At 41.7% G+C, this 115,343-nt stretch carries 96 protein-coding genes (2 of these 96 only partly in view); 71 read left to right on the forward strand and 25 right to left on the reverse strand.

The genetic code is table 11. The features are described from left to right. Together MAHAU_RS00555 and MAHAU_RS00560 are read right to left on the reverse strand one after the other, a co-directional pair. Nucleotides 1–1,361: the 5' portion of a sugar ABC transporter ATP-binding protein gene (locus MAHAU_RS00555; RefSeq protein WP_013779774.1), read on the reverse strand. Its footprint begins 136 nt before the window's first position; the window shows 1,361 of its 1,497 coding nt (coding positions 1–1,361); its start codon is at nucleotides 1,359–1,361; its stop codon lies beyond the left edge, outside the window. 19 nt (nucleotides 1,362–1,380) lie between these two features. Beyond that, nucleotides 1,381–2,145 carry a DeoR/GlpR family DNA-binding transcription regulator gene (locus tag MAHAU_RS00560; RefSeq protein WP_013779775.1) on the reverse strand — a complete coding sequence of 255 codons (765 nt, stop codon included), beginning with the start codon at nucleotides 2,143–2,145 and terminating at the stop codon, nucleotides 1,381–1,383. Nucleotides 2,146–2,347: 202 nt separating this feature from the next. Here MAHAU_RS00560 and MAHAU_RS00565 point away from each other — a divergent pair, with 202 nt between their 5' ends. The 12 genes from MAHAU_RS00565 (at nucleotide 2,348) to MAHAU_RS00620 (ending at nucleotide 19,497) form a co-directional block, all read left to right on the forward strand. Continuing rightward, nucleotides 2,348–3,853 carry a sugar ABC transporter ATP-binding protein gene (locus MAHAU_RS00565; protein ID WP_013779776.1) on the forward strand — a complete coding sequence of 502 codons (1,506 nt, stop codon included), beginning with the start codon at nucleotides 2,348–2,350 and terminating at the stop codon, nucleotides 3,851–3,853. A gap of 21 nt (nucleotides 3,854–3,874) precedes the next feature. Continuing rightward, the gene (locus tag MAHAU_RS00570; RefSeq protein WP_013779777.1) at nucleotides 3,875–4,876 is read left to right on the forward strand and encodes an ABC transporter permease; all 1,002 of its coding nucleotides are present in this window, start codon (nucleotides 3,875–3,877) and stop codon (nucleotides 4,874–4,876) included. 24 nt (nucleotides 4,877–4,900) lie between these two features. Further along, the gene (locus tag MAHAU_RS00575; protein ID WP_013779778.1) at nucleotides 4,901–5,971 is read left to right on the forward strand and encodes a substrate-binding domain-containing protein; all 1,071 of its coding nucleotides are present in this window, start codon (nucleotides 4,901–4,903) and stop codon (nucleotides 5,969–5,971) included. 512 nt (nucleotides 5,972–6,483) lie between these two features. After that, nucleotides 6,484–8,241 (forward strand): sensor histidine kinase, encoded by a 1,758-nt coding sequence (locus MAHAU_RS00580; RefSeq protein ID WP_013779779.1) that lies wholly within the window; start codon nucleotides 6,484–6,486, stop codon nucleotides 8,239–8,241. Continuing rightward, entirely contained in the window at nucleotides 8,235–9,728 is a 1,494-nt protein-coding gene (locus tag MAHAU_RS00585; protein ID WP_013779780.1) for a response regulator transcription factor, read from the forward strand. Before MAHAU_RS00580 ends, MAHAU_RS00585 begins: the two co-directional genes overlap by 7 nt. Nucleotides 9,729–9,870: 142 nt before the next feature. Further along, entirely contained in the window at nucleotides 9,871–10,803 is a 933-nt protein-coding gene (locus MAHAU_RS00590) for an ABC transporter permease (protein WP_216086263.1), read from the forward strand. 14 nt (nucleotides 10,804–10,817) lie between these two features. Further along, on the forward strand, nucleotides 10,818–11,711 hold the full coding sequence (locus MAHAU_RS00595) for a carbohydrate ABC transporter permease (protein WP_013779782.1): 894 nt from the start codon (nucleotides 10,818–10,820) through the stop codon (nucleotides 11,709–11,711). Between the two features lie 62 nt (nucleotides 11,712–11,773). After that, nucleotides 11,774–13,489: an ABC transporter substrate-binding protein gene (locus tag MAHAU_RS00600; RefSeq protein WP_013779783.1), complete on the forward strand. Its 1,716-nt coding sequence runs from the start codon at nucleotides 11,774–11,776 to the stop codon at nucleotides 13,487–13,489. Between the two features lie 217 nt (nucleotides 13,490–13,706). Further along, complete coding sequence (locus MAHAU_RS00605) at nucleotides 13,707–14,669, forward strand: ABC transporter permease (protein ID WP_013779784.1); 963 nt, start codon at nucleotides 13,707–13,709, stop codon at nucleotides 14,667–14,669. A gap of 19 nt (nucleotides 14,670–14,688) precedes the next feature. After that, complete coding sequence (locus MAHAU_RS00610) at nucleotides 14,689–15,567, forward strand: carbohydrate ABC transporter permease (protein ID WP_013779785.1); 879 nt, start codon at nucleotides 14,689–14,691, stop codon at nucleotides 15,565–15,567. A gap of 66 nt (nucleotides 15,568–15,633) precedes the next feature. Further along, a complete protein-coding gene (locus MAHAU_RS00615; RefSeq protein WP_013779786.1) occupies nucleotides 15,634–17,229 on the forward strand; it encodes an extracellular solute-binding protein in 1,596 nt (531 codons plus the stop codon). Between the two features lie 81 nt (nucleotides 17,230–17,310). Beyond that, on the forward strand, nucleotides 17,311–19,497 hold the full coding sequence (locus MAHAU_RS00620) for a rhamnogalacturonan lyase (RefSeq protein ID WP_013779787.1): 2,187 nt from the start codon (nucleotides 17,311–17,313) through the stop codon (nucleotides 19,495–19,497). A gap of 33 nt (nucleotides 19,498–19,530) precedes the next feature. Here MAHAU_RS00620 and MAHAU_RS00625 read toward each other — a convergent pair whose 3' ends face one another. From MAHAU_RS00625 to MAHAU_RS00650, 6 genes are all read right to left on the reverse strand, one after another. Continuing rightward, nucleotides 19,531–20,346: a response regulator transcription factor gene (locus MAHAU_RS00625; RefSeq protein WP_013779788.1), complete on the reverse strand. Its 816-nt coding sequence runs from the start codon at nucleotides 20,344–20,346 to the stop codon at nucleotides 19,531–19,533. Further along, a complete protein-coding gene (locus MAHAU_RS00630) occupies nucleotides 20,321–22,102 on the reverse strand; it encodes a sensor histidine kinase (RefSeq protein ID WP_013779789.1) in 1,782 nt (593 codons plus the stop codon). The genes MAHAU_RS00625 and MAHAU_RS00630 overlap by 26 nt, the downstream gene beginning before the upstream one ends. Before the next feature lie 138 nt (nucleotides 22,103–22,240). Beyond that, entirely contained in the window at nucleotides 22,241–23,092 is an 852-nt protein-coding gene (locus MAHAU_RS00635) for a carbohydrate ABC transporter permease (RefSeq protein ID WP_013779790.1), read from the reverse strand. A 6-nt stretch (nucleotides 23,093–23,098) separates the two neighbouring features. Then, the gene (locus MAHAU_RS00640) at nucleotides 23,099–24,031 is read right to left on the reverse strand and encodes a carbohydrate ABC transporter permease (RefSeq protein WP_013779791.1); all 933 of its coding nucleotides are present in this window, start codon (nucleotides 24,029–24,031) and stop codon (nucleotides 23,099–23,101) included. Nucleotides 24,032–24,102: 71 nt separating this feature from the next. Then, on the reverse strand, nucleotides 24,103–25,464 hold the full coding sequence (locus MAHAU_RS00645) for an ABC transporter substrate-binding protein (RefSeq protein WP_013779792.1): 1,362 nt from the start codon (nucleotides 25,462–25,464) through the stop codon (nucleotides 24,103–24,105). 457 nt (nucleotides 25,465–25,921) lie between these two features. Further along, nucleotides 25,922–27,259, reverse strand: coding sequence for an ISNCY family transposase (locus tag MAHAU_RS00650; protein ID WP_013779793.1), 1,338 nt, complete (start codon nucleotides 27,257–27,259; stop codon nucleotides 25,922–25,924). A 185-nt stretch (nucleotides 27,260–27,444) separates the two neighbouring features. On the opposite strand from MAHAU_RS00650, the gene MAHAU_RS00655 reads away from it, so the two are divergent. The 12 genes from MAHAU_RS00655 (at nucleotide 27,445) to MAHAU_RS00710 (ending at nucleotide 45,105) form a co-directional block, all read left to right on the forward strand. Continuing rightward, a complete protein-coding gene (locus MAHAU_RS00655; RefSeq protein ID WP_013779794.1) occupies nucleotides 27,445–29,775 on the forward strand; it encodes an AraC family transcriptional regulator in 2,331 nt (776 codons plus the stop codon). Nucleotides 29,776–29,937: 162 nt separating this feature from the next. Continuing rightward, complete coding sequence (locus MAHAU_RS00660) at nucleotides 29,938–31,605, forward strand: extracellular solute-binding protein (protein WP_013779795.1); 1,668 nt, start codon at nucleotides 29,938–29,940, stop codon at nucleotides 31,603–31,605. Nucleotides 31,606–31,698: 93 nt separating this feature from the next. Then, the gene (locus tag MAHAU_RS00665) at nucleotides 31,699–32,658 is read left to right on the forward strand and encodes an ABC transporter permease (protein ID WP_013779796.1); all 960 of its coding nucleotides are present in this window, start codon (nucleotides 31,699–31,701) and stop codon (nucleotides 32,656–32,658) included. A gap of 73 nt (nucleotides 32,659–32,731) precedes the next feature. After that, the gene (locus tag MAHAU_RS00670) at nucleotides 32,732–33,556 is read left to right on the forward strand and encodes a carbohydrate ABC transporter permease (protein WP_049783381.1); all 825 of its coding nucleotides are present in this window, start codon (nucleotides 32,732–32,734) and stop codon (nucleotides 33,554–33,556) included. 302 nt (nucleotides 33,557–33,858) lie between these two features. After that, the gene (locus MAHAU_RS00675) at nucleotides 33,859–34,743 is read left to right on the forward strand and encodes a carbohydrate ABC transporter permease (RefSeq protein WP_013779798.1); all 885 of its coding nucleotides are present in this window, start codon (nucleotides 33,859–33,861) and stop codon (nucleotides 34,741–34,743) included. An 18-nt stretch (nucleotides 34,744–34,761) separates the two neighbouring features. Next, nucleotides 34,762–35,592, forward strand: coding sequence for a carbohydrate ABC transporter permease (locus tag MAHAU_RS00680; protein ID WP_013779799.1), 831 nt, complete (start codon nucleotides 34,762–34,764; stop codon nucleotides 35,590–35,592). A gap of 595 nt (nucleotides 35,593–36,187) precedes the next feature. Continuing rightward, on the forward strand, nucleotides 36,188–37,540 hold the full coding sequence (locus tag MAHAU_RS00685) for an ABC transporter substrate-binding protein (RefSeq protein WP_013779800.1): 1,353 nt from the start codon (nucleotides 36,188–36,190) through the stop codon (nucleotides 37,538–37,540). A 221-nt stretch (nucleotides 37,541–37,761) separates the two neighbouring features. Then, on the forward strand, nucleotides 37,762–39,696 hold the full coding sequence (locus MAHAU_RS00690) for a glycoside hydrolase family 127 protein (protein ID WP_041644213.1): 1,935 nt from the start codon (nucleotides 37,762–37,764) through the stop codon (nucleotides 39,694–39,696). Nucleotides 39,697–39,812: 116 nt separating this feature from the next. Then, the gene (locus MAHAU_RS00695) at nucleotides 39,813–40,694 is read left to right on the forward strand and encodes a helix-turn-helix domain-containing protein (protein ID WP_013779802.1); all 882 of its coding nucleotides are present in this window, start codon (nucleotides 39,813–39,815) and stop codon (nucleotides 40,692–40,694) included. Between the two features lie 226 nt (nucleotides 40,695–40,920). Next, nucleotides 40,921–43,359 carry a glycoside hydrolase family 94 protein gene (locus tag MAHAU_RS00700; protein ID WP_013779804.1) on the forward strand — a complete coding sequence of 813 codons (2,439 nt, stop codon included), beginning with the start codon at nucleotides 40,921–40,923 and terminating at the stop codon, nucleotides 43,357–43,359. Nucleotides 43,360–43,505: 146 nt separating this feature from the next. Next, nucleotides 43,506–44,570, forward strand: coding sequence for a 3-isopropylmalate dehydrogenase (gene leuB, locus MAHAU_RS00705; RefSeq protein ID WP_013779805.1), 1,065 nt, complete (start codon nucleotides 43,506–43,508; stop codon nucleotides 44,568–44,570). 13 nt (nucleotides 44,571–44,583) lie between these two features. Beyond that, on the forward strand, nucleotides 44,584–45,105 hold the full coding sequence (locus MAHAU_RS00710) for a transcription repressor NadR (protein WP_013779806.1): 522 nt from the start codon (nucleotides 44,584–44,586) through the stop codon (nucleotides 45,103–45,105). Nucleotides 45,106–45,638: 533 nt separating this feature from the next. Here MAHAU_RS00710 and MAHAU_RS00715 read toward each other — a convergent pair. After that, nucleotides 45,639–46,634 carry a Gfo/Idh/MocA family protein gene (locus MAHAU_RS00715; RefSeq protein ID WP_013779807.1) on the reverse strand — a complete coding sequence of 332 codons (996 nt, stop codon included), beginning with the start codon at nucleotides 46,632–46,634 and terminating at the stop codon, nucleotides 45,639–45,641. Between the two features lie 138 nt (nucleotides 46,635–46,772). On the opposite strand from MAHAU_RS00715, the gene MAHAU_RS00720 reads away from it, so the two are divergent. Genes MAHAU_RS00720 through MAHAU_RS00730 form a run of 3 tightly spaced genes read left to right on the forward strand, consistent with a single transcriptional unit; the run spans nucleotide 46,773 to nucleotide 49,559 of the window. Further along, nucleotides 46,773–47,723, forward strand: a complete 951-nt coding sequence (locus tag MAHAU_RS00720) for a sugar kinase (RefSeq protein ID WP_013779808.1) — start codon at nucleotides 46,773–46,775, stop codon at nucleotides 47,721–47,723. Between the two features lie 15 nt (nucleotides 47,724–47,738). Continuing rightward, the gene (locus MAHAU_RS00725; RefSeq protein ID WP_013779809.1) at nucleotides 47,739–48,467 is read left to right on the forward strand and encodes a DUF6062 family protein; all 729 of its coding nucleotides are present in this window, start codon (nucleotides 47,739–47,741) and stop codon (nucleotides 48,465–48,467) included. 12 nt (nucleotides 48,468–48,479) lie between these two features. After that, a complete protein-coding gene (locus MAHAU_RS00730; RefSeq protein ID WP_013779810.1) occupies nucleotides 48,480–49,559 on the forward strand; it encodes a M24 family metallopeptidase in 1,080 nt (359 codons plus the stop codon). A 2-nt stretch (nucleotides 49,560–49,561) separates the two neighbouring features. Here MAHAU_RS00730 and MAHAU_RS00735 read toward each other — a convergent pair whose 3' ends face one another. Further along, nucleotides 49,562–50,959 carry an MATE family efflux transporter gene (locus MAHAU_RS00735; RefSeq protein ID WP_041643734.1) on the reverse strand — a complete coding sequence of 466 codons (1,398 nt, stop codon included), beginning with the start codon at nucleotides 50,957–50,959 and terminating at the stop codon, nucleotides 49,562–49,564. Between the two features lie 195 nt (nucleotides 50,960–51,154). Between MAHAU_RS00735 and MAHAU_RS00740 the strand changes: the two genes are divergently transcribed. Continuing rightward, nucleotides 51,155–51,937, forward strand: a complete 783-nt coding sequence (locus MAHAU_RS00740; protein WP_013779812.1) for an HAD-IIA family hydrolase — start codon at nucleotides 51,155–51,157, stop codon at nucleotides 51,935–51,937. A gap of 7 nt (nucleotides 51,938–51,944) precedes the next feature. On the opposite strand, the gene MAHAU_RS00745 is transcribed toward MAHAU_RS00740, so the two are convergent. The 4 genes from MAHAU_RS00745 to MAHAU_RS00760 all read right to left on the reverse strand — a co-directional run bounded on the left by MAHAU_RS00745 (nucleotide 51,945) and on the right by MAHAU_RS00760 (nucleotide 56,895). Continuing rightward, nucleotides 51,945–53,120, reverse strand: a complete 1,176-nt coding sequence (locus MAHAU_RS00745; RefSeq protein WP_013779813.1) for a radical SAM protein — start codon at nucleotides 53,118–53,120, stop codon at nucleotides 51,945–51,947. A gap of 16 nt (nucleotides 53,121–53,136) precedes the next feature. Further along, the gene (locus MAHAU_RS00750; RefSeq protein ID WP_013779814.1) at nucleotides 53,137–53,916 is read right to left on the reverse strand and encodes a TdeIII family type II restriction endonuclease; all 780 of its coding nucleotides are present in this window, start codon (nucleotides 53,914–53,916) and stop codon (nucleotides 53,137–53,139) included. Between the two features lies 1 nt (nucleotide 53,917). Further along, complete coding sequence (locus MAHAU_RS00755; protein ID WP_013779815.1) at nucleotides 53,918–55,522, reverse strand: DNA methyltransferase; 1,605 nt, start codon at nucleotides 55,520–55,522, stop codon at nucleotides 53,918–53,920. Between the two features lie 179 nt (nucleotides 55,523–55,701). Then, on the reverse strand, nucleotides 55,702–56,895 hold the full coding sequence (locus MAHAU_RS00760; protein ID WP_013779816.1) for an MFS transporter: 1,194 nt from the start codon (nucleotides 56,893–56,895) through the stop codon (nucleotides 55,702–55,704). A gap of 112 nt (nucleotides 56,896–57,007) precedes the next feature. On the opposite strand from MAHAU_RS00760, the gene dnaX reads away from it, so the two are divergent. From dnaX to MAHAU_RS00810, 10 genes are all read left to right on the forward strand, one after another. Continuing rightward, nucleotides 57,008–58,657 carry a DNA polymerase III subunit gamma/tau gene (gene dnaX / locus MAHAU_RS00765; RefSeq protein WP_013779817.1) on the forward strand — a complete coding sequence of 550 codons (1,650 nt, stop codon included), beginning with the start codon at nucleotides 57,008–57,010 and terminating at the stop codon, nucleotides 58,655–58,657. Next, nucleotides 58,644–59,894 (forward strand): family 4 glycosyl hydrolase, encoded by a 1,251-nt coding sequence (locus MAHAU_RS00770; RefSeq protein ID WP_013779818.1) that lies wholly within the window; start codon nucleotides 58,644–58,646, stop codon nucleotides 59,892–59,894. The genes dnaX and MAHAU_RS00770 overlap by 14 nt, the downstream gene beginning before the upstream one ends. Nucleotides 59,895–59,909: 15 nt before the next feature. Further along, the gene (locus tag MAHAU_RS00775; RefSeq protein WP_013779819.1) at nucleotides 59,910–60,248 is read left to right on the forward strand and encodes a YbaB/EbfC family nucleoid-associated protein; all 339 of its coding nucleotides are present in this window, start codon (nucleotides 59,910–59,912) and stop codon (nucleotides 60,246–60,248) included. Between the two features lie 12 nt (nucleotides 60,249–60,260). Beyond that, nucleotides 60,261–60,860: a recombination mediator RecR gene (gene recR / locus MAHAU_RS00780; protein WP_013779820.1), complete on the forward strand. Its 600-nt coding sequence runs from the start codon at nucleotides 60,261–60,263 to the stop codon at nucleotides 60,858–60,860. Nucleotides 60,861–60,933: 73 nt separating this feature from the next. Beyond that, nucleotides 60,934–61,203 carry a YaaL family protein gene (locus MAHAU_RS00785; protein WP_013779821.1) on the forward strand — a complete coding sequence of 90 codons (270 nt, stop codon included), beginning with the start codon at nucleotides 60,934–60,936 and terminating at the stop codon, nucleotides 61,201–61,203. A gap of 102 nt (nucleotides 61,204–61,305) precedes the next feature. Next, entirely contained in the window at nucleotides 61,306–61,599 is a 294-nt protein-coding gene (locus MAHAU_RS00790) for a pro-sigmaK processing inhibitor BofA family protein (RefSeq protein WP_013779822.1), read from the forward strand. Nucleotides 61,600–61,704: 105 nt separating this feature from the next. Beyond that, entirely contained in the window at nucleotides 61,705–62,439 is a 735-nt protein-coding gene (locus tag MAHAU_RS00795) for a GntR family transcriptional regulator (protein ID WP_013779823.1), read from the forward strand. Between the two features lie 66 nt (nucleotides 62,440–62,505). After that, nucleotides 62,506–63,561 (forward strand): SIS domain-containing protein, encoded by a 1,056-nt coding sequence (locus MAHAU_RS00800; protein WP_013779824.1) that lies wholly within the window; start codon nucleotides 62,506–62,508, stop codon nucleotides 63,559–63,561. Nucleotides 63,562–63,669: 108 nt separating this feature from the next. Next, nucleotides 63,670–64,914, forward strand: coding sequence for a Gfo/Idh/MocA family protein (locus MAHAU_RS00805; protein WP_013779825.1), 1,245 nt, complete (start codon nucleotides 63,670–63,672; stop codon nucleotides 64,912–64,914). Nucleotides 64,915–65,097: 183 nt separating this feature from the next. Continuing rightward, nucleotides 65,098–68,115, forward strand: coding sequence for a glycosyl hydrolase (locus tag MAHAU_RS00810; RefSeq protein ID WP_013779826.1), 3,018 nt, complete (start codon nucleotides 65,098–65,100; stop codon nucleotides 68,113–68,115). Between the two features lie 25 nt (nucleotides 68,116–68,140). Here MAHAU_RS00810 and MAHAU_RS00815 read toward each other — a convergent pair whose 3' ends face one another. The 4 genes from MAHAU_RS00815 to MAHAU_RS00830 are packed head-to-tail and all read right to left on the reverse strand — an operon-like array spanning nucleotide 68,141 to nucleotide 73,696. Further along, on the reverse strand, nucleotides 68,141–69,562 hold the full coding sequence (locus MAHAU_RS00815; RefSeq protein WP_013779827.1) for a sn-glycerol-1-phosphate dehydrogenase: 1,422 nt from the start codon (nucleotides 69,560–69,562) through the stop codon (nucleotides 68,141–68,143). A 15-nt stretch (nucleotides 69,563–69,577) separates the two neighbouring features. Next, nucleotides 69,578–70,903, reverse strand: a complete 1,326-nt coding sequence (locus MAHAU_RS00820) for a pyrimidine-nucleoside phosphorylase (RefSeq protein ID WP_013779828.1) — start codon at nucleotides 70,901–70,903, stop codon at nucleotides 69,578–69,580. Between the two features lie 56 nt (nucleotides 70,904–70,959). Further along, nucleotides 70,960–72,936, reverse strand: a complete 1,977-nt coding sequence (locus MAHAU_RS00825) for an FtsX-like permease family protein (protein ID WP_013779829.1) — start codon at nucleotides 72,934–72,936, stop codon at nucleotides 70,960–70,962. Beyond that, nucleotides 72,929–73,696 (reverse strand): ABC transporter ATP-binding protein, encoded by a 768-nt coding sequence (locus MAHAU_RS00830; protein WP_013779830.1) that lies wholly within the window; start codon nucleotides 73,694–73,696, stop codon nucleotides 72,929–72,931. Before MAHAU_RS00830 ends, MAHAU_RS00825 begins: the two co-directional genes overlap by 8 nt. Nucleotides 73,697–74,005: 309 nt before the next feature. Here MAHAU_RS00830 and MAHAU_RS00835 point away from each other — a divergent pair, with 309 nt between their 5' ends. Together MAHAU_RS00835 and MAHAU_RS00840 are read left to right on the forward strand one after the other, a co-directional pair. Next, on the forward strand, nucleotides 74,006–74,278 hold the full coding sequence (locus MAHAU_RS00835; protein ID WP_013779831.1) for a type II toxin-antitoxin system Phd/YefM family antitoxin: 273 nt from the start codon (nucleotides 74,006–74,008) through the stop codon (nucleotides 74,276–74,278). After that, nucleotides 74,271–74,531: a Txe/YoeB family addiction module toxin gene (locus MAHAU_RS00840; RefSeq protein WP_013779832.1), complete on the forward strand. Its 261-nt coding sequence runs from the start codon at nucleotides 74,271–74,273 to the stop codon at nucleotides 74,529–74,531. The genes MAHAU_RS00835 and MAHAU_RS00840 overlap by 8 nt, the downstream gene beginning before the upstream one ends. A gap of 16 nt (nucleotides 74,532–74,547) precedes the next feature. Here MAHAU_RS00840 and MAHAU_RS00845 read toward each other — a convergent pair whose 3' ends face one another. Together MAHAU_RS00845 and MAHAU_RS00850 are read right to left on the reverse strand one after the other, a co-directional pair. Next, nucleotides 74,548–75,555 carry a sensor histidine kinase gene (locus MAHAU_RS00845; RefSeq protein ID WP_013779833.1) on the reverse strand — a complete coding sequence of 336 codons (1,008 nt, stop codon included), beginning with the start codon at nucleotides 75,553–75,555 and terminating at the stop codon, nucleotides 74,548–74,550. 5 nt (nucleotides 75,556–75,560) lie between these two features. Beyond that, nucleotides 75,561–76,232: a response regulator transcription factor gene (locus MAHAU_RS00850; protein ID WP_041644217.1), complete on the reverse strand. Its 672-nt coding sequence runs from the start codon at nucleotides 76,230–76,232 to the stop codon at nucleotides 75,561–75,563. A gap of 343 nt (nucleotides 76,233–76,575) precedes the next feature. Here MAHAU_RS00850 and MAHAU_RS00855 point away from each other — a divergent pair, with 343 nt between their 5' ends. From MAHAU_RS00855 to MAHAU_RS15270, 15 genes are all read left to right on the forward strand, one after another. Beyond that, on the forward strand, nucleotides 76,576–78,261 hold the full coding sequence (locus MAHAU_RS00855) for an extracellular solute-binding protein (protein ID WP_013779835.1): 1,686 nt from the start codon (nucleotides 76,576–76,578) through the stop codon (nucleotides 78,259–78,261). Between the two features lie 150 nt (nucleotides 78,262–78,411). Then, nucleotides 78,412–79,368, forward strand: a complete 957-nt coding sequence (locus MAHAU_RS00860; protein ID WP_013779836.1) for an ABC transporter permease — start codon at nucleotides 78,412–78,414, stop codon at nucleotides 79,366–79,368. Nucleotides 79,369–79,380: 12 nt separating this feature from the next. Continuing rightward, nucleotides 79,381–80,277 (forward strand): carbohydrate ABC transporter permease, encoded by an 897-nt coding sequence (locus MAHAU_RS00865; protein WP_013779837.1) that lies wholly within the window; start codon nucleotides 79,381–79,383, stop codon nucleotides 80,275–80,277. 19 nt (nucleotides 80,278–80,296) lie between these two features. Then, complete coding sequence (locus MAHAU_RS15265) at nucleotides 80,297–81,859, forward strand: glycoside hydrolase family 43 protein (RefSeq protein WP_013779838.1); 1,563 nt, start codon at nucleotides 80,297–80,299, stop codon at nucleotides 81,857–81,859. 18 nt (nucleotides 81,860–81,877) lie between these two features. After that, on the forward strand, nucleotides 81,878–82,888 hold the full coding sequence (locus MAHAU_RS00875; RefSeq protein WP_013779839.1) for a uroporphyrinogen decarboxylase/cobalamine-independent methonine synthase family protein: 1,011 nt from the start codon (nucleotides 81,878–81,880) through the stop codon (nucleotides 82,886–82,888). Nucleotides 82,889–82,942: 54 nt separating this feature from the next. Then, a complete protein-coding gene (locus MAHAU_RS00880; protein WP_013779840.1) occupies nucleotides 82,943–83,941 on the forward strand; it encodes a LacI family DNA-binding transcriptional regulator in 999 nt (332 codons plus the stop codon). 39 nt (nucleotides 83,942–83,980) lie between these two features. After that, the gene (locus MAHAU_RS00885; protein ID WP_013779841.1) at nucleotides 83,981–85,696 is read left to right on the forward strand and encodes a glycoside hydrolase family 2 protein; all 1,716 of its coding nucleotides are present in this window, start codon (nucleotides 83,981–83,983) and stop codon (nucleotides 85,694–85,696) included. Between the two features lie 48 nt (nucleotides 85,697–85,744). Then, nucleotides 85,745–87,256 (forward strand): arabinosylfuranosidase ArfA, encoded by a 1,512-nt coding sequence (arfA, locus tag MAHAU_RS00890; protein WP_013779842.1) that lies wholly within the window; start codon nucleotides 85,745–85,747, stop codon nucleotides 87,254–87,256. A gap of 232 nt (nucleotides 87,257–87,488) precedes the next feature. Further along, the gene (locus MAHAU_RS00895; protein ID WP_013779843.1) at nucleotides 87,489–88,907 is read left to right on the forward strand and encodes an ABC transporter substrate-binding protein; all 1,419 of its coding nucleotides are present in this window, start codon (nucleotides 87,489–87,491) and stop codon (nucleotides 88,905–88,907) included. A 104-nt stretch (nucleotides 88,908–89,011) separates the two neighbouring features. Further along, complete coding sequence (locus tag MAHAU_RS00900) at nucleotides 89,012–89,941, forward strand: carbohydrate ABC transporter permease (RefSeq protein WP_013779844.1); 930 nt, start codon at nucleotides 89,012–89,014, stop codon at nucleotides 89,939–89,941. A gap of 44 nt (nucleotides 89,942–89,985) precedes the next feature. Beyond that, nucleotides 89,986–90,846, forward strand: a complete 861-nt coding sequence (locus MAHAU_RS00905; protein ID WP_013779845.1) for a carbohydrate ABC transporter permease — start codon at nucleotides 89,986–89,988, stop codon at nucleotides 90,844–90,846. A gap of 46 nt (nucleotides 90,847–90,892) precedes the next feature. Next, on the forward strand, nucleotides 90,893–91,243 hold the full coding sequence (locus tag MAHAU_RS00910) for a hypothetical protein (protein ID WP_148258355.1): 351 nt from the start codon (nucleotides 90,893–90,895) through the stop codon (nucleotides 91,241–91,243). Then, nucleotides 91,234–91,512, forward strand: coding sequence for a hypothetical protein (locus MAHAU_RS00915; protein WP_041643741.1), 279 nt, complete (start codon nucleotides 91,234–91,236; stop codon nucleotides 91,510–91,512). Before MAHAU_RS00910 ends, MAHAU_RS00915 begins: the two co-directional genes overlap by 10 nt. Continuing rightward, nucleotides 91,497–92,000, forward strand: coding sequence for a hypothetical protein (locus MAHAU_RS00920; RefSeq protein ID WP_041643745.1), 504 nt, complete (start codon nucleotides 91,497–91,499; stop codon nucleotides 91,998–92,000). The genes MAHAU_RS00915 and MAHAU_RS00920 overlap by 16 nt, the downstream gene beginning before the upstream one ends. A gap of 90 nt (nucleotides 92,001–92,090) precedes the next feature. Then, entirely contained in the window at nucleotides 92,091–92,696 is a 606-nt protein-coding gene (locus MAHAU_RS15270; RefSeq protein WP_083809798.1) for a sulfatase-like hydrolase/transferase, read from the forward strand. Here MAHAU_RS15270 and MAHAU_RS00925 read toward each other — a convergent pair. The 3 genes from MAHAU_RS00925 to MAHAU_RS00935 form a co-directional block, all read right to left on the reverse strand. Next, nucleotides 92,612–93,511 carry a DDE-type integrase/transposase/recombinase gene (locus MAHAU_RS00925; RefSeq protein ID WP_013779846.1) on the reverse strand — a complete coding sequence of 300 codons (900 nt, stop codon included), beginning with the start codon at nucleotides 93,509–93,511 and terminating at the stop codon, nucleotides 92,612–92,614. The genes MAHAU_RS15270 and MAHAU_RS00925 overlap by 85 nt on opposite strands. Nucleotides 93,512–93,766: 255 nt before the next feature. Further along, a complete protein-coding gene (locus MAHAU_RS00930; protein ID WP_013779847.1) occupies nucleotides 93,767–94,057 on the reverse strand; it encodes a hypothetical protein in 291 nt (96 codons plus the stop codon). 25 nt (nucleotides 94,058–94,082) lie between these two features. Then, nucleotides 94,083–94,394, reverse strand: coding sequence for a hypothetical protein (locus tag MAHAU_RS00935; protein ID WP_041643747.1), 312 nt, complete (start codon nucleotides 94,392–94,394; stop codon nucleotides 94,083–94,085). 231 nt (nucleotides 94,395–94,625) lie between these two features. Here MAHAU_RS00935 and MAHAU_RS00940 point away from each other — a divergent pair, with 231 nt between their 5' ends. The 10 genes from MAHAU_RS00940 to MAHAU_RS00985 all read left to right on the forward strand — a co-directional run bounded on the left by MAHAU_RS00940 (nucleotide 94,626) and on the right by MAHAU_RS00985 (nucleotide 106,535). Continuing rightward, complete coding sequence (locus MAHAU_RS00940; RefSeq protein WP_281004398.1) at nucleotides 94,626–95,231, forward strand: substrate-binding domain-containing protein; 606 nt, start codon at nucleotides 94,626–94,628, stop codon at nucleotides 95,229–95,231. A 295-nt stretch (nucleotides 95,232–95,526) separates the two neighbouring features. Continuing rightward, nucleotides 95,527–97,170: a sensor histidine kinase gene (locus MAHAU_RS00945; protein ID WP_171804950.1), complete on the forward strand. Its 1,644-nt coding sequence runs from the start codon at nucleotides 95,527–95,529 to the stop codon at nucleotides 97,168–97,170. After that, nucleotides 97,170–98,696 carry a response regulator transcription factor gene (locus tag MAHAU_RS00950; RefSeq protein WP_013779849.1) on the forward strand — a complete coding sequence of 509 codons (1,527 nt, stop codon included), beginning with the start codon at nucleotides 97,170–97,172 and terminating at the stop codon, nucleotides 98,694–98,696. Before MAHAU_RS00945 ends, MAHAU_RS00950 begins: the two co-directional genes overlap by 1 nt. Nucleotides 98,697–98,829: 133 nt before the next feature. Next, nucleotides 98,830–100,575, forward strand: a complete 1,746-nt coding sequence (locus MAHAU_RS00955) for an extracellular solute-binding protein (protein ID WP_013779850.1) — start codon at nucleotides 98,830–98,832, stop codon at nucleotides 100,573–100,575. 137 nt (nucleotides 100,576–100,712) lie between these two features. Further along, the gene (locus MAHAU_RS00960) at nucleotides 100,713–101,675 is read left to right on the forward strand and encodes an ABC transporter permease (protein WP_013779851.1); all 963 of its coding nucleotides are present in this window, start codon (nucleotides 100,713–100,715) and stop codon (nucleotides 101,673–101,675) included. Between the two features lie 15 nt (nucleotides 101,676–101,690). Further along, nucleotides 101,691–102,614 carry a carbohydrate ABC transporter permease gene (locus MAHAU_RS00965; protein ID WP_013779852.1) on the forward strand — a complete coding sequence of 308 codons (924 nt, stop codon included), beginning with the start codon at nucleotides 101,691–101,693 and terminating at the stop codon, nucleotides 102,612–102,614. Nucleotides 102,615–102,680: 66 nt separating this feature from the next. Next, nucleotides 102,681–103,811 carry a family 8 glycosyl hydrolase gene (locus tag MAHAU_RS00970; RefSeq protein ID WP_013779853.1) on the forward strand — a complete coding sequence of 377 codons (1,131 nt, stop codon included), beginning with the start codon at nucleotides 102,681–102,683 and terminating at the stop codon, nucleotides 103,809–103,811. 258 nt (nucleotides 103,812–104,069) lie between these two features. Then, nucleotides 104,070–105,785 (forward strand): glycoside hydrolase family 2 protein, encoded by a 1,716-nt coding sequence (locus MAHAU_RS00975; RefSeq protein WP_013779854.1) that lies wholly within the window; start codon nucleotides 104,070–104,072, stop codon nucleotides 105,783–105,785. 106 nt (nucleotides 105,786–105,891) lie between these two features. Next, entirely contained in the window at nucleotides 105,892–106,233 is a 342-nt protein-coding gene (locus MAHAU_RS00980; RefSeq protein WP_013779855.1) for a nucleotidyltransferase domain-containing protein, read from the forward strand. Between the two features lie 26 nt (nucleotides 106,234–106,259). Continuing rightward, a complete protein-coding gene (locus MAHAU_RS00985; RefSeq protein WP_013779856.1) occupies nucleotides 106,260–106,535 on the forward strand; it encodes an HIT family protein in 276 nt (91 codons plus the stop codon). 65 nt (nucleotides 106,536–106,600) lie between these two features. Here the strand turns inward: MAHAU_RS00985 and MAHAU_RS00990 are convergent, their stop codons facing one another. Both MAHAU_RS00990 and MAHAU_RS00995 read right to left on the reverse strand, forming a co-directional pair. Beyond that, nucleotides 106,601–106,978 carry a hypothetical protein gene (locus MAHAU_RS00990; RefSeq protein ID WP_013779857.1) on the reverse strand — a complete coding sequence of 126 codons (378 nt, stop codon included), beginning with the start codon at nucleotides 106,976–106,978 and terminating at the stop codon, nucleotides 106,601–106,603. Beyond that, nucleotides 106,957–107,517: a DUF6036 family nucleotidyltransferase gene (locus MAHAU_RS00995; RefSeq protein ID WP_013779858.1), complete on the reverse strand. Its 561-nt coding sequence runs from the start codon at nucleotides 107,515–107,517 to the stop codon at nucleotides 106,957–106,959. The genes MAHAU_RS00990 and MAHAU_RS00995 overlap by 22 nt, the downstream gene beginning before the upstream one ends. 95 nt (nucleotides 107,518–107,612) lie before the next feature. On the opposite strand from MAHAU_RS00995, the gene MAHAU_RS15275 reads away from it, so the two are divergent. From MAHAU_RS15275 to MAHAU_RS01015, 6 genes are all read left to right on the forward strand, one after another. Then, nucleotides 107,613–107,849, forward strand: a complete 237-nt coding sequence (locus MAHAU_RS15275) for a CorA family divalent cation transporter (RefSeq protein ID WP_148258356.1) — start codon at nucleotides 107,613–107,615, stop codon at nucleotides 107,847–107,849. A gap of 212 nt (nucleotides 107,850–108,061) precedes the next feature. Then, the gene (locus MAHAU_RS01000) at nucleotides 108,062–108,439 is read left to right on the forward strand and encodes an HIT family protein (protein ID WP_013779859.1); all 378 of its coding nucleotides are present in this window, start codon (nucleotides 108,062–108,064) and stop codon (nucleotides 108,437–108,439) included. 24 nt (nucleotides 108,440–108,463) lie between these two features. Next, nucleotides 108,464–111,058 carry a DEAD/DEAH box helicase family protein gene (locus MAHAU_RS01005; RefSeq protein ID WP_013779860.1) on the forward strand — a complete coding sequence of 865 codons (2,595 nt, stop codon included), beginning with the start codon at nucleotides 108,464–108,466 and terminating at the stop codon, nucleotides 111,056–111,058. A gap of 127 nt (nucleotides 111,059–111,185) precedes the next feature. After that, complete coding sequence (locus MAHAU_RS14785; protein WP_013779861.1) at nucleotides 111,186–112,553, forward strand: hypothetical protein; 1,368 nt, start codon at nucleotides 111,186–111,188, stop codon at nucleotides 112,551–112,553. Between the two features lie 35 nt (nucleotides 112,554–112,588). Further along, nucleotides 112,589–114,040, forward strand: coding sequence for a DUF1998 domain-containing protein (locus MAHAU_RS01010; protein WP_148258357.1), 1,452 nt, complete (start codon nucleotides 112,589–112,591; stop codon nucleotides 114,038–114,040). Between the two features lie 104 nt (nucleotides 114,041–114,144). Continuing rightward, a protein-coding gene (locus MAHAU_RS01015; protein WP_013779862.1) for a uroporphyrinogen decarboxylase family protein crosses the window boundary here: on the forward strand, nucleotides 114,145–115,343 show its 5' portion. The gene runs 181 nt beyond the window's last position; the window shows 1,199 of its 1,380 coding nt (coding positions 1–1,199); it begins with the start codon at nucleotides 114,145–114,147; the stop codon falls past the right edge of the window.

The raw sequence follows: 115,343 nt of genomic DNA on the forward strand, positions 1-115,343 counted from the left end.
ATTATTATACCACTGCCGTTGCGGGCCAGTTCATTCATGAGGTTGTACACCTCAACCTTTGAGCCTATGTCCAGCCCGCGCGTAGGCTCATCCAAAATAAACACGCGAGCTTTTGCCAGCATCCATTTAGCTATCAATACCTTTTGTTGGTTACCGCTGCTCAGCTTTGAAACTGCCTCTCGACTTTTTGGCGTTTTAATGCCTAGCTTTTTTATATACATATTAGCCAGCTTGTCCTCTTTATGCTTGTTTATCATCAGATCTTTAGTGAATTGATGTAGGTTGGCTGCCACCATGTTAGCTGATATGCTCATATAAGGGAATAAGCCTTGTTCCAGACGGTCTTCGGAAAGAAGGGCTATCCCATTTTCTATGGCCTCTTTAGGTGAGCTTATTCGCACTTTTTGCTGGTCTATGAATATCTCGCCCGTGCTTATAGATTCGGCGCCGAACAAAGCCTTGGCCAATGTGCTGCGCCCAGAACCTAAAAAGCCTGCTATACCCAATATCTCGCCTTCATGGAGAACAAAAGATATATCGCTTAATTGATCTTTAACGCTTAGGTCTTTTACGCGAAAAACCTCCGCGCCTTTTTTTATGGGAAGTTTCGGATATTTATCCTTTACGTCTTTTCCTATCATTTGAAATATGAGCGAATCTGGATCGGCGACATCTACCGCTTCTGTGCTTATAAGCGTGCCGTCGCGCATTACGCTTACGCTATCGGCTATCATCCATATTTCTTCTAAACGGTGAGTTACGTATATAATAGATGCACCGCGCTGAGAAACTATGTTTTTCAGCACAGAGAATAATTGCATGATTTCCTGCTCGGCTAGAGCTGATGTAGGTTCGTCCATTATCAATATGCGGGGTTGTTGTGCTAAAGCCCTGGCTATTTCCACCATTTGGCGCTTTGGCATACTTAGATCCTCTACTATAGCGCGTGGATCTATGGGGAAACCTAATTGTTCTAATAAAGCCTTGGCTTTGCAAAATAAGGCACGCCAGTTTATCAAATCAACAGAGCCTTTTATCATAGGCTTATTGCCTATAAATATATTTTCGGCTACGGTAAGATGAGGAAATAGCGCAAAATCTTGATATACCATGCTTATGCCGAGTTTTTGGGCATCAGCGGGGGAGGAAATGGTAACTCTTTTTCCATCAATGTATATTTCGCCGCTGTCCATGGGCACAGCCCCGGTTAAGACCTTCATAAGCGTGGTTTTTCCGGCGCCGTTTTCTCCAAGGAGGGCATGTATCTCGCCCCTTTTTAATACAAGAGATACGTTACTTAATGCTGCGGCATTTGCAAATTGCTTGCACACATTTTTGAGCTCCAATATTATTTGATCCATAGCTAGCACCTCCGGCCTCTCATAATTGATAGGTAGTGAAGATGGGTATTTCTTCATCAAAAAAGTATTTTTTAAATTCAATGGGTACTTTATCATTGGTTATGATTTTACCGGCATTATGTATCAGTCCTATTTGATTGAAGGCTATTTTGCCGAATTTGGTATAATCTGCTACTATGATGACCTCTTTTGTTATTCTCATCATAGCCTTTGTGACGGAGGCCTGCTGCGCATTGTTAATGGTATAACCCCTATCTTCGGATATACCATCCACTTCGATAAACGCCTTATTTACAAACATATCGCTTAAGAATTTCTCAGTCAGATCGCCATATAAGGATAGATTGGATCCAATCAAATACCCCCCGGGTATTATTACATTTATATTGGTACAATCGGCCAATTCTATAGCGATATTAAGATCTATGGTTACTATTGTGAGGTTATTTTTATCTTTTAAATTCCTGGCTATTTCCAGGCACAATGAACCGGGACCCAACAGTATGGCTTCATTGTCGTCTACCATATGAGAGGCTATTATACCTATCTGCTCGCGCTCCTCTTTTAATGGATCTTCTTCTTGCTGAGGAGGATTGGCGTCTGGTTCCTTCAATATGGCCCCACCGTGGGTTTTGGTTAGAAAGCCTTGCCCTTCGAGTTTTTCCAGGTCGCGCCGTACTGTTACCTCGGATACATCCAATATGGAACTCAAGGTTACTACATCTATTTGTTTTTTCTCCAGGAGAATCTCTTTAATTTTTTCCAATCTTTGTGCTGCAAACATATATTATCCTCACCCATCTCATTTTATGATAATTTTGTTGTATTATCAATAGATTTTATTATTCTTTAGATGACTTACAATAGAGAAACATATTAATAAAAATTGATAAAAAATAATAAAAAAAAATAACTCAGAAAAGAAGGAATTTTAATTTTTATGTCGAATATATAAATATGATAATAAAAAGGAAGGAGGAAGAAAATTGCCTGTCAATGAAGTCCTATTGGATGTAAGGGATATAGTAAAGAGATTTCCCGGTACAGTGGCATTATCCGGTGTATCGCTGGAAATATTTAAAGGTGAAATACATGCGCTGGTGGGTGAAAATGGTGCCGGTAAATCAACGCTTATGAATATTATAGGTGGTGTATTGCAGCCCGATGAAGGCGAGATCTTCTGGAACGGACAGAAAGTGCACTTTGCTGACACTCGTCATGCCCAGGAAGCCGGTATAGGTTTTGTGCATCAGGAACTAAGCTTGTGCCCCGATGTCAGCGTGGCCGAGAATATATTCATGGGCAGGATGCCTGTTAAAGCTGGCGGAATGATAGACTATGATGAGCTTTATAAGAGATCATCGGAGATACTCAAGATGCTCAACAGCAATATTTCACCCAAAAAGCAACTTAGGAAATTAAATGTCGGCGAGCAGCAAATAGTGGAAATAGCCAAGGCATTATCGCTTAACTGCAAGCTGCTCATATTGGATGAGCCCACGTCATCGCTTACCGAAAATGAGGTTGAAATTCTTTTCCGATTACTGCGTTCTCTAAAAAGTCAGGATATAAGCGTGTTGTATATAAGCCATAGATTGCAGGAAATATTCGATTTGTGCGATAGGGTGACAGTACTACGGGACGGGCATTATATAATGACGCGTCTGGTGAGCGAAGTTACCGAAAATGACCTTATAGTATCTATGGTAGGCAGGAATATAGATGCTATGTATCCTGATAAATCTGAAGAGAGAGGACAGCTTATACTTAAAATAAGCGATCTATCTCATGCCGACGATTTTAAAAACGTAGAGTTTGAGTTATATAAAGGTGAAATATTAGGTTTTGCTGGCCTTATAGGTGCAGGCAGGAGTGAGATGGCGCGCGCTATATGCGGCATAGACCCAAAAGACAGCGGTGAAGTATATGTTTACGATCAAAAGCTGAACATATCCGAATATGGCGACGCCATCCGGAATGGCATAGGATATATGACTGAAGACCGTAAAGAACAGGGCCTTTTTCTTAATCTGGAGGTGAAAAAGAACATATCGGCTGCCAAGCTGTCCAATATCGCAAACGGCATCTTCATAGACAATGACCGAGAAAAACGTCTGGCCGAGCGATTTGTAACCTCGTTGAATATAAAAGTGTCATCCATAGAGCAACCGGTAGAAAGCTTAAGCGGTGGCAATCAGCAAAAGGTTATGCTGGGTAAATGGCTGGCTATAGAGCCGAGGATACTTATTATGGATGAGCCTACAAGAGGCATAGATGTTGGGGCAAAGGCAGAGATACACGCTTTGATGCGGCAACTCGCTGAGCAGGGTGTGGGTATAATACTCATATCGTCTGATATGCCGGAGATAATCGGTATGAGCGATAGGGTCATAGTTATGCATGAAGGGTGTATATCGGGAGAATTGAGCGGTTCGAATATAACTGAAGAAAACATAATGACATTGGCGTCAGGCGTCTGTCAGACAAAGTAAATTATAGATTGGAGGAAGAATATGGCACAAATAAATAGTCAAACGAGCCTAACAAGTACCGCTAAGTCATCATTTTGGCAGCGTATGATGGCTATACGCGAAATGGGCCTGCTGCTCATAATAATATTGCTGATGATCGTACTTTCACTGGCTAGTCCGCACTTTTTAACGGCCAGCAATATAACTACTACCCTCATAGGTCTGGCTACAGATGGTATTATAGCCGTCGGAATGACTATAGCACTGGTATCGGGAGGCTTTGATCTATCGGTAGGGTCGGTCCTGGCTTTAAGCGGCGTGGCTACAGGAGCACTTTATATAGGCGGTATGAACATATGGCTTGCTACTATATTGGGTCTTGTGATTTCTGTGGGTTGCGGCATGGTAAACGGCTATTTTATAGGCAAGATAGGCATAAATCCTATGATAACGACATTGAGCATGATGAATATAGCTCGAGGTGCAGCCTATGTTTTGACAGAGGGATCGCCCTTATCCCTGGCCCAAACGCCGAAAGCTTTTACAAATTTAGGTGGAGGTACAGCGCTGGGTATACCAGTCATAGTATTGATATTTATAGTAATAGCGGTCATAGGCGATTATATGATGAGGCACTCAGCATTTATACGGCAGGTATTTTATGTGGGCAGCAATTCCAAAGCCGCTTCTCTGTCAGGCATAAATGTGAGTAAAGTTAAATTCCTGGTATTTATAATTGTAGCTGTACTCTCGGGTATAGCCGGTATATTGACGTTGTCGCGCTTTAACGTAGCTACTCCGTCGGCAGGGCTCGGCACTGAAATGAGGGTTATGTCGGCGGCCATAATAGGTGGTGCCAGCTTGAGTGGCGGCGAGGGTACGGTCTTTGGCGCCGTATTGGGCGTTATACTTCTGGCACTGGTCAATGACGGTCTTGTGCTGCTGGCTGTATCGGTATATTGGCAAGATTTGATAAGCGGCATAATATTACTTGCGGCAGTTACTCTCGATTATATAAATCATACCAGACGTAGGACTGCATAAAAATAAGAATGGAGGTTGTTTAACATGTTTAGAAACAAAGGCAAAAGGATATTGGCATTGGTCATGGCGGTAGCGCTTATGACGGGATTGATGCTGACAGGGTGCAGCAATGCAGATAATGCTTCGCCAACGAATTCGTCAAATAGCAGCGGTACAGCATCATCTTCTTCAGATTCGTCGTCTCAGTCACCGTTTGTAGGGAGCAAAGACGAGGAATACTATATGGTCACATTTTCCTCAGGTATAGAATATTGGAAAGGCTGCTTCAAGGGATTTGAGGATGCCGGCAAACAGCTGGGAGTAAAGACTACATATACCGGTGCAAATCAATACGATGTGAACCAGGAAGTGACGGTATTAGAACAGGTCATAGCTAAAAATCCGGCCGGTATAGCGGTTACATGTATAAACCCGGATGCTCTGGCGGCACCTATAAAAAAGGCGAAGGATGCAGGCATACCCATCGTTACATTCGATGCCGACTCCCCGTCGTCAGGGAGGTATTCATTCCTGGCTACAGGTAACAAAGCAGCCGGTGCTATGGCGGCCGACTATCTTGGCAAAGAGCTGAATGGTAAAGGTAAAGTAGCTATATGCACGCTTCCAGGCCAATTGAACCATGAAGAACGTGTCGCAGGCTTTAAAGAAACTATGGCCAGCAAATATCCGGATATAGAGATAGTATCCACGGTGAACGGCAAAGCCGATCAAACCATAGCGGCTACTATGATGTCTGGTGTGTTGCAGGCAAACCCCGATGTAAACGGCATATTTGCGTCAGACGCCACCAGCGGCGTGGGTGTTGCTACAGCGGTAAAAGAGGCCGGCAAAGTAGGACAAGTAAAAATAGTAAGCTTTGATACCGATAAAGGCACGTTGGATCTTATAAAAGATGGCACTATAACGGCTTCGGTGGCACAGGGTACATGGAATATGGGTTATTGGTCCATGATGTTCCTCTATACCTTGCATCATGACCTGGTCAATCCTGTAGACGGTTGGAAAAATAAGAATATAAATCCTCTGCCGCCATCGGTGGACACCGGTACCAATATGGTTACCAAGGATAATGTTGATGCTTTCTATACAAAATAGAGGTCTATTTATAGAGCATTAAGAAACCTCCTTGATTTTGCGCAGTGGGGCTACAAGTCCTCATTGCGCAAAATTATTTATATTTCTCATCCAATATTTTCTCTTAAAGGAATTTCTATACTATAAGGCGAATATCATATAACTTCGATTCGTAATATATAACTGAAACGGGTGATACAAAGCGATGCAAATGATATAAAGCCGGAGAACGCCTTGAAATATTGCGTAGGCGTACTCAATGAGTGCAGCGCAGAGCAAGCGTAGGTCGGGCATGGACGCCCGACCAGCCGGCATTGAGCATGGACGCGAATTGCCGGCGTTAGCTTGCTCAAGCGAAACGAATTGTAAGTACGCCAGCAATATTTCATGAGCGGGCGTAGGATTTATATCCTTGCATCGCTGAATTTGTTATATTACGAATCGCAGATCATATAATAATCCTTTCTCATTTTTAAATAAAATGGTGTATAATATTATTGTATTATACACAAAACGCTTGGTGGGAGAGAATATTGAAGATAAAGAATAAACTTCTCATATCCTATATGCTGGTAGTACTTCTACCGGTGTTGCTGGTAGGCATAATATTGACTAACGCTATTAAAGAAATGGCTCTGGATGCGGCTGTCAAAGAAGCTTCAGATAATGTTAACAGAATATACAATAAGTTAAATGAGACATTTAATACAACTATAGATATATCTCTGCAGGTGCAAGGGGATGATAACCTAGAAGCCCTTTTGAGCGCAAGCTATACATCGGTGTCAGATATATTGGATGCCTATAACCACTATAAGACATTTGACAGCTATTTGCTTTTATACAGCCAGTTGCAGGATATCAAACTGTACGTTTACAACCTATCTATACTAAATAGCGGCTATTTTATAAGAATAACGGACGATGTATACGAAACCTCATGGTATAAAAATATTTATCAGAAAAAAGGCCAAATATCATGGCAGTATGTATATGACGAGCAAAAGGATGAATATTCCCTATGTGTGACAGGCCTTTTAAAAAACCGGTATGCCAGTAGTCCTTTAGGAGTGATGCTCATAAGCCTGAAAAACGATTACTTGAATTCTATTTTTGAGAATGAACCTTTCGATGTTATGCTTATAGATGATACAGGCCATGTAGTTGCCGCGAAGGATAGGGATTTGACAGGAAAAACTGTAAAAGAGACTGGTCTTTATGATATTGCCGCTGCATCGGACGGCATATACAAGATGATGTATGGCAATGACCTTTTTCAGGTTATAGTGAGGGATATAATGCCCAGCGTTAACAACGAAAATTTCAAAATTGTATCTTTATTTCCTATTAAGGAAATAGAGGCTAAAACTGCGCCGGCAAGCCGCCTGGGCTTTTCCATAATAGGCTTGAGCCTGGCTGTGGCTCTTGCACTCATATTTATTTTCTCCAACACCATGAGTGCAAGGATCATGGCAATAAGCAAAGATATGCATAGGATTGCGGGAGGCGATTTTGATTTTTCTCCTACGTTAAAAGGAAAAGACGAAATCGGACAACTTTCACGGGATCTGGGTGTGTTGACTAAGAGCATAAAAACACTTATACATGAAGTATATGAATCAAATATGCAGAAGAGCCAGCTTATGGCAAAACAAAAAGAAATAAAACTTCAAATGCTGGCCAGTCAGATAAATCCTCATTTTCTATTCAATACGCTTGAAACTATACGCATGCAGGCCCATTGCTCAGGAGAAAAGGAGATAGCTCGGGTAGTGAAGTTGCTCGGGAAAATAATAAGGAGAAATCTTGAGGTAGGAAATGAACTAGTAAAACTTAGTTCCGAGATAGAGGTAGTCAACGATTATCTTGACATAGAAAGATTCAGATATGGCGATAAAATTGACTATAATATAAGCTGCCAGGAAGGTATTGCAGATTATATGATATTGCCGTTGCTGATACAACCAGTAGTGGAAAATGCTATAGTACATGGCCTTGAACGAAAGCAGGGCAAGGGCAATATAGATGTTGATATTTTAAAAGAAGGCGGTTTATTGAAGATAATAATCCAAGACGATGGAATGGGCATGGACGATGAGGAGTTGAATAAGGTAATAACTGCACTTGATAAAATAGATGATATGCCAGGATACAGGATAGGCTTGAGAAATGTGCATCAACGTATAAGGTTGTTTTACGGTGACGGTTACGGTATTAAGATATACAGTAAATCTGGAAACGGTACGCGCGTAGAGATAATTCTGCCGGGGAATGAAGTGATACCATGCTGAAAGTCCTACTAATAGATGATGAGCCTATTATCAGAAATGGGCTTAAAACAATTATAGATTGGAATAAATATGGTTTTGAAATAGTGGGTGATGCTGCGGACGGTATGGACGGCCTCAATAAATGCGAAGAACTTAGTCCCGACCTGGTGATAGCCGATGTAAGGATGCCGGGTATGGATGGTTTGGAAATGATAGAGGCATTGCAAAATAAAGGTATAAATTGTAAATTTATAATACTTTCCGCTTACTCTGATTTTGAATATGCACAAAAGGCCATAGAGTTGGGAGCTAAATTTTATATATTAAAGCCTATAGAAGAATCAGAACTTATAGATAAACTAGAAAAAGTTTACGAAACAATAAAAAATGAGAGGAAAATAAAACAAAGCATCTTTCTGTCGCGCGACAAAGCTTTAGAAAATATAATCTTAGGCCGCTATGAAGAGTCTTATAATGAAATATATAATTTGGGATTTCCTTGGAAAGTATATCAGGTTGTGCTCCTGCACTTATGTGAAGAAAGTACTCAGGCAAAAGAAATTGTAAGAGATAAGATGTCAGAGCTGGTATTATATCGTTTCAGAGGTTACGCGGTTGATGTTGAAGGCGATACATGCCTGCTTATGGAAAATGATAGATATGATCAAGCGCTTATATGCTTTTTTGCGGATGCATTATCCCGACTGGAAAGAACATTGAATATAAGGTTATTTGTAGCCCTTGGTCAGCCTGTTTGCAATGCCGGAGATATTAATGCATCCTATGTACATGCCCGGCGGCTGATGAATCAGAGGTTTCTTCTGTCTCAAGATGGTGTCATAGCAGATGTACAGGACAGCCAACTCGATATGGCTGTGTGTGATATGGACGTTTTGTTGGATAGGTTATATGGGGCTGTTGATTCGGGCAATACGCTTCGTGTAACTGAGCTCATAGAGGACTTTAAAAACTCGTTTATTCTAAAGAATGCATCAGAGGAACTTATTAAAATAAGTTATGTTAATCTTTATACCATGATAGTTGACAGGATCAGAGCAAGTGAGAAGAGCTTATCAGAAGGTGTGTTTATCAATGAGAGCATAATAGATAAGGCCTACTCTGCTCTTCATCTCAAAGAATTGCACGAGGGTATAAAAGGGAAATTGATTTCTTTATCTGAAGAATTAGCCCGAAAGCGCCCATACAGTCTTATGGAAAAAATACTGGATTATATTGATAGAAACTGTAATCAAGATATTAAATTAAATAAATTGGCAGATATTTTTGGATATAACAGCGCATATCTCGGCAAACTGTTCAAGGACTTTACAGGTGATAACTTCAACGATTACTTAAATAAGACGAGGATAGAAAAGGCTAAAGAATTTCTGCAGGCAGGGATGAAAGTATCTCAAGCGGCAGAGAAGGCCGGTTATAAAGATGTAGATTACTTTTACCGCATGTTTAAAAGATATACTGGAGATATACCTTCTGCATATAAAAAATAACACATCTAATTTTTACATGAAAACATCTAAAGTTTATAGGATGTTTATACAAGGCAGATCATGATATATTTTAAATCGTAAATACTATATATCGTTTGGGAGGAGGAAATTCTTGATGAAATCGACCGGCGTAGATACCTCTATGCCCATAAACAGGAATTTAAAACGCAAAAACATATGGAGTATTATATCTCAGCAGAAATATTTGATAATGATGTGTTTACCATTTGTCATATGGGTGATAATATTTGCATATGTGCCATTATGGGGATGGACCATGGCCTTTCAGGATTATAAGCCCGGTCTATCGTTTTCACAGCAGCAATGGGTTGGCTTTAAGTATTTTGTAGAGCTTTTTCAGGATAATTATTTTTATCTCGTTTTAAGAAATACGTTGGCTATGAGCCTTCTGGGTTTAGCATTTGGATTTACCTTGCCAATTGTTCTGGCCTTGCTATTGAATGAGATAAAAAATGATTTATTTAAGAGAACTATTCAGACAGTATCATATTTACCACATTTCGTATCTTGGGTCGTCGTGGCCAGCCTAGTCACCGAAATGCTGTCGGGTAGCGGTACTATAAATAATATATTGCTGGCACTGGGAATTATAGATAAGCCTATACAATTTATGGCCCAGCCTCAGTATTTCTGGTGGATAGTTACAGGAGCAGACATATGGAAAGAATTGGGATGGAATTCTATAATATTTTTAGCGGCTATCTCCAGTATCAATCCTGAGCTATATGAGGCAGCGACAGTGGACGGAGCAGGAAGGTTTGGCAAGATGTGGCACATAACGTTGCCTGGTATCATGCCGACGGTGATGGTTATCTTGGTTATGACTATAGGGAATTTGATCAATATAGGGTTTGAGAAACAAATGTTATTGAGGAACCCTCTGGTAAAAGAATATGCTGATGTTATAGACCTTTATATTTTGGATTTCGGTATTGGCAGTGCTAGATATGCATTGGGTACGGCAGCCGGCATGTTTAAGTCGGTGGTATGTGTTACGTTGCTTTTTATAGCAAATACATTCAGCAAGAAATTTGCTGATATAAGGGTGGTATAAGGGAGGCGTTATTTTTGAAACGTTCAGCAGGAGATCTAATATTTGATGTGATAAATTATAGTTTAATGGTAATACTGGCAGTGGTAACGTTGTATCCTTTCCTTCACGTGCTGGCAGTATCCCTAAATGACTCTATAGACACTATAAGGGGTGGCATTACTATATTTCCCAGGGAATTTACATTAGCTAATTATAAGGAGATTCTAAGTTCCCCTAATATTGCCTGGGCTACCTTTATATCGATTGCACGCACCGCAATAGGTACTATAACTGGCATCATAGCGACTTCCATGGTGGCTTATGTTATAAGCAGGCAAGATTTTTTTGCCAGGAGATTTGTATCAGGGCTTTTCGTCATAACAATGTATATAAGCGGTGGCATGATACCGAGCTATATGCTGATGCGCAGCCTGCATCTGATCAATACCTTTTGGGTTTATATATTCCCAGGTCTTATAAGCGCATTCAATGTAGTGGTATTGAGATCATATATGGATGGGTTACCCGTGGATTTACAGGAATCGGCGAAGTTGGACGGCGCTAATGACTTCATAATATATGCTCGTATAATAATGCCTTTATGCACGCCTGTAATAGCGACGCTGTGTTTGTTTATAGCGGTGGGGCACTGGAATTCGTGGTTTGATACCTACCTTTATAATCCCTTTAATGAAAAATTGACTACTTTACAGTTCGAATTACAGAAGATGCTTACTAACGCTCAAGCGCAAATGACATCTTCTCAAGACATATATGGATTTGCGCATAGTGAGCAGGCCAAAAGGATATCGCCGGATTCGTTGAGAATGGCAATGACCATTGTAGCTACATTGCCTATATTAGTGGTGTACCCATTTGTGCAGAAGTATTTTATGCAGGGCCTTATACTTGGTGCCGTGAAGAGCTAATAAGGCTATAAAATCCTTAAGGATTTTATAATAAATAACATTAATAAGGAGAGGATTTTGTTATGAGAAGAATGGTTGCTTTGTTGATGGTGATGTTTATGGCGCTCATGCTTTTTGCCGGATGCGGTAAATCATCGGACACCGGTCAGACAAATGAGACTTCGCCTAAAGAAACATCCGATAAGACCACAGGAGGTGAAGATGCTGCCAAAGAGCCTATTACATTTACTATGTATAGCGCTGATGCAAACCCAAACGCTGATCAGTTCAAAAGTCCTGTGGCAGAGAAGATAAAAGAAATAACGGGAGTAACGCTCAATATCAATCATGAAGCTGGCAGCGATCCCAAGCAGACGTTGTCTATAATGGCAGCTAGCGGCGATTATCCAGACCTGGTATTTGCTAAAGGCGATCTTTATCTGTTAAAAGATGCTGGCGGCATACTCCAGTTAGATGACCTTATAGAGCAGCATGGGCCAAACATTAAAGCCCTTTTTGGCGATTATCTTCCCAGATTACGTTGGAGTCTGGATGATCCGCATATATATTATGTAGGATCGTATCCGGTATACCAGGAAAGCCTTACGCCAGGCGGGGCATTCTGGCTGCAGCATGCAGTAGTTAAGGATTTGGGATATCCTAAGATAAATACATTGGCCGATTACGAAAACGCCATAAAGGAATATTATCATAAATACCCTGAAATAAATGGTCAGCCCACCATACCGTTTACCTTGCTGGCTGACGGATGGCGATTCCTCATATCGGTGACCAATCCGGCATGGGCGGCTACCGGTGGTTCTGACGATGGGGAATGGTATGTAAATCCTGATACTTATCAAGCTGTCCGCCACGTGACCAGAGAAGAAGAGAAAGAGTATTTCAAATGGCTTAACCATATGTATAACGAAGGCTTACTGGATCCAGAAAGCTTTACACAGAAATACGATCAATATAAGGCTAAGATAGCATCCGGGAGGGTGTTGGCCATGGCTGACGCACAATGGGAGATCAACGATGCTGAGGTGGCTTTGAGACAAGCTGGTATGGAAGATCGCATGCATGGTCTGTATCCTGTCATGTTGTCGAGCGACATGAAGTGCCGCGTGAATCAAAGCCCAGGTTATACAGGAGGCTGGGGCATATCCATTACTACCAAGTGTAAGGACCCTGAGAGGGCGATGGAATTTTTGGATTGGATGTCCACCGAAGAAGCCCAGGTACTCACCCACTGGGGTATAGAGAACGTACATTGGAAGTATGACAGCAATGGCAAGCGTGTATTCTTGCCGGAGATAGAGGAACAAAGGCGTACAGATCCATCTTTCAGTAAAAAAACCGGTATAGGCAATTATACTTATCCATTCCCTGAATGGGGTAATGGTAAAAAGGATTCTACCGGCAACTATGTACAGCCCGACAGCGAAGTGGAAGATATCATTAAGAATTATACTGATACCGAAAAAGAGGTACTGGCCGGCTATGGTGCCACTACATGGATGGATCTCTTCCCCAAACCGAACGAATTCCCGGTTAAACCGTGGGGGGCCGTGTGGATGTATCATATAAGCGATTCCGATATAACGGCTATAGACAGCAAACTGACCAATGATATAGGGCCGCGTTTGGTGCCGAAAGCTATACTGGCACCCAAAGATCAGTTCGATAAAGAATGGGATAACTACTTGAGCGAGATGAATAAGGCAGGCCTTCCAAAGGTGACAGATGAGATCAACAAGCTGCTGCAGGAGAAGCTGGAACTCTGGGGAGTAAAATAATAATACTATTGATATAAATCCTACCGATGTACATCGGTAGGATTTATATTGCAAACCTATCACATACTGCGAAAAGCCAATGAATACCCAAAGCATTATTTTTATAAAATCTTCATAGAAATATATTGGCATTTTAATATTATCCAATTACACATATCCGTAAAAGGTATATAACGCGTTTTGCAATCGATGTCATGATTAAAGGGAGATGAAGCTTATGAAGGAAACGTTGGTTAAACAATCCGGCTCGGGGTCAGCCATTATAACACCACCAAAATCCAGCGCTTGGTCTGCGATAAAAAAAGATCCATGGCTTTATATACTATTGATTCCTGGTTTATTATATTTTATCATCTTCAAATATCTGCCTATGTTTGGAATCATCATAGCATTTCAAGATTATCAGCCTTATTTAGGAATACTCAAAAGCGAATGGGTTGGATTTGAGCATTTTAGAGATTTTTTTACCAATCCAGATTTCTTTAAATTGTTGAGGAATACACTGCTTATATCATTATATAATTTAGTTTTTTCTTTCCCATTACCAATTGTTCTGGCATTATTGCTCAATGAAGTCAAAAATTCCGCATTTAAGCGCACAGTACAAACCATGGTCTATGTACCTCACTTTATATCATGGGTGGTTATAGCCAGTATAACGTATGTTCTTTTAACCACTGAAGGAGGCGTCATAAATGAGATTTTGTTTAGGCTTACAGGCAATAAAATAGCCTTTCTTACCGACCCTAAATGGTTTAGACCGCTCATCGTAACGCAGACTATCTGGAAAGAAACGGGATGGGGTACTATCATATTTTTAGCTGCATTATCGGGTGTAGACCCAACGTTATATGAGGCAGCAACTGTAGATGGCGCCACAAGATGGCAGCAGACATGGTATATAACCTTGCCTGCGATAAGCAGTACCATAGTGATAATGCTGATTTTAAGACTGGGCAGCATATTGGATACAGGCTTTGAACAAATATTTTTGATGATGAATTCCTTAAATCGTGAAGTTGCTGATGTGTTTGACACCTATGTTTACGTAATGGGTATAACGCAGGGGGCCTTTAGTTACAGTACAGCAGTCGGATTATTTAAGTCAGTGGTAGGGCTTATATTAATTGAAGCTGCCAATTATTTTGCCAGAAAAGTGGGAGAAACTTCATTATTCTAGGAGGAAGGGAGCAATAAGAATGAAGAAAAAAACGTCTTTAGGTAGCAATGTATTTGATATATTTAATTATGCTTTTTTGGCTTTTTGCGCTATAATCACAATTTTGCCTTTTATATATGTCATAGCTGCTTCATTTGCTACGGATGTCGAAATTGCGGCGAGACCATTTTTCTTATTTCCTAAAAAGCCTACATTGGAAACTTATCGGTATATATTCGCATCTGAAAGCATAATCCATAGTTTATTCGTATCTATTTATGTTACGGTAGTGGGAACGTTGGTTAATTTATTCTTTACTTTTACCATGGCGTATCCGCTATCGAAGAGCAATATAGTCGGTAAGAATTGGATAATAAATGGCATAATATTCTGTATGCTTTTTAGCGGCGGTATGATACCGACATATATAGTTATAAAAAGCCTTCATCTATTGGATACTTATTGGGCATTATGGCTTCCTGGTGCAATTAGCCCATTTAATTTGTTCATCGTAAGAAATTTTTTTCAACAATTGCCTAATGAGCTAGAAGAAGCTGCTAAAATAGATGGATGCTCTACTATAGGTATATTTTTAAGAATAATACTGCCATTGTCTATGCCTATCATCGCTACTTTTACCTTATTTTACGGAGTAGGACATTGGAATAACTTTTTTGGGCCGTTACTTTATATAAATGATTCTAATAAATGGCCTTTACAAGTTATGCTAAGGAATATAGTCCTGCTTTCTTCCGGTATAATGTCTGATTTATCACAGTTTGACCCAAACTTTGTTCCGCCTGAGGAATCTCTAAAGATGGGTGTAATAGTGGTAGGGACTGTTCCAATATTGCTAGTGTACCCATTTTTACAGAAATATTTTGTAAAAGGCGTACTTGTAGGCTCTTTGAAGGGGTGATGTAGTATGAGATAATTAAGTGATTGCTAGCAAATGGCCTTAAAAAATAAAAGGGAGGAATTAATTATGAAGACTTCAAACAAATCAAGCAGACGTTGGATTAGGATTATATGTGTGGCCGTTCTGGTCCTCTCATTATTGGCTGGTTGCGGAGGTAATGAGAGTACAACCAATAGTGGGCAAGATGATACATCTAGCAGGAATACGGCGCAGGAGGGAAAACCATTTAAGATTACTATAATGACCCAAACGTTCGATGCTGATCCAGCACCGGCTGATAGCCCGGTCATACAGGCAATGGAAGAATATACAGGGGTAGATGTAGATATAAACTGGGTGCCTTCCACATCGTACGACGATAAACTAAATACCACTTTAGCGAGTGGTAGTCTACCTATGGTGGTATTAGCAGGGTCAAAATCTCCAAGCATAATAAGTGCATGTAGGGCGGGCGCCTTCTGGGAATTGGGGCCTTACTTAAAAGATTATCCTAACTTAAGCAAGGCTAACCCTGTTATACTTTATAATTCGTCCATAGATGGCAAAACATACGGTATCTATAGAGGGCGAGATCTGGGCAGAAATGGCATAGTTTATCGTAAAGATTGGCTGGATAATACCGGCTTGGATGTTCCTAAGACTATAGATGATTTTTATAACATGTTGAAAGCATTTACCTATGATGATCCGGACAAAGATGCCAAGCAGGATACTTACGGTATGGTAGTGACAAAGTATAATGGACCGTTTAAGATTATGCTCACGTGGTTTGGAGCGCCTAATGAATGGGGGGATGACGGAAGTGGCCGGTTAGTGCCATCTTTTACTACTGATGAATACATGGACTGCTTAAAGTTCTGGAAAAAGATGTATGATGAGAAACTGATTAATCAAGATTTTGCTGCTGTTGATCCCGGTAAATGGAATGATCCGATTTACGCTGAAAAAGCTGGCGTAAAGGTAGATGTACTAGATGATGCAGGGCGATGGGAGGACCAATTTAAGAAGGCCGGTATAAGTGCGGTCGTAGACGTTATTGGAGCTGTGGAAGGGCCGAAGGGACTCAGGAATCTGCCGACTTCCGGTTATTCGGGCATGTACCTTGTTTCTAAGAGTGTAAAGACCGAGGATGATTTAAAGAAGGTTATTGCATTTTTGGATAAATTAGGCGATAAGGAAATGCAAGATTTACTGGGATGGGGCATAAAAGATCGACATTACAAGCTGGTGAATGGTGAGATAGAACCTATAACTGATCTTCCGGCTGATATAGCCCGTGAGGTTCATGGTACCAATCAATTGCTAACGTATATACCTCCTGAAAATGCGATGCCGCGTGCGCAAAGTGAGCTTAGGAAAAAGGCGAGTCAGACCATGAAAGAGAATGAGAAGATAATAGTTCCCAATCCTGTGGAACCATTTGTCTCGCAAACTGATACCTATGCAAAGAAAGGTCAGCAATTAGACAATATTATAGAAGATGCCAGGGTAAAGTTTATAGCTGGGCAAATAGATGAAAATGGTTTTAAAAATGCTGTTGAACAGTGGCGCAATACTGGGGGAGATAAACTTATCCAAGAAGTCAATGAGTTGTACGAAAAATATAAAGATAGTATGCCGACAATGGATAATACATCTAACTCAACTACTATCAGTCAGTAGCAATGTGAATAGCTATTATACTCAGCTAACCGAGTATAATAGCTATCATTGCATAATTAAAGAAAGGGAGTATAAAGTAAAATGTTTGATAAAATATTTAAAAAATTTATAGTAATAGTAGTGGTAGCTTTAATATTTAATATAGTATATGTACCGCAGCAGAGTAGAGGTCAAGCTGCTTCCTATTCGAAGCGGCAGATGGAAGCTCTTGATAGAGGGCTTGTCGCTGCAGTTTCACAAGGCGGAGTTTTTCTAAGCTGGCGTATGTTTGCTACTGATCCTGCCGATATATCTTTTAATATTTACCGCAATGGCATTAAGATTAATAATTCGCCTATTCACACTAGCACTAACTATTTTGACACTGGCGGTACCGTTAATGATACTTATTATATAAGACCGGTGCTGGATAATATAGAACAAGCGCCGTCTAGTACTGTAACACCATGGAAGAACAATTATCTTGACATCCCCTTGATGAGACCGTCGGGCGGTGTTACACCTGATGGTGTGAATTATACGTATAATGCTAACGATTGTAGTGTTGGCGACTTGGACGGAGATGGTCAATATGAGGTCGTGCTGAAGTGGGATCCTACTAATGCTAAAGACAATTCACATGATGGATATACGGGTAACGTTTATATCGATGCTTATAAGCTGGACGGTACATTTTTATGGCGCATTGATCTCGGCAAAAATATTCGTGCGGGAGCTCATTATACTCAATTTATGGTATATGATCTTGACGGAGATGGCAAAGCGGAAATTGCATGCAAAACTGCCGACGGTACTATAGATGGTAAGGGTAAAGTGATAGGGAATGCGGAGGCAGATTATCGTAATTCTGCTGGCCGAATACTTGAGGGTCCGGAATATCTAAGTATATTCGAAGGGACCACCGGCCGTGAACTGGTTACCGTTCCTTATGAACCGGCAAGAGGGGATGTTTCATCATGGGGCGATAACTACGGTAACCGGGTAGATCGTTTCTTAGCCTGTGTGGCTTATCTGGATGGACAAAGGCCGAGCCTCGTTATGTGTAGAGGTTATTATACTAGAACGGTGCTGGTAGCGTATAATTGGAGGAATGGTTCATTATCTAAGGTATGGACTTTTGATAGCAATACAGACGGCAACCAAGGATATGCAGGCCAAGGTAATCATAACTTGAGTGTAGCTGATGTTGATGGAGACGGAAGGGATGAGATAATCTACGGCGCTTGTGCCATTGATGATGATGGCACGGGGCTATATACAACAGGGCTAGGGCATGGCGATGCTATGCATGTTACTGATATAGACCCCGACAGACCGGGTTTAGAGGTATGGCAGTGCCATGAGAGCGTAAGCACAGGTGCGGGCGCTAGCTTACGTGATGCCGCCACCGGCGAAATATTGTTTAGGGCCACTACATCTAAAGACTGCGGCAGGGCTTTGGCTGCTGATGTAGATCCGGCTTATAAAGGCTGTGAGATGTGGGCTGCAGCCGGAGTAGGCTTATACGATTGTAAAGGCCGTAAGATAAGCGATACTACACCGTCGATAAACTTTGCTATATGGTGGGATGGTGACCTTCAGCGAGAACTGTTGGATAATATTTCTGTAAGCAAATATAGTGATGGACAAATTATTAATTTGTTTACAGCAGATGGATGTGCATCAAACAACGGTACAAAGGCCAATCCATGTTTACAGGCAGATATATTTGGCGATTGGAGAGAAGAGGTTATTTGGAGAACAGCTGATAATAGTGCCTTGCGCATATACACTACAACATCTTTGACCGAGCATCGCATATATACCTTAATGCATGATCCGGTATACAGGCTGGGTATCGTTTGGCAAAATGTTGCTTATAACCAACCGCCGCATACAGGCTTTTATTTAGGTGGTGATATGCAGAGCCTACCAGTGCCGAACATATATACGCTCAATAATGTATTATACGCTGACGTAAATATACATCCGGATGTTTTAAACTTAAAGAGCAAAGGAACGTCTATAACCATAGAGATGGATCTTAACGGCTATGGTAGGTTAACATGTCCCAATATAGATGAATTAATATTTGAAATAAACGGTAAAACTTTAAATGACTGTAACAATATAGAATATAAGAACAATAAATTTAAGATTAAGATTAACAGGATAGATATGATTGAAGCTATAGCTAATAAAGACGGTGCTTTAGCTGTAAGCGTAAAAGCTAGATTGTCAGATGGCAAGTTCATTTGCGGGAGCGATGTGATTAAAACCATTCATTAGGAGGATTTGTTATAGCTGCCTCTTTATTTAAAATTATGATGTTTTCATGGGTTTTTTATACTCCGAAGGCGTCATATTGGTGAATTTTTTAAAGACCTGGCTGAAATATTGAGGATTATTGCCAAAGCCTGCTCTGCGTGCAATGTCATTTATAGAAGCATTGGGTTCACTGAGCATAATTTTTTTGGCTTGTTCAATGCGTATTCTGGCAAGGAAGTAGGAAAAGTTTTCCCCTACTTCCTTTTTGAATAATTTACCTAAATAATCTGGATTTACATACAAAACCTGCTCAGCGAGATAAGTAAGAGAGAATTGCTCGTTACCGATGTTATAAGCTATAATTTTTAAGGCATCTTTAACCAGCGAGCTGGTATTTTTATAATTTGTTATATATCTATCAATATCTTGAATTGCGATATCTTTTTTTGGGATATTATCTTTATTTACCCGAGATAATATGAATTCTACTTCTCTCTGATTTTCTATATCATTTATAACATTTTTCATGACATCCAATATTTCATCTTCATTGCAGGGTTTCAATATATAGTGTTTTATACCGTATTTCATGGCCTTATTAGCAAAGTCGAATTCCCCGTAGGCGGAAAGTATTACGAAATAGATTGTAGGATAGTGATTTTTTACCTTATCTATAAGCTCCAAACCGTTCATTCCAGGCATTTTAATATCTGTTATGACGATGTCAGGAACATCTCCGGTTATTTTTTCCCATGCTTCTATTCCGCTTGCCGCGGTATCGATACGTATATTAAGAGAAGCCCAGTCTACTATGGCCGAGATACCTTCGCGGATCAAGCGTTCATCATCGACCAGCAATGCTTTGTACAACCTCTTCATCTCCCTTATATGGAACTAACATATGAACTTGCGTTCCGTATCCGATGGTACTTTCTATTTTTAAACCATATTCAGAACCAAAAACTATCTTAAGCCGTTCGTCTATATTTTTGATACCTATGCTGTTTCCACTTGGATTGATCTCGTTATTATTCAGCTTTTCAAGGCGCTGTTCGGATATACCGGGGCCATTATCGCTTACTGTAATGCATAAACGATCTTTTGATTCTGTTGCCGACACGGTTATTTGGCATGCACCCTCCAGTTTCTCCAAACCATGCTGTATGGAATTTTCAATTAAGGGCTGCAGAGAAAGTTTGGGTATCATTGCATTGAGGTATTGATCTGGTATATCTATAGAAACGCTAAGGCGTTCTTCATATCGGTAACTTTGTATAGTTAAATAATCTTTTAAAATAGCTAATTCCTCTTTTAAAGGCACCAATAGGTTATGTGTGTCGATGGAATTTCTCAATAAATTACCCAACGATTTTGCCATAATAGCTATAGGTTCTTGTTTGTTTATTTTTGCCATCCAATTGATAGACTCTAGTGTATTGTAAAGAAAATGGGGATTGATCTGGGCTTGCAAAGCTTTAAGCTCTGCTTCTTGCATGGTTATATGCTTTAAGTAATTTTCCTTTATAAGATCATTTATTCTTTTAACCATTAGGTAAAAATCTTGCTGGAGTTTGCCTATCTCATCTAACCGGTTTTGGCCGGCTGTTATATTCATCTCACCGGTTATCTCAAAATTACCTTGTTCCAATGCTTTCATTTGCTCGGTTAATTGGCTCACAGGGACTGTTATGCCTTTATACAGCATCATCCCTAAAAATATGGCGGCGCCGAACGCACATAAGCATACTGCGAGCATTATATCTCTTGTGGCAATGATTTTGCCATAGATGATATTGTAAGGTATGGCAATAATGAATTTCCATCCGGTATAAGGCGATGTTATATGACTTATTATTAATTTTCCATTTCCTGTATCTTCAATATAGTAACTACTATCGGCATTTAGTTTGGCAAACCTATTTGGGGTATAAGGTTGTTTATTAGATTGATAAATAGTTATATTATCGCTTGATAACACATACATATTCGCAAAATATTTGCTATGCAGCAGTTGGTTTTCTTCAAATAACTTTGCCGGATAGATTCTAAGCACTAAAGTACCGAGACTTTCGAATGTAAGATTTTGCATACAACGTATGTTCCTTACGACTGTTATAAAGTTATTGTCCCCTGCTGGTTCAACCCATGCGGCCTTACCCTTGTTATCGTAAGCGTTGTTTCGCAGAGAAATGATTTCATCAGCATCTCTGATCGCTTTGCTTGTTCTGCCCCATGAATATTGCTTATTTGCGCTATCTATAATGCTTATGGATGCAATGTAGTTTCTGTATTGAGACCATGGTAAGATGATATCCTCCAATTGATCGATTGCTGCATAACGCTTATATGATGGTGAACTTGTGGATTTCACGATTTTAAGGGAGTCCTGTACCGTTTTATCCGTGACTATTTTAAAAGAAATCTCATCAATTTCCTTTACCTTTGCTTCGGCTATATTGGAGGATAAGGTCAATACATCTTTTATCTCTTGCTGTAATATATTATCATAACTGGAAAGTGAAAACTGAAAGGCAGATAAACTGGTACCGCTTATAATTATGGATGTGAGGAATAATATCAAAAACAATCTTTCTTTTATTTTTAGGTTTAAAAATAATCTCCTCATATTTATCTACCTCGCTTTTGTTGACATTATATCTTTTTTACGCCTTCAGAGTCAAGCAAGGAACCACGGTGGAGTAATACATAAACAGGGTGAATGCCTTATTCGGGCTCTCTATTATCCCGAATAAGGCACGGACATTCATCCTTTCAAACCGGTAGTGCTTATGCCTTCTACTATATATTTTTGGCACATGACAAAAATTATGAACACCGGGACCAGCGATAAGGTGGACATGGCAAACATAGCACCCCAATCCGTGACGGCGGCAGGATCGGAGAACAGCTTAAGTGCCAGCGACACGGGATAAAGATTGGGCTTCTTTATATACAACAATGGTCCAAAAAAGTCCTGCCATTTCCAATAAAAAGAGAATATAGCAGATGTAATCATTGCCGGTCTTATTAAAGGCAGTAATATACGGAAGAATATGCCCCATTGATTACATCCGTCGATCCTTGCAGCCTCATCCAGTTCTCTTGGTATGCCCTCCATAAATTGCATCATCAAGAATATAAAAAACGGATAGCCGAAATACGATGGCACGACCAAAGGCTTGAATGAGTTAACCCAGCCTAACTTACTGAACAATATATACTGAGGGATCATCAAGACTTGAGATGGCAGCAGCATTGTTACTATCATGCATCCGAATAAAACCTTTTGCCCAACGAATTTAATCCGAGCGAAGCCGTAAGCAACTAAAGCTGAAGATGCCACCTGACCTATGGTTGATAATATCACTATTACAAAAGAGTTTTTGAAGAATGTGCCGAACGTTATACCTCCGAATCCTTTCCATCCTTGAACGTAATTATCGAATTGTAAGGAACTTGGTATAAGGGAATAGGATTTTTGAAATATTTCGACTTCGTCCTTAAAGGAGCTTGCTACTAACCAAAGTATAGGGTATATCATAAAGAAGCCGAATATCCATATAAATCCATGGTAAAGTATTGTGCCTGAGATCCTTCGTATTTTTATTGATTTCATATGCCTTTATTCTCCTTTCGACTCGGAATATACCCAGTAATTGGACGATTTAAATATAATAGCTGTAAAAGCACCCATAATCAACAATAGCACCCATGCCAGAGCGCATGCGTAGCCCATATTGTAGAACTGGAAGCCTTGTTGGAACAAATAAAGCGCATAGAATAACGTTCTGTCAAACGGCCCACCCTGGGTTATAATGTAACTTTCTGTAAAAGCCATAAAGCCGCTTATAATTTGCATTACCAGATTAAAAAATATTATAGGAGTCAACATGGGCAAGGTGATCTTTGTAAATTGTTGTATGCCATTAGCGCCATCGATGGATGCAGATTCATAGTAGCTCGATGGTATTTGTTTCAATCCTGCGAGGAATATGAGCATAGGTGATCCGAATTGCCATACTGCAAGTAGAACCAGTGTCCATAGAGCGGTATTGGGATTACCTATCCAGCTTATTTGCTTATCCAATAAACCCAGGCTGGATAATACACCATTTAAAGCACCATTGACACCGAACAACTGGCGCCACATGACGGCTACGGCTACGCTGCCTCCTATGATGGAGGGAAGGTAGTATACGGTCCTGTATAACGGGACTAATTTGCGGTTTTTTACGAATAGCATTGCGACGAATAAAGCGAATATAAGCCTTAAAGGTATTGCCGTGAATACATATTTGAATGTGACACCAAGGGCTAGTCTGAATCTGTCGTCTGAAGTAAACATAGTTTTATAATTTTCCAAGCCTATCCATTTGGGCGTGGATAATACATCATATTTTGTAAAAGAAAAATATAAAGCCATTAACATCGGAAATACCGTAAATATAATAAAACCGATAAGCCAGGGTGATATGAAGGCATAACCGGCCAAATTATTATAATCGCTTTTATTTATGCTCTTTCTTTTATTTTTTACGGTTTGAATGTTCACCATAATATTTGCCTCCCTTTATGTGTGTTAAAAAACCGTTGCAAAGCGACGGCGCTTTGCAACGGAAGACCTCATTATTGAGCGTTTTGAGACAGAATCTTGGTTGCCTCTTCTCTGAACTTTGCAGCAGCCGCTGCCGGTGTTATTTGTTCATAACATATCTGTTCTTCTAAGGTTTTTAATAGTTTGTCTATCTCCGCATGGCCTGCTGGTTGTGGCGGGCCTATAGGCGAAGAATTTTCGATTACAAGATCAACATAATCGAACATCTGCTTTTGCGCGTCCGGCAAAGAGGGTTTTAACGCCTCCCTTACTTTGGCAGAAATAGGAACGCCGCGTTCTGCCATCATTACTTTATTGGCTTCTATATCGTTTATAAAGTAATTTACGAATTCCACTGCTTGATCAGGATACTTTGTATATTGGGTAACCGAGAAGAACATAGACGGCTTTATATACTGCCCTTCTCTTACCTGATCCTTTGCTTTAGGCAATAAGGTCATTCTTAAGGGGCGTCCGGCAGCAGTGGCAACTGCTACTATCTGATTGCTGTTTATAGCACCTATCATAGCGGATTTTTTGGAGACTAATAAACTGTCTTCCGGTGTTTTTATCTCGTTTCTTACTTCAGGTAAAGGTATAGCCCCCGCTTTGATTAAATCCAGCTCTATGTTGAAAAATTCTTCAAACCATTTATCGTTGTCATAGCCCAGCTTTGTACCGTCTTCTGAATAGAGCTCATACTCAGGGCCGTGCTGGCGTATATAATGGTTTAATCCATGAAAATAATTGCCTGGGATATTTTCATCGCCATAAAGCCCGGTCTTTTCATAAATGGTTTTAACGGTATTTACATAATCCTCCCATGTTAGGTCCGGAGTTGGTTCAGCTACTCCAGCCTGTTTAAATATTTCGGGGTCATAGATCATGCATAGTGAATTGTTGCCCAGATTAATGCCGTACAATTTGTCGTTTATTATTCCGCCGGCTATACTGTTTTGATCGACATCAGAAAGGTTGAGTTTGCCTTTATCCACATACGGCTGTAGGTCTAACAATAAATTCTTATTTGCGTATTGTGATATATATTGATAATCCTGCTGCCAAATATCGGGTAAGCTGCCTGCCGCAGCTTCGGCCGCGATCTTTTCCCAATAACCGTCCCAGGCTGTAAATTCGGGCTCAAAGGTTATATTCGGATATTTTTGCTGAAACATTTCTAGGACCTTTAATGTTTGGTCATGTCGTGTCTGAGAGCCCCACCAGGTAATACGCATAGTGACCTTTTCATTATTGCCACTTTGAGGTGTGTCAGTTGTTCCTGTACCTGCAGAATCGTTGCCTTTAGATGACATATCATCAGCATTACTGCAAGCAAACAATGCAAACGATATCATCAGGGCTATTGCCATCAACAGAACCGACCATTTCTTCATGATTTCATCCTCCTTTTGATGTTTTGTGATAAATTCATTATAGCAGTTATTATAATACTCTAAAATATAATAAACCGATCCAAATGTTTAAAAAACCGTGCAAAGTGCAAAACGTCTTATGTCAATAGTCAGCGAAAATGTCATAGTAAATGGCTGATATTTATTCAACGAAAATTTCATAGCGATGTATGGATTTACTATAATTGGAACATTAAATATAGATTATATTACAGTAAGCTGGTTATATAACTTTAGCAACTTACATTAATATGATATGAGAACATATATTACCACCAGATGAGCAAAAAAGATAATACTATCTTAAGGCTTACTGCTTTGCTAAATTCTAGCTGCTCCATTCCCGTGCGTAAAGGGTAAAATAAACAAGCTCCGCTTGCCCTTGACGCACGTTCATTTCGCAGCTATTATATAATTAGGCTGTAAGCCTTAATACTGGCTAGTGCCAGGCGCGTGAGGAATTATACAGAGCCTCTAAAATCTCTCTGTCTGATTCCTCATACCAATATGATGGCGCCTTCTGCCAACCTTGTTTCCAAGGATGAGTGGGAGAAGGCTTATAAGGCTTAGCTGTGCTCGATGAACTTGCCTTATTAGCTTTCTGAGCTTTCTTAGGCGGTTCATCGAGCTTTTTCACAGCATATATATTATTGCCATACTGCACCCGTATACCTATCCTAGGGCTGGTAAGAACCGTTATCTTAGCTCTAGGAACGATAGGTGCAACGGTTTTGCCATCATCACATACAACTTGATAATATTGGCTGTGTAGAGAAAATACGCCGCCATTATCAACTTTTCTAGATAACTTAACACAAAGTATATTATCTAAGTCGATATCCGGCGGTAATTCTCTAAAAGCAGGCTCGGGATCTTGAGGCTCTATGGCGAACCTTTTATTATATCTCTCCAGGAACTTAGGCAAAAACTCATTGGCCTTTTCCATAGAATCAATGCCATAAATCCTCAATTCTGCCCTGAGCCTATCCTGCAAAGTATTCCATAGCCTCTCTACGCGGCCCTTAGCCTGAGGGGACCTGGCATTAATGATAGATATACCCAATGTACTCATAGCCATTTGGAACTGGGTTTCATTTACCACTTTACCCTCAAGCTGCTCCTCGATAGAGATTTTACCCTTATTAGGAGAAGCAAATATAGTATGCTTATCGGCATATAGAGATATAGGGATACCATATTGGCCAATGATGGTACGCATGAGCTCAAAATAGCCATTCATGCACTCGTTTTCAGTAAAATAGAGCGCGAGGACCTGACCGGTGGCATCGTCTATGGCACCGTGGAGAGCCATATTACCTACAGAAGGAATCCATTCAAAAGAGGTGCAATCGATTTGCACCAACATGCCAGCCTGAGGCATACGTTCCCTTCTAGCATGAATCTTACGAGGGCGTCTATGCTTTCTAGGGCTTTGAATACCGGCATTATCAAGGATTCTATAAACCGAGGAATTACTAAGAATAATACCCTTATCATCCTCAAGCAAATCTCTAAAATGAGAGAAATTCGTATCAAAATACTTTTCCTTCCTCAAAGTGAGGATATGGTTTACTAGCTCATCGCTTAAAGCATTAGCAGGTTTACGGCCTCTGTTCTTATGAATAACGAAAGACGCACCTTGTTCTTTAACCCCCTTCTTAAGTCTAAATATTTGACGAACACTGAGGTCTAAAACCTGCGCAGCTTCACTTGCGGTTAACGTCCCATCGATGACTTTATTAATAACAACAAGTTTTTGCATTTCGCTCTCTGTCATACAATACTGTTCCTCTCTCCTCATAATGACATTATCGCAGAATAATTTTACTATGACAATATCATAGAATAATAACAAGTGCAAAACGTCTTATTGATTTTGATATGAGGATTTGTTATAATTTCTCATAGCGATATGTTTTATCACGTTTATGCAAACGATATCATTGGGGGGAGGCATTTAGTATGTGTAAAAGGGGAACGAATAAGAGTATTTTTAAGACTATTTTACTTTCGTACATACTTATACTGCTTATACCGTTGATCATGGGAATGATAGGCTATTCCCAAGCAGTCAGAGTGGCGAAGGAGGATGCTGAACAATATAATATGGCTGCATTGGGGCAGGCAATGAATATCATAGATACTCAATTGGATTTGATCGAAAAACTCATGACCGATATATCTCTTAATAGCAGGATACAGAATTTTATTTACAAGAATGCTCCATTAGATGACAAAAAACGCTATGAAATGCTTAATGTTATAGACGAGATTGCTCGTTATAAAAATACCAATCCTTTTATAGATGAGTTGTATATCTATTTTAAAGGCAGCGATATAGTGTTGAAAGATAGTGGCATATATGAGCCGCATTTCTTTTATGAACAAGCTGGTCTTGATTGTACAGATATGAGTTACGATAAATGGATAGAGCACCTTTCTCATTATAATTATAAATCGTATACGTCCCTTGGCTATGGCGATGAAAAGAGCAGCAACGGAAGAATGATATTGGCTTTCCACTCGCTCCCGTTAAATGCCCAATTCGAATCGGAAGTAAAGGCTTCTATAGGTATGATTATAGATGAGCAAAAACTGAAAAAATTATTGGTAAATGTTGATGTCTTGGATAACGGTACTACCTTGATCTTGGACAACAATAACAGCATAATAGCTAAAATGGGAGATGCAAACATTCAATATAAGGATATCGATAAGGTTTCTGCTAAAATGATTTTTGAGAGGGGTTATTTTTATCAAAACATTTTAGGTATAGACAGCATGATCGCTTATACGGTATCAGAGCACAGCGGATGGAAATATATCACCATAATTCCGAAACAAGCCTTCATGGAGCGAGCGCAGTATATAAGGAATCTAACCGTGGCTATATTTGTATTATCGCTTATAACGGGATTTTCTATGGCGTACTTTATGACATGTAGAGAATATAATCCACTAAAACGTATTTTGAATAAGTTGTCAGACAAGATGGGCATATTGCCCAAACAAATAGGAAACGAATACGAATTCATAGGCAAAGCGCTGGATGAAGCCATATATGCCAGTGAACGGATTGAACAAGAGCTTGCCAAACAAAAGCCCGTATTGCGCAGCACTTTTTTGTCCAAGCTGATACGTGGCGGCATAATGAAAGATGACATCGGTATGAAGGAGACTATAGAGTTTTTGAACATAAATTTGCCTTATAAGTTTTATTCAGTAACATTGGCTTATATAGATGATTACTATCCATATAATATGCAAAGGTTATCTGAAGATCAGCGTATAAAATACAATATTGCAATACTCGATTTGATAAATGATTTTGTAGCGAATAATGGCCTGGATGTTATTGTAAATATGGTTGAAGGAGAAGATGACGAGTACATATTTCTGTTCAATATAGCTGAAGATAATATCAATGATAGTATAGTGCAACTTATTCAAGACATCCAGATGATTATGGAACGCGATTACGGCGTAATTATGACTTTCTGTGTAGGCGGAACTTACCAAGATTTTACTGGTATAAAAGAGAGTTTTATTGAAGCAAAGGAAATGGCAGGATATAAAGGCTTGGGTCGGAAGGTTATAACTTATGGCGATTTATCGGAAAATGAGCATAGGGGTTATTATTATCCTACAGATGAAGAACTAAGGTTGATGAATTATATGAAAGCAGGCGATATAAATAAAGTTGAGCGTGCAGTAAATGATATATTCAGCCGGAATTCAGAGTGCGGTAAAATATCTATCGAAATTATGAAGTGCTTGTTTTTCGATATGGTAGCTACAGCCATGAAGGTTGCCAATGAAATGCATATAGACTGTGAAGATATAGTTTGTAAGAACTTTACTCAAGGAACCATTTGCCATGCAAGGGACGAAATATTATCTATATATGGTAATATTTGTTCACTTATAAATCAATATAGGGAAAGCCCCAATCAGAAATTGTGCAAAGATATACTGGCATATATCAACGATAATTATACAAACCGCGATATATGCCTTACAGATATAGCACAAAATTTTAATATGACAGTTGCCTATATATCGCATCTTTTTAAAAAGCAAATGGGCATAGGTATTGCAGACTATATAAATCGATTCCGAATAGAGAAGGCAAAAGAGTTATTAATCGATCCGCGCTTAAAGCTGAATGATATAGCTGAAATATTGGGATATGCTAATGATGCAGCTTTTATACGTGTATTCAAAAAATATGAAGGTGTGACACCAGGACATTACAGAGAGATGTTATCGATAAAAAAGCCCATCGAGTTATAAAATTGTATATCTCTTTTTATAAAATTATATATTTTTCTATAAAAATCGTTATTCAATTCTTAAACTGCCTCTCATATAATTGAAGATACAAAAGGAGCTACGCTGATATAAAAAATCAAGCGAGCTTAAAATCTATTTTATTATGGAGGTAGAGTAGCTATTATGAAGGTTGCAAAAAGATGGTTGGTAATGAGCCTTATATTGGTATTGGCTGTCAGCCTATTAACGGCTTGTGGTCAATCGGAGCAAGTACCTACGGATGTTGCTGGAGAGAGTAGTGCCGGCGATAAGGAAACGGCACAAAGCACATCATCTTCGGAGCAGGAAGCCCTAACACTTCCTATAGTATCTGAACCTATAACGCTAAAATATTTTTGGACACTGGACGCCAAAGCGGCAGCAAGTATGACGAGCTATGATGAGGTAGCCTGTTTCAAAAAGATGGAGGAATTAACCGGTATAAATATAGAATGGATTCATCCCCCGACAGGGCAAGAGAAAGAACAATTTAATCTTATGATAGCATCTCAGGAACTTCCGGACTTGGTACACTGGGATTGGAGCACAGTTGCCGGCGGAGCTTCAAAATTGATCAGTGACGGCTCTATAGTGAAATTGAATGACCTCATAAGCAAATACGCTCCGAACTTCACCAAGCTTATGGAAGAACATCCCGATTGGAGGAAAGAAGCTATATTGGACGACGGTTCATATTATTATTTTCCGTTTATACGTGAAGATGAGTTATTAAGATTAAGTTCAGGGTTTCAAATGCGCGGTGATTGGTTGGAAAAGCTAAAATTAGAAGCTCCTAAAAACATTGACGAATGGCACAGCGTTCTAACCGCTTTTAAGCGAGAAGATCCGAATGGTAACGGACAAGCCGATGAATTGCCATTTGTAGCTATAGGCCAATCGCGTGTCCAGTATTTTGAATATGCTTATGGTATAATGCACAATTTTTATCGGGACCCGAACACCAGAAAGATTAAATATGGGCCCATGGAGCCGTCTTATAAAGACTATTTGACTACTATGCGCCAATGGTATAAAGAGGGCCTCATAGATCCGGACTATGCCGCTACGGATACCAAGAACTTCGATGCCAAGGTTACTGGAAATAAAGGCGGTTCTTACTATGGTATGTTAAGCGGTAATATGGGCAGATTTATGGATCTTATGAAATCTAAGGATTCCTCATTTAAATTGGTGGGTGTACCGTGGCCTGTCGGTCCTGACGGTAAAAGCTATGGTCCTATGGCCATAAACGCCGTTCAACCCGTCGGTACGGCTATAAGTGCACAAAGCAAGTATCAAAAAGAGGCCGTGAAATGGCTGGACTATTGCTACAGTGAAGATGGCAAAATGCTTTTCAATTTTGGTATAGAAAATGAGAGCTATAAAATGGTGGAAGGCGAGCCGGTTTATACCGATGCGGTATTGCATAATCCTGACGGCCTTGCTGTTTCGGATGCGTTGATCAGATACGCCATGGCTGTATCCAATGGTCCGTTTGTTCAAGATAAACGTTACTATCCGCAGATTTTAGTTTATCCTGAACAAAAAACAACACTGGACATTTGGATTAATAGCTGCGATCCGTCTTTACAAATGCCTCCCATCACACTTACAGAGGATGAAAGCCAGCGTTTTGCTTCCATCATGAATGAAATAAACACCTATGTACAGGAAATGTTTGATAAGTTTGTGATGGGGCAGGAGCCGTTGGACAACTTCGATAATTATATAAACACGTTAAAAGGCATGGGAATTGAAGAAGTTATAAATATTGAGCAGACCGCTCTGGATAGATTCAATGCCAGAAAATAATATATTGTTTGCTGGTAGGGGTAAGTGCAGCATTTACCCCTACCTATTATAACAAAATAAGATATCGCTATAAATGAAGGGTTGGATAAGACTATGGCTGGTTTAGCTAAAGAGACAGATATGCGAGTTATTATGCCCATCACTAATAAATGGGATATTATTCGCAAAGATCTGGTGAAAAATAGATATATTTATATAATGCTTTTGCCTGTGGTGACGTATTATATCGTTTTTCATTATGTACCTTTATATGGTGCTCAAATAGCATTCAGAGATTTTAGCCCATCTAGAGGTATATGGGGAAGCCGGTGGGTTGGTTTTAAGTATTTCGAAGAATTTTTCAACAGCTATTATTTTGGGCGTTTGTTAAGGAACACCGTGCTCATAAGCTTATATGATTTGATATTTGGTTTTCCCGCGCCCATAATATTAGCCTTATTATTGAATGAGGTCAAAAATAATATTTTTAAACGAACGGTTCAAACAGTGACGTATTTACCGCATTTTATATCATTGGTGGTTATATGCGGCATGATTATAGATTTCCTTGCCAGGGATGGCCTGGTGAATAATATGCTGAACCGTTTCGGGATAGAATCCATACCTTTTATGATCAAACCGGAGTGGTTTAGAACGGTATATGTAGCATCTAATATATGGCAAGGTATAGGATGGGGTTCAATAATATACCTTGCCGCGTTATCGAATATAGACCCGCAGTTGTATGAAGCCGCCACCATAGACGGAGCCGGGCGCTTTAGGCAAGCGCTGCATGTGACTTTACCTGGCATATTGCCTACTATAGTGATAATGCTTATATTGAGGCTTGGCCAGATGCTTAATGTGGGATCTGAGAAAATACTCCTTCTGTATAATACAAGCACTTACGAGACGGCCGATGTCATATCGACTTTTGTATACCGAAAGGGGATTTTGGAAGCAAGTTATAGTTACAGTACGGCTGTAGGGCTGTTTAATTCAGTTATAAACTTCGCTTTGCTTGTGACGGCTAACTTTATAAGCCGTAAAGCGACCGAAACCAGTTTATGGTGAATGGGGGCCGATAAACGTGCATATCAAAAAGAGCATAGGCGAACGGATATTTGATGTATTTAATACAGCGCTGATGATATTATTGATGGTAGTGACCCTTTATCCATTTTTACATGTATTTTTTGCCTCTATAAGCGATCCGACGGCCGTCGTGCAGCATAGAGGGCTGCTACTTTGGCCTGAGGGTTTTACAGCAGGGGCTTATAAGTTGGTGTTTAAAAATCCTATGATACCGGTAGGGTATAAAAATACATTGATATATGTATTGGCAGGTACCACTATAAATATATTTATGACCACTTTAGGGGCGTACGGCCTGTCAAGGAGGAACGTATATTTTAAGAATCATATAATGTTTTTGATAACATTTACCATGTTCTTTAGCGGGGGGTTAATACCTACTTATCTTCTGGTCAAAGATTTGGGTATGACTGATACGCGTTGGGCTCTTCTTATACCGAATGCCATAAGCGCATACAACCTTATAATAATGAGGACGTCCTTCGCCGGAGTACCGGTTAGCCTGGAGGAATCGGCCAAGCTGGATGGAGCAAATGATTTTACCGTTTTGTTCAGGATTATTTTGCCGCTGTCTATGCCTGTTGTAGCTGTAATGATACTATTTTACGGAGTAAATCATTGGAATTCGTGGTTTAATGCCATGATATATTTGAGGGATAGACAACTATTTCCTCTACAACTGGTATTAAGAGAAATACTTATATCAAATAGCACTGACACTATGATAGCGGGCTCAGCCGGTCTGGATAGGGAACCGATAGGCGAGACGGTAAAGTATGCTACTATTATAGTGGCTACAGTGCCAATATTATTTATATATCCATTTTTACAGAGGTACTTTGTAAAAGGTGTTATGATAGGCGCTATTAAGGAATAATTCAATTGTCCTCTGGCACAATGCAATTAACCAGCTCGGGAAGTACGAGTATAGAAACTACTTCTCGAGCATTTTTTATAACAAGGTTAAATTTATCCACCTATTATATTGTTCATGCTACTTAACAAAGAATTATGAAAAGCTATAATTGTATTAACTACTTTTGAAATATGTTTGTATTTGTGGAGGTGATAATAGATTGATCGGTAATTAGGGAGAGATAGGGGCTGTTGGAAGGCATAATATGACTTAAAGCAATTTTATAAACACATGAAATGAGAGTAAGGGGGCAATAACAATTCATGAAAGTTAAAAAGTCACTTATATATTCAGACGGTTTTTGGGCATGCTTGCTTTTACTGCCTAACTTATTAGGATTTATTATATTCACATTATTTCCGGTAATAGCTGCGTTGTTTTTAAGTTTCACAGAATATGACATGATGTCTCCCGTAAAATGGATAGGCATACAAAACTATACGGAATTATTTAATGATGCCACTTTTAAGCAAGTGCTATTTAATACACTTTATTATAGTATATTTACGGTGCCGTTAGGAGTGATAATTTCGTTATTTTTGGCTATTGCTTTAGATCAAAAGATTGCTTTGGTTAAATTTTATAGAGCAGTATATTTTTTGCCAGTTATATCATCTATGGTCGCTGTTGCTATGGTTTGGCAGTGGATATTTAATCCAGAGTACGGATTGTTGAACTATATATTGAGCTTATTTAGAATAAAAGGCCCTGCTTGGTTAAGTGACCCAACATGGGCTATGCCGGCCATCATTATTACAAATATTTGGAAGGGCTTAGGTTTTAATATGCTTTTATTTCTCGCTGGATTACAGGGTATAAGTAATTCTTATTATGAAGCCGCGGATATTGAAGGAGCTAGCTGGTGGACTAAGTTTATAAAAATTACCATTCCGTTGCTTTCTCCCACTACTTTTTTTGTTTTAATAATGAGTTTTATAAGTTCTTTTCAAGTATTTGATTCAGTATTTTTAATGACAGGTGGAGGGCCGGGACGTTCTACATCAGTGTTAGTTCATTATTTATATCAAAATGCGTTTCAATATTTCAGAATGGGTTATGCAAGTGCATTGGCTTACGTATTATTTTTGCTAGTATTTTTGGTTACTATAGTACAGTTTATTTTCCAAAAAAAATGGGTTGTTTATTAAGAAGGAGGAATATAGGAAATGCAGGGAAAAATGAGGAGAAACGCTATTATTTCTCATATAATATTAATGTCTGGAGCAGTTACTATGATACTCCCCTTTTTATGGATGATAAGCACCTCATTAAAGCCGTTGAACGAGGTTTTTACTTTTCCACCAACGATTTTCGGCAGCAGAATAGTTTGGGAAAACTATTTAAGGATATCAGAGAGGTTTCCTTTTTGGATATTTTTTCTAAATAGTTTAAAAATATCCTCTATTGTAGTATGTGCTCAGCTTATAACAAGTTCCATGGCAGGTTTTGTATTTGCGCGTCTAAAATTTAAATTTAGAGATACATTGTTTGCGTTATATTTGGGTACTATGATGATTCCGAGCCAAGTAACAATGATTCCTAATTTTCTTCTAATGAGATTTTATGGGCTGGTTGATACGCATTATGCTCTTATTTTACCTGCCTTGGTATCGCCATTTGGTACTTTTTTAATGCGCCAGTTTTTCTTAACGGTGCCGTTGGAACTGGAGGAAGCCGCGAAAATAGATGGATGTACACCTTTTGGTATATATTGGCGTGTATTTTTACCTTTATCTGGCCCTTCCCTTGCTACTCTCGGTATTTTCACTTTTATGGGAATATGGAATGATTTTTTAGCACCATTGGTTTATATAAATACTCAAAGCAAAATGACGCTACCGTTAGGGCTAGCTTCTATGCAAGGTATGTATTCAACTGATTGGCCAGCATTAATGGCCGGAACTTGTATAAGTATACTACCTGTACTTATAGTATTTTTAGCAGCACAGGATATGTTTATTAAGGGTGTTACTCTTTCTGGTTTAAGAGAAGGATGAATAGGACATATACTGGTATATAGGAATAAAATGAATACTCTCGAAAGTTAGCCAAAAATCCGCGTAATTTAGTGCAGTTAAAGTGACTTATAATAAAAGGTCTAACAAAAAACAGAAGCCTAATATAACATGCTGTATATTGGCATTGTTGTACATTGATAATCTCATAATTTCCCCACTGGTTTAAAAATAAGCTAAAAAGGCCATAGCAAAGCTAATTATAAAGTATAATGAAACTTATTTAAGTATTGGACAAATTTGAAAAGATCAAGATAGAATGTTAGCATATAAAATTTTTAATCAAGTTTAGAGAATAAATAACGGAGAACGATTGCAAAGATTAAATGCCTGAAAATAAAAATGGGTATATGACGAAACTGTTGGAAGTAAGACATAAACGGTCGAGGTTTTAACTAGATTCTACATGCTTTCGGAGTTTTTGAAAGTACTCCATGAAAGGATAAGGATGTGAGATATTATGTTTTATATTGATTCATCATGATATGTTTTAGCATATAAAATTAAAATATTTGTTAGGAAAGATATTATTAAATAGATCCGTAACTATACTAAATTTTATTCGGAGGTAGTGAAAATGAAAAGATATTGTTTATTGGTAATAAATTTGCTTATAATAGCTATGCTTGCAAGCGCATGCTCTGGGACAACTAACAAAAGCGATAATGGGCAAAGCGGCGATATAAGCCAAAATGGGCAAACTGAAGCCGAGAATCAAAAAATTGCCTTGAAGATGATGGGCTGGGAAGCAAGTCCGTTAGAAACACAAAGTGTAAAGAATGGCTTAGCTAGTTTCATGAAAAGCAATCCTAATATCACGGTTGAATATACTACAGTTCCAGGTACTAATTATTTGTCTAAGTTAATGACGATGTTAGCAGGGAATGCTGCGCCTGATGTTTTTTTCTGTGCCACTGACTATTACCGGACATTGGCCAAAAGAGGACAATTATTGGATATTACAGAACGTTTTATAGATAGCGAATACAAAGAGGAAGATTTTCTTCCTGGAACCATGAAGCTGATGAAAGTAGATGGTAAATTGTACGGTGTAATCAGTTGTATTGTCGGTCCAGAGTTATTCTATAATAAAGAGATATTTGATAAAGCTGGTCTGCCATACCCGCCAAGCGACCCTGCCAAAGCATGGACGTGGGATGAATTTAGAGAAGTTGCCAAAAAGTTAACTGTTAAAGATGGCGACAAAGTAACACAACATGGCGCTTATGGATTTGAGGCTCAATATGTTACAACGGCTCTTATTATGGGCAATGAAGGGAAAATTTTCAATGATACTTATGATAAAATGTTTATAAATAATCCGGAGGCAAAACAGGTGTTTGAAGCTGTGTTAAATTTGCGTAAGGCGGATAATGCAGCACCTGATGCTATAACATTGGAGAAGGTGGGAATGCAACCACATCAGATGCTCCAAACGGGAAAAGTTGCAATGTTGGCAGATGGCTCGTGGTCATTGCAGGAATTGGCTCAAATGAATTTCGAAGTTGGGGTAGGCGTTTTACCTAAATTTAAAGAGTCAGTAACCCATGTTCAAGCACATATGCATTCTGCTTGGGCGAATACCAAATATCCTAATGAAGCATGGAAGCTTGTTGCGTACTTGTCTTCAGATGAATATCAGACACAAAATGTTAAAGAAGGTCTATGGTTACCTGATAGAAAATCATTGTATACTGAAGAAGGTATGGAAAAATGGTATAGTGAAGAGATCTATGGAGAAGAGTTCAAATCAATGGTAGATTGGTTTATAAATGCGGATGTTTATCCATATGCTATGGTTGGGAACAGTAAGGTTAATGATATCTATACAGAGGTGACGGATATGTATTGGCATGCTGACAGGGACATAGACTCCACATTATCCGAGCTGGAAACAAGAGTAAACGAGGAGCTTTCCAAAGGGCAATAATTCTATAATTTACGTCTGTTTATATATAAACTAATATACCAACGTTTTACTCATGGATTTATAAATCAATGAGTAAAACGTTGGTAATTCATTTAGAGGTTAAATTTGTCCACCTATTATATTGTTCATGCTACTTGTAATGCTCAGCAAAAAAGCTATGATTATAGCTAAGAGGAATTAAGTAATATCGATATTTTGAGAGGAGAAAGATTGTGAGCGATATGAAGACCGTTAACCTGAAGAATATAAAGGCCCGTAATAAATCCCTTTTAGGCAAAAGAGTTTATACGGTATTAAACAACACGCTTTCTTATCAGTGGGAGGCATTAAATGATCAGGTACCCGGCGCACCTAAAAGCGGCTCCGTGAATAATTTCCGCATAGCTGCCGGTGAAGTGAGTGGTAAACATTACGGCCCTGTGTTTCAGGATAGTGATCTTGCTAAATGGATGGAGGCTGTTTCATGTTCGCTGGCATTACGAAGCGACGATGACTTAAAACTTCATCTTGAGGAGGCTATAGCTCTCGTTTCAAAAGCACAGGAGGCGGATGGTTATTTAGACACATATTTTACTATAGAAGAACCTTCTGCCCGTTGGACTAATCTGAGGGACAAACATGAGCTTTACTGTGCGGGACATATGATAGAAGCTGCGGTGGCCAATTATGAAGTGACAGGCAATAAAACTTTGCTCAACGTGGCTTGCCGACTGGCCGACCATATATGCGAGATGTTTGGGCCGGAGTCGACTAAAAGACACGGATATCCGGGACACGAAGAAATAGAGTTGGCACTGGTAAAGCTTTATCATGCCACAAATGAGAGAAAGTATCTTGATTTGGCACACTACTTCATACGCGAACGCGGCAAAGCACCTTATTACTTCAAAATAGAAGCGATGGCCAGAGGAGAGGCTAAGCTCGATGAACTATGGGATCCATCAAAGCTGGAATACTTCCAGGCACATATGCCTGTGACCGAACAGGAAGCTATAGGGCATGCGGTTAGAGCTATGTACCTTTACAGCGGCATGACCGATGTGGCTCTGGAGACGGGCGATGAGACTATTGCGCAAGCTTGCCGCAGGCTATGGGATGATGTCGTAAAAAGAAAAATGTATATAACCGGCGGGGTGGGTTCCAGCAGTTTCGGAGAAGCCTTTACATTTGCATATGACCTTCCCAATGATACGGCATATACAGAAACATGCGCTTCTATAGGTCTTATATTCTGGGCCCACCGTATGTTTAAGATGGATCAGGATGCAAAATACATAGACGTTATGGAAAGAGCACTTTATAATACGGTATTTGCGTCTATGTCGTTGGATGGCAAGAGATACTTCTATGTCAATCCCCTTGAAGTCTGGCCTGAGGTCTGCCATAAGAGAGAAGACCATCGCCATGTTAAGACTGAACGACAGAAATGGTATGACTGTGCATGCTGCCCGCCTAATATTGCAAGGCTCCTTACATCGATAGGCAAGTATGTATATGCACTTGACGAAGATAAGAATATGCTATTTGTGAATCTGTACATGGATGGACAAGTCAAGTTTAACCTAAACGACAAAGAAATTATGTTAGAGCAGGATACAGTTTATCCATGGGATGGGAGCATCAGTTTTACAGTGACATCGAATACCCCAGTTACGTTTTCTTTAGCCTTCAGGATTCCTGATTGGTGCAAAAAGTGGAGCATAAAGATAAACGGACAGGAAATTCAAGAGCATGAGAAAAATAAGGGATATGCCGTAATAACGAGAGCATGGGTTGCAGGAGATAAAGTAGAACTCATGCTGGACATGCCAGTGATGATGATGCGGGCCAATCCTGAAGTGCGTGCAGATGCAGGCAAAGTTGCCATACAAAGGGGCCCTGTAGTCTACTGTGCAGAGGAAGCAGACAACGGGCCTAACATAGCGAACATTAAGCTTTTAGCCGAGCCGGACTTTGCAGTTGTGTATGATGAAGAATTACTGGGCGGCGTGTGCTATATAACGGCAAAAGCGAGGCGTGCTAAAGCAGATGGGTATGATGGACTTTATAGACAAATAGATGAGGACTATGAAGAAACTGTTGTAAAGCTTGTGCCATATTATGCGTGGAATAATCGCGGCGAAGGTGAAATGATGGTGTGGTTAAGGCAAGTATAAAATTTATGGGGCAGGACGGCTGGCTTTGTCCTGCCCCATTTTAATTGAATCAATGCCCCGCGTATGGTAGAATAAAATCGATAAAATATTCTGAAAGAGAACGGTGGTGAGCGGTTATGCAGTTCCTGAGGATACCTAAAGAGACGGGGGTACGATATGTATCCAGTGGAGAATTTGTGTCCGAAAGCCAATGGTGCCATACAAAAAGGAATATAGATAGCTTTGTTATATTGATGGGTTTAAGTGGCAAGGTTTACGTACAACAAGGAGACGAGAAGTATGAACTCATACCACAAAGCGCTCTTGTGCTGCTGCCGCGTATGACGCATTTCGGCTATAAGGTTTCGGAACCAGAGATTTCTTATTACTGGTGTCATTTCTATTGTCAGGGTTATTATGAGATAATGGACGAAGGAGCTGCAATAGATGCCTTGATAAGAGCCAAAACCGTTGGCCAAAGCAGCGATATAATTATTCCCATATTTTCAGTTTATCCTAAAATAGAAAGAGCGGATATACTGTTTCGTTGCATGCTTCATACATCGAATTTTAATGTTTATGCCAAAAAGGAATCCGATCATATTTTGAGCGCTGTTTTGTATGAACTGACCGAACAAGCTGCTGAGATAAATACGTTTACATATGCTATGGATGAGCGGGAGGCAAGATTTAATGAATTGTTGGAATGGGTAAGGGCTAATATGGATCGCGATATGACGCTCGATGAGGTAGCCAGACACTTCAACTACAGTTCTCCCTATCTTTGCAAAATGATAAAGAAGAAAATCGGATTGAGTTTTAAAGAGTATCTTACTGCAACCAGATTGAATAAGGCTAAATCTATGCTGGTCAACTCCGATAAAACGATAAAAGAAATAGCCTATGAAGTAGGTTTTACGGATGAAAAATACTTTATGAGGACGTTCAAAAAGTTAGAAAGTATAACTCCCACCCAGTTTAGAAATGCTTATAACCTTACACACATGAATAATCATTAATTCAATAAATGAGCACTATGAGGTAAAACGATCAATGGCAGATACAGTGTTGCTGGTTTTAGCACTGTTCGGTATTGTAGGCGGGATTACTGCTGCGATAATAGCTTTGCTCATGTCCGGCCATCGATGGGGTTTTAATACAACTTAAGATATATTGAAAAAGCCGTATTGACGGTATAGAATTGTATAAGGTAGCAAATCAGGTTATAGAAAGAGGGTATACTAATTGAAATATGGCTATTTTGACGACGATAATAAGGAATATGTCATAACCACACCTCAGACACCGTATCCATGGATAAACTATCTCGGTATGCAGGATTTCTTCTCCCTTATTTCCAATACTGCCGGCGGCTATTGCTTTTATAAAGATGCGCGCTTAAGGCGCATTACTAGGTATAGGTACAATAATGTACCTACAGACAGTGGGGGAAGATATTTTTACATATACGATAACGGCGACTTCTGGTCACCGGGCTGGATGCCGGTTAAAAGAGATCTGGACAGTTATGAATGCAGACACGGGTTGGGCTATACCTCCATAACTGGGCAAAGAGATGGCATAGAAGCTAAGGTTTTGTTTTTTGTGCCGCTTGATTTCAATGGGGAAATACACCGCGTAACACTAAAAAACATTGGCGATCGGGAGAAAAGAATAACGCTATTCTCCTTTGTAGAATTCTGCCTGTGGAATGCTTACGATGATATGACAAATTTTCAACGAAATTTCAATACGGGCGAAGTGGAAATCATTGGCTCGACTATATATCATAAGACTGAATACAGGGAGCGACGCAATCACTATTCATTCTATTCGGTCAATGCCGATATAAGCGGGTTTGATTCGGATAGAGAGAGCTTCATCGGCCTTTATAACGGCTTTGATGCACCGCGGGCAGTGACAGCCGGCAAGTCCAATAATTCAGTAGCCGACGGTTGGTCGCCCATAGCCTCTCATAGCATAAATGTAGTGCTGCAGCCCGGTCAGGAGAGGGATTTTGTATTTGTACTCGGTTATGTCGAGAATCCCGAGGATGAGAAATGGGAATCTCAAGGTATTATAAACAAAAAACCAGCGCTGGCCATGATAGAAAGATTTAAGACGACCGAGCAGGTGGATAAGTCCTTGAATGTCCTAAAGCGTTATTGGGATGAGCTTTTGCTGAAATATCATGTGGACAGCGCTGACCCAAAATTAGACCGCATGGTGAATGTATGGAATCAATATCAATGTATGGTTACGTTCAACCTTTCTAGGAGCGCTTCTTACTTTGAATCCGGCATAGGCCGGGGTATAGGATTCAGAGACTCCAATCAGGATATACTTGGCTTTGTGCATCAGGTGCCGGATACGGCGCGGCAGAGAATATTAGATTTAGCTGCCACACAACTTGAAGATGGCGGTGCCTATCATCAGTATCAGCCGCTTACCAAGAAGGGCAATAACGAGATAGGGGGAAATTTCAACGATGACCCGCTGTGGCTCATACTCTCGACCGCTGCGTATATGAAGGAAACAGGCGATTTTTCCATACTGGATGAAATAGTGCCGTTTGATAACGATTCTTCCAAGGCAGCCGATATGTTCGAGCATTTAAAGAGATCATTTTATCACGTAGTAAATAATTTAGGCCCCCATGGTCTTCCGCTAATAGGCAGGGCCGATTGGAACGACTGTCTGAATTTGAATTGTTTCTCGACTGAGCCTGATCAATCGTTTCAGACTACGACCAATAAAGATAGTAAAGTGGCTGAATCGGTGCTTATAGCCGCTATGTTCGTATTTATAGGCAAAGAGTATGCGGAAATCTGCAGGCGCCGGGGCCTCGATGAGGAAGCGCATATTGCCCGGCATTATATAGATGAGATGAAAGAAACCGTTATGAAATACGGCTATGACGGCGAGTGGTTTCTGAGAGCATATGACGATTGCGGCAATAAAGTAGGTAGCAAGGAAAATGAAGAAGGCAAGATATTCATAGAGACGCAGGGATTTTGCATTATGGCCGGCATGGGGCTGGAAGACGGTTCGGCCGTAAAAGCGTTGGACTCGGTGAAAAAGTATCTGGATACGAAGTACGGCATAGTGCTTCTTAATCCGGCTTTTACCCGATACTATGTCAATCTTGGTGAAATATCCAGTTATCCACCGGGATATAAAGAAAATGCAGGTATTTTCTGCCATAATAACCCGTGGGTGATGATAGCTGAGACGGTTATCGGCAGAGGGGAACGGGCATTTGAATACTATAAAAAGATAGCGCCGGCTTATGTGGAGGAAAGAAGCGATATACACCGGATGGAACCGTATGTGTATTCGCAGATGATAGCTGGCAAGGATGCAAAGAGGTTCGGTGAGGCCAAGAATTCATGGCTGACAGGTACGGCTGCATGGAATTTTGTGGCCATATCGCAGTGGATACTGGGCATAAAGCCGGATTACGATGGCCTGGTCATTGACCCATGCATACCGCCGGACTGGAACGGTTATACAGTTAAAAGGATGTTCAGGGGCGTCAGATATACTATAACGGTAGAAAACCCCGAGCATGTATGTAAGGGCGTGAAGTCGATGACCGTAGACGGATATCCGGTTGAGGGCAATGTACTGCCAGTATTTGCGGATGATGGGGAACATGAGGTGCGCGTGATTTTGGGCTGCTGATCCTCTGCTATAGCGGAGATAATAAAGCTTCTTTCTGCCTTTGTTAACAGAGAGAAGCTTTATTTATAACATTTTTTTGCCCTGTCATGCTATAATGTGATACAATTTATAAAAAGATGGATTAACATAGAGTCGGAGGGATACATATGTTCAAAATAGCACTGGTGCCGGGCGATGGCATAGGCCCGGATATAATAAAGCAAGCTGTAAAAGTGCTGAAGGCAATAGAAAGGCCGGGCGAAATAGAATTCGAATTTACTGAGGTATTAGCTGGCGGAACCGCTATAGATAAAACCGGCCATCCCTTGCCTAAAGAATCGTTGGATATTTGCCTGGCCAGCGATGCAGTATTGCTAGGGGCTGTGGGCGGTCCCAAATGGGATAATCTACCCGGTGACATTAGGCCGGAGCAGGCGCTGCTGGGGTTGAGAAAGGGCCTTGGAGTATTTGCTAATCTACGGCCTGCGGTGTTGTTCCCACAACTGAAAAAGGCATCGCCGCTGAAAGAGGAAATAATAGGCGAAGGCATAGATGTGCTGGTGGTGCGCGAGCTCATAGGCGGTATATACTTCGGCCAACGCGGCAGGGACGGTGACAGGGCATATGATACCGAATGCTATAGTGTGCCTGAAGTTGAACGCATAGCCCGCGTCGCTTTTGATACCGCACGTAAACGCCGCCGCAAAGTGACATCGGTGGATAAGGCAAATATATTGGAGAGCTCGCGCTTATGGCGTGAAACAATAACGCACGTGGCCGAGCAATACCCTGACGTGGAGCTGAATCATATGTATGTCGATAACTGCGCTATGCAGCTTATAAGGAATCCGCATCAATTTGATGTCATAGTGACCAGTAATATGTTCGGCGATATATTAAGCGATGAAGCGTCTATGCTGGTAGGTTCACTGGGCATGCTTCCGTCAGCCAGCCTTGGGGATACCAAGCGAGGCTTTTACGAGCCCATACACGGTTCGGCGCCTGATATAGCAGGCCAGGATAAGGCGAATCCACTTGCTACTATACTGTCGGTTGCCATGATGCTGCGTTACAGTTTCGACCTGACGCATCAGGCCGATATGATAGAACGTGCCGTAGCTCAGGTGCTAGAGGATGGATACCGGACGGCGGATATTATGGAGAATGATATGAAGCTTGTAGGGACTGATAAAATGGGGGATTTAGTAGTGGAGTATCTGAACCGTATATAGAGGGGGTGAGATTGTGTTCAATGGTACCCAACGCCGGGAGGGCATATTGAATAAATTGAAGGCAGCCAAAGCTCCTATAACCGGTACTGATCTGGCTACAGCATTTGATGTCAGCCGCCAGGTCATAGTGCAGGACATAGCTATATTGAGAGCGGCCGGCATAAATATAATAGCCACGCCGCAGGGCTATATGCTGCCTGATGCCATAAAGCAGAAGGTGAGCCGCGTATTCGCATGCCGCCATACGCCGGAGCAGATCGAAGATGAATTATGCACCATTGTTTCATTGGGTGGCAAGGTCATAGACGTGATAATAGAGCATAAAGTCTACGGCGAACTGCGCGGCCTTCTCATGCTGTCGTCTATCAGCGATATACGGGATTTTATGCATAAGATAAATCAAAAAGGCGTAGAACCTCTGTCATCATTAACTGGCGGCGTACACCTTCATACGGTGGAGGCTGATGATATAGAGATACTGGATAAAATAGAGAATGACTTAAAGAGAAAAGGATATCTTCTGGATACGGCCTAAAAGCTTTTAAAAAAGTTAGTGCCGGGTGGGGGGCCACCCGGCCTATATTAAAAGGAGGTCAATAAGTAAAATGTTTGGTGTTGGTATTGTAGGTTGTGGTGTTAGCAGAAAAGCATTTCGCTTTTCGTGTATAATTATATCGCTGAGAGGGTAACATAACAATAGGCGGATTATATAAAAATTCGACTTTTTTTTATACATTATTCATAAAAATTCGGTTTTTTGGCATGATTCTTGTTAGAGCTGCGGATTTTTTATCCATCGGTGTCAAATATATAGATGATATACCGGACGAGACATCATAACAGGTTGCGGTACATCGTATTATCTGTGGCAAGCAGCAACCTCCGTAATGGCAAAAAGTGCTGCTCATAGCTGTGTCCCGCTTGGGACAAACCAGCGAAATGATAAAAAAGGTACAGGTATTTTAAACATATATGCCAAGCGGGCTTTTGAAACGCGAGGTCACAGCGATCTTTGATTGCGCAGTGGCCCGGTTTCACAGCCATAGCAAGGCATATATGTTTAAGTTGTTATATGATAGGAAATTCTACTTTGCGTCCCTCTTTATAGGATATGTATGCGGCTTGCATGAGTTCTGTCAATTGTATTCCTTCTTCGATGCCGAAATATATGGGTGCGCCATGCAAAATGCCGTTTACCCACTGCTCGATGGGATGCGGCAGACGTTCAGGTAAGTTATCGGGAACTAGCCATCCCTTCATATCGACGCTTGTCATATCAGAGTGCAGGTGTACCTTGCCATCAACGCCGCCGATTAGCAAACTGCCTGCTGTGCCATATACCTCAAGCGAGAATGGGCTGTGTGAGGATACGAATCCGGTTTCGGCTACAGCCAAAGCTTTGTTCTTAAATTCTATTACCGCTACGGCGTTATCTTCTACCGGCTTAGCGGTGAAACTATTGAACATTGCGCTTATGCATTTTGGTTCGCCCAGCAGCCAGCGGCATAAATACATAGGATGTGCGCCTAAATCCATCATAGCACCGCCCCCGCACTGTATCGGGTCATAGAAGTATTCGGGCAGCCAGTTGGCCGAAGCCCCATCGTGGGCATTTCTCACCCTTAACAGCGTTACATCACCGAGCAGTCCGTTGTCTATGGCCGTTTTGGCAAAAAGGTTTGCAGGTTCTATTCTATGCGGAAAGCATATGCAAAACTTAACGTCGGATTTCTTGACGGCCTCTGCTATATCGTTGGATTCCTGTACAGTCAATGCCATGACCTTTTCGGTGAATATATGCTTGCCCGCGCCGGCGGCTGCCACCATAATATCGCGGTGCATATTAGTGGGAGCAGTGACCACTACGCCGTCTACATCATCGCGTTGCAACAGCGCGTCTAATTCGGGCTCGAAATCAGCGCCAAGCTCATCAGCCCAGGATTTACCTCGTTGGGAATCTTCATCCCATACCGCTGTTATTTCTACATCAGGCATATTTTTAAGTTGATTGGCATAACCGCGTGCATGAACATGCCATCCGCTTAACATAGCAACTCTTAACATCTCTTTTACCTCCGCATCTATTATACATTCATATTATAGCATATCAAATTGGATAACTATATGATATAATTAAATAAAAAAATGAAGCAATAATTATATCCAAATTCATCATGCCATTATATGAAAGGATGCGATGTAATGCCTGAGCTGATAACTTTAGGCGAAACCATGGCGGTATTTAACCCGGCATCATCCGGGCCGCTGCAGTACATAGCCGATTTTAAGCGCCTTATAGGCGGCGCCGAATCCAATGTGGCCATAGGAGTATCCAGGCTAGGCCATTCGGCCGGATGGATAAGTCGGTTGGGGGATGATCCGTTCGGCAGATTTATAAACAACTTCATAAGAGGTGAAGGGGTAGATACGTCAAGGGTTATATTCGATGAAGTGCATCCAACTGGCGTGTATTTCAAGGAGATAAGAGCCAGCGGCGATGTTACGGTATATTATTACAGGAAAGGATCGGCGGCCAGCGCGATGTCGCCTGCGGATTTGGATGAGGATTATATAAAGAACGGGCGTATACTGCATGTAAGTGGTATAACGCCGGCTCTTAGCGATAGTTGCAGGAAAACGGTGTTTAAGGCCATGGAGATAGCCAAGGCTTCCGGCGTCACGGTTTCCTTCGACCCCAATATAAGGCTCAAGCTGTGGAGCGGCCAGCAGGCAGCCGGGGTACTCAAAGAAATGGCCCGATACGCCGATATAGTGCTGCCCGGGATAGATGAGGGGGAGATAATGTTCGACAGCCGGGATCCTAAAGCCATCGCTGAAGAATTCTTAAAGCTCGGAGCATCTACTGTGGCCGTTAAACTTGGGAAAGAAGGTGCGATGGCCGTAACGCGTGACGAGGAGATAATGTCGCCGGCCTTTGACGCTGGACCAGTCATAGATACCGTAGGTGCCGGCGATGCTTTTGCATCAGGTTTTTTAACGGGGGTATTGGAAGGTATGCCGCTTGAACAGGCTGTCGGTCTGGCCAATACCTGCGGTGGATTTGCCACCACTATAGTGGGCGATGTGGAAGGCTTGCCTTCTAGGAGAGAAATAGGGGCACTTACAGACAACAAACGCCTTATAGAAAGATGAGGAGTATTACGCACATTGCCTATTAAGTATCATTTGGACACCATACCGGTATGGGAGGCGTTTGAAGAAGGCAGCGAATGTCCTTTGTGTTGGCTGGAGGCTAAAGCTGAAAAGCAATACATAGAATTTTATCTCGGAGGCTCGGTTATGGAACCGGATAATCGCATCGATGTCAATAAAAAAGGCTTTTGCCGACGCCATTATGCACTGCTCTATCAAAATGCCGGCAATAAACTACCCGTAGCGCTGATGGCTCAAACGAGATCGCGCCAGATCATGGACGAATTAGCGGGTATGGCTCCGACAAATACCGCCGCTAAACGGTCGTTTTTGGGCCGTGGCAGCGTCGACAGCGTGGAGGCTGTAATAACATATATAGAGGGTGCTTTGGATAGCTGCGTTGTATGCGATAAGCTGGATAATTCCATGAAACGCTATGAATATACTATTTTGCACCTATGGCAGCATGACGAAAGCTTTAAGGGTACGTTGATGCAATCCAAAGGCTTTTGCCTGCGCCATTTCAAGGACGTGCTTATCATGGCGCGCGATATCATGCCAGGCAAAGCTGCGGACGAATTCATACAGGCCATATGGCCCGTTCAGATTAGCAATATGCAGCGTGTGCAGGCCGACCTCGATTGGTTTATAGATAAATATGATTACCGCAATCAGGATAAGCCGTGGGGGACATCCAATGATGCTTTGCCCCGGATACTGCTCAAACTGACAGGGCGCTTTTAGGAGGATGATGTTTTGAATAAAGAGGAATTTTTACATAAGCTGAATCTCATAAGGAATTTGATGAAAACCGAAGACCTTGACGGCATATTGATAAACAGCCAGGCTAATTTTTCATGGCTCACAGGAGGCCGAGGTTTCATAGGGATAGCGTCTGAGAATTCATGTGCTTCGATACTTGTCACATCCGATGCAGCATATTTGCTGGCCAATAATATCGAGTCGGGTAGATTGGCTGATGAAGAAGTAAACGGGCAACTGGTTACGCTCAAGGAATTTCCGTGGTTTGATGAAGATCAAAAGCAGTGCTTGATCGAACAAATAATAGGGGAAGGCAAATATTGTACCGATATCCAACTCAACCGGCAATTCGTACAGCTCAGAAGCCGGCTCAACGAGCAGGAAAAAGAGAGATACAGATGGCTTGGGCTAAATACCGCGAGGGCTGTGGAAAGGGTATGCAGACAGTTGAGAGAAGGCATGAGCGAATTTGAAGTAGCGGGTATGGCTAGCCGTGAATTGTGGTCACTGGGTATAGAGCCGGTTACGCTACTCGTTGCTTTTGACCGGCGTATATCATCATATAGGCATCCATTGCCAACAGACGATAGGCTGGCCAAGTATTGCATGATAGCGATAGGCGGGCGCAAATGGGGGCTTGTTGCCTCTGCTACTCGACTGGCAAGCCTTGGAGCGCTCGATGATGATATCCTGAAAAAGCATAAGGCAGTGGCCAAAATAGATACGTGTTTCATCAGCAATACCAGGCCCGGTAACAGCGTGAAGGATATATTCAATAAGGCAGTGGCCTGCTATAGCGATGTGGGGTACCCAGAGGAGTGGAAGAAGCATCATCAGGGCGGATTGACCGGATATGCGCCGAGGGAATACAGGGCTACCCCGAACATTGACCAAACAGTAAGCGCAGACCAGGCTTTTGCGTGGAATCCGTCTATTACGGGGACCAAGTCCGAGGACACCATCCTTGTATTGGAGGACAAAAATGAAATCATCACCCATACGGGCGAATATGCATATATAGAAGCTGAATATGAGGGATACAAGCTTATGCGGCCGGATATTCTGGTTTTATAAATTCATTCCATATCGACGCGGCTTTTAATATACTTCCATTTACCTGAGCGATAGCGCATATATACGATGGCCGAGCGGGTGTACTGATCGAGTACCATGGCCACCCATGCGCCTATAAGGCCCCAGCCGAATATATTGACGAATATATAGGCCATAACGACGCGGAATACCCATATACCCAGGGCCGAAGCATACAGCGGGTACATAGTGTCGCCGGCGCCGCGCAGTGCACCGGCGAGCACTAACTGGGTGGATTGCCCAGGCTGTGCCAGGGCCATGATTTTGAGCACCGTGCCGGCCATGGCCGCTACTGCCAGATCGTTGGTATAAAGCCGCGCTATGGGGTGGGAGAATAATATGAACATCAAGCCCACGAAACACGCTACGGCCATTCCCATTTTATGAATAAGGTTGGCGCATTCATTTGCTTTTTTTATATCATTGGCGCCAAGGCTCTGCCCTACCATAGTTGTGGCTGCTACGCCGAAGGCCTGGCTGGGCGAGAATGTCAAGCCGTTTATATTTAGCCCTATCTGATGCGCGGCATATGTGGCCGTCCCTAATCCCGATACGGTACGAGCAAAAAGTATGAGGCCGCTTTGCAGTACGAACTGCTCTGCGGCCGCCGGTATGCCTATTTTGAATACCTGTTTTATAGTGTCGAAGTCCGGACGGTAATCGCCTTTTACTGTCAAGGCCAGCTTGGTCTTGCGCGAGAAGAATAAGATATAGAGTCCGGCAAGGCACGCCAGTATACGCGCTACATCGGTGGATATGGCGGCACCTGTTACGCCCAGGGCGGGAAAGCCCAATTTGCCATATATGAGCACATAGTTGCCAAATACGTTGAACAGATTTGCCCCTACGTTGTACAGCATTGGTATTCTGGTTTCGCCGGCACCTCTTAAAGCGGAAGTGACGGCCATTGTTATAACCTGAAATACAAGGCCTGCCGATATGATCTGGAAATACTGCGTGGCCGGTCCGATGGTATCGGATTTGGCACCCATAAATATTATTATGTATCTGGCGGAAAATAAACCTATTATGCTTATAACTATGCCCAGCGTCGTTCCGACAGTAAGCGATTGTCGCGTAACTATACGCGCTTTTTTGAGGTCGCGGGCTCCTATATTCCATGCCACCAATGTGGTGGTACCTACATTTAGTGCCGCAAATACTGCTATAAGCAACATAAACGGTTGATTTGTCAGCCCGACCGCAGCTATGGCGCTCGGACTTACCTGTCCTACCATTATCATGTCGACCATGCCGAACAGCGTTGACATGACCAGTTCAATAAAAGCCGGCCATGTGATTTGCAAAGCTTCCTTTAATAATTCATTAGAACGTTGTCGATCCTCATCCCCATGCCCATCTTTTGATGCAGCCAACTTCAAAGCAATCTCCCTCTCGTTTGGTATATATACCGAGAATTTATCTATAAGTGATATTATATGCTTAAATATGCATTGTGTCAATTTGGCGTGTAATAAAATGGTAATATATACTGTAGAAAATAGCGATGATTTTTTATAGGAATACATCAAAAGCGATGATATAATATAGATAAAAACGAGTGTAAAGAGGGTCTTATGGCGTTAAATAATATTAAATGTTTTATATTGGACATGGATGGGACGTTTTATCTGGGAAACCGTTTGCTACCCGGCGCTATGGAGTTTATAGACTTTCTGAAGGCTACCGGGCGCGATTATCTCTTTTTAACAAATAATTCTTCCAAAAGTGCTGCCTTTTATGCGGATAAGATACGGAGAATGGGGCTCAATGATATCACCGGCGATAAGGTATTCACATCAGGGCAGGCCACTGCCATATATCTAAAAAGGCAAAATAAAGGCAGGCGCGTATTTCTTGTAGGCACGCAGTATCTACGACAGGAATTGGAGGAATATGGCCTTATTGTGGTCGATGATGAACCGGATTTCGTGGTGGTGGGTTTCGATACGACGCTGACATATGATAAGTTGTGGAAAGCCTGTGATTTTATAAGAGAAGGTGTAACATATATAGCCACACATCCCGATCTCAATTGCCCTGTGGAGGGAGGCGTTATGCCAGACTGTGGCGCTATAATCGCTTTTATAGAAGCCTCGACAAGCAAGCAGCCGTTCATAGTGGGAAAGCCATACGGAGAGATAATAAAGTGTATATTTGAAAAAACCGGTTTAGGGCCGCAGCAGCTTGCCATAGTGGGCGATAGGCTTTATACTGATATACAAACCGGCATTAACGGCGGCATAACCTCCATATTGGTATTGACCGGAGAAACCACTGTTGATGATTTAGAGCATTCCGCTGTAAAGCCTGATTACGTTGTGGACGGTATAGGCGATATAATAAAGCTGGTGCGATGAGAAACCACTATGCCGAAATTATACCTGCTCTGTTGTTGCCGGCGGCATTGTAATCCCACAGCGTTAACTGCTGCCCGCCTTTTGCGGCGGCGTCCAGCGAAGGATAATATTTGCCGTTTATAGTTACAAAAGGCAGCAAGTGCTTTAAAACAGCGCCTGTGGCCTTTAACTGCATAGGGTCTGTGATTTTGCCGATGCGGCGCATGGCTTCTATGCGTTTTGCCGATATAGGTCCTATGCCTGGTATAAGCAGCAGTGTTTGATAATCGGCCCTGTTTATTTCTATGGGGTATAGCTGGGGATTATGCAGGGCAAAGGCCGTTTTCGGGTCAACATCCTGCAGCAGATGGCCGCTGTTATCGAACACGAGCTGGTCCGGGGTGAAGCCATACTGTCGAAATAAAAAGTCCACCTGATAAAGACGTGTTTCGCGTATCAATGGCGTAGGAGCCTTATTCTCAAGAGGCGTGTCTATGACCGGCGTAAACGCGCTGAAATATGTGCGCGCCAGTGAGAAACGCTCTTTCAGGTTCCACGTGGCATAGACAATGTCCCTATCGCTCTCATCGGCTGCTCCAACTATGAACTGAGTGGTTTGGCTTATGCGTATGCCCTTTTGCCTTAGTTTGCTTATATATTCCATACCGCCGGCCAAATCGGCATAACGTTTAGAACGGCTGAGCATTTTAAGGTGCTCCGCATCCGGTACCTCGAGGTTTATAGATAACCTATTGGCTACCGTTGCTGCTGCTTCTATATGCGCGGTGGAGGCGCCGGGCAGTATTTTCATATGTATGTAGCCTTTATAGTTATACCGCTGGCGCAATATCTGCGCTGTTTTTATCAAATTATCCATGCTGGCTGAGGAATTGGGCTGTATGCCTGAACTTAAAAACAGGCCCTGCACTTTACGCTGGCGAAAGAGCTGTATAAAAAGGCGTGCCATGTCTTCGGGCGCAATGGTAGTTCGCGGTATATCGCGTTGTATGCGGTTCTGACAATATGCGCAGTCACGCGTACACTCGTTGGACAGCAGCACCTTAAATATAGAGCAGGTACCGCTGGATGTCTTGACGCGGTAGATGCCGTTGTTTATATAGTCGTCTTCCGAGACACGGCCACATCCGCACATATCATATCTTGCGCCCATGCCCAGTATACCGAGTTTTTCTACTGTATCCATTTATCCGGCCTCTTTTTTATAATTTAAACTTAGCAAAATATTCATCGATTTCAGATCGAAGTTCTACACCAACCGATTCAAAACAATCGAGAATGTTTTCATACGCACCTTCATCACCCAAAAAATTCCATAGCTCGCTGGCGACAAGCAATTCATTATCAATATCCAACATACCACGCATAGTCCAACGATTATATGGTTCTGGTTCGTAGGGATTATATGGGATAGCAATACAAGTATGTATCTTCCCATTAGGATTTTCCGCAAGATAAGCGGCTACCCATTCAAGAAGCGTGCGCTTGAACCCTTTAAATTCACCTATATTTGGTTTGGCGGTTTTAAGATCGAACATATATATCTCATCATCGAAACTTTCGATAAAGATATCTACTTTAGTTAACTTTACTTTGTTCATTTGTCCGACTTTGCAAACCTGCCGAATGGACTCGATTTCTCTTTCTTTATCAGGAAGGATTTTAGCCGCAGTCAAGCCGTCAATTATGTTTTGTATCGTTTTTTGGGCATATTCAGAAATATAACTACCTGCATCAGCTTTGATTTTAGCATTTTTGAATCGACCTTTTGCAAGCGCTAATGCAACCGGTTCAAAAATTGATGTTCCAAAATTTGTATTTAATGAATGGATAAAGGAATATAACGCGAGCCTGTCTTTGCCGAGAAGCCTAGTGTGAAAGGGCATACTGGCAGGCTCGGGATTATAGTTTTTCATTTTATTTCTAAGACTATTACGCAATGTCTCTTTTACATAATCAATCTCATTGTTTGTCAGTGGCATATTAACTATTTTCCTTTAAATGAAATATTATTTCGGAATATGCGCCTTTATCTCTCTCCGTTCTATTTAACACGGGGCGTTTATATTGGTTGACAATTTTCATACCTGCTTGTTCGGCAATGGTTGGATATAGATTGTATTTATCGTTGGCGACCAAAAATACATTATAATCTTTTACCATAAAACGCTTGCAATTATTGAGTACCTGAGCTATCCCCTCTATATAAGATTCTCTGGCTTCCTTATTCTGTCCCTTGTAAAGCGGCCCTATTTCTAGCTCATCCTTACGAGCAAAACCAAACAGGTCATAAGCATAGGCATGCTGTTCATGATAGTCTATAAGGCCAACATATGGGGGACTAGAGAATATACCGCTTATTTTTTGTTTGCTTACCATTTCAGCAAATAATTTGTTTTTGTTTTCCAATTCGCGAACTATATCTATTGTGCGTGAATCACCGGTTAAACATATTTGAAAAGTTCGGGTCCTTATTTTGTCAAAATCTGTTAATCTCTTTATTGTATCCTTGCTATATCTTTGCCACCAGTTTTTTATAGAAAAAATAGGTTTACAAAGCTTTTTGTGCTTGGTGCAGTAATATGTTGAAATCACCGGTTCCTTGAGCGTCGCTAAGTCAGAATGGGTGGTAGCTCTGCAAGAACGAATAGTACGGCTTAAAATAATGCTGATTATTTTTTTGGTATTAATATTCTTAATGCCTTTTATTAACGAAAAAACATAATCGATCTCCTTTCGGACATTTTCTAGATACCACTTATCTAAAAATGTGTCACTTTTGTCTTGTGTTAGCTTTATTCCATATTTATTAACTAATTCGTTATAAATAATCATGAACTCCATTGCTTTTTGTTTACTATATTCGTCTTCTCTAATTTTTCCTTCGCTTATCCAATACTTAAAATCAGGAGAAGGGAAATATCTGTCATTGAACTCAGAAAGCTTATTTTGTAATTCTTCTTCAAATTCGGTTATTTTTAATTCAGCTGAAAATCGGTCCAGTGCCTTGGTTATATTTTGTGTTTCGACAAATACATCAGTTAAATCATATTTTAGCACCTTTACATTGCTTATCAAAGCATTGAAAGCAGATACGTCAATGCCTATAGCGTGCATATCCAGCTCGTTGCATTGCACTAAAGTTGTACCGCTACCGCAAAAAGGGTCCAAAACAATATCTCCCTTTCTGAAATAAGTTTCTTTTTTAAAATCATCTGTGTGGTCGTCCAAGAAATATTCTACTAACTGAGGAATAAACTTTCCTTTATACGGATGAAGTCTGTGAACATGTTTAGTAGTCTCAGCCTCTTTTACGTGTTCGAAAGACAATGCCCAATTCAGATCTTCTCCCAATTTGTTCTTCCAATCGACCTCTTTTCTGCCATAATATGACTCATAATAATTCTCCAGTTCATATCTGGAAACCAATACGGAACCATTTTGACTTATCTTTTTGATTTTACCGTATTGTATAAGGTATAATATATTCGATTCTGTAACCTTCTTATTTAGATATTGAGCAGCCCAATCGCTGGCTTCTTTAACGGTCATCAAATCCGTATGTTCATATGTACTTATGTTAATCATCTATTAAGCGTAAAAGCCCTATTCAAATTGAGCAAGATACGCTATTTCCTCCCTTCGTATTTATCAAATTTTGCTTTTGGGCAGATGCTGTTTCTTTTATTATTTATTATACTACAGCAGCAACCATAAGTCAAACATATATTCGCATTTTTGCGAAATGCTGCCTTCAGGCTGAGTAGTTATGCTGCCTTGCTGCTTTTATGACGAAGTATTATCGTGGACAACATGAAGCCTATCACTGCTATGGCTTGCACCATTATGCCCGCCTTATACATGGTGTGTATCTCATAACGATCTATTATAACGCCGCCGAGATAACTGCCCAGTATGCCGCTTACACCCATGTATGCCGCGGTGGCTATGGTCTGAGCAGTAGCCTTGAGGCCGTCGGGTGCTATTTCGTTTATATAGTATACCGTGCCGGTCAGAAATAGCCCGAAGGATAGGCCTTGCAATACCTGGTTCAATATAGCCAACCATGGCGTATAGGTAAAAGCATATATCAACAACCGCGCTATGAAAAATACTGACGATATTAATATAATGTGCAACGGCTTATAGCGCGTATTAAGGCGCTGTCCAAGAAATAATATCGGTGCTTCGCTGGCTGCCGATACGAACCATGCCATTCCCAATTGAGCGCTGGTACCTCCGACGCTTGCGAATAACTGGGGCAGAAACGTAAAGCTGGCTTTATGCGGCGTAAAAAGAAGCGAGCCGAATATTAGAAATAGCACAAAATTCGGATTGACGAATAATGACAGCGCGCTGGGCTGTGTTTTAGCGTTTGCAGCATCTTCTGACTTTATAACAACACCGGGATCGGGTAACGACAGCACTATTTTTATAACGAATATTGCGAAGAAGCTGTATGCTATAAACATAATACCAGTGCCATATATTTCCATAAATAAACCTATAAGGTAGGCTGTTATGGCATAGCCTATAGATCCCCAAAGTCGTATGCTTCCATAGCTGGTATTGCTCATGCGGTGCATATTCTGCATGACCATGCTGTCCAAAAGCGGGGGATTTGGGCTGTCGGTAAAGGCTATCAGAGCCATTATAAGGGCTATAGCCCATAATTGATTTATAAAAGGCAATATAAGTATTGCTATGGCAGTCAGCGAGGCGCATGCGACCATGATCTTGTTGATGGCTCCCGTGCGATCGCTTATATAACCCCATATAGGCGGTGATATTATGGATATGACAGCAGTCAGCGATATAATAGCTCCTATAGAGCTATTACTGTAGCCTTGCCGGCTCAAATACATCACTATATAGGCATAATAGCAGGCGCTGGCCGACCAATAAGCGCCTTCCAAAGCGGACAAGCGCCTGGGCAATTGCATGTAATCTGATTTTTTCATGTTGCTTCCTTTAAATCTTCGTTACTACTCAGCTAATTTTACACTATTTTTTATATCTACTCAACGGTTTTTTGTCTATATTTCTGGTATAATGTAATGGGTGATGATGTTTATGGCATATACAGCGATATACAGGAAATGGCGGCCTCAAACCTTCGACGACGTGTACGGCCAGCCGGCCGTTGTCAGGACGTTGAGGCATCAGATAATGAACCATCGTATAGCTCACGCATACCTTTTTTGCGGCTCAAGGGGTACGGGTAAGACCAGCACGGCCAAGATAATGGCCAGGGCGGTCAACTGCCTGTCGCCTGTCGACGGGAATCCGTGCGGTCGCTGCGATGTGTGTACAAAGCTTTCCGATGAAAGCAATATGGATATAATAGAGATAGACGCTGCTTCCAATAACGGCGTAGATGAGATAAGGGACCTGAGGGAGAAGGTGAAGTATCCTCCCACTATAGGACGCTATAAAATATATATAATAGATGAGGTGCATATGCTGTCGACCGGGGCTTTCAACGCGTTGCTCAAGACGTTGGAAGAACCGCCGGAGCATGTGATATTCATACTGGCTACCACCGAGCCTCATCGCTTGCCGGCTACCATACTGTCGCGCTGCCAACGCTACGATTTCAGGCGCATAAGTGAGCAAGATATGGTGGAGCGTATGCGTGTTATACTGACCGCTACAGGGGCGCATGCCGAAGATGAAGCGCTGCAGCTTATAGCGCGCTCGGCACAGGGGGCTATGAGGGATGCCTTAAGTATGCTGGATCAGGCGTTATCCTTTTGCGACGGCAATATAGGTTATACTGACGTATTAGATATGCTTGGCGCCAGTGGTACCGACTTCGTGGCCGGTCTGGTCGATGCCGTTATAGCAGGAGATGACGGAGGCGCTTTGTCGTTGATAGACCAGGCAGTGGATCAGGGCAGGGATCTTACCGCCCTTGTACGCGAGATAGCCTGGTATGTGCGCGATCTCATGATAGTCAAGTCCTGCCGTCAGCCTGAGACAATGATATGGGCCTCGCAGCATCAAATGGATGTCTATAAAGCCCAGGCCGACAAGCTCGATGAGCGAAAGCTTATAGCGTATATGGATATACTTTCGGTTACCGATAATCAATTGCGTTTTGCTGCTCAGCCGCGCATAACCGTAGAGATGATGGCTATAAAGCTGTGCCACTTGAGGGAGGAAAGCTCTATGGATGCCATAGTGGCGCGCATGGATATGCTGGAAGGCAAGCTGGATGGCTTGATGAAAGGCACCGATACAGTAGGTGCTGAAAAACAAAGCGCTCAAACCAAGCCATCGCAGAAGACCAAACCGGTGCCCAAAGAGCTCAAAGCTGCCGACAAACCGCCTGCTCAACCTGCCTCAGTGCAGACGGAGGCAAAGGCTGATGGATTAAATGAAGTCATGCGCGCGTGGCCTGCCGTATTGCAGGCCGTAAAAAAGGAAAAGATGACCGTATATACGTTTCTGTGCAACGGCAAACCAGCTGCGTTGGAAGGCGAGCAGTTAACGCTGGTGTTTCCTGAGGGTGGAGGCATCTTTGCTGCCGCTGTCGAAAAGGATGAGAACAGGCAGTTGGTGGAGAAGGCTATATCGGATGTGACCGGCGAAGAACTAAGAGTGAAATGTATTACAGGCCAAGCTGCAGCGCATGAGCCGGCAAAGGATGTGGATATAGTGGAAAAAGCCAAAGAGCTTTTCGGAGAGGATAAAGTGGAGGTAATAGATGATGAAACTTAGCGTACTGGGTGGCAGCAGTTACTATACATCGCTGCTTTTTGAGGCGTTGGTGCAGCATAAAGAGGATATAAGGATCACAGAGCTGGCATTGCACGGTAGGAACGAGTCAAAACTCGCGGATGTGGCGCGCTTTGGAGCCAATATGTTCAAGAAAGCAGGTATCGATACTGCGGTTACATTTACCACCGATCGCAGGAGGGCTATAGAAGGCAGCCAGCTTATATTGTGCCAGATCCGCGTTGGCGGTATGCAAGCCAGGGCGATAGACGAGTCTATACCGCGCCGCTACGGGATTATAGGCGATGAAACAGTTGGCCCGGGCGGTTTTAGCTGTGCGCTTCGCACCGTGCCTGTTATGGCCGATATAGCAGCTGATATACGCCGATGGGCGCCCGAAGCGTTGGTGGTAGATCTGACTAACCCTGCCAGCATAGTAGTGGAGGCAATTTTAAACCGCGAGAATATAAATATAATAGGGATATGCGATCTGCCGCTTATCGTCCTCACGCGCGTCGCTGATGTTTTGAATCTCGACTATGATGGATTGAGCGGCCGATATTTTGGTTTGAATCATCTCGGCTTTTATAGTAATATATATTATAATGGGGATGATATTACCACCGCTGTATTCGAACATGCAGAACAGCTCGGGTTGGGGATAGATGCCGATCTTGTGCGCAGTATGAGGCTGGTGCCGGTGCCGTTTTTGCGGCATTTTTATCATCATAGCCAGGTGGTTGAGGAACAGAAACAACAGCCAGTGCGCGGCCAGGTGTTGTATGAGAACGAGCAGCAGTTGAGCAGATTATTCGCGCAGCCCGAACTCGACGAAATACCGCAGATTATAAGGCAAAGAAACGCCATATGGTACAGCCACGCCGTAGTACCGTTCATGGTCGCTTATGCTTCAAACCGTAAGGGCCGCTTTATAGTCAATATACGCAATCGTGGGCGTATAGCGGGCCTGGATGACAATGCGGTAGTAGAGGTGTCGGAGGATATAGATGCGCTTAAGATGTGGCGCACCGATGCCACCAAGATGCCGCTTTATGTGAGAGGCCTGGTGCAGGCGGTTAAGGCTTTTGAATCCATGACGGTACAGGCCATATATGAAGGCTCATACGACAAAGCGGTGCTGGCGCTCATGTCCCATCCGCTGGTAGGCCAATACGATGTGGCTAAGGCTATATTGGACGATATACTGCGCAGTTATCCCGAAGTGGATTATTTAAAATAGAAAGGGGACTGGAACATGCCAAAAGGAGGATTTCCCGGAGGGAATTTTAATGTCAACCAGATGATGAAACAAGCGCAAAAGATGCAGCAGGAGATGGCAAAGGTGCAGGAGGAGCTGCAGAATAAAACGGTAGAGGCTACCGCCGGTGGCGGCATGGTTACCGTTGTGGCAAATGGCAAAAAGGAACTCGTCGATATAAAGATCGACCCTCAGGTCGTAGATCCGGACGATGTGGAGATGCTGCAGGATCTGGTACTAGCTGCATGCAACGAGGCGCTGCATAAGGCCGAGGATATGATGGCTGAGGAAATGCAAAAACTCACGGGAGGATTAAATATACCCGGTCTATTTTAACCGGGGCGAAATATGAATTATTATGCTGAACCGATTTCGCGTCTGATAAACGAGCTTTCGAAGCTGCCTGGTATAGGGCCTAAGACCGCGCAGAGGCTGGCTTTTTATATGCTGCATATGCCCAAAGACGCCGTACACACCCTGGCCCAGTCGATAAACGATGCGCGGGATAAGATAATATACTGTTCTATATGCGGGAACTTGACCGATGTGGACCCATGCGCGATATGCAGCAGCTCTACCCGCGATAACAGCACGATATGCGTCGTAGAGAGCCCTACCGATGTAGTGGCTATGGAGAAGACGCGAGGGTATAACGGGCTTTACCATGTATTGCACGGTGCAATATCCCCGATAGATGGCGTAGGCCCTGACGACATACGCATAAAGGAGCTGTTAACCCGTTTACGCGACAGCCAGGTAAAAGAGGTCATACTGGCCACAAATCCCAGCGTGGAAGGGGAGGCCACGGCCCTCTATATATCGCGCATGCTCAAGCCCATGGGTTTTAAGGTAACGCGCATAGCCAACGGCATACCGGTGGGCGGCGACCTGGAGTATGCCGATGAGGTGACTATAACCAGGGCATTGGAAGGACGCCGCGAGATGTAATGATGTATAATCCTCTCAATGAATGGAAACAATTAAAATGTTTATTTCATTCTATTGGGAGGATTAACCTAAAATGAAAAAGTTGGCTTTCCTGAGTTTCTTAGGCGATATACCCGAAGATAACAGCGTGTATGACCAAGAAACCGTTGAATTTATAAATACATTGCAGCAGGCCAGAGAGGAATGGCTGGCTGCTCAAAACTTCTTTAATAGCGTCAATGACCCGGATTTGGTGGATTATGCGATATACGGTGTGGAAGCTGCTCGGCGCAAATATATGTACCTTATAAAGCAGGCAAAAATATTGGGTATAAAGATTAATGCGGACAGCCTAGAAGGTTAAGTTCTGCATACAGGCTGTCCGCCATATATATAGAATATCGCTATGTGACAGATTAATCATATATAAAATGAATAGCAATTATTAGCGAAGGAGGAGCTTGCTATGTGGTGGTTTAATTTATTGGCCATAGATATACAATTCAGCACTATACTGGCTTTTGCAGGAGGGTTGGTGCTGCTTTATCTGGTGGGATGGCTGCTGCTGGTGCCGCTCAAGATAGTATGGCGTCTTATATACAATGGCATAATAGGCGGTGTTGTATTATGGCTGCTGAATCTGATAGGCAGCTATTTCGGTTTTACATTGGCCATCAATCCGTTGACCGCCCTCATAGTTGGCTTCTTAGGCGTACCTGGTGTCATACTTTTGGTGATATTGAAGTTTATACTGCCTTGATGCGCCTCGATTATTTCCCCATCGATCTGGTATGCATTTTCCGATACTTTCTTAAAATTGTCAATATGATATAATATTATAAAAACAAAAGGAGCATGGTAGTATATGACCCCGAAAACTGTACTGGATGAGAGATCGCCCATGTCGCTCTATTACCAATTGAAAACGATATTGGCCGATAAGATACATTCCGGACAATGGAAGGTCAATGACCGCATACCAACTGAACGCGAACTGTGCGATGCCTATGGCGTCAGCCGGGCTACCGTTAGGCTGGCTTTGGGCGAGCTGGAAAACGAAGGACTGCTTTATCGCAAACAGGGCAAAGGAACATTTGTAGCAGCGCCTAAGATAGAACAGCTTTTGTCCGGCTTTTATAGTTTTACCGATGAGATGAAGAAACAGGGATATAACCCATCTACACGTATTATATCATTTAGAAAGGGCAAAGCATTGGATGAGATAGCACAGTTTCTTGATCTACCCGAAGGCGCGGATATTTTTATCATACGCCGTTTGCGCCTGGCCGATGAACAGCCGGTTATACTGGAGGTATCATATGTGCCGTATGAGATATGCCCTACATTGACCGAGAGGGACGTAAAAGAGCATGCTTTGTATGATTTATTTCGCGAGAGATATAATGTGTTTCCTAGCAAAGCCCAGGAGAGCTTTGAAGCGGTGCTTGCCGACGCAAAAGAGGCCGATTACCTCGGTATACCGCACGGCTCACCGGTTTTGCGCCTCGAACGCATAACATATGCCTTTGACCGGCCGGTGGAATACAATGTGGGCTTGATAAGAGGCGACAGATATAAATATAAGGTAATATTGACATAATGCTTTACACGGCCGGGGCATCGATGGTATAATTGGTTATAACAATATAATGAAAGGAGTCCGACAATGCAAAAAGGACAAAAAACATTGGATGAAATATCGCGCCAGCCATTTATATTTGATGCTGTATGGAATGATAGAGATGATATAGCATCGGTATTCAGCGGCATATTGAAGGAGTATGCGCCGGATGAGATTATAATAACCGGTTGCGGCACATCGTATTACCTATCGCAGGCTGCGACGCCTGTACTAGCGCATTTTTTGCGCATGCCGGTCAAGGCTGTACCGTCGTCCGAACTTTTTCTCTTTACCAATACATATTTGCACGGCCAAAGGGTGTTGCTCATAGCGGTGTCGCGCTCGGGACAAACTACTGAAACCGTAAAGGCTGTGCGGGTATTAAAAGAGCAGCCGAATGTATTCGCGTTGGCCATAAGCTGCTGTGCCGACAGCGACCTATGCTACGTGGCTGATCGATATATTATATCGCGTGAAGCAAAAGAGCAGAGCGTGGTTATGACCGGATCATTTTCAAGTATGCTTTACATATTGATGTTGGCGGCATTTTCCGCGGCAAAAGAAAACGATTTGTTGAAAGAGGCTTCGCGTTTGGCTTCGGAGGCTGAAAGGCTGCTGCCCGATATGAATGATTTAGCCCAAACGATTATGTCAAGCCGTTCTTTGTCGCATTTCGTTTATCTTGGGTCCGGGCCGAATTACGGGCTGTCGCAGGAGGCCATGCTTAAGGTGAAAGAAATGGCTATAGTAACATCCGAGGGTTATCACGCCATGGAGTTCCGCCATGGGCCTAAATCCATAGTCAATCCGAATATGCTCATATCCATGTTTATGTCGGACGATGCCATCGAATATGAGGCAAACCTGCTTGAGGAAATCAAAGGCCTGGGCGGGGTGACGCTTGCCATATGCGACGGTGCAGGAGAAAGGGTAAGACCGGCGGCCGATTATGTAATGGATATAGCATGCGGTATGAGCCAGTGGGTGAGGCTTCCTATTTACATCATCCAGGCTCAATTGCTGGCATTTTACCTGGCTACATCTGTTAAAGGCATAGACCCTGATTCACCCCCGAATTTGTCGCAAGTAGTAAGACTGTAAGGAGATACGAATCAGTGTGGCAGTCATTTGAGGAGGACAGCTAATGCCCATAGGCCGGCTTTAAGACAATTTGTCGAGTCAAAAATTATTTGAGGGGTGATCTGAAAGATGGAGAGGAATAATTCAAACGAGGTTGTATTAGGTGTCATTGGCCTCGGCGGCCGTGGCAGGGGCTTATCCAAAATCCTTTTGGATATGGAGGATGTGTCGATACCTGCAATTTGCGATGTATTGGATGACAGAGTGCAGATGGCCGCCGATCAGTTTGAATCTCTCGGGCGTCCAAGACCGCAGGGATACAGCGATTACAAAGAGTTATTGGCCAGAGACGATATTCAAGGCGTTATCATAGCCACCTCATGGACTACCCACGCCATGATAGCTGTAGATGCCATGAAAGCCGGCAAATATACGGCTTCGGAAGTGGGCGGTGCATCCTCGATCGAGGAGTGCTGGGAGCTTGTCAGGACCTCAGAGCAAACCGGGATACCTTGCATGATGCTCGAGAATTGCTGCTATGGCCGCAATGAAATGGCTCTGCTCAATATGGTTAAAAAAGGTATATTCGGCGAGCTTATACATTGCCAATGCGGATACGAACATGACCTTCGTGAAGAAGTGGCTATGGGCATAGAAAACAGGCACTATAGGATTCACAATTATCTGAACAGAAACGGCGATGTATATCCCACTCATGGACTGGGACCGGTGGCCAAGTATTTAAACATCAACAGAGGCAACCGGTTTTTAACATTAAGCTCCATGGCATCCAAGGCCAGAGGGTTGCATAATTGGGTGATGGATAACTTAGGGGAACGCCATCCGCTGGCCGAAGCCGATTTCACGCAGGGCGATGTGGCCACTACCATGATAAAATGTGCTCACGGAGAAACGATTATGGTGATACACGATACTACATTGCCGCGCCCGTATTCCAGAGCCGGTAGGGTACAGGGAACAAAAGGCATTTGGATGGAGGACAACAATTCGATCTATATAGAAGGCAGGAGCCAGGAACATACATGGGAATCCTTCGACAAATACCTGGATGAATACGAGCATCCGCTATGGAGGGAATATATAAAGATGGGCGTGCGAGGTTCGCATGGCGGCATGGATTACCTGTGCCTGATGGCTTTTGTAGAGAGCGTAAAGACCGGTTTGCCGACGCCGATAGACGTTTACGATATGGCGACGTGGATGGCCGTAACGGTTCTATCAGAGCAGTCGGTGGTTCAGGGAGGGCATCCGATGCCGTTTCCGGATTTCACAAAAGGCAGATGGATAAACCGCCCGTTGGGTCCAGCCGGCAAATATTCGCTGGACAATGTGTATGAAGAATTTTGGCAATAGGAGGAAATAAGTACTTAGCTAATTAGTGCATACAAGGGGAAAATGGGTCCGGACGGTTATTAAACATCCGGACCTTTCGTATTAGATCCGTTTCGCGATAAAAAAGGCATGGATTTTATTCTGCTTATGTTGTATAATGTTTGCAATGATTGCTTTTCAAGTACATAGGGGGTATAAAATATTATGGAAGAATTAAGACAACAGTTTGGTAATCCAGGTAAAGATTACAGGAGTGCGCCATTCTGGTCATGGAACGATAGGTTAAAACCCGAGGAAGTGGCCTGGCAGATCAGGAACATGAAACAGGCCGGCATGGGCGGTTTTTTCATGCACTCGCGCGAGGGGCTGGAAACGCCTTTTATGGGCGAAGAGTGGATGGAATGCGTTAAGGCGGCGGTAGATACGGCCAAAGAGGTGGGCATGAACGCCTGGTTGTACGACGAGGACCGTTGGCCTTCGGGCTTTGGCGGCGGCATGGTAGCAGCCAAGATAGGCGATGAGGGGCGGGCCAAGCTGCTCACGTTGGTGGAATTGGAGTCCGGCCAAAAGGTCGAGGGCGTTTTATCGGCTTTCTACATACAAATAGACAGCGAGAAAATAGCGTCGTTGGAACAATTGAATGCAGGCGATACTGTGATGTCGGGCAGACGTGCCGTAGGCTTTAGGCGTGAGATATGCGCTAAAAGCGATTGGTTCAATGGCGATGCGTATGCTGACAATCTGAATCCCAAAAGCGTGCGAGCCTTTATAGAGTCGGTCTATGAGCCGTATTACAAACAATTCGGACACGAATTCGGCAAAACGATACCCGGCATATTTACCGATGAGCCTAACATCTTTTCCGGCCATAATCCCGGCATGAAAGGTATACCGTGGACCGATATATTCCCGCAATATTTTGAGCAAAAACGCGGCTACGATATATTACAATTCTTACCGTACATATTCTTTGACGGCGATAGATCCATAGAAGTTAGACACGACTATTGGCGTACCATATCGGAATTGTTCGTAGAGGCATACTCCAAGCAACTTGGCCAATGGTGTGATGAACATGGTTTGGGATTCACCGGTCATTATCTTTATGAAAACGACTTTGCGCTTGCCATACGGTCTGGCGGCAGCGTTATGCCGCATTATCAGTATGAGCACCAACCCGGCATAGATATATTGACCGAGTCCATAAGCGAAACGCTGACGGTGAAGCAATGCAGCAGCATGGCCAATCAGTTCGACCGCAGCCGCGTAGTGTCAGAGCTTTACGGCTGCACTGGCTGGGACTTCACTTTTGAAGGCCAAAAATGGGTGGGCGATTGGCAGTATGCGTTGGGCGTCAATATGCGCTGCCAGCATCTGGCGCTTTATTCGCTGCGCGGTTGCCGTAAACGCGACTATCCCGGATCGTACAACTACAATAATACATGGTGGAAATATAACAAAGTAGTCGAGGACTATTTCGCGCGCTTGTCGCTTATGCTCTCATCGGGTAAGGTTAAGCGAGACATATTGGTGGTGCATCCCATAGAGAGCGCGTGGTGCCGTTATAGTGGTACAAACGATAAAGAGGTCAATGAAATGGGGGCCTCCTTCCAAACACTGTGTGACGGATTGCTGGGCCTGCACCGCGATTTTGACCTGGGCGATGAGTCCGTTATAGAGGATTATGGGCGCGTCGGAAACGATGAATTTATAATAAATAAAGCGGCATACAAAACCGTGATTCTGCCGCCTATGATTACCATAAGGCGCAGTACGGTGAATTTGTTAAAAGCGTTCATGGATAATGGAGGCAAGGTTATAGCAGTAAAACCGTATGCTACCATGATAGATGCTCGCCCCGACCAAGGGCTGGCCGAGCTGTTTGATCATGAAAATATGACAGTAGTGGATAATGCGATGTGCCAGATAGAAAGCGCGCTGGATAATATAGTACAACGCACCATAAGCATAGACGATAAAGCCGGGCAGCAAGATGATGCTTTCATATATATGGAGCGTTATGAGGGCAATAATCATGTGTTCTTCATAGTCAATACCGACAGGAGCAGCGGCCATGATGTGCGTATATGGCTAAAAGGCACGGGGCATATAGAACAATGGGATGCGTTGACCGGTGATATCAGGCCGGTATCTGCTGATATCGAAGATGGATATATGGTATTCGATGCCTCTTTTGGGCCGGCTGGCTCCATGCTGTATGTGATAGATGCGAGCCGTCAACCGGCTGATGTAGCATATGAGCCGGTTAAAGAAGTGGATGCGAGATACATGGGGCCTGTATGCGACTTTGTCCGTACCGATCCGAATGTGCTTACGTTGGATTATTGCCAGTACCGCTTTGATGGTGAGGATTGGTCGCCGTTTATGCAGGTGTGGCAGGCGCAGGAGGCTATACGCAAGCGTTTGGGTATGCGCTCTGTAGCCGTCAACGGTTTGGAACAACGCTGGCGCTGGATATATACGCCGCATCCGAACGATGGCGCTCATGTGCAGTTGCGTTTTGCCTTTGATGTAAACGATCGGCCGATAGGTCATGTATATTTTGTGGTGGAAGGCGCTGAAAACTTTGATATAACTTTTGATGATATGCTCATATCCAATGAGCCGCATGGCTGGTATCTTGATAAGAGCTTCGACAAAGTCGAGCTGCCGCTGCTGTTGCCCGGCCGCCATGAGGTGGAATTGAGCTGCAAATATAAAAATAGCATGGAGCTTGAGGATTGTTATATAATAGGCAATTTCGGCGTAGATCTATTGACCAAAGCCATTATAGACGAACCTGAAAGGCTGCATTTCGGCGACTGGTGCTCACAGGGTTATCCCAATTACCCGGGCGGCATGATATATAAAGAAAGGGTAGAGCTGCATATAAAAGATGGGCAGAGGGTATATATCGATTTGGGCGAATACAGGGCTACTACGGTAGCTATATGGGTAAACGGTAATATCGCGGCACATATACCGTGGCGTGCCGCCAACGGGGCCGACATCACCGAATTCTTGCACGATGGAGTAAACGAGATAGGCATAGAGATGATGGGCAGTCCGAGGAACATGATGGGCCCGTTGCATCAAAAGAGCGGCAAGCGGCCGTGGACCGATTCTCGCTCATTCCGCACCACTGGATATGAATTTACGCCCGATGAGGTGTTGGTGCCCGAAGGCTGTTTTGGACAGATTAAATTATCCATAATGGAATAACCATTGCTCCTTTTAAGAAGCGCTCCTATTGATGGAGCGCTTCTTTTGCTATAATGCTGGATATATCCTGCAAACAGCCTATATCATCGGCTAGGCGCAGTACGGTATAACGCGTGCGTATATACATGGCATTGAGCAGCGTTTGTTGCAGTAAGCTGGCATCCACATTTATATGCTCGGCGCTGTGTGCCGCACCGGCACTGGCCAAGAGGTGTTTTATTTCTCCCGGATTCGGTACGGATGATAGCAACGCTTCTCTTATGGCAGGCCACATCTGTGCTATATGCTGTGCGCGCTGCTTTTGCTCATCTTCGGGCAGCCATACGCTTGAGCTCTCAGCCATGACCTCATCGGCCAAAGGGCCAAAGGCATCGGCTATACGTTGGCGGCGCGTGCTTGGGCTTATCGGCGTATATGCGTCGGCCAGGGCCTTTATCTGTGTCTCGTCCATATCTATCAGTTTTTTGTAAACCGAGGCTATCACAGGAGTGGCTATGCCGACCTTGGCGCCGTGGTATGGCTGCTCGAGTCCTTTTTGAGCAAACATCATCTCCCAGTAGTGTGCCATATGATGTTCGCTGCCCGAAGCCGGCCGCGAATTACCCACCAGCATCATAGCCACGCCCGATAATATAAGGCCCTCCATCAACGCCTTTATGGCATCGGGTTTGCGCTGGCGTATGCCAGAAGGGTCGGACAGGCATTTTTGCACGGCGGAGTTCATCATATCAAAGGATGTCTGGCATAGATATTCGCCGTCGAGCACATGGCTCAGTTTCCAATCCAGGAGCGCGGTCAGTTTGCCGACCATATCGCCGAAGCCTGCCGCTATCATAGAAGAAGGTGCGTTGCACAGCACGTCCGTATCAGCTATTATGGCTGTCGGATGCGTGCCGGGTACCGTGCGCTTGAAACCGTCCATGAGCAGTGGCACCACAGTGGATGCGTATCCGTCCACCGAAGGCGCGGTCGGTATGCTTACATACGGTATGCCGGTGCGCGAGCTGACAAAGCGCACCAAGTCGTTTATGGTGCCCGAACCTATGGCCAACAAAAAAGAGGTGTCGGGCTTCAGTGCCACCATGATGCGCACTATTGAGCGTTCGTCTGTGGCTATGGCATCGGCCGGCTCCCACGGCGAGGCTATGCCGGGCTGCGATGCTGGCATTTCATCAGCGCCGTACTCGACGCTTGGCCTTTTTAACATGCATATATCTGTATCTAAACTATGATTTGTCAGCGCTTCATATACCTTTGCACCTGCGGCTTTATATGTATTGTCGTCGGCTACCAAAAGAGCGCTGCCACCTGTAAACAGCTTGCGGCATACATCGGGTATGTGGTTTATAGCGCCGCTTTCCACCTCTATATGTTTTATAAGGACCTCGTGTCTGCGGCCGCAGTCGCATTCTATGCTCCTGCCAGCCAGATCTGATATATCGTACATTTCATGTCAACCTTTCTAAAATGATTCTACGCCGTCCCTGCTGACCAGCGCATGTATGAGCTTAGGCCTTGCCACCGGCTTTTCTGTCATTTGTATGGAGCTTAATATATCAGGCAGGACCTGGCTTAGTTTTTGCCGGTCATTGGTGTGAACGACGGCTATCGTTTCGCCCTTGCGTACAAAATCCCCCACCTTTTTGTTCAGCATGATGCCTGCCGACAGGTCTATGCTGTCATCTTTTATCATGCGGCCGGCGCCCAGCCTCATGGCGCACAGGCCGAGGTTTTCAGCGCTGAGGGACGATATGTACGCGTTATTTTCAGCTTTTATTTCGTATTTAATCCTTGCCTGAGTTAGCAGGGAATAATCATCCAGCGCATCGGCATTTCCGCCCTGGACTTCAACCATCTGCTTGAGTTTTGCAAAACCGCTGCCTGATTCGAGCGCGTGTTCAAGCTCAGCCACAGCCTCTTCCCTCGTACTTGCTATACCGGCTAGCATAAGCATATAGCTGCCCAAGAACATGCATACGTCCAATAAATCCCTGTGTCCGCGACCCTTCAATGTTTCGCAGGCCTCTATCACCTCAAGTGAATTGCCGATGGCCAGGCCCAGCGGCTGATTCATGTCAGTGATGGCGGCCATCGTTCTCTTACCGGCGCTTTCGCCTATGTTTACCATGATATCGGCGAGCTCCAAGGCGCTTTTATAATCCTTCATGAATGCGCCCTGGCCGACCTTTACGTCCAGAACTATGGCATCAGCGCCTGCCGCCAGCTTTTTGCTCATGATGGAGCTGGCGATGAGCGGCATGATATCGACGGTGGCGGTGACATCCCTCAGAGCATACAGCTTTTTATCGGCGGGAGCCAGGTCGTCGGTCTGACTTATTATGGCCAAGCCTATGCTGTTTACGTTTCTTATGAACTCGTCCATAGATAGCGATGTCCTCATGCCTGGTATGGCCTCGAGCTTATCTATGGTACCGCCGGTGTGGCCCAAGCCTCTGCCGGCCATCTTGGCCACAGGAGCGCCGCATGCTGCTACCAGCGGCGCCAGTACCAGAGTAGTGGTATCGGCCACGCCGCCGGTACTGTGCTTGTCCACCTTGACGCCGTTTATGGCCGAGAGATCGGCCATTTTGCCCGAGTGCGCCATCGCCATGGTGAAGTCGGCGGTTTCCCGCTTGCTCATGCCTGTGAAATAGACGGCCATCATAAGCGCCGCCATCTGATAATCCGGTATGCTGTCTGCGGTATAGGCGCTTATGACATACTCGATTTCCTCCTCGGCAAGCTCGTGCCCGTTCCTCTTTTTCTTTATAAGGTCAACCATGTTCATGTTCTATACCTCGCTTATCTCTGCTTTGGATATTATATCATAATATCCAAGATAGATTAACTCACGATCTTATAATATGTTCTTGCGGTCAAGGTGTATACGGTAATATAAAAGGCAGCGAAGATGATGATGATCACGGCTGTACACACGGCAAACAACGCAATGTTGGTGAGGTTGAGCACGAAAAGCAGTTTTGTCATGATCTTGAATGCGAAGGCCACATGGATGGCCGCTGTAATGAGCGGCAGGAAAAATACGCTTAATACCTGGCTGCGGATGGATTTCTTGATCTCATCGCGGCTCATGCCCACCTTCTGCATAATCTCGAAACGCTTTTTATCGTCGTAGCCCTCGGCTATCTGCTTATAGTAGATTATAAGCACTGTCGCCGCTATAAACAGTATGCCGAGGAATAGGCCGAGAAAGAATAAACCACCGTAAGTGGCATAAAAGCCATCCTTAGCGTCTTCGACACATTCGGCATAAATGTCTATGCCGGCATCTTTTATGGCTTTACTTAACGATGCTGTTAGGGCGGATTGAACGCTTTTACCGCCGGCAACATCGAAGCTGTAATAATACGAGAATCCTGGAGTACCCGTACCATTGCCGTTCATGGAATCGTAAACGCGATTTATGGTATCCATGCTGTCGACCACTATGAAATAGCTGTCGATAAGCTTTTCACCTATTGTGTCTGCCGCATCGAAAGATGTCAGGCGCTCTTTAACCGAAAGCTTAAAACCGTTAAAGCTTACAGTATCAGCCGGTATATTGCCGCGCACAACATAGAGCAGCGCTTCATCGCTTTTTAATGAAACCGATTTGCCTTCCATTTCATTATAATCATCGAGCAGAACAAAATATATGACAGCTCTATTATTGGCATAATAATTAATCGTTTGCTCTGCGGTAAAAGCTGCGCCGTTTTGGATTGTGTAGAAATCCACAAAACGGCTGCGAACCACATTCTTAGGGATAACACCGGCTGCCGCCGTCTGTTTCTCGATAATGTCGTCCAGCGCGGTCACCTGTTCTTCCGAAACACCGCCCATTGTGAGAATAATATTCCTTGGGAAGCGCGTGCGCAGTATATCCTCCATTCCTATATACGTGGAAAATGTGATGGCCAGCATGACGATCACCGCGGTGGACAATATGCAAATATTAGCCAGACCGACGGCATTTTGTTTCATGCGATAGATCATGCCCGAAACCGAAACGAAATGCTCCGGCTTATAATAATATCGCTTGTTTTTGCGTAACATCTTCAAGACTGCTATGCTTCCGGCGGTAAATAGGCAGTAGGTACCGATTATAACCAGCACTACGGCTATGAAAAAGATGTTCAAAGCATTCAAGGGTGCTTCTATGGTCAGAGCGATATAATATCCCAGGCTGAGGCATAACGCTCCGATTATGGCTGTGAGCCATTTCGTCTTGGGCTCTTTTTCACCGACATCGCCACCTTTGAGCAGCTCGATGGGCTTTGACAGATGCACCTGGTAAACGTTATATATGAGGTTCACGGCAAAGATTGCAATAAAAAGCATCGCTGTGGTGGAAACAGCCGTTAGCGGGACCTCAAAACCAAAGGTGGCCTTAAAGGATATTATCTTAAAAAGCAATAAAATGATCAGCTTGCTGAAAAGTATCCCTGCCCCGATGCCGATGCCAAGGCTTATAAGGGCGATAAAAAAGGTTTCGTAAAACATGATCCCGGCTATATGCTTTTTCTCCATGCCCAAAATGTTAAAAAGGCCGAATTCCTTTTTGCGCCGCTTTATCAAGAAACTGTTGGTGTAAAATAAAAATATGACCGAAAAGATACCGATTATTATCTGCCCAAAAGACAATATATTTCTTATCGTACTGCTGTCGCTTATGCTGCCCAGGTCCTTTGCCGCTGTCAAAAAGGCCATATTGTAGAACATGGCGATTATCCCGATGCAGGTCAATATATAAGGGATATAAGCCTGAGTGTTCTTTTTGATGTTGTTCACAGCCAGCCTGGCATACAAGGATTTACTCACCTCTGGCACCTCCCGTCGCTATCATCGTTAGGGTGTCCGAGATTCTTTGATACATCTGTTCATCGGACAGCGATGCCTTGTAAAGCTGGTGATATACCTCTCCGTCCTTTATGAAGAGCACTCTTTTGGCATGGCTGGCGGCTTTTATGCTGTGTGTAACCATGAGGATCGTTTGCCCGTCGTCGTTTATTTCTGCAAATAGTTTCAGCAGCCCTTCGGTGGTATGGGAGTCCAATAAGCCGGTGGGCTCATCGGCTAGTATGAGCTGCGGCCTCGTGATGAGGGCGCGCGCTACGGCCGTCCTTTGTTTCTGACCGCCCGAAACCTCATAAGGGTATTTCATAAGGATGTCGGCGATTTTGAGTTTTTCGGCGATGGCTTTCAGCCTGCCGATCATTTCATTATAGCGCTTCCCGGCCAGTACCAGAGGCAAAAGGATATTATCCTCGATGGAAAATGTATCGAGCAGATTAAAGTCCTGAAATACGAAGCCGAGATTATCCCGCCTGAATGCTGATATCTCCATTTCGCCGATCGATGTTATGCTTTTGCCATTCAGCAGCACATCGCCGCCAGTAGGCTTATCGAGCGCGGCGATAATGTTGAGAAGCGTCGTCTTGCCAGATCCGGACTCACCCATGATGGCGACGTATTCGCCCTGATCTATCGAAAAGGATACGTTGGCAAGGGCCTGAACGGGATTTCCTCCGAATCTCGTGGTATATATCTTCTTTAAGTTTATAACTTCCAAAAGTGGCATATCATATTCCTCCATTGTCTTTCTTCCCGTCCATTATAGCAAAAAGTGAAAATACCATGCCATTGCTTTGTCTTACATTTTTGCCTCCAACCTTACATTTTGGTAACTGTAATTCGTAAAATGTAAAAATTGATATCAACAGAGATATAAAACCTTTGCCTGTTCATGGAGGTGAATTGCTTCTGGAATGTTGTGTATCAATAAAATTACATGCACTCGCAGAAAATTTACTATTGATTTTTTTATACTATTGTTGTACAATATATGATACAATACATTGTACAACAACAATGAAAGGGGCGAAACAATATGCTGGCTGTTAATTATTCTACCATAAGGAATAAATTGAAAGATTATTGCGATAAAGCAACTGATGATAACGAGACGATAATTATAACAAGGAAAAATGAAAAGAACGTTGTTTTAATGAGCCTAGACGAGTATAACAACCTCATGGAAAATTTATTCATCATGAGCAACAAAAAATACTATGAGCGCCTTTTGGAAAGCAAAAAGCAGATCGAGCGCGGTGATGTTGTAATGAAAACAACAGAGGAACTGGACTCATTAACGAATGAATAAGGTTTTTTCCGACATCGCATGGGAAGATTATACTCGGTGGCTTATAGAGGACAAAAAGATAGTCAAAAAAATAAATGATATTATCAAAGATATAGAACGTAACGGTTATAATGGCATAGGCAAGCCTGAAGCACTAAGACATGAGCTAGCCGGATACTGGAGCAGAAGAATTACAGATAAAGATAGGTTAATCTACAAAATCGAAGATGCCACCATCTATATTTTAAGCTGCAAGGGGCATTATAATGATTAATACGGATATCCTTGCATCAATCGGCGGCTATGTCGACCGTGCCGAATCCGATTTTCACTTTGGTACCTTTGCCGACTTGCGATTCTATTGATATGGTGTGCGACAGCTTGCTTAAAATGCGCTTGCATAGATACAGGCCGATGCCGGTCGATTTTTTATCCAGCCGACCGTTGTAGCCGGTGAAGCCTTTTTCGAATATGCGCGGTAGATCCTCCGATTCGATGCCTATCCCCGTATCTTCAATGACCAGCGTATCGGGCGAATCGCTGTCCATATATATGGAAATTTCACCCTTGTCGGTATATTTGAGCGCGTTTGACAATATCTGCTCTATGACGAACACCGTCCATTTCTCGTCGGTCAATACCTCATGATTTAAGCCATTGTAATCGAGCTTGATTTTCTTGTGTATAAAAGATTTCGAGTATTTGCGCACTGCCTGCTTCACCATATCGTCGAGAGAATACCTTTTAAGCATCAGATCACCGCTCAGGCTTTCGGTGCGGAGATATTGCAACGCCATTTCGACGTACTGTTCCACCTTGAACAATTGATCCGACAATTCGCCATTTATGTCTGCATGCTTGGACTGCAAAAGCAATTGCATGGCGGCTATTGGTATCTTGATCTGATGCGCCCATATGGTATAGTAATCAGTCATATCGGCGAGAGCCTTATCCTTCTCGTTTATAATTTCCCTCCTGTTTTCATGGATAGCCCTGATCAATCCCTGATAATCCCGTTCAATAAGGCCTTGCGGATTGGGCAGCATAAGGTCCGATACTGCGATGCTGTCCTTCAATTTTTCGAGCACCATGTGCTTGCTGTAAAAAGCTACGAATTCTATAATGCCGATCAGCAGCAGGAAAATGCCGGCCAGCAGAGCCGCATAGGCCACCGGTTCCAAAGGCAAAGCATACAGATAAAAGATCACTAGGGAGATGCTGAATGATACCGCTATAACGATGATGGTTGTGATCTTCTGTTTTAAGTATAAACCCAAAATGCATGCAAAATGTTTCATATTCATCACTCTACCATATAACCAAGTCCCTTTTTGGTCTTGATGAAACCTTCAAGCCCTGCTTCGGCCAGCTTTTTGCGCAAACGGGCCATATTGACCGTAAGGGTATTATCGTCGATGAAATCGTCGCTTTCCCAGAGGCGCTGCATTATTTCTTCGCGAGAAATCACCCTGCCGGCATTTTCCATAAGAAGCTGCAGTATCCTATAGTCGTTCTTGGTAAGCTCGATTTTGTTGCCATGATAAACCAGCGTGGCATCGCCGAGGTTTAGGACGGCGCCGTTGTGTTCGATAACATTTACCTGCCCTTGGAGCGAATAGGCGCGCCTTATCAAAGCCCCCACCTTTGCCGTGAGGACGTTCAAATCAAATGGCTTTGCGATAAAGTCGTCCCCGCCCATATTCATGGCCATTATGATATTCATATTATCGTCGGCCGAGGATATGAATATGATAGGCACTTTGGACACCTTGCGTATTTCGCTGCACCAGTAGAAACCGTTAAAAAACGGAAGCATTATATCGAGCAATATAATATGCGGCTCCAGCCGGACGACCTGTTCGGTGATATTCTTAAAGTCGGTTATATAGACAGCCTCGTAGCCCCATTTACTAAGATGCTCCTGCATAACCCGCGCGATTATGACATCGTCTTCTATGATCATAATTTTATACATCATCATAATTTCCTCTTATATCTATGAGACAGTTCTTATTATCTCCTGTTTTGTTATTCCTGTTAATATATTATCATACAGTCAACTGTTTATCCAAACGTTGTTTCGAAAAAACTTTTTGCTGAAGTATTGACAAAACAATATGTGCATTATATAATATTATCGTTTCCGGTAACGTTAATGAAAACGTTAATGTAACATATTCTGGTTGAATTATTATGCTTTGGTGGGGTATCTATATGCTTCTTCTACTTCCATTACATAATAAGACGTGGTGCAGATTGCCAAATCTTATAAAAAAGATTTTGCAATAGATTAATATTTTTAGAGGAGGAGATTTTGAATGCGGAAAGTGAGGCTATTATCTCTGTTGTTGGCTTTGGTTTTAGCTGTTTCCCTTTTTGCGGGTTGCAGCGGAGGGCAGACCGGTGATCAAACCGAAACTGGAACTGAAACATCTACCAACGAAGGAGAAACAGATGGCGATGCTGCGGCTGTAGAGAATCCCGAACTAAGCGATCCTAATTTAAAGGATCCATATAACATTCCAAATATTGTTTCTGCTTATCCGGTGAAAGGCAATCCCACACTTACCTATTGGTGGCCTATAGATGCTTTTCAGGGGGTAGCGATTAAGGACATGAATGAGCATGAGGTGTGGAAAGAAATTGAGAAGCTCACTGGCGTCGATATCAAGTTTATACACCCTCCGATAGGACAAGAGAGTGAGAAGTTTAATTTAATGATTGCTTCTGATGATTTACCTGATATGATTTGCCAGTCGGATCGTTATAAAGGTGGTATAACCGTAGGTATTGATGATGGCGTGTTCATAGATCATACCGAGATTATTGATAAGTATGCTCCTAACTATAAACAATTCAGAGAATCTGACGAAGATAGACGCAGAACCACTATGGATGATAAGGGCCGCGTATTAGGATTTTATAATGTTGCGCCATACTCTGAATGGATATGGTTCGGAGGATTAATAAAGCAGGAAGCTCTTGATAAAACGGGGTTACCAGTACCGGAAACTATGGATGAATGGTATGCTTTCTTAAAGAAATGTCAAGAAGTTGGCTATAAGAGCCCCTTAATGTTTAATACAGGTGCTGGCACTATATTTACCGGCTACTTTGTAAGCGCTTATGGCGCATATGATTGGACATTTATAGATAAGGATGGCAAAGTAGCTTGGGGTCCACTTCAGCCTGGTATGAAACAGTATCTGACGGAAATGCGTAAATGGTATGCTGAAGGCCTGATAGATAAGGATTTTGCTACACGTGATTTTAGCAGCAATATGGCTTTTGCTTCTTCCCCGGATTGTGCTGTCGCTATGGATTCGCCTGATACTATGTGGGGAGTATGGAAAGAACAAAACAATATTGATTTCGTAGGAGCTCCTTATCCCGTTCTTAATAAAGGCGATAAGCCCACTACAACTTATAAACATTGGAAAAATGGAGGTTGGCCAACGTCTATTACCACTGAATGCGATAATGTAGAGGCTGCGGCTAAGTTCTTGGATTTTGGTTATACAAAGAAAGGATGGGAACTTTGTAATTTTGGTTTACCTGATCGCACACATAAGCTCGATGAGAATGGCATGCCGTATTACCATCCTGAAAGCGTGATGTGGAATGATCCCGAAAATATACCTCTATCCAACCGGGTATGGAAATATAAGCTGCATCAAGGGCCATTTATAAGAGAAGAACATAAGTCTAATCCCCTGATAGTTGCTCCGGGCAGTTATTCGGGTGAAATTCGCCAGATGTGGACAAATGGAACAGATGCGTCGCCTGCTGTACCTCCGCTTAGTTTCACGGTGGACGAGGCTTCAAAAGAAGCACAGCTTGGCACACAATTGGCAACGTTGCGTAGTGAGACTTTCTTGAAAATTATAATGGGGCAAAAGCCAGTTTCGGAATTTGATAATTTTGTTAAACAGGCAGAGAAAATGGGTGTTAATGAATGGTTGGCTATCTGGCAAGCAGCTTTAGACCGTTATAATTCCAGATAAAACGGGCTATATATTACAATGGTATCGGGTTAACCAGATACCATTGTAATATCTCAATAATATAAAGCGAAAGAACGGTAAGCATATAGGTAACACCTTCGAATACATACTTATTTTTCTTATTATCGATATTTTATGAGGGGAGATTTTATGAGTTTGCAAAATGTTAGAGAAATTTGGCCGATGGGAGAACATGAGTCGACACTAAAAATTATTAAAAAAGATTTTAGACGTAATTGGATGATTTACCTAATGGCCATTCCCGTTATTGCTTTTTATATTATTTTTTGCTATGTTCCAATGTGGGGAGCACTCATTGCCTTTGTTGATTATAGGCCCAGGCTTGGTCTTTGGGGTAGTAAGTTTGTTGGTATCAAACACTTTATAGACTTTGTTACGGACCCATACTTTGGCCGATTAGTTTCCAATACTTTTATGCTAAATGTGTGGGGCCTGGTGTTTGGGTTTCCTGCGCCGATAATATTGGCACTTATGCTTAACGAAGTAAAAAACGGTCCTTTTAAAAAAACTGTGCAAACTATTACTTATATGCCACACTTTATATCTTTGGTGGTAATATGCGGATTAATTCATATTTTTTGCGAAACAGATGGACTTATAAACGATATTATAGTCGCTTTTGGAGGGGAACGAAGTCCACTATTGGCTAATCCGAGCTTATTCAGGCCTATATATACTTTTTCGGGGATATGGCAAGATGTGGGTTGGAATAGTATAATATACCTTGCTGCTATGGCGAATATAAATCCTGAGTTGTATGAATCGGCTACGATTGATGGCGCTGGTAGATTCAAACAAATGTGGTATATAACTATACCATCAATAATGCCCACAATAACTATCCTTTTGATATTTGCTATTGGAGGTATGTTGGCGTCAGGTTACGAAAAAGTTATTTTGTTATACAATCCTATAACTTACGAAAAAGCTGATGTAATAGCATCTTATATATATAGACGAGGATTACAGGAATTTGATTATAGCTATTCTACTGCTGTAGGTTTGCTTAATTCGATAATTAATTTTGCTTTTTTATGGTTCGCTAATACTACTGCTCGTAGGATTTCAGATACGAGTTTATGGTAAGGAGTGACTTGGATGAATAAAAAAACTTTTGGTGATAGAATTTTCGATGTATTAAACTATACTTTATTAATACTTATAACAATAGCATGCTTATATCCGGTTTTATATGTTCTTTTTGCATCTGTCAGTGACCCGATTAAGCTTCAATCTTATAGAGCACCATTATATAAGCCATTGGGCTTTACTTTGGAAGGCTATAAGATAGTACTAAATAATCCGGACATTATAAGAGGATATGCTAATACCATATTTTACGTTGTAACTGGTGTAGCTGTTAACATGATATTTACGATACTGGGCGCATATGTTATATCCAGGAAAAACCTTTATTGGAAAAAAGCTATCATGCTCATGATAACCATTACCATGTTTTTTGGGGGAGGTTTGATACCGTGGTTCTTAACAGTTAAAGGATTAGGTATGTATGATAGTTGGACAGCATTAGTGTTTCCTTTTGCCATTAATACTTGGAATATGATAATTATGAGGACTGGGTTTGAAGGTGTTCCCGGCGAGTTAGAAGAAGCAGCTCGAATAGATGGAGCAAACGATTTTTATATACTGACGAGAGTCGTCGTACCACTCTCTAAAGCAGTATGCGCTGTGATATTATTATATTATGTGGTGGGCGCGTGGAACTCGTGGTTCCCGGCAATGATTTTCCTAAGCGATAGGAGTAAATATCCCTTGCAGCTTATTCTCCGTGAAATACTCATAACCAGCGACGCAAGCCAAATGCAGCAGGGTATATCGTTGACGACAAGTGGTCAATTTGGTGAGACAAGTGCCTATAAAGAATTAGTTAAGTATACTACTATAGTAATAGCTACAGTTCCTATAATGTGTTTCTATCCTTTTATTCAAAAATATTTTGTTAAAGGAGTGCTTATAGGTTCATTGAAAGGCTAGATTTGGGGAGATTTGTATAATGAATAAAAAAGTAAAAACGGTTTTACTTTTGTTTGTGATAGTAGCTTTAGTATATGTAAGTGCATCATATATAAAACAAAAAGAGGTAAAAAGAGTGGATGCGAATATAGTACAAGGGAAGTATGTTCTTAATTCTTCAAAATCGAGCGCTATAAAAAGCAGATTTTATAGCAATCCCTTACCTATAAATAATATAGGAGATCCTTTTGTTTTAAAAGCTTCTGATGGTAAGTATTATTGCTATGCTACATCAGCGCCAAATGGATATAAAGTATGGATGTCGTTTGATTTGGTAAATTGGGAATATAAAGGGATGTCCTTCACTAGAGATTTGAACAGTTGGGCTATAGGCGATTTTTGGGCTCCTGAGGTTATCGAATATCAAGAGAAATATTACATGTTTTTCTCTGCGAGAGAGTTGAGAAGCAATAGCTTACGCATAGGTGTGGCTGTAGCAGAGAGTCCTTTAGGGCCATTTAAGGATATTTTGAATAAACCCTTGTTTGATTTCGGATATGCTACAATTGATGCCAGCCCATTTATCGATGAAGATGGAGAAAAGTATCTATATTTTTCCAAAGATTGCTCTGAAAATGTTGTTAATGGAGTTCATGAGAGTCATATTTATGGCATAAAATTGAGCGACGATATGATGTCGACAGTGGGACAGCCGATTTTGCTGATGCGTCCTGATCAGGATTGGGAAAAACTATCCGGTGATGCGTGGAGGTGGAATGAGGGACCTATAATATTCAAGGACAATGAAACATATTATATGTTCTATTCGGCCAATTACTATGGGGATGCTACTTATTCTGTAGGGTATGCTACTTCTAGACAACCGTTAGGACCGTTTGTGAAAAGCAAAAATAATCCTATACTTAGATCAGTCACTGATATAGAAAATAGTGGGATGCTACCTATCGTTTCTGGTCCTGGCCATAACAGTTTTGCAGTATCACCTGATAATAAAGAAATATTTATTGTCTATCATACGCATACGAACCCGGCGGAAGGTGGAGGGGATAGACAACTGAATATCGATAGGATGGGTTTTAGAAGTGATGGGACGGTTTATGTGAATGGGCCTTCTTTTAAACCTCAACCTCTGCCATCGGGTGTAGATGGGATTGATAATATTGCGCCTGAAGCGAACGTAAGCGTTAGTTCCATAAAACCAGGTTATAAAAGTGAAGCGTTGGTTGATGGAGAGGTTGGCTTTACCAAAGAAAGCGAAAATTATGATTGGGTACCAAACAATGAAACAAAAGGTTCTTGGGTTTGTTTAGAGTGGGATAAAGAGAGTTATATTGATACAGTAATAATATACCTATCTCATAATAGAAAAAGGACCTTTAATACAGCAAAGCTTATTATTAACAATAACGCTGTCATTAACGTTGATACTAACGCCGACGAAGATAAATTTGGGAATGATATAATAATTAATTTTGAGCCAATGAAAATTAAAAATATAAAATTTGTTATAGATAATGTTCCAAACGATGTACAGGAAATAGGCCTTTCCGAGATACGGGTTATGCCATCCAGTACAGACTAGTGGTTAGGAGATAAATGCATGAAACAAAGAGCTGAGGAGATATTAAACGACGATAAATTACTTTTAAGTCGGAAAAGATGGTTTGATAGACTCGAGTCATTATTCGATGGCGAGTGTATTGATAAGGTTATTTATCTTAATGGCATATATGGTCGTTCGAATATTGATCCATATAAAGAACCGGAAAGATGGCTAACTGATGCTCTAGATGATTTGGCATCACGTGCAGATAAATTGTTGGACAATGAGGTGTTTCGCCCCCTGTGCATTGAATTTGGTCCATATGGAGTACATTTTATTGATAAGATATTGGGAGCTAATGTATACTTTGATGAAATTAGTAATCAATGGTATAATGAATATATTCAAGGTCATATTGGTCAGCTATGCTATCCTGATCTTGAGCAAAATGAGGCATGGAATTTAGCAAAGAGATTGGCGCGGGCTTTTATCGAAAGCAAGGTTAAAGTACCGTTGTTTGGCCTCCCAACCATTGCTAGTGTATTGAATGTAGCTGTTAACCTTTATGGGCAGAGGTTTTTGGAGGCTTTATATATAACACCGAATGAAGCGGAACACGATATAAAGGTTATAAATAGACTTTTATGCGATCTGCATGGCTGGTACTTAAAAAATATACCTATAGATCAACTGCAGCCTGTTATATCGGGGCATCGTACGCAGCCACCTGGTTTTGGACAGTTATGCGGTTGCAGTACCCAACTGATCTCTTCACGCATGTACCGCGAATTTATCGCGCCGTTTGATGATCAGTTATTGTCAACGTATCCTCATGGAGGAATGATACATCTATGTGGAAATCATGTGCAACATATACCTGTGTGGAGAGAGATGAAGTCATTGCGCGCTATTCAAGTGAATGATAGAGCTGCTGAAGATTTAGAGACCTACTTTGTAGGTCTGCGTGAAGACCAAATAATATATCTAAATCCCACTGATATGATGACTGTTGAGAAAGCGATTAAAATAACCAAAGGGAAACGCCTCGTAATAGTAGCTGATATTTGATAATAGGGAGGTAAAAGTATGGAGGATTATAAAGTTCCTTCATATTAAGAAGGCATGAAAATAACATTAAAGGACATAGCAGAAAAGACCGGATATAGTATAAATACTGTGTCACGAGCATTAAAGGACAAGGATGATATAGCGGAAGAAACAAAGAAAATTATCAAGCAAGCTGCAAAAGAGATGGGCTATATACCTAATAGTATAGCTAGTGGTTTGCGTTCCGGAGTGTCTAAAACTATAGCAGTAGTATTAAGCGACGTATCCAACCCTTATTTTTCCATAATGGCCAAACATATAGAAATCGCAGCGAGGAAATATGGTTACACTATTTTTGTTATAAATACTGATGAACGTTACGACCTCGAGGAACGTGCCGTCTATACAGCTATGAGCAAGGGTGTTGACGGTATAATACTCTTCCCAACGCAAAAAAAATATGAAGATATAGACTTTTTAAAAAAATCTAATATGCCATTTGTAATAGTAGGTCGCCATTTTGAGGAATGGAATGATATGGATTATCTGATATCCGACGATGCAAAAGGGGGATATCTTGCCACAGAGCATTTGATAAAAAAGGGGAAAAGGCGTATAATTTTCTTGAATGGGCCTGAATATGTATCACCCGCATTGGAAAGAGAGGAAGGTTATAGGCGAGCTTTGGCTGATAATGACATAGAATTCGATCCGAAGCTGGTCAAACGAGTATCTATATTAGCAGGGCGTTCATACTCTGCTATGAAAAAAATTATAGAGCAGGGAATAGATTTCTCAGGTATTTTCGCTTTCAGCGATGTGATAGCATGGGAAGCCATATATGCGTTGGAAGATGCGGGGCTCAAGGTGCCCGATGATGTCGGCGTAGTGGGTTATGATAATATACAGTCGCAATTATTTTTTCCGTGGCCACTTACTACCATCAATATCTCCAAACGCAAGATGGCACATAAAGCAGTGGATATATTGATGAAACGGATAAACGGGCAGAATAATGGCAAATATTATCATGAGGTATTCGATACAAAATTGATAGTGCGAAAAAGTTGCTAAAATCAATAATAACTAATGATAACTGTGAGGAGGATTTTTATGTCAAGTATACCGAGGCCGGAATATCCACGGCCAGATTTTGTGAGGAAAGATTGGCTTAACTTAAATGGAATATGGGAATTCAAATTCGATGATGCCGATGAATGTTGGAGTACCATCAATGTGCCTTTCTGTTTTGAGAGCAAATTAAGCGGCATAGGTGACCCGTCGCCACATGATCGTATATGGTACAGGCGTGCATTTGATATCCCCCAGCAATGGCGGGACAAAAGGATAATGCTTCATTTCGGGGCAGTCGATTATATAGCTAAGGTATGGGTCAACAGCGTTTACATGGGGAGCCATACGGGAGGTCATACCCCATTTTCATTCGATATAACCGATGCCCTTAGCGCAGATGGTGAAAATATAATAATGGTCGAAGTCGATGATTATGCCTATGAACGCCAACAAGCCAGGGGCAAACAATCGTGGATGGACGAACCATTCGGTTGTTGGTATGACCGCACATCGGGCATATGGCAGACAGTATGGCTGGAACCTGTGAACGCGATACATGTAGAGAACGTACATATAACGCCGGATATAGACAACGGTATCGTGAATATAGAGGCGTGGCTTAGCCGTGAGGCTGTAGATTGTAGGTTGAAGGCCGATATAACTTTCGATGGTGTGCATATCGTCTCGGCCGAAACAGATTGTCATCAGGGCGTTGCCAGATTCAGCGTCAATGTGGTAAGCCATATTTTTGAATGGGGCCTTAAACTGTGGAGCCCGGAGCAGCCGAATCTATACGATATAAACTTCACGCTTATCGATAGGGGCGGCAGGGAAGCAGATCGTGTGTCCGGCTATTTCGGTATGCGCAAGGTATCGATTAAAGATGGTAAGGTATTGCTGAATAATCATCCATATTATCAAAAACTTATATTGGATCAGGGCTATTTCCCCGAATCTAACCTTACGGCACCGTCCGAGCAGGCTTTGATAGATGATATAAAGATGACAAAAGCTTTCGGGTATAACGGCGTAAGAAAGCATCAGAAAGTGGAAGAACCTTTATACCTGTATTGGTGCGATAAGTTAGGATTATTGGTATGGGGGGAAATGGCGTCGTATTATGAATTCAGTACGGCTGCAGCCGATGCCTACATAAAGGAGTGGCAGGAGATAATAGAAAGAGATTACAACCATCCATGTATAATAACATGGACCCCGTTCAATGAATCATGGGGTGTGCCAAATATATTAAACGATAAAAAACAGCAATATCACACTATGGCAGTGGTCAATATGATACGATCGCTGGACAGTACTCGACCGGTGGTATCCAATGACGGATGGGAACATACAGACACTGACTTATGCACGATACACGATTATAGAGCTGATGGAGAGGATTTCAAGAAGGCATATGCCGACAAGGACAAAGTGGTAAATGGTGCGCCGGCGGGTAAATTCATATTTGCCGAGGGTCATACCTATGATGGTCAGCCTGTGCTTATAACCGAATACGGCGGCATAGCATTTGCTTCCGATAAAGGATGGGGATATGGCGATAAAGTATCCGATGAAGAGGAGTTTTTGAGCCGCTTCGAAAGGATAACGCATGCTATTATGTCTGTAGATTACATATGCGGATTTTGCTATACACAACTTACCGATGTACAGCAAGAAGTAAACGGTCTTATGACATATGACAGGAAACCGAAATTTGATCCGGCCAAGATAAAAGCGATAAACGATAGAAGATAATCAAAAACGCAATAAAACGCTTTAAAGCGTTAGAATAAGGAGGAGAAAATGAGTAGTAGCAAAAAAGCCAGGATGCTGGTAGACAAGAAGTATAAGGTAGGAAATGTCGACAAAAGGATATTCGGTTCCTTTATAGAGCACTTAGGTAGAGCAGTGTATGAGGGTATATATGAGCCGGATCATCCACAAGCTGATGACAAGGGCTTCAGAAAGGATGTCATAGAACTCGTAAAAGAATTAAATGTCCCTATAGTACGTTATCCAGGCGGTAATTTTGTATCGGGATACAACTGGGAGGACGGTATAGGGCCAAAAGAAAAAAGGCCTAAACGCTTGGAATTGGCCTGGGGAGTTATAGAGCCAAACGAAGTCGGCGTAGATGAGTTTGCTGAATGGGCCAAACGAGCTGATACCGATATCATGATGGCTGTAAACCTTGGAACAAGAGGAATGGACGCGGCACGTTATTTAGTAGAATATTGCAATCACCCGTCAGGCACCTATTGGAGCGACCTGAGGATATCCAACGGTGCTGCGCAGCCGCATAACATAAAGGTATGGTGCTTGGGCAATGAGATGGATGGGCCGTGGCAGATAGGCCATAAGACAGCTGATGAATACGGCAGGTTGGCGTGTGAAACAGCAAAAGTGATGAAATGGGTGGATCCGACCATAGAGCTGGTGGCGTGTGGCAGCTCCGGCTCAGGCATGCCTACATTCCCTCAATGGGAGGCCACAGTACTGGACCACACATATGAACACGTGGATTACATATCGCTGCATACGTATTATGGCAACCGGGACAACGATACGCCAAACTTCCTTGCAAGGTCGCTTGATATGGATAAATTCATAAGCACAGTGATATCCACGTGTGACTACGTAAAGGCAAAGAAACGCAGCAACAAAACCATAAATCTATCGTTCGACGAATGGAACGTATGGTACCATTCACATGATTCTGATCAACATGTAGAACGCTGGAGCACGGCGCCACATCAGGTGGAAGACAGTTATAACCTTGAGGATGCCTTAGTGGTGGGTTGCATGCTCATAACACTTCTAAAACACGCTGACAGGGTAAAGATAGCATGCCTTGCTCAATTGGTCAACGTTATAGCGCCTATAATGACAGAAAAAGGCGGTCCTGCATGGAAACAGACCATATACTATCCGTTTATGCACGCTTCGAATTATGGCAGGGGTACTGTATTGATGCCGGTAGTAGACGCGCCTAAATACGACAGTAAGGACTTTACCGATGTGCCAATAATTGAATCCGTAGCTATAGAAAACGAGGAGAAGAACGAGCTGACCATATTTGCGGTAAACAGGGATATGGAAGATGCATTGGAGCTCGAATGCGTACTTGGCGGATATGAGGGCTATAAAGTGAAAGAACATATAATACTCAACGGCGATGATATAAAAGCGGGGAATAGCGTCGAAAGGCCGGACAATGTGATACCGCGCAAAATACAGGATGGACGCGTAGATGGGGAAACCTTATCCGTAATGCTTCCTAGGTTATCTTGGAATGTTATAAGGCTAGGGGATTAACTTTTTGCCGTTCAACAGCACATCGTTGCTGTGTAGGCTTGTTGAGCAATATAATGTGTTGCTCGAGCTAGATGACTTATATTGTTTCGGGGGGAGGGAAATTTTTACTGAAGTATTGACAGAATAATATGTGCATTATATAATATTATCGTTTCCGGTACCGTTAATGTAAACGTTAATATGAAAATATTTTTTGGCTAAATTGTTAATTTTATAAAAGAGAGGTTTTACTATGAGAAAGTTGAGAGTATCTTTGGTATTCCTGTTGGCTATTAGTATGTTTGTACTGCAAGTTGGGTGTACGCCTACTAAGACGCAAAGTGATAATATGCCTAGCGAATCGGGTACTAGCGAAACTGATGGCAGCGATGCTTCGTCAGAGAAACAAACAATAACATTTTGGAAATGGATTCCGACTGAAGGTTCTCAAACAGATGATTTAGTGGCAGCGTGGGAAAAAGAGTATCCTAATATTAAACTTGATATTACTCATGTAGGCGAATCAGAAGCGCATTTCCAAAAATTATCTGCTGCTCTTGCGGCTAATGAAGGGCCATCTGTCCTTGCTCTACAAGTAGGGGCTCGGGCTAATCAATTCAAAGATTTCTGTGAGCCACTTAGACCGTTAGCTGAAAAGAAGTGGGGCTCCGATTGGGAGAATAAATTTTTGCCAGCTGCTCTTGAACAATGCCGTTATTCAGGAGACGATTATACAGTGCTTCCCGGTGGAATGACAGCGACGCCGGTTATTATGTACAATGCAGCAGCATTTGAAAAGCTTGGTATTACAAAAGCTCCTGAGACCATGCAAGATGTTTATGATGCTATCGAGAAATCAAAAAGGGATCCTAACATAATACCTGGTGTCGCGATTGGAGCGAAAGAAGGATGGGCTTGTCGCGATGTGTTCATGGGTATTATTAACCAGATTGCCCCCGGTAAGGTTTATGAAGCTGCGGATGGCAAATCGAGCTTTACTGAACCGGAATTTGTTGAAGCGCTAGAAATTTGGAAAAACTTATTCGATAGTGGGTTTTTTGCAGAGGGTAGTTTAGGTACGGCTCTATATCCTGATATAAACGATAATTTCAGTCTTGCAGGGACTGATGGAAGGCGTTACTATATAATGATGAGTTGCGGCACATGGCATGGTTCTGGACTTACTAAAAAAGCTGTTCAAGAGGGTATTGAAAAAGGGGTTCGTGCTCCTGAGGATAAGCTGACTATGGGTGCTTTCACATTACCGGCTGTTAAGGAAGACGCACAAAAAAATATGGTTGTTACAGTTGATGTGGCTTGGGGAGTAAATAACTCAAAACCTCAAAAAGAAAAAGAAGCTGCATTTGAATTTGTTGCTTGGATGGCAGCAGGCCATGGCCAGGAAATTTGGAGTAATTCTTTGCAGGTACTACCGTGTGCTAAGGGTGTATCCTTAGAGCCAGCAATGAATGATATGAGGGGCGAGCCTGAAAAGAAAGCTTTGGAAATGTTCCAATATTATGTTGAAAATAATGCCGGAGCTCGCGAGATAAAATATGCAGAAATTTCTAATGCGTTGAATGATGTTTTACCGGCTGTAGCTGCTGGTGCTATGACTCCAGAAGAAGCAACGAAGCAATTGCAAGCAGCTTCGGAATCTGTAGCTCGTTAAAAAGACTTTTTGAATTTTTGGGTGCACATAAGTGTGCACCCAAAAATTAAGTTTTATAATAGAACAGCAAATATCAATTATGTTAATCAAAGGGGGTGCCTTTTATGACAGAAAAAGCCACAAGAGAGCCCAAAAGGGTGGTAGGAAAAGGATTAAAAAAAGCTGTGTTTGGTAAAACATATGCAGCGTATTTTTATATAGCGCCAGCTTTTATTTTTTTAGGGATCTTTACTTACTATGCTATGGCATATAATATTCATGTTTCATTTTTTGAATGGAATGGGGTAAGTATAAATAAAATCTTTATTGGACTTAATAACTATACAAGAATGTTTAAAGACCCATATTTTATTTTAGCACTTAAAAATACAGCGATTTACTTTGTTATAACTGTCCCTGTTCAAGCAGTTTTTGGCTTAATTTTGGCATATTGTTTCCAACAAAATATTTTCGCTAAGGGATTAGCCAGATCTATCATATTTTTACCAAATGTCATGGCTTTAGTCGTTATTGGCTATGTATTCAGTCAGATGTTTAATTATCAGCAGGGTTTTATCAATGAGCTACTGCGCCAGATAGGGCTTGGCAACCTAGTAAGGGATTGGACTGGAGATCCTAATACAGCTCTTTATTCTGTTATTATTGCGAATATTTATACGTATGTTGGTTTCTCTATGACACTTTATATTGCTGGAATTGTCGGGATTCCAAAAGACGTGTTAGAGGCAGCGCAGATCGATGGAGGTTCTGAGGTTAAGGTCATTAGGTATGTTATATTGCCGCTTTTAAGGCCTACTCACATTACAGTCCTTATACTCGGTATCGTTGGCACGCTTAAAACTTTTGATTTAGTTTGGCTAATCACAAAAGGAGGGCCAGGTAGAAGCTCTGAGATGTTAGCGACGTTGATTTACCGTTCTTATATTCTTGAGTATAAAGCAGGATATGCTGCGGCAATATCGGTGATCGTATTGATTATCGCCCTAGGGCTTTCATGCTTGAACCTGTATATTCAAAGACAGGGCGAATATTAAATGTATTCGACAATTACGCTAATATGAAAGGAGTATAAGTAAGCATGAAGATGGAAAAATATAGTCGCAATCAATATAGGGGGCATTGGTCGGCGGGAAGAATTGTTTCTCAAATATTTATTATTTTAATGACGGTAATTTGGATTTATCCAATCTATAAAATGATTGAACGTTCGTTCTTTGGTCAAGGCTGGGGAAATTATCAGCGTGTACTATTTCAGGCCGATAGTTTTACTATAGCAAAAGGATATAATGCAGAAATCGCTGATTTTTGGATTTATTTAAAGAATTCATTGATGGTGACCGGCATAGACATGATATTAATACTTGTATGTGTGTCATTAGCTGCTTTTGCTTTTTCAAAGATGGACTTTCCAGGCAATAATGTTTTGTATATTTTAACATTAATTGGGATGATGATGCCTGCTGCAGGTTTCATTGTGCCTTATTTTATTACCTTAAAAACAATTGGGTTGACCAATAATCCGTTTGGTTTAGTCGGTCCTCATGTGGCAGCGTCCATACCAATGAGTATGTTGATTATACGGAATAGTATGGATGCGGTGAATGATGAAATGATCGAATCGGCTATTATAGATGGATGTTCTAAAATAAGGGTATTTATTAGTATGTGTATACCATTGTGCAAACCAGCTATTGGTACGGCTGCAATTTTTGCATTTATGGGGAGTTGGAATGATTATTTATTGCCCTTAGTTTTATTAAATTCTCCTGAATCTATGACAATTACACTATTACCGCAACGATTTACTGCATTTGGAGGAGGCTCTAATTATGGTGTTATCTTTGCTAGTTTAGTATTGATTTCAATTCCAATATTTATTATTTATTTATTTTGTCAGCGTTATATACAAAGCGGAATTGCAACAGGTACTATCAAATAAGTTATCTATTTTAGAGAGTATATTATTTTTGGAGGGTTTTATGTATTTGGATAAATGGGATCAAGAAAAAGCATGGAGTTGGTATAATAGTCGGCCATGGTTAATGGGGTACAATCATGTTACTGGTTCTGTGAAAAATGATATTGAAATGTGGCAGGAAGCTACATTTGAAGAAAGTTTAACAAAAACTGATCGGGAATTTCGACTTGCAGAAGAAACGGGATTTAATGCAATTAGAATATTTTTACCAGAGGTTGTATGGAAGTATCAGCGTAAAAGCTTTTTGGATAATCTGCAGCGTTTTGTGCATTGTGCCGGAGAACATGGTTTGGGTGTAGTAATCGTTTTTTTAATGATTGTCTTCTATCGAAGAAAAGTTCGGATTTATTGTCACTGAAATTCGGCTCACAGCCAGATCCTGATTGGGGATATCATGGCGGGAATAAAGCTACGCCTTTTGATGGCGCTGATGAAGTTGGTTGGTGGGATGGAGATGACCTGGCGACATGGCCGCAAAAGGAAGATTATGTGAGAGATATTGTTGGATTATTTAGGAATGACGAGCGTGTCATAATGTGGGACATATGGAACGAACCAGGCAATAATAACCGCGAGACTCGCAGCTTAGTTTTGATGGAGAAAGTGTTTGAATGGTTCGTAGTATGAACCCAATTCAGCCATTGACAGCATGTGCATGGGATTTTGAAGGGAACTATAGGACTCCGCCAACCTTCTATAATAACCCGATGTCTATAAGCGCGATTGAGCGAAGGGCTATTGAACTTTCAGATGTTATTACATTTCATTGTTATGGGAAGTTTGAAAATGTTAAATTCGTAACGGAACAACTAAAAAAATTTCATAGACCTATTATAAATACAGAATGGTTACATCGTATTTTGCATAATAACGTGTGCGATATTCTCCCATATTTTGCATGCGAGCATATAGGTTCTTTTCATTGGGGGCTTGTGAATGGATATAGGCAATTTCATGAACCCTGGGGATTTTTGCGTCCTCTTGCTGATCAGTATGATATTGATATAGAGAAGTGGCAGCATGATATTTATAAGAGTGATTTTACTCCTTATAATCCAGAAGAGATAAAGTTGTTTAAGAAGCTTTCGCCAAGGAGAAACAGAAACACACTTTAGCTCATAAAAATGCTTAAACTCAGGACGTGCATCTTCACTGAAAATTAACAGCTTTTATGGAATAGTACTTTGAGTAGGGGGAAACGCATAATGGAAAATAGTGGATTACTAAATATTCTCTGGATTTGTACTGACCAACAGAGGTTTGATACTTTGGGATGTTATGGGAATAAATTCGTGAAAACACCTAATATTGATAGGCCTGCAGAAATGGGCGTACTATTTGAAAGGTGTTATTCCCAGAGTCCTATATGTACTCCAAGCAGAGCCAGCTTTTTAACTGGACGCTATCCACGTACTACAAGATGTAGGCAAAATGGCCAGTCTATACCCAGAGATGAAAAACTGGTTACAAAAATGCTTGACGAAAAAGGGTATGTATGCGGGTTAGCAGGGAAGCTGCATATATCTGCATGTCGCCCTTCTGTTTGCAAGGCTATGGAAAGGCATGTCGATGACGGATATTCTGTTTTTCATTGGTCTCATGGTGCCCATGATGGTTGGCCTACTCATGAATATTTTCAATGGTTAAGAGAGAAAGGCCGAAGATTTAGAGTTGAAAATATAGAAGGAACAAAACGTGTAAGCTATGGAATGGATGAGGAATATCATCAAACAACCTGGTGCGTAGAAAAGGCGATTTTATTTATGGAAGCTAACCGTGAGTATAACATGCGAATATCATCGACTGGGTGAAGCCTTAACTCCGTAAGAAAGTCCGATTGTACAAACTGCCAGAACCTCTCTATGCACCCTTTGCCGGCAGGGTGATACGGTGTGGCATATGATAGACGTATACCAAGCCTCGCACAGCTTAGCTTGAAATTATACGATACATACACCTTACCGTTGTCCAGATATACCCTTTCGGGTACACCGTATTTGGTTATGGCCTTTTTAAGACAGTCCTCCATTCTGGGCAAGCTGGATTCATAATAAAACTGAGAATGGGGCACGAACTTGGAGAAATTATCGATAAACCCAAATAAATAGACTTTTCGTTTATTGCCGTTCTTATCAGTTATATATACCCCCTCCATCATATCGCCCTGGTATTGCTCGAATATATCCGCGGATACATTATGATTGTACACGTTCTTATCCCTGGCAAGGTTACTCCTCGTATAGCCCATATCATGCAATACCCTGCTGACCGTCCTCTCCTTCATGCAAGACGCCTCCAGCATGGCGATGATCTTTCGCACCGAGCGCAGAGGCAGTTGCTCCTTAAGCTGCGTTATCCATCGTATCTGTTCGGGAGATAAAACGCAGTGATTGTTCCTATTCCTATTAACCTTAGGCTTTAACCCATCGAATCCATACAACCTGTATAGCTTAAGATAACGGTATACAGTTCTATCAGAAAAAGAGAAAGACCGGTTAAAATAAGGATCGAATATAGTCCGAGAGGCTACCTCTTTGACCATTTCATCAACTTTCCCTTTTTGTGCGTCCAGTACGGACTCTATAGCTCTGTAGCGCAAATAAGCCATCATATCAGCATCATTCATGGTATATACATCCCTTTCCCCTTTGATTATGGCATCATAATATCAGATGATACGGCATGATTAAACAAACCAAGCGGTTAATATACAGGGAGGCATATGGCAATATAAGGGAGGTTGTTTTGCTAGAATTAAAACCTATATCCGAACGATACATGTCTATACGGATAAAATTATAGTAAATAGGATATACCGATGCATAATAGGCCATAATATACTTAATGTGGGATTGAGAAAGTATAAAGGGTCTATAGGCCTCTATATGCTGAACATGCGGTTTAATGCAGATAATGTAGTGTATGGTGCCAAAGGATGCTTAAGATATGCCATCAGCTGCTTAAAAACATCCATCAGCTGATACATATGAGCATATATGCAGCCGGTAACGGATTTATTGATGTCAGGCATAGACTGTGTTATCTTAAGATAAGATGACGACAGATTCTCTAAGAGAGCTGCATTCTCTACCCGCGTTGCCAATCGTTTAATCCAAACCATCAAGCTGTCCGAGCATTGGAGTATATTTTGCGGGTCATCTATATTATCCAACGGATCGGCTCCTTTGGATACGTTCTCAGTATAGAGCTGATCGATGGTATCCAGGCAGAAAGGGCAGCGTTTCAGAGCAAAAGAGGGATAAAGGTATATATTCCCTGTGGCCGTTGCTATCGACCTTTGCCAATCGCCTTATCATGAATACGGTTTTATACAAGATATTATCTATGGTATATATAATGGCTTTCTTGCGATAACCGTAGAACCATAGCTTATCAGTATCGGCTATACCGCCTATGAGCTCTTTTGCCTGTTCTATATTCAAATTCTCAAAGGGATTATATATTTCCCCAAAGTATTGCTTGTATTTAATGGCGAACCATACTAACATGGTATATGTATTATACGATTCATACTAACATAATGAAAGTGGTCTGTCTAAAAAATTTGTATAGACAGGCCACTTCGTTTACCAAATGATGTAATATGGACGATATTGCTTCTGACAGTGAGATTGGCTAAACATACCACGTTTACTGTTAAAATTCATGTCTTATAACAATACTTAAAAAGGAAGAAAGGCAAACATATAAAGGTAAGCCATTCATAAGGACGAGACAATATAAAGCTTCTAAAAAAATCCAATATGCCGTTCGTGATAGTCGGCCGTTATTTCAAGGAATGGGAAGATACCGATTATTTGGTTGCCGATGATATAAAAGGCGGATATCTGGCAACGGAATACTTGATTAAAAAGGATAGAAAGCGTATACTTTTGTTGGAGGGCCCTGATTATTTATCCTCTTCTCAGGAAAGAGAGGAAGGCTACAGGCGTGCTTTGGCTGATAATGGTATAGAATTCGATGGGAAGCTGGTCAAACGAGTATCTATATTAGCAGGGCGTTCATACTCTGCTATGAAAAAAATTATAGAGCAGGTAATAGATTTCTCAGGTATTTTCGCTTTCAGCGATGTAATAGCGTGGGAAGCTATATATGCGTTGGAAGATGCGGGGCTCAAGGTGCCCGATGATGTCGGCGTAGTGGGTTATGATAATATACAGTCGCAATTATTTTTTCCGTGGCCACTTACCACCATCAATATCTCCAAACGCAAGATGGCACATAAAGCAGTGGATATATTGATGAAAAGGATAAACGGGCAGAATAACGGCAAATATTATCATGAAGTATTCGATACAAAATTGATAGTGCGGAAAAGTTGCTAGAATATAACGAGAGTATTCTCTTTGGTTAATTGGGATGAAACTTTTGAATATCATAACTATTCAGTTATCAAGTTAGCTGGATAGTTACTTGATATGATAATATGTAAATAGAAGTAGTTTTGTTTTATGTTGAGGTGGTAACTCTATGAGGCATGTACTATTTAATAAAGTTCTGAGTAACTTTTCAATATCTCAAAAAATGATACTTATTTTTATTGGCTGCGTGATTTTACCGCTTTTTATTCAGAACATATTTTATTATAGTACTACCGAAAATAATATACAAAATCAGGTTATGCAACGATTGACCCAGGCATTAAGCGAAAAGGCAAACAAAATCGATGGATGTATATCTGGTGCCATATCGCTTTCTTTTCGGTACAGTATGAATGAGGAACTGTATAGGTTCTTGGATACTGATTATAGCAACAGTTTAAACTATTTTACAGGATATCAGAGCTATATTAAAAATTTATTACTGCCTGACCTTGCTTATGATCTACAAATAAGCCAATTAGTCCTGTATTCGGACAATCCTACCATATTAAATGGAGCGCTTGTAAAAAGGCTAGAATCATGGAATTTCGATACGCTCGGAGAAAATTTGGTCGATTATAGTCTCAACGACTTGACTCAGTCGCCCAACGGACCGAAATTGAGGGTAGCATTGATTCCTTCGAAGCCTGAGATTTCAAGCGACAGGAGCTTAAATATCATTAGGCCGCTGAATTATTATAAGAAATATTCTAAATATCAAAAAGTCATACGAGTTGACATAAATTTATCATACATTTCATCGATGATAAACGAGACCAGTTTATTTGATAATATAATCCTCGTAGATTCCGACAATCGAATACTTGCTTCGGCTAATACCTATCGTGAAGCTGGCAAATACGATATCTTTTCGGAGGACAAGCTGAAAAGTGGTATTGTTGTCTTGAAACAGCCTTTGAGTAATGTTCCATTGTCGTTATATGGATATTATGATACCAGTATTATTTCAAAAGAATTTGTAAAGATGAGGTTAAAAATCATAACGGTGACAGTCAGCAGTATATTGATGGCATTTTTTTGTATATTTATCGTAGCAAGCAATATCACCAGGAGGACGAAGCTTGTCGTTAATTTATCAGAAAGTATAGCTAAAGGGAATTTTATCCAAATAAGCAACGGCAGGATGGGCAGCGATGAAATAGGTATTTTGGCTGAGAGCATTAATCAGATGAGTTTACAGCTTCAAACCCTAATCAATGAAAAGTATAATGCCCGCCTTGTTAAAGCCCATTTAGATAGGGAAACTGCTCAAGCAAAATTATTGGCCTTGCAAAGCCAGGTTAATCCCCATTTCATGTTCAATGTTCTTGAATGTATCCGTCTGAAGGCGACCGCGAAAAATGAAACCGAAACTGCAAGGATAATTATGTACGTATCCAAGATGTTCAGGTATTTGATTAACTGGGACGATGATATAATAACTTTAAGCGATGAGATAAAGTTTTTAGAAGAATTTCTGTATGTGCAGAAATATAGATTTGAGGATGAATTTGAATATAGCGTTGAAATTGATGATGCTGCAAGGACATGTCTTTTACCTAAACTTATTATACAGCCCATAGTGGAAAATGCGTGCGTTCACGGAATCGAGTCGATCTCTCAAAATAAAAAAATAGAAATACGCATAAAAGTGATAGATACGCAGATATCAGTATCGGTTTCGGACAACGGCATGGGCATAGACGAGCCTCGGCTGTCGGAAATAAAGAATATGCTTGAAGGTGGAGAAAAGCTCATTGACAGTGTCGGCCTGTATAATGTGTACCAGCGATTATATTTATATTACGGGAATAATTTCAGCATAGATGTGCAGAGCAAAAAAGGTATAGGGACAAAATTTAATATAACTATTCCGATTCGTTATTCAAAGGAGGAGTTCTAGTGTATTCGATTTTGCTGGTAGATGATGAAAAGACAATAAGGGAGTATTTGCCGATTGCTATTCCATTTGAAGAATATGGATTTAAGGTAACGGGTACCGCCAGGAATGGCCAGGAAGCCCTTGACAAGCTTTCGGCTATAAAACCGGATCTAATTTTGCTTGATATACGGATGCCAGTTGTAAATGGATTACAATTTTTAGAAATCTTGAGACAAGGGGAATTCTCAGATACTTTGGTTATTGTGCTTTCAGGATATAAGGACTTTGAATATGCAAAAGAGGCGATGAGGTACGGAGTAAAATTTTATTTGAATAAACCCGTTGATGAAGAAGAAATCATTCCTTTGCTGAAAGAAGTGCATAAAGAGCTTGACCGGTACAATGAGGAGAAGAGCTTTGACTTGCTGCGAAAGCACATCAATGTGCTCAACGATTTATATAATGGAGTGGATGAAAATGAAGAGGTATTGCGCGGCTATACGCTCATGACATGCGTTCTTTTGCCGTGTTCACAGGATTTTAAATGTGATAGATCTTATCTGTCAATGCAGGAGTGCCTATCTAAAGCAATTGGAGGATTTAAAAATTATCTGTTTCATACGGATAATAGTCAAATTACTTTTATGCTTCCTCATAGAGTATTTGAGCCATTTAGCAATAGTAAAGAGCTATTTGCGGATAATCTTCTGGGAGTGCTTGGCGAGCATGAAATCAATTGTTCCTTGCTTTTTGACTCATATATTTTTGAACATAGAGAAAATACGTTTAAAGAAGATTTTACGAATCACATGAACAGGATGTTGACCGAACTGTTTTTCTCAAGTGCGAAGTTTATAGAATATAACCCTAGCCGGTTTAAGATTGGTGAAAAATTGTGTTTTGAAAGCAAGTACATGGATGAAATAAAACAGTATTTTTTGTTATGCAATGAAGATGAATTATTAAAAGTTATTGAGAAACTGGTTGCTGAAATTCAAAGGATACATTTAGAGATTTGCCGCATAAAGGAAATAAGCCAAAGGATATATTATATTTTGTGCGATGAATTAACGGGGGTTGATGACCAAGACCAAGCTATAACAAGTCCGGATTTTTCTGTGTTGCTCGAGTATCCTTACTTTATCCCATTTAATCAATGGAAAGAACTATTGTTTTCTTTGATACATACCAGCTTAGATGTTATTAAGTACAGATGCAAGATGGTTAAGCTGGGTATAAGCAGAGAGGTTATCGACTATGTGCAGATGCATTATAAAGAACAAATAACTTTAAAGCAGATTGCGGATAAGTTTTTTGTTAATGCTACTTATTTGGGCAGGGCATTTCGGAAGGCTACAGGTATGAACTTTAATCAATATGTCAATCAGCTTAGGATTACAGAAGCAAAGAAACTCTTACTGCATACAGATAAACTTATCTATGAAATAGCAAATGAAGTTGGTTATTCGGAGAGCAAATATTTCGTCGTTAAGTTTACTGAAGAAGTGGGGAAAAGCCCTAAGGAATACAGGGATCAGGTTATCTGAGGGGATATCGGCTGAAAAATTTGAAAATGTCTTAAATGTGGAATTTGAAGTATGCTTTTTGGAATGATTTACTCTTTACCCTATGTTATTATTATGTTAATAAAAATAACATAGGAAGGGTGGATATTCCGAAATGAAGAGGTTTGGTAAAGTATTAGCGTTTCTACTGGTTTTGGTTATAGCTGTTTCTATTACTGCTTGCGATTCTTCGAAGGATAGCGAACCTACAAATCAAGACAGCCAGTCGTCAAATGAGAACAATGAGTCAACGAAATTGGGTACAATAGACGGGAAAGACCCGGAAACCGGTTTGCCTATGTTGGCAGACCGTAATAACCCTATAACATTTAAAGTGTTTCTCGGCAGCCCGGGCCAGGCACCGGCAAAGGACAATCCTGTTATCAAAAAAATCACCGAATTGACAGGGGTTACAATAGATTTTGAATTCCTTGTCGGTGATCTTTCTCAGAAAGTAGGTGTCATGATTGCAGGAGAGGATTATCCAGATGCGATTAATGTTGATGACGCACAAAAGTTTATTGAGGCCGGCGCATATATACCGCTCGATGATAAGCTTCCCAATTATCCGAATTTAAACGATTTGTATTCACCATTCAAAGAAGATTTAACTGCTAAATACGGAAAGACATATATACTTGAGCTTTATAATGTTTATACGCCAGAATTAGCTCCGCCAATCTTTGACAATGGAGGAGCAGGTTTCTTTATGCAGAAGGATGTTATTGCAGAGAGTGGTTATAAAGTGCCAAGGACGCTGGATGATTACTTTGGCATGATCGAAGCTTATGCAGCAAAACATCCGACTGTTGATGGTGTGAAAACCAGAGGCTTTGAGATATTATGCGATGGATGGCGAGATTTCTGTTTGCGTAATCCTGCACAGCACCTTTTAGGCGACGGTAATAACGGTGATGCTACCATCGATTACGAAACAAATACCGCGTATTTCTATCAAATAACCGATACTGCTAAAAACTATTATAAAAAGCTGAATGAAGAATATCATAAAGGTATTATAATACCCGATACTTTTACACAAAGCTATGACCAATATTTATCCCGAATATCGAGCGGAGCAGTGCTTGGCATGTTTGATCAGCGATGGAATTTTGCTGATGGGGAGAACGCATTGAAGGCTGATGAAAAGTGGAATCGTACTTATGTTTCTCTCCCGATAACAAATCCAGGTGTCAAGGATGGCTATCTCGATGCTCCGAATGGACATATAACTGGAATAAATGGCATAGGCATTACTAAAAATTGTAAGGATACCGATCGTTTGCTCGAATTCTATGACTATTTGTTGAATAGGGAAGTACAAGATTATCTGCAGTGGGGCGTAGAGGGCAAGGATTGGGTAAAAGCCGGCGAAAATGATAAAGTTCTTACAGAGGAACGCCGTGTGCTGAACTACGATACTGCCAAAGCGCGCGATCTGACCGGTGTTACTCTGTGGAACTATTCTCCAAAAAGGCAAGGTCGTTATCCTGACGGAGCGCCCTGTGGGCCTGGCGATTCAGTAGCGGAATATAAGGCATCGCAGTCTGACTATGATAAAGGCTTCCTAGAGGCTTTGAAGATCGATTATCCGGCACAGCTATTGTCTGAACCGGTTAAACGCCCTGCGTATTATCCCATCTGGGCCATGGCTATTGAAGAAGGGAAGGGCGCAGCTGGAGCAGCTCAAACTGCAATGATCGATGTTTGCAGAAAATATTATCCGAAGTTGATCATGTGCGATCCGGGCGAATATGATAGCTTATGGAATGAGTTCGTGAGTGCTTTCAATGCGGCTAACCCTCAGCCTTACCTGGACGAAATAAATAAGCAGATTAAGGAGAGGTTGGGCCAGAACTAATTAGTCTGATCTGCGTATAAACAAATGGTGGAGACTGAGATGGGTATCTTTCTCCACCATTTGTTTATAATGCGTGCGGAGAGAAGTTTTATAGATGATGTGTATGAATAAAATTGAGGGTATGGGAGAGGACAGAGATGAATAACGGTAATATTGCATTAAAAAGGGAAACAGCGAGCCCGTTAAAACATGAAAATAAGTGGAAAGAATATAAAGCACAGAGGGATCTCTTTATTATGATAATTCCATGCATGATCCTGACTTTTATATTCAGCTATTGGCCTTTGACTGGCTGGATCATGGCCTTTGAAGATTTCAGGCCTGCTAAGGGATACTTTGGTTCACCGTTTGTAGGTTTTGACCAATTCGCCTTTTTGCTAAAAGCGCCGGAATTTTGGAGGGCTTTTAGAAACACCGTTTGTATGTCGGCGTTGAACTTGGTTTTCGGGACTGTTTTTGCTATTGGATTTGCGTTGCTCTTAAATGAGGTTCTCCATAATGGATTTAAACGATTTGTTCAGACCGTGTCGTATATGCCGCATTTTTTAAGCTGGGTCATAGTTTGTTCGTTAATAGCAAATATGTTAGCGTCGGATGGAGTATTAAATAATGTATTAATAGCTTTAGGGCTTATAGATAAGCCTATTTTATGGCTTGGAACGCCTCAATATTTTTGGTGGATCAATACATTTTCAACTGTATGGAAAGAAACCGGGTGGAATTCTATAATTTATATTGCGGCGATGACATCTATAGATCCAGCGCTTTACGAATCCTGCGAAATAGATGGTGGAAGCCGTTATACGAAAATGTGGCATATCACGCTTCCAGGGATTCGCAACACCATTATGGTACTCCTGATTATGAATATAGGATGGCTGCTGAATGCGAGCTTTGAGGTGCCATATTTACTCGGCAATAGGGGATTGGTGCTGGATGTTTCTCAGACCATTGATATATATGTGTTGAAGTATGGCATCAATATTGGGAATTATTCACTGGCAACAGCGGCAGGAATTTTTAAATCGGTTATTTCTATAGCGCTGGTCGCAGGTGCAAACTATATGTCCGGTAAAATTAACGAAGAGGCATTACTTTGAAAGGGGGATTTTTGCATGGCCAAAAATAATAGAATTAAAAGAAACAGCTTGGAACCGGTTATATTTCATACCGTGAATACTTTGTTGATGCTCATTGTAGTCGTGGTAATGCTGTATCCATTCTGGAATACGGTGGCGGTGTCTTTCAACAATGCTATGGATACCTTAAAGGGAGGCATCACTCTATGGCCTAGGAAATTCACACTTTATAATTACCAGACGGTATTTAAAAATCCATTATTAGTGACTGCTACTATAAATTCTGTTTTACGTACCGTGTTGGCAACTGTAACAGGCGTTTTCGTAGCTGCGCTTGTAGGATATGTACTTTCCAGACCTGAATTTTTATGGCGTAAGTTTGCTACACGCTATTTTCTCATAACTATGTATGTATCTGCGGGCTTAATACCCAATTATTTCCTTATTAAGGATTTGAATTTATTGAATAACTTTCTGGTATATATTCTGCCTGGAATGGTCAGCGCTTTTAATATTATCATTATAAGATCTTATATGCAATCTCTACCGCCGAGCCTTTCGGAAGCAGCCTTTATCGATGGCGCGGGCCACTTTCGCTGCTTTTTTCAAATAATACTGCCATGTTGCAAACCTGTGTTGGCGACCGTTGCCTTATGGTGTGCTGTTGGTGCATGGAATTCATGGTTCGATACATTTATATATTGCTCAAGCGATGATAGTTTGACAACCCTCCAGTACGAGATGATGAAAATGTTATCTTCCGCAATGCAGGCCGGCAGCCAAAGGTCGCAGCTATCGATATATGGACAGCAGAGTAAGACTGTTGTGACAAATACCATGACACCAGCATCTATGCAAGCAGCGGTAACCGTCGTGGCTGCTGTACCTATTCTATGCGTATATCCGTTTTTGCAGAAATACTTTGTTAACGGAGTCACTCTGGGTTCAGTAAAAGGCTGAACATTGCGTGGAAGAGTTTGTTATAATATGTTATAATAGTCTATGAATATGAAAGGGAAAGATGCTATGCAAAATGGTGCTTTCTATACAGGGAAATATCCGAATCTATTTGCGGAAATCGGTATAGCCCAGGATAAAATAGAGCAAAAAATCAATGATACATTCAACACGATGTTTTTTGATCCAGAAGAAAAGATTTATTTTGAAACTGGCGAGAATATGGCCTATATGCTCGATACAGGCAATAATGATGCTCGTACCGAAGGTATGAGTTATGGGATGATGATGGCCGTCCAAATGGACAGAAAGGATATATTTGACCGGTTATGGTTGTTCTCCAAGACATATATGTATCAAAGTAAAGGCAAATATCAGGGTTATTTCGCCTGGTCAGTACGCCCGGACGGTACAAAAAATGCCGAAGGCCCGGCGCCTGACGGTGAGGAATATTTTGCGATGGCCCTCTTTTTTGCGAGTAAAAGATGGGGTGACGGTGAACCGCCTTTTGATTATAGCGTCCAAGCGAGGGATATTTTAAGGCACTGCTTGCATCAATCCGAGATGGTGGAGGGCGGAGAACCCATGTGGGACCACTCCAATTACTATATAAAATTTGTGCCCGAAGCATCATTTTCGGATCCATCCTATCATTTACCGCATTTTTATGATCTCTTTGCTCTTTTAGCGGGTGAGCAGGATATGTATTTTTGGTATAAAGCTGCAGAGGCAAGTCGGCAATATTTACACCTCTGCTGTGATGGGGATACCGGTATGGCGCCAGAATATGCCGAATTTGATGGTACTCCGAAGAGATTGTTTCATGATTGGCAGTTCTATTCGGACGCTTATCGCGTAGCGATGAATATAGGCCTTGATGCGGCATGGTTCAACAAAAACGAAACGCTTGGTGATATAGTTGATAAGCTTCAGGCTTTTCTGAGTGAAAATACCACTCTGGGAGAATATTATGCATATACTATCAAAGGTGAACCATTTGACGAACCAGCGATGCATCCCGTAGCTATTATTGCTACGACTGCTGCAGGGTCGCTGGCTGCAAAGGGAAAATACGGACTTCAATGGGTGAAAGATTTCTGGGAACTTCCGCTGAGGAAAGGGGATCGCAGGTACTATGACAACTGCCTGTACTTCTTCTCGCTGTTGATGCTGGCAGGGCAATATAGAATTTATATTTAGCTGGAAGTATTGTTTCATTCTTCACTCCTAATGTGTTCACTGCGATTCTTAATATGTGACTGAAACGGCCGATATAAAGCGATGCAAATGATATAAAGCCGGAGAACGCCTTGAAATATTGCGTAGGATTTATATCATTGCATGCGCTGAATTTGTTATATTACGAATCGCAGATGTGCCCACTATATGCTTGCAACTACATATCAAGTGAAATATAATAATCTTTATATGCAAGATATTAAGGTGAGGAGGATTTTTATGTCAAGTATACCGAGGCCGGAATATCCACGACCAGATTTTGTGAGGAAAGATTGGCTTAACTTAAATGGCATATGGGAATTCAAATTCGATGATGCCGATGAATGTTGGGGTACCATCAATGTGCCTTTCTGTTTTGAGAGCAAATTAAGCGGCATAGGTGACCCGTCGCCACATGATCGTATATGGTACAGGCGCGCATTTGATATCCCCCAGCAATGGCGGGACAAAAGGATAATGCTTCATTTCGGGGCAGTCGATTATATAGCTAAGGTATGGGTCAACAGCGTTTACATGGGGAGCCATACGGGAGGTCATACCCCATTTTCATTCGATATAACCGATGCCCTTAGCGCAGATGGTGAAAATATAATAATGGTCGAAGTCGATGATTATGCCTATGAACGCCAACAAGCCAGGGGCAAACAATCGTGGATGGACGAACCATTCGGTTGTTGGTATGACCGCACATCGGGCATATGGCAGACAGTATGGCTGGAACCTGTGAACGCGATACATGTAGAGAACGTACATATAACGCCGGATATAGACAACGGTATCGTGAATATAGAGGCGTGGCTTAGCCGTGAGGCTGTAGATTGTAGGTTGAAGGCCGATATAACTTTCGATGGTGTGCATATCGTCTCGGCCGAAACAGATTGTCATCAGGGCGTTGCCAGATTCAGCGTCAATGTGGTAAGCCATATTTTTGAATGGGGCCTTAAACTGTGGAGCCCGGAGCAGCCGAATCTATACGATATAAACTTCACGCTTATCGATAGGGGCGGCAGGGAAGCAGATCGTGTGTCCGGCTATTTCGGTATGCGCAAGGTATCGATTAAAGATGGTAAGGTATTGCTGAATAATCATCCATATTATCAAAAACTTATATTGGATCAGGGCTATTTCCCCGAATCTAACCTTACGGCACCGTCCGAGCAGGCTTTGATAGATGATATAAAGATGACAAAAGCTTTCGGGTATAACGGCGTAAGAAAGCATCAGAAAGTGGAAGAACCTTTATACCTGTATTGGTGCGATAAGTTAGGATTATTGGTATGGGGGGAAATGGCGTCGTATTATGAATTCAGTACGGCTGCAGCCGATGCCTACATAAAGGAGTGGCAGGAGATAATAGAAAGAGATTACAACCATCCATGTATAATAACATGGACCCCGTTCAATGAATCATGGGGTGTGCCAAATATATTAAACGATAAAAAACAGCAATATCACACTATGGCAGTGGTCAATATGATACGATCGCTGGACAGTACTCGACCGGTGGTATCCAATGACGGATGGGAACATACAGACACTGACTTATGCACGATACACGATTATAGAGCTGATGGAGAGGATTTCAAGAAGGCATATGCCGACAAGGACAAAGTGGTAAATGGTGCGCCGGCGGGTAAATTCATATTTGCCGAGGGTCATACCTATGATGGTCAGCCTGTGCTTATAACCGAATACGGCGGCATAGCATTTGCTTCCGATAAAGGATGGGGATATGGCGATAAAGTATCCGATGAAGAGGAGTTTTTGAGCCGCTTCGAAAGGATAACGCATGCTATTATGTCTGTAGATTACATATGCGGATTTTGCTATACACAACTTACCGATGTACAGCAAGAAGTAAACGGTCTTATGACATATGACAGGAAACCGAAATTTGATCCGGCCAAGATAAAAGCCATAAATGACAGGAAATAATTAAGGTTGTTGGACTGCTCTGTGACCAGCAGCGTAATTCTGTATATAGCCACTGCTATATATATATGCTATAATAATAAAAAGCAGACAGGTAGGTGATTCCGCCATGGCGTATACTATGCCGCGAAAGGAAGAAAGGAGGGCTAAACTTACAAGCGAGCTGGATAGAGCATTGAAAGCCGTTATAACACTTAACCCCCAAAAGGTTATATTATTCGGTTCCATGAGCAGGGGTGATATAGGCTCCGCCAGCGACATTGATCTTCTTATAATATGGGATACTGACATGCCCTTTCTTAAGAGGTCAGGCGTTTTTTATGATGCTATAAAACCCGATGTTGCAATGGATATACTAGTATATACGCCGGACGAAATAAACCAAGCCATTCATACAAACTCATTTATACGCCATGCTATAGAAGAAGGGGTTGTTTTATACGAAAAGTGATTATCAATTGTTACGGAGTGGATTAAATGGGCTGTATTTTTTGCGATTATCTGAATAATAAGGCATATATAATGGAAAATGAACTTGCTTTCGCAATATATGATAATTTTCCTGTAAACAAGGGGCATATGCTTATTATCCCTAAAATGCATTATGCGGACTACTTTGATGCTACACCTGATGAAATAATTGCATTGAATGACCTAATTAAACGAGCCAAGGGATTGCTTGATAACAGGTTTAACCCGGATGGTTATAATATTGGCGTTAATAAGGAACAGGGCTGTGCCTTATTCGGTTGAATGCTTTTTCTTATATGAAAATCACTTGCATTGGAATTGGACTGAAAGGTTGACCGGGTGAAATATCACACCGGTCTTATACTTTCCTCTTCAAAGAATACGTTCCTTATACAAAATTCTCTCGGCGCAAAGATAATTCTTTTAATTCTTTGCAAGCTCTCTTTTTCTACTCCCGGGGTATAAGGTTCCTCAAGTTTCAACTTACTCGAATAAATCCATTCATATAATTTTGCCTTTGGCTGTCTGTTACCGACATATTCAATAATTGCAGCTACCTTGGTAAGCTTATCCAGCTCTTCGCTGCTCAACTTATCTATAATTTTCTCGTCAAACCATAATTCTTCAAAATACTTTTCATAATCAGAAGAATAGAGATCGATTAACAAGTTAGTTAAAGCCACATTAAAATCTTCTGCTCTGATTATATTGAGAATTCTTTCCATTGCATTCCTAAATCCTTTCCAACATAATTTAAAAACATTTTTTGCCTATCTCCTAAATATTTTCTTCCTACATACCTGTCAAATATATTAAGTACTTGTTCCAATTTTTCAATTTTAAGATACTTGATCAAATACTCTGCATCCTTAAAATCACTATATGGTTCAGGCCTTGCTGACAGGATCTTCATTGCAAGCATCTGCTCTGCTGTGGGAGCTAAAACTCTAAGGTTTTTATAAGTGAATACTTCCTTCAAATTTTCCTGTTTAATATATTTTAAGGGTTCCTTAACGTCTTGGTTTATCCAATCTTTATTTAAGCCATAAGTTTCAGCTATGTCTGATAAAATATTCTCAATTATGGAGGATGTTTCAAATAAAGCATCTACATCCTTCGTAGCCGGTCTTGCATCAAAGCAAATCATCATTACGGTTCCTCCATAGATGTTTAATGTTAACTTTAATCTATTTTCTTCAAGCTTTTTGTCCAGCACTTCCATAATCTCTAAAAAAAGCTCTTTAGTCATTTTTTCTAAACCCATTCTATCACATCCTTTATATCTGGCTCTCACCCGTGCAAACAAGAAAAATTTCGTTATCTTATTCTATCATGATTCCAATATGAGGTTCAAGGGTTATGAAATATCGTATCTTTTGCTTTTTCTCCATTGATGTATTTTTCAGCACCTTGAGCGACTCTTCAATCCTCCATAGGTTGATGCTGCCCACTGTCATCATCGGCATATATGGCATGAACTTCGATATTCCAGAACCCAAGTGGCATTATGGTTACCTATGGGCATTGAGCCTCATGGCGGCAGTCACCATAGCTATGATCATATACATACACATACGCCACAAGCATTGGCTGTAATAAAAAAATTAAAAAAGGCAAGCGTTATGGGGAATAAATGTGCTATAATTTATATGGAGATGAGATATGAAAGGTCCTATATAGGTAAGAGATGAACTTATTTTGGCATTGGACGTCTACTCTGAGCTTGGCCGGAGGCATAGCATATGATGCTTGTATAAAAGGCAGCTAATTGTAGAATGAATATTATCAATTGTTACGGAGTGGATTAAATGGGCTGTATTTTTTGCGATTATCTGAATAATAAGGCATATATAATGGAAAATGAACTTGCTTTCGCAATATATGATAATTTTCCTGTAAACAAGGGGCATATGCTTATTATCCCTAAAAGGCATTATGCGAACTACTTTGATGCTACACCTGATGAAATAATTGCATTGAATGACCTAATTAAACGAGCCAAAGGATTGCTTGATAACAGGTTTAACCCAGATGGTTATAATATCGGCGTTAATATTGGAGAAGCTGCTGGGCAGACTATTTTTCATCTTCATATCCACGTTATTCCAAGGTATATAGGAGATGTTGAAAATCCTAGAGGTGGCATCAGGAAGCTAAAGAAGCCTCTTATAGAATACGACGGTTAGAAGAAGCGAAGAAGGATTAAACATATGGGAGAGTATTCGTATTTATATAATAAATCCACCCATGGCGGAAATTGTATCACTGGTGATGGCGATCATCTATACATATATTTAAAAGAATCGATAGCTAAAGCGGTGAATATAGATATTATCGTTGCTTTTCTTATGGAATCCGGAGTAAAGCTTTTAGCAGAGGATTTTAAAGAGGCAGTTAATAGAGGTACTGCTTTGAGAATTCTATGTGGGAATTATCTTAATATAACACAGCCACAGGCCCTTTATCTTCTCAAAGATTTTTTAGGGGATAAAGTTGACTTGCGTTTCTATAATAACCCCAACAAATCTTTTCATCCAAAAGCATACATTTTTAGATATAAGGATAACGGTGAAATTTTTATTGGCTCATCTAATATCTCACGTTCAGCCTTGACTGATGGTATAGAATGGAATTATCGCATTTGCTCCGATACTTCCCCACAAGATTACGCTCATTTTAAGCAAACATTTGACGATTTATTTTTCAATCAATCCATTATAGTGGATGATAATGAGATGCGTAAATATTCGAAGAATTGGAAGAAGCCAAAACTTTTTTATGACTTAGAGAAGCTTGAAAATAGGACAACGGAGGATAGTGGATTTAAGCAAAGCCAATTTGTAGCTGAGATGCGATCCGAATATATTACCGATGCGCAAGACGAGGATAGGAAAAGAGGCATAATAATTGGGTATCCGCGTCCGATGGGACCTCAAATTGAAGCGCTATATGAATTGAAAAAAGCCAGGCTTGACGGTTGGAACAAAGGTATCGTAGTTGCTGCCACAGGGGTAGGTAAAACATTTTTGGCGGCTTTTGATTCTAAGGAATTTAAAAAAGTCCTTTTTGTAGCTCATAGAGAAGAGATCCTATTTCAGGCCGAAAGGACTTTTAAGTGTGTAAGGCCTGAGATTTCAACTGGATTTTTCAGCGGAGAGCAAAAGGATAGAGAATGCGATGTGTTATTCGCGACTGTTCAAACGCTTGGACGTAGAGAATATTTAGATGATAAAATCTTTAGTAGGGATGAATTTGATTATATAGTCATTGATGAATTTCATCATGCGGTTGCGGAGAGTTATGTTAATATCATTGAATATTTTAGACCTAAATTTTTGCTTGGACTTACGGCAACACCTGAAAGGCTCGACAATCAAGATGTATTTGCTTTGTGCGACTACAATCTGGTGTATGAAGTCAGATTAAAAGAGGCAATAAATAAGGGATGGCTTGTGCCTTTCAGATACTATGGAATTTATGATGAGATAGACTACAGTGGTATTGATTATAAAAATGGCAAATATAATGAGAAACAATTAGAGCAGGTATTAAGCATAAACAAACGGGCTGATCTCATATTGCAGAATTACCTTAAATATAAAAGCCAAAGGGCTTTAGGGTTTTGTTCGAGCAGGAACCATGCGGTTTTTATGGCTAAGTATTTTAAAGATCATGGTATTAATGCTTGCGCGGTTATCAGCGGAAATGGTTATAGTAATTTGGACGATACTCAAACATATTTATATGTAGTGGAGCGAAATGAAGCTGTAAAAAGACTTAAAACGGCTGAGATTAAAGTAATATTTTCAGTAGATATATTCAATGAAGGGCTTGATGTTCCCGAAGTGGATATGGTCATGTTTTTGAGGCCCACCGAGTCGCCGACTATTTTTCTTCAGCAATTGGGTAGGGGGTTGCGTAAGAAAGGTGAAAAGAAGTATGTAAATGTTTTGGATTTTATCGGGAATTATAAGAAAGCCAATCTTATTCCTTTTTTTCTCACAGGGGATATAAAGGAGCGTAATGAAAAATCAAGAATGGCTTACTTGCCGGATGAAGATGAATACCCTGAAGGTTGCTTCGTTGACTTTGACTTTAGGTTAGTAGACATTTTCAAGCGGATGTGGCATGAACAGAAAAATCTTTTTGACAAAGTTAAAGAGGAATATTTCAGGGTTAAAGAATATTTAGGCGACAGGCCGTCGAGACTTTCAATGTATACTTATCTGGACGAAAATATATATTCTGTAATACGTACAAAAAAGGAACTGAATATTTTTAAGGATTATCTTAGCTTTCTTGATAAAATTGGTGAATTATTGCCAAGTGAGCAAGCGCTGATTGGGACTAAAGCACATGAATTCCTTAAGGAAATAGAAAATACGAATATGACAAAAATGTATAAGATGCCGGTCTTATTAGCTTTTTATAATAAGGGGAATATGAAGCTTGCAATAGACGAAAACGATATATATGAAAGTTTTAGAGAGTTTTATTCCCATCCGTCCAATGCCATTGACCTCATGAAGGATAACAACACGTCAAATTACAAAGAATGGGGTAAAAAAGAGTATGTAAACTTAGCAAAGAAAAATCCTATCAAGTTTCTTTTGCAGTCCTCTCCGGATTTTTTCCGCGAGAGAAATGGGCAGTTTTGCCTTGCGCCAGCTTTAGATAAGTATATTAACAATCCGGCGTTTATTGAACATTATAAAGATATCATTGATTATAGAACCAGAAAATTTTATAAAGAGAGGCTTGAAAAAAGGTATGTCGATGAGGGAATGGATATCGTAGATAATTGAAGGTATCAAATTGCCTAGCTGTTATAGTGAGGAATACAACATATACGAGGAACAGCGCAAAAAAGCGTTATTTGCGTATGGTAGAAAAACGAACGTAAAAACAATTGTGATGAAAGAAGTGGGGTAGATGTTAGAAAAATGCGAGAATCTATTTCAATGTGAGCTTGTGTTATCCGGCAAAATCAATAACGTTAAGCTTTTGGGAGAGCTGCCATTTTTGCAATCGGATTTGGATAAGCTCGATGAGATGGTAGTAGAGCTGATGCATTCTGAGGCGGGCGGCATAGACTTTCTGAAACAAAGAACCACAGCTTGCTTGTCATGCTTGCTCGTTTGGCATGGTGTATATGATTACAAGGAAGGTAATTATTGGTCTACAATTGGGAAAATTATCGGAGAGTTAGATGCCATACAGCAGGCCGATTTAGGCAATGCATTTTTATCATTTCTTGCTCAGCGCGGCTTACCCACTTTTAATATAAAAGGTGCTAGGGCCTATGTTACACCGATCTTGATACATGGAGGAATCCCGGCCGCATGTCTGGATGGATTCTTTGAATATGTTGTGGATAGGTTTATAAAACAAAGGTTGACCCAGTCTGACATAGTAGCTCTTGAACTAGCTATACGCCGAGATGAGCATGAAGAACGTTCAAGACAAGAAGCACAAATAAATGACGTTCAACAAAGAAAGACTGCTTTGCAACAACGTATCTTACATGAACAACAGAGGCTATCGCTTGCTGCGCGATTAATGCAACTTTTGGCAGAACGCGAAACTCTTGCTGATGCAACTTATTTGCCAAATGATTGTAGAAAGCAAAGGGAACAGTGGCTAAAAGAAATAGAGTGTTTAGAAAGTGAGAAATTGCAGCTTAAAAAAGATATTGAGGCATTTAAGCTGCAAATATCTTCTTTTACAAAAGAAGATATGGCAATTTTAAGTTATGCTGATTATATAGACGATTATAAACACTGCTATGATCAATGGTTGTCTATACAAAGTAATTTGGGAAACGATAAAGCTGCGGCAGCCGAACTTTATGGGTACTTTCTGCAATTATGGGCACATATGTTAGGTTGCACTTTTAAGCAGAAATACGTGACCTGGTTGGAAACATTTGATGCAGAACAAGCATTTGACTTATTGAATATGCGTGATAAATTACGGCAGAAAATAAAAATGACAAGCGCTGATATGTGGCTTAAAGAACCATATATGAATACCAAATGTTTTTATAGATCCAAAGTGGAATTTAGGCGCCTGCAAAAAGCCTACAACAATATTTTAAGGCAATTGAAACGTATGTTTGAAGACATAGCGTTAAAGGGGCATTGGTTAAAAGATGATATGTCAAGGGTCCCTATGGGACCGAACGACACGAACTTGTCGGCAATGCTTTTAAGTTGTGAGGATAGTAAAAAAGCCGATATGTTAAGTACCGTAGTGCATTTTTTGACGAATAAAGAACTGAAATATATTTTGACCTGGTAAACCCAAAGATCATACGCAGACATATCCATTCGTTGGTGCTGGCTGACTTTTGGAGACAGCATGAAAATGCTTTTGGCAAAGTGGAAGATTTCTTCTTTAACCCAACAAACATTCCAGCTCTTTTGGGTGAATATCTTCAAAGTAAACCGCAGCATATTTTAGAAAGCTTAAAACGCATAGTGCCTGAAAATATGCATGATGCCATGGGGTTTGACGATTGGTCATGGGTAAAGTATCTTCTGGATCCTGATATCGGCGTGTTGACTATGGCCGAACTCGAAGTCACCGAGGATGTAAAAGCTCTGGATGAAGTATATAATGAAAGGACGGCGCAGCATCGATATGCTGACCACATACTGAGAGCCATAAATACCATAATGGGGAGAGAGCTTATAGACTACCTGGCCAACCACAACGTTTTGCCCAAATACGGTTTCCCTGTGGATGTGGTCGAATTGCAGCTGCCTCATGTAGATGACGGCGATGTGCCTGAGCTTGAGCTGCAGAGGGAGCTTCGCATAGCCATATCGGAGTACGCGCCTGGTAGCCAGGTTGTGGCCGGAGGAAGGCTGTGGACGTCAAGGTATTTGAAGCGTATACCGCAAAAAGCCTGGCCCAAATATAGATATGCCATATGCGAATGTGGCAATTATAAAAGCGTATTGGCTGATACCGGTATAGAGCTTGGCGAGTGCGATAGATGCAATAAACCTCTTGAGAAGGCTAAAGAAAAAGGCTTCTTTGTTATACCTGAGTTTGGGTTTATAGCGGATAATGCTGTTGAAAAGCCATCTACATCAAAACCTGAAAGGACATATTCATTATATCCAAATTTTGCGGGTAAAGCTGACGAGGGACGTAGCATCCATATGGAGGCAAACAGCATGACCATTACGGCTACAGCGGCTTCGCACGGTAAAATAGCGGTACTGAATACGGCGGGTGATGCCAAGTTTATGATATGCAATACATGTGGATATGCTAAAGTCAATTCGCGTATGGCAAATGATACAGTTCATAAGAACCCTCAAGGGATCGATTGCCATGGTAGCTTTCAACGATTAGCATTAGGGTATGAATTTGAAACTGATATATTGCAAATGGATTTTGGCATATACGGCAATAATAAAGACGGATTTTGGTTATCGCTTTTGTATGCTATATTGGAGGGGGCTGCTGAGGCATTGAACATCGAAAGGCAGGATATAGATGGTTGCTTATATCCTGTTTCGGGCAGTATGTATAGACCGGCTCTAATATTGTTTGACGATGTGCCCGGCGGAGCCGGCCATGTTAACAGGATTGCCGATGAAACTGCACTAAAAGATGTTTTGAATGCGGCGTTAAAGAGGGTGAGCCAGTGCGAGTGCGGCGGAGAAAAAGGCGATGCAAGCTGTTACGGTTGCCTGCGTAATTACCGCAACCAACGCTGGCATGACGTGTTAAACAGAGGTATGGTCATGGAGTTCCTCAAGATGCTGTTGTGAATTGAACAAAATACTACCGAACATCACAATGCGTTATGTTGTTTATGCCTCCATGCATTGTTAAAATTATAACATGTAAAAACAAATGTGCAGGAGGATATTTTATGACAGGCAAAGAACGCATATACAGCACCATGAGGCATGAGCGAGGCATAGACAAGGTGGCGTGGGTGCCGTTTGCGGGCATACATGCGGGCAAATTGACGGGTTATACTCCCACCGATATATTGACCGATGAGGATAAATTATACGAGTCGCTGGTAAAGGTAAACGAAACCTATAAGCCGGACGGCCAGCCGATAATGTTCGACCTTCAGATAGAGGCCGAGATATTGGGCTGCGAGCTGATGTGGGCAGAGAAGGCACCGCCGTCGGTCAAGACGCATCCTTTGGAGTCAAACGACGATATACCGGATTATATCCCGAAAGAACATGACGGCAGGATACCGGTAGCGTTAAATACATTAAAAAGGCTTAAAGACGGCGCAATAGGCCAAAATACGGCGCTATATGGCCTGATATGCGGGCCTTTCACGTTGGCGTCGCACTTGAGAGGCAACGATATATTCATGGATATGATAGACAAGCCCGAATATGTAAAGGCTCTGCTGGCATATACCGTCGACGTGGCCGAGGCCATGGCCGGCTACTACATCGATGCCGGTGCGGACGTGGTGGCGGTGGTCGACCCGCTGGTATCGCAGATATCGCCGATGCATTTCGCAGAGTTCTTAACCGACGGATTTAACCGGATATTCTCATATATAAGGCAGAGGGGGACTTTTTCATCCTTCTTCGTATGCGGCAACGCCACCAGGAACATAGAGGAGATGTGCAAGACGCAGCCGGACTGCATATCCATAGATGAGAACATAGATATGCCCGAAGCCAAGAAGATAACCGACCGGTATAATATAGTCATAGGCGGCAATATACCGCTCACATCGGTTATGCTGTATGGCTCGCAGTACGATAACATGAAATATGTCATCGGCCTGTTGGACGCGATGGACCACCACAACCTTATAATATCGCCGGGATGCGATATGCCCTATGACGTGCCGCCGGAGAATGTCGTGGGCGTACGCCAGGCAATAGATGATACGCAGGCTGTAAGGGAGATAGTGAAGAGTTATAAGGCAGGCGTGCAACAAGAGGATATAGACGTGCAGTTGCCCGATTACGATAAACTCGACAAGCCGCTTATAGAGGTGTTCACGATCGATTCGGCTACCTGCGCAGCATGCGGTTATATGGTCGACGCCGTAAAGGTGGCGAAGCAGCATTTCGGCGATAGGATAGA

The sequence above is a fragment of the Mahella australiensis 50-1 BON genome, from assembly GCF_000213255.1.
Taxonomy (GTDB): domain Bacteria; phylum Bacillota; class Clostridia; order Mahellales; family Mahellaceae; genus Mahella; species Mahella australiensis.

Coding starts and splice junctions, on each gene's coding strand:
- MAHAU_RS00685 (WP_013779800.1), top strand. CDS start 36,188: ATGAAAAGATATTGTTTATTGGTAATAAATTTGCTTATAATAGCTATG.
- MAHAU_RS00660 (WP_013779795.1), top strand. CDS start 29,938: ATGAAGGTTGCAAAAAGATGGTTGGTAATGAGCCTTATATTGGTATTG.
- MAHAU_RS00895 (WP_013779843.1), top strand. CDS start 87,489: ATGAGAAAGTTGAGAGTATCTTTGGTATTCCTGTTGGCTATTAGTATG.
- MAHAU_RS00605 (WP_013779784.1), top strand. CDS start 13,707: ATGAAGGAAACGTTGGTTAAACAATCCGGCTCGGGGTCAGCCATTATA.
- MAHAU_RS00610 (WP_013779785.1), top strand. CDS start 14,689: ATGAAGAAAAAAACGTCTTTAGGTAGCAATGTATTTGATATATTTAAT.
- MAHAU_RS00980 (WP_013779855.1), top strand. CDS start 105,892: ATGGCGTATACTATGCCGCGAAAGGAAGAAAGGAGGGCTAAACTTACA.
- recR (WP_013779820.1), top strand. CDS start 60,261: ATGAATTATTATGCTGAACCGATTTCGCGTCTGATAAACGAGCTTTCG.
- MAHAU_RS00740 (WP_013779812.1), top strand. CDS start 51,155: ATGGCGTTAAATAATATTAAATGTTTTATATTGGACATGGATGGGACG.
- MAHAU_RS00760 (WP_013779816.1), bottom strand. CDS start 56,895: ATGAAAAAATCAGATTACATGCAATTGCCCAGGCGCTTGTCCGCTTTG.
- MAHAU_RS00670 (WP_049783381.1), top strand. CDS start 32,732: ATGATATTATTGATGGTAGTGACCCTTTATCCATTTTTACATGTATTT.
- MAHAU_RS00590 (WP_216086263.1), top strand. CDS start 9,871: ATGCCCATAAACAGGAATTTAAAACGCAAAAACATATGGAGTATTATA.
- MAHAU_RS00995 (WP_013779858.1), bottom strand. CDS start 107,517: ATGGGTTTAGAAAAAATGACTAAAGAGCTTTTTTTAGAGATTATGGAA.
- MAHAU_RS00770 (WP_013779818.1), top strand. CDS start 58,644: ATGATGAAACTTAGCGTACTGGGTGGCAGCAGTTACTATACATCGCTG.
- MAHAU_RS00665 (WP_013779796.1), top strand. CDS start 31,699: ATGGCTGGTTTAGCTAAAGAGACAGATATGCGAGTTATTATGCCCATC.
- MAHAU_RS00975 (WP_013779854.1), top strand. CDS start 104,070: ATGTCAAGTATACCGAGGCCGGAATATCCACGACCAGATTTTGTGAGG.
- MAHAU_RS00990 (WP_013779857.1), bottom strand. CDS start 106,978: ATGGAAAGAATTCTCAATATAATCAGAGCAGAAGATTTTAATGTGGCT.
- arfA (WP_013779842.1), top strand. CDS start 85,745: ATGAGTAGTAGCAAAAAAGCCAGGATGCTGGTAGACAAGAAGTATAAG.
- MAHAU_RS00640 (WP_013779791.1), bottom strand. CDS start 24,031: ATGGTGAACATTCAAACCGTAAAAAATAAAAGAAAGAGCATAAATAAA.
- dnaX (WP_013779817.1), top strand. CDS start 57,008: ATGGCATATACAGCGATATACAGGAAATGGCGGCCTCAAACCTTCGAC.
- MAHAU_RS15265 (WP_013779838.1), top strand. CDS start 80,297: ATGAATAAAAAAGTAAAAACGGTTTTACTTTTGTTTGTGATAGTAGCT.
- MAHAU_RS00560 (WP_013779775.1), bottom strand. CDS start 2,145: ATGTTTGCAGCACAAAGATTGGAAAAAATTAAAGAGATTCTCCTGGAG.
- MAHAU_RS00715 (WP_013779807.1), bottom strand. CDS start 46,634: ATGTTAAGAGTTGCTATGTTAAGCGGATGGCATGTTCATGCACGCGGT.
- MAHAU_RS01000 (WP_013779859.1), top strand. CDS start 108,062: ATGGGCTGTATTTTTTGCGATTATCTGAATAATAAGGCATATATAATG.
- MAHAU_RS00790 (WP_013779822.1), top strand. CDS start 61,306: ATGTGGTGGTTTAATTTATTGGCCATAGATATACAATTCAGCACTATA.
- MAHAU_RS00920 (WP_041643745.1), top strand. CDS start 91,497: ATGGTTCGTAGTATGAACCCAATTCAGCCATTGACAGCATGTGCATGG.
- MAHAU_RS00865 (WP_013779837.1), top strand. CDS start 79,381: ATGAATAAAAAAACTTTTGGTGATAGAATTTTCGATGTATTAAACTAT.
- MAHAU_RS01005 (WP_013779860.1), top strand. CDS start 108,464: ATGGGAGAGTATTCGTATTTATATAATAAATCCACCCATGGCGGAAAT.
- MAHAU_RS00985 (WP_013779856.1), top strand. CDS start 106,260: ATGGGCTGTATTTTTTGCGATTATCTGAATAATAAGGCATATATAATG.
- MAHAU_RS00855 (WP_013779835.1), top strand. CDS start 76,576: ATGCGGAAAGTGAGGCTATTATCTCTGTTGTTGGCTTTGGTTTTAGCT.
- MAHAU_RS00615 (WP_013779786.1), top strand. CDS start 15,634: ATGAAGACTTCAAACAAATCAAGCAGACGTTGGATTAGGATTATATGT.
- MAHAU_RS00755 (WP_013779815.1), bottom strand. CDS start 55,522: ATGATTAACATAAGTACATATGAACATACGGATTTGATGACCGTTAAA.
- MAHAU_RS00820 (WP_013779828.1), bottom strand. CDS start 70,903: ATGAACATGGTTGACCTTATAAAGAAAAAGAGGAACGGGCACGAGCTT.
- MAHAU_RS00775 (WP_013779819.1), top strand. CDS start 59,910: ATGCCAAAAGGAGGATTTCCCGGAGGGAATTTTAATGTCAACCAGATG.
- MAHAU_RS00810 (WP_013779826.1), top strand. CDS start 65,098: ATGGAAGAATTAAGACAACAGTTTGGTAATCCAGGTAAAGATTACAGG.
- MAHAU_RS00970 (WP_013779853.1), top strand. CDS start 102,681: ATGCAAAATGGTGCTTTCTATACAGGGAAATATCCGAATCTATTTGCG.
- MAHAU_RS00880 (WP_013779840.1), top strand. CDS start 82,943: ATGAAAATAACATTAAAGGACATAGCAGAAAAGACCGGATATAGTATA.
- MAHAU_RS00845 (WP_013779833.1), bottom strand. CDS start 75,555: ATGAAACATTTTGCATGCATTTTGGGTTTATACTTAAAACAGAAGATC.
- MAHAU_RS00905 (WP_013779845.1), top strand. CDS start 89,986: ATGAAGATGGAAAAATATAGTCGCAATCAATATAGGGGGCATTGGTCG.
- MAHAU_RS00800 (WP_013779824.1), top strand. CDS start 62,506: ATGCAAAAAGGACAAAAAACATTGGATGAAATATCGCGCCAGCCATTT.
- MAHAU_RS00900 (WP_013779844.1), top strand. CDS start 89,012: ATGACAGAAAAAGCCACAAGAGAGCCCAAAAGGGTGGTAGGAAAAGGA.
- MAHAU_RS00860 (WP_013779836.1), top strand. CDS start 78,412: ATGAGTTTGCAAAATGTTAGAGAAATTTGGCCGATGGGAGAACATGAG.
- MAHAU_RS00960 (WP_013779851.1), top strand. CDS start 100,713: ATGAATAACGGTAATATTGCATTAAAAAGGGAAACAGCGAGCCCGTTA.
- MAHAU_RS00680 (WP_013779799.1), top strand. CDS start 34,762: ATGCAGGGAAAAATGAGGAGAAACGCTATTATTTCTCATATAATATTA.
- MAHAU_RS00795 (WP_013779823.1), top strand. CDS start 61,705: ATGACCCCGAAAACTGTACTGGATGAGAGATCGCCCATGTCGCTCTAT.
- MAHAU_RS00965 (WP_013779852.1), top strand. CDS start 101,691: ATGGCCAAAAATAATAGAATTAAAAGAAACAGCTTGGAACCGGTTATA.
- leuB (WP_013779805.1), top strand. CDS start 43,506: ATGTTCAAAATAGCACTGGTGCCGGGCGATGGCATAGGCCCGGATATA.
- MAHAU_RS00785 (WP_013779821.1), top strand. CDS start 60,934: ATGAAAAAGTTGGCTTTCCTGAGTTTCTTAGGCGATATACCCGAAGAT.
- MAHAU_RS00925 (WP_013779846.1), bottom strand. CDS start 93,511: ATGAATGATGCTGATATGATGGCTTATTTGCGCTACAGAGCTATAGAG.
- MAHAU_RS15270 (WP_083809798.1), top strand. CDS start 92,091: ATGGAAAATAGTGGATTACTAAATATTCTCTGGATTTGTACTGACCAA.
- MAHAU_RS00815 (WP_013779827.1), bottom strand. CDS start 69,562: ATGTACGATATATCAGATCTGGCTGGCAGGAGCATAGAATGCGACTGC.
- MAHAU_RS00695 (WP_013779802.1), top strand. CDS start 39,813: ATGCAGTTCCTGAGGATACCTAAAGAGACGGGGGTACGATATGTATCC.
- MAHAU_RS15275 (WP_148258356.1), top strand. CDS start 107,613: ATGAAATATCGTATCTTTTGCTTTTTCTCCATTGATGTATTTTTCAGC.
- MAHAU_RS00835 (WP_013779831.1), top strand. CDS start 74,006: ATGCTGGCTGTTAATTATTCTACCATAAGGAATAAATTGAAAGATTAT.
- MAHAU_RS00570 (WP_013779777.1), top strand. CDS start 3,875: ATGGCACAAATAAATAGTCAAACGAGCCTAACAAGTACCGCTAAGTCA.
- MAHAU_RS00575 (WP_013779778.1), top strand. CDS start 4,901: ATGTTTAGAAACAAAGGCAAAAGGATATTGGCATTGGTCATGGCGGTA.
- MAHAU_RS00650 (WP_013779793.1), bottom strand. CDS start 27,259: ATGACAGAGAGCGAAATGCAAAAACTTGTTGTTATTAATAAAGTCATC.
- MAHAU_RS00585 (WP_013779780.1), top strand. CDS start 8,235: ATGCTGAAAGTCCTACTAATAGATGATGAGCCTATTATCAGAAATGGG.
- MAHAU_RS00875 (WP_013779839.1), top strand. CDS start 81,878: ATGAAACAAAGAGCTGAGGAGATATTAAACGACGATAAATTACTTTTA.
- MAHAU_RS00805 (WP_013779825.1), top strand. CDS start 63,670: ATGGAGAGGAATAATTCAAACGAGGTTGTATTAGGTGTCATTGGCCTC.
- MAHAU_RS00690 (WP_041644213.1), top strand. CDS start 37,762: ATGAAGACCGTTAACCTGAAGAATATAAAGGCCCGTAATAAATCCCTT.
- MAHAU_RS00620 (WP_013779787.1), top strand. CDS start 17,311: ATGTTTGATAAAATATTTAAAAAATTTATAGTAATAGTAGTGGTAGCT.
- MAHAU_RS00645 (WP_013779792.1), bottom strand. CDS start 25,464: ATGAAGAAATGGTCGGTTCTGTTGATGGCAATAGCCCTGATGATATCG.
- MAHAU_RS00635 (WP_013779790.1), bottom strand. CDS start 23,092: ATGAAATCAATAAAAATACGAAGGATCTCAGGCACAATACTTTACCAT.
- MAHAU_RS00885 (WP_013779841.1), top strand. CDS start 83,981: ATGTCAAGTATACCGAGGCCGGAATATCCACGGCCAGATTTTGTGAGG.
- MAHAU_RS00830 (WP_013779830.1), bottom strand. CDS start 73,696: ATGCCACTTTTGGAAGTTATAAACTTAAAGAAGATATATACCACGAGA.
- MAHAU_RS00655 (WP_013779794.1), top strand. CDS start 27,445: ATGTGTAAAAGGGGAACGAATAAGAGTATTTTTAAGACTATTTTACTT.
- MAHAU_RS00955 (WP_013779850.1), top strand. CDS start 98,830: ATGAAGAGGTTTGGTAAAGTATTAGCGTTTCTACTGGTTTTGGTTATA.
- MAHAU_RS00630 (WP_013779789.1), bottom strand. CDS start 22,102: ATGAGGAGATTATTTTTAAACCTAAAAATAAAAGAAAGATTGTTTTTG.
- MAHAU_RS00945 (WP_171804950.1), top strand. CDS start 95,527: ATGCAACGATTGACCCAGGCATTAAGCGAAAAGGCAAACAAAATCGAT.
- MAHAU_RS00850 (WP_041644217.1), bottom strand. CDS start 76,232: ATGTATAAAATTATGATCATAGAAGACGATGTCATAATCGCGCGGGTT.
- MAHAU_RS00720 (WP_013779808.1), top strand. CDS start 46,773: ATGCCTGAGCTGATAACTTTAGGCGAAACCATGGCGGTATTTAACCCG.
- MAHAU_RS00600 (WP_013779783.1), top strand. CDS start 11,774: ATGAGAAGAATGGTTGCTTTGTTGATGGTGATGTTTATGGCGCTCATG.
- MAHAU_RS14785 (WP_013779861.1), top strand. CDS start 111,186: ATGTTAGAAAAATGCGAGAATCTATTTCAATGTGAGCTTGTGTTATCC.
- MAHAU_RS00675 (WP_013779798.1), top strand. CDS start 33,859: ATGAAAGTTAAAAAGTCACTTATATATTCAGACGGTTTTTGGGCATGC.
- MAHAU_RS00750 (WP_013779814.1), bottom strand. CDS start 53,916: ATGCCACTGACAAACAATGAGATTGATTATGTAAAAGAGACATTGCGT.
- MAHAU_RS00745 (WP_013779813.1), bottom strand. CDS start 53,120: ATGGATACAGTAGAAAAACTCGGTATACTGGGCATGGGCGCAAGATAT.
- MAHAU_RS00935 (WP_041643747.1), bottom strand. CDS start 94,394: ATGTTAGTATGGTTCGCCATTAAATACAAGCAATACTTTGGGGAAATA.
- MAHAU_RS00840 (WP_013779832.1), top strand. CDS start 74,271: ATGAATAAGGTTTTTTCCGACATCGCATGGGAAGATTATACTCGGTGG.